101 protein-coding genes, 1 tRNA gene and 6 pseudogenes (2 of these 108 running past the window's edge) are annotated in these 115,343 nt (G+C 60.8%); 48 read left to right on the forward strand and 60 right to left on the reverse strand.

Going from position 1 to position 115,343, the window contains the following annotated elements; genetic code table 11:
* Together oxdA and P0D71_RS13250 are read right to left on the reverse strand one after the other, a co-directional pair.
* Nucleotides 1–55, reverse strand: partial view of an aliphatic aldoxime dehydratase gene (gene oxdA, locus P0D71_RS13245; protein WP_091803951.1) — the 5' end (the start) only. It extends 995 nt beyond the left edge of the window; only the first 55 of its 1,050 coding nucleotides appear in the window; it begins with the start codon at nucleotides 53–55; its stop codon lies off the left edge, out of view.
* A gap of 80 nt (nucleotides 56–135) precedes the next feature.
* Complete coding sequence (locus P0D71_RS13250; protein WP_091803955.1) at nucleotides 136–1,032, reverse strand: transporter; 897 nt, start codon at nucleotides 1,030–1,032, stop codon at nucleotides 136–138.
* 543 nt (nucleotides 1,033–1,575) lie between these two features.
* Between P0D71_RS13250 and nthA the strand changes: the two genes are divergently transcribed.
* Genes nthA through P0D71_RS13265 form a run of 3 tightly spaced genes read left to right on the forward strand, consistent with a single transcriptional unit; the run spans nucleotide 1,576 to nucleotide 4,162 of the window.
* A complete protein-coding gene (nthA, locus tag P0D71_RS13255) occupies nucleotides 1,576–2,175 on the forward strand; it encodes a nitrile hydratase subunit alpha (RefSeq protein WP_091803958.1) in 600 nt (199 codons plus the stop codon).
* A 44-nt stretch (nucleotides 2,176–2,219) separates the two neighbouring features.
* A complete protein-coding gene (gene nthB / locus P0D71_RS13260; RefSeq protein WP_408480389.1) occupies nucleotides 2,220–2,918 on the forward strand; it encodes a nitrile hydratase subunit beta in 699 nt (232 codons plus the stop codon).
* On the forward strand, nucleotides 2,915–4,162 hold the full coding sequence (locus tag P0D71_RS13265) for a GTP-binding protein (RefSeq protein ID WP_408480391.1): 1,248 nt from the start codon (nucleotides 2,915–2,917) through the stop codon (nucleotides 4,160–4,162). The genes nthB and P0D71_RS13265 overlap by 4 nt, the downstream gene beginning before the upstream one ends.
* Before the next feature lie 237 nt (nucleotides 4,163–4,399).
* On the opposite strand, the gene P0D71_RS13270 is transcribed toward P0D71_RS13265, so the two are convergent.
* The 3 genes from P0D71_RS13270 to P0D71_RS13280 are packed head-to-tail and all read right to left on the reverse strand — an operon-like array spanning nucleotide 4,400 to nucleotide 8,141.
* The gene (locus tag P0D71_RS13270) at nucleotides 4,400–5,587 is read right to left on the reverse strand and encodes an acetyl-CoA C-acetyltransferase (protein WP_408480393.1); all 1,188 of its coding nucleotides are present in this window, start codon (nucleotides 5,585–5,587) and stop codon (nucleotides 4,400–4,402) included.
* 45 nt (nucleotides 5,588–5,632) lie between these two features.
* On the reverse strand, nucleotides 5,633–6,400 hold the full coding sequence (locus P0D71_RS13275) for a 3-hydroxyacyl-CoA dehydrogenase (RefSeq protein ID WP_177205127.1): 768 nt from the start codon (nucleotides 6,398–6,400) through the stop codon (nucleotides 5,633–5,635).
* A 52-nt stretch (nucleotides 6,401–6,452) separates the two neighbouring features.
* Entirely contained in the window at nucleotides 6,453–8,141 is a 1,689-nt protein-coding gene (locus tag P0D71_RS13280; protein WP_408480508.1) for an acyl-CoA synthetase, read from the reverse strand.
* Between the two features lie 152 nt (nucleotides 8,142–8,293).
* Between P0D71_RS13280 and P0D71_RS13285 the strand changes: the two genes are divergently transcribed.
* A complete protein-coding gene (locus tag P0D71_RS13285; protein WP_408480395.1) occupies nucleotides 8,294–9,289 on the forward strand; it encodes an AraC family transcriptional regulator in 996 nt (331 codons plus the stop codon).
* 309 nt (nucleotides 9,290–9,598) lie between these two features.
* On the opposite strand, the gene pobA is transcribed toward P0D71_RS13285, so the two are convergent.
* The gene (gene pobA, locus P0D71_RS13290; protein WP_408480397.1) at nucleotides 9,599–10,783 is read right to left on the reverse strand and encodes a 4-hydroxybenzoate 3-monooxygenase; all 1,185 of its coding nucleotides are present in this window, start codon (nucleotides 10,781–10,783) and stop codon (nucleotides 9,599–9,601) included.
* A gap of 180 nt (nucleotides 10,784–10,963) precedes the next feature.
* On the opposite strand from pobA, the gene P0D71_RS13295 reads away from it, so the two are divergent.
* Entirely contained in the window at nucleotides 10,964–11,836 is an 873-nt protein-coding gene (locus P0D71_RS13295) for a helix-turn-helix domain-containing protein (protein WP_408480399.1), read from the forward strand.
* Between the two features lie 117 nt (nucleotides 11,837–11,953).
* On the opposite strand, the pseudogene P0D71_RS13300 reads toward P0D71_RS13295, so the two are convergent.
* The 9 genes and pseudogenes from P0D71_RS13300 to P0D71_RS13340 all read right to left on the reverse strand — a co-directional run.
* Nucleotides 11,954–12,142: pseudogene (locus tag P0D71_RS13300) on the reverse strand (IS5/IS1182 family transposase); the annotation flags it as partial.
* A 147-nt stretch (nucleotides 12,143–12,289) separates the two neighbouring features.
* Complete coding sequence (locus P0D71_RS13305) at nucleotides 12,290–12,493, reverse strand: hypothetical protein (RefSeq protein ID WP_408480518.1); 204 nt, start codon at nucleotides 12,491–12,493, stop codon at nucleotides 12,290–12,292.
* A 44-nt stretch (nucleotides 12,494–12,537) separates the two neighbouring features.
* A complete protein-coding gene (locus tag P0D71_RS13310; RefSeq protein ID WP_408480401.1) occupies nucleotides 12,538–13,707 on the reverse strand; it encodes a GGDEF domain-containing protein in 1,170 nt (389 codons plus the stop codon).
* Between the two features lie 580 nt (nucleotides 13,708–14,287).
* On the reverse strand, nucleotides 14,288–14,941 hold the full coding sequence (locus P0D71_RS13315; RefSeq protein WP_408480403.1) for a hypothetical protein: 654 nt from the start codon (nucleotides 14,939–14,941) through the stop codon (nucleotides 14,288–14,290).
* A 5-nt stretch (nucleotides 14,942–14,946) separates the two neighbouring features.
* Complete coding sequence (locus tag P0D71_RS13320) at nucleotides 14,947–16,380, reverse strand: cytochrome-c peroxidase (protein WP_408480510.1); 1,434 nt, start codon at nucleotides 16,378–16,380, stop codon at nucleotides 14,947–14,949.
* A gap of 116 nt (nucleotides 16,381–16,496) precedes the next feature.
* Nucleotides 16,497–18,182, reverse strand: coding sequence for a phospholipase C (locus P0D71_RS13325; protein WP_091803992.1), 1,686 nt, complete (start codon nucleotides 18,180–18,182; stop codon nucleotides 16,497–16,499).
* Between the two features lie 968 nt (nucleotides 18,183–19,150).
* Nucleotides 19,151–19,387 carry a hypothetical protein gene (locus P0D71_RS13330; RefSeq protein WP_408480405.1) on the reverse strand — a complete coding sequence of 79 codons (237 nt, stop codon included), beginning with the start codon at nucleotides 19,385–19,387 and terminating at the stop codon, nucleotides 19,151–19,153.
* A 41-nt stretch (nucleotides 19,388–19,428) separates the two neighbouring features.
* The gene (locus tag P0D71_RS13335; protein WP_408480407.1) at nucleotides 19,429–20,190 is read right to left on the reverse strand and encodes a hypothetical protein; all 762 of its coding nucleotides are present in this window, start codon (nucleotides 20,188–20,190) and stop codon (nucleotides 19,429–19,431) included.
* A gap of 190 nt (nucleotides 20,191–20,380) precedes the next feature.
* Nucleotides 20,381–20,584 carry a cold-shock protein gene (locus P0D71_RS13340; RefSeq protein WP_025527573.1) on the reverse strand — a complete coding sequence of 68 codons (204 nt, stop codon included), beginning with the start codon at nucleotides 20,582–20,584 and terminating at the stop codon, nucleotides 20,381–20,383.
* 835 nt (nucleotides 20,585–21,419) lie between these two features.
* On the opposite strand from P0D71_RS13340, the gene P0D71_RS13345 reads away from it, so the two are divergent.
* From P0D71_RS13345 to P0D71_RS13360, 4 genes are all read left to right on the forward strand, one after another.
* Entirely contained in the window at nucleotides 21,420–22,718 is a 1,299-nt protein-coding gene (locus tag P0D71_RS13345; protein ID WP_091804003.1) for an ATP-grasp domain-containing protein, read from the forward strand.
* A gap of 10 nt (nucleotides 22,719–22,728) precedes the next feature.
* A complete protein-coding gene (locus P0D71_RS13350) occupies nucleotides 22,729–25,428 on the forward strand; it encodes a CoA-binding protein (protein ID WP_408480409.1) in 2,700 nt (899 codons plus the stop codon).
* Nucleotides 25,429–25,567: 139 nt separating this feature from the next.
* The gene (locus tag P0D71_RS13355) at nucleotides 25,568–26,866 is read left to right on the forward strand and encodes an MFS transporter (RefSeq protein ID WP_091804008.1); all 1,299 of its coding nucleotides are present in this window, start codon (nucleotides 25,568–25,570) and stop codon (nucleotides 26,864–26,866) included.
* Between the two features lie 46 nt (nucleotides 26,867–26,912).
* On the forward strand, nucleotides 26,913–27,695 hold the full coding sequence (locus P0D71_RS13360) for a substrate-binding domain-containing protein (protein ID WP_091804011.1): 783 nt from the start codon (nucleotides 26,913–26,915) through the stop codon (nucleotides 27,693–27,695).
* A 15-nt stretch (nucleotides 27,696–27,710) separates the two neighbouring features.
* Here the strand turns inward: P0D71_RS13360 and dctA are convergent, their stop codons facing one another.
* From dctA to P0D71_RS13375, 3 genes are all read right to left on the reverse strand, one after another.
* A complete protein-coding gene (dctA, locus tag P0D71_RS13365; protein ID WP_091804014.1) occupies nucleotides 27,711–29,012 on the reverse strand; it encodes a C4-dicarboxylate transporter DctA in 1,302 nt (433 codons plus the stop codon).
* On the reverse strand, nucleotides 29,009–29,941 hold the full coding sequence (locus P0D71_RS13370) for a LysR family transcriptional regulator (protein ID WP_091804016.1): 933 nt from the start codon (nucleotides 29,939–29,941) through the stop codon (nucleotides 29,009–29,011). The genes dctA and P0D71_RS13370 overlap by 4 nt, the downstream gene beginning before the upstream one ends.
* Nucleotides 29,942–30,146: 205 nt before the next feature.
* A complete protein-coding gene (locus P0D71_RS13375; RefSeq protein ID WP_408480512.1) occupies nucleotides 30,147–30,380 on the reverse strand; it encodes a pirin family protein in 234 nt (77 codons plus the stop codon).
* A gap of 230 nt (nucleotides 30,381–30,610) precedes the next feature.
* On the opposite strand from P0D71_RS13375, the gene P0D71_RS13380 reads away from it, so the two are divergent.
* Nucleotides 30,611–30,916: a hypothetical protein gene (locus tag P0D71_RS13380; protein WP_408184717.1), complete on the forward strand. Its 306-nt coding sequence runs from the start codon at nucleotides 30,611–30,613 to the stop codon at nucleotides 30,914–30,916.
* A gap of 322 nt (nucleotides 30,917–31,238) precedes the next feature.
* Here P0D71_RS13380 and P0D71_RS13385 read toward each other — a convergent pair whose 3' ends face one another.
* From P0D71_RS13385 to P0D71_RS13445, 13 genes and pseudogenes are all read right to left on the reverse strand, one after another.
* Complete coding sequence (locus tag P0D71_RS13385) at nucleotides 31,239–32,366, reverse strand: porin (protein WP_408184718.1); 1,128 nt, start codon at nucleotides 32,364–32,366, stop codon at nucleotides 31,239–31,241.
* Between the two features lie 195 nt (nucleotides 32,367–32,561).
* Nucleotides 32,562–33,239: a response regulator gene (locus P0D71_RS13390; RefSeq protein ID WP_408184719.1), complete on the reverse strand. Its 678-nt coding sequence runs from the start codon at nucleotides 33,237–33,239 to the stop codon at nucleotides 32,562–32,564.
* A gap of 10 nt (nucleotides 33,240–33,249) precedes the next feature.
* Nucleotides 33,250–34,620: a sensor histidine kinase gene (locus P0D71_RS13395; RefSeq protein ID WP_408302972.1), complete on the reverse strand. Its 1,371-nt coding sequence runs from the start codon at nucleotides 34,618–34,620 to the stop codon at nucleotides 33,250–33,252.
* A gap of 114 nt (nucleotides 34,621–34,734) precedes the next feature.
* Nucleotides 34,735–35,616 carry an ABC transporter permease gene (locus P0D71_RS13400; protein ID WP_408184721.1) on the reverse strand — a complete coding sequence of 294 codons (882 nt, stop codon included), beginning with the start codon at nucleotides 35,614–35,616 and terminating at the stop codon, nucleotides 34,735–34,737.
* 81 nt (nucleotides 35,617–35,697) lie between these two features.
* Nucleotides 35,698–35,868, reverse strand: a pseudogene (locus P0D71_RS13405) (ABC transporter ATP-binding protein); the annotation flags it as partial.
* A 99-nt stretch (nucleotides 35,869–35,967) separates the two neighbouring features.
* Nucleotides 35,968–36,981, reverse strand: a complete 1,014-nt coding sequence (locus P0D71_RS13410) for an ABC transporter substrate-binding protein (protein WP_408184722.1) — start codon at nucleotides 36,979–36,981, stop codon at nucleotides 35,968–35,970.
* Nucleotides 36,982–37,321: 340 nt separating this feature from the next.
* Nucleotides 37,322–38,408 (reverse strand): annotated as a pseudogene (locus tag P0D71_RS13415) (transposase).
* A 292-nt stretch (nucleotides 38,409–38,700) separates the two neighbouring features.
* Nucleotides 38,701–38,976, reverse strand: a complete 276-nt coding sequence (locus P0D71_RS13420; RefSeq protein WP_408184180.1) for a GlsB/YeaQ/YmgE family stress response membrane protein — start codon at nucleotides 38,974–38,976, stop codon at nucleotides 38,701–38,703.
* Nucleotides 38,977–39,005: 29 nt separating this feature from the next.
* Nucleotides 39,006–39,287, reverse strand: a complete 282-nt coding sequence (locus tag P0D71_RS13425) for an ElaB/YgaM/YqjD family protein (protein ID WP_408184723.1) — start codon at nucleotides 39,285–39,287, stop codon at nucleotides 39,006–39,008.
* A 742-nt stretch (nucleotides 39,288–40,029) separates the two neighbouring features.
* Nucleotides 40,030–41,487, reverse strand: coding sequence for an aldehyde dehydrogenase family protein (locus P0D71_RS13430; protein WP_408480412.1), 1,458 nt, complete (start codon nucleotides 41,485–41,487; stop codon nucleotides 40,030–40,032).
* Nucleotides 41,488–41,632: 145 nt separating this feature from the next.
* A complete protein-coding gene (locus tag P0D71_RS13435) occupies nucleotides 41,633–42,958 on the reverse strand; it encodes an NAD(P)/FAD-dependent oxidoreductase (RefSeq protein ID WP_408480414.1) in 1,326 nt (441 codons plus the stop codon).
* Between the two features lie 267 nt (nucleotides 42,959–43,225).
* On the reverse strand, nucleotides 43,226–44,128 hold the full coding sequence (locus tag P0D71_RS13440) for a GNAT family N-acetyltransferase (RefSeq protein WP_408480416.1): 903 nt from the start codon (nucleotides 44,126–44,128) through the stop codon (nucleotides 43,226–43,228).
* Between the two features lie 53 nt (nucleotides 44,129–44,181).
* Nucleotides 44,182–44,585, reverse strand: a pseudogene (locus P0D71_RS13445) (RidA family protein).
* Nucleotides 44,586–44,786: 201 nt separating this feature from the next.
* On the opposite strand from P0D71_RS13445, the gene P0D71_RS13450 reads away from it, so the two are divergent.
* Both P0D71_RS13450 and P0D71_RS13455 read left to right on the forward strand, forming a co-directional pair.
* A complete protein-coding gene (locus P0D71_RS13450) occupies nucleotides 44,787–45,707 on the forward strand; it encodes a LysR substrate-binding domain-containing protein (protein WP_408184727.1) in 921 nt (306 codons plus the stop codon).
* Nucleotides 45,708–45,912: 205 nt separating this feature from the next.
* Nucleotides 45,913–46,044: a hypothetical protein gene (locus P0D71_RS13455; protein ID WP_408480418.1), complete on the forward strand. Its 132-nt coding sequence runs from the start codon at nucleotides 45,913–45,915 to the stop codon at nucleotides 46,042–46,044.
* Between the two features lie 37 nt (nucleotides 46,045–46,081).
* Here P0D71_RS13455 and P0D71_RS13460 read toward each other — a convergent pair whose 3' ends face one another.
* The 4 genes from P0D71_RS13460 to P0D71_RS13475 form a co-directional block, all read right to left on the reverse strand.
* A complete protein-coding gene (locus P0D71_RS13460) occupies nucleotides 46,082–47,407 on the reverse strand; it encodes an NAD(P)/FAD-dependent oxidoreductase (RefSeq protein ID WP_408480420.1) in 1,326 nt (441 codons plus the stop codon).
* A gap of 2 nt (nucleotides 47,408–47,409) precedes the next feature.
* Nucleotides 47,410–48,144 carry a cupin domain-containing protein gene (locus P0D71_RS13465; RefSeq protein WP_408184730.1) on the reverse strand — a complete coding sequence of 245 codons (735 nt, stop codon included), beginning with the start codon at nucleotides 48,142–48,144 and terminating at the stop codon, nucleotides 47,410–47,412.
* A 29-nt stretch (nucleotides 48,145–48,173) separates the two neighbouring features.
* Nucleotides 48,174–48,353: a hypothetical protein gene (locus P0D71_RS13470; RefSeq protein ID WP_286162120.1), complete on the reverse strand. Its 180-nt coding sequence runs from the start codon at nucleotides 48,351–48,353 to the stop codon at nucleotides 48,174–48,176.
* A gap of 508 nt (nucleotides 48,354–48,861) precedes the next feature.
* A complete protein-coding gene (locus P0D71_RS13475) occupies nucleotides 48,862–49,560 on the reverse strand; it encodes a FadR/GntR family transcriptional regulator (RefSeq protein WP_091804037.1) in 699 nt (232 codons plus the stop codon).
* A 555-nt stretch (nucleotides 49,561–50,115) separates the two neighbouring features.
* Here P0D71_RS13475 and P0D71_RS13480 point away from each other — a divergent pair.
* The 5 genes from P0D71_RS13480 to P0D71_RS13500 all read left to right on the forward strand — a co-directional run bounded on the left by P0D71_RS13480 (nucleotide 50,116) and on the right by P0D71_RS13500 (nucleotide 55,979).
* The gene (locus P0D71_RS13480) at nucleotides 50,116–51,627 is read left to right on the forward strand and encodes a sugar ABC transporter ATP-binding protein (RefSeq protein ID WP_286162217.1); all 1,512 of its coding nucleotides are present in this window, start codon (nucleotides 50,116–50,118) and stop codon (nucleotides 51,625–51,627) included.
* Complete coding sequence (locus P0D71_RS13485) at nucleotides 51,624–52,640, forward strand: ABC transporter permease (RefSeq protein WP_408302949.1); 1,017 nt, start codon at nucleotides 51,624–51,626, stop codon at nucleotides 52,638–52,640. The genes P0D71_RS13480 and P0D71_RS13485 overlap by 4 nt, the downstream gene beginning before the upstream one ends.
* Before the next feature lie 81 nt (nucleotides 52,641–52,721).
* Nucleotides 52,722–53,666 carry an ABC transporter substrate-binding protein gene (locus tag P0D71_RS13490; protein WP_091804046.1) on the forward strand — a complete coding sequence of 315 codons (945 nt, stop codon included), beginning with the start codon at nucleotides 52,722–52,724 and terminating at the stop codon, nucleotides 53,664–53,666.
* A gap of 109 nt (nucleotides 53,667–53,775) precedes the next feature.
* The gene (locus P0D71_RS13495; protein WP_091804049.1) at nucleotides 53,776–54,786 is read left to right on the forward strand and encodes a zinc-binding alcohol dehydrogenase family protein; all 1,011 of its coding nucleotides are present in this window, start codon (nucleotides 53,776–53,778) and stop codon (nucleotides 54,784–54,786) included.
* A gap of 2 nt (nucleotides 54,787–54,788) precedes the next feature.
* The gene (locus tag P0D71_RS13500) at nucleotides 54,789–55,979 is read left to right on the forward strand and encodes a mannitol dehydrogenase family protein (RefSeq protein WP_408480422.1); all 1,191 of its coding nucleotides are present in this window, start codon (nucleotides 54,789–54,791) and stop codon (nucleotides 55,977–55,979) included.
* 59 nt (nucleotides 55,980–56,038) lie between these two features.
* Here P0D71_RS13500 and P0D71_RS13505 read toward each other — a convergent pair.
* Nucleotides 56,039–56,436: pseudogene (locus P0D71_RS13505) on the reverse strand (IS6 family transposase); the annotation flags it as partial.
* Between the two features lie 531 nt (nucleotides 56,437–56,967).
* On the opposite strand from P0D71_RS13505, the gene P0D71_RS13510 reads away from it, so the two are divergent.
* Nucleotides 56,968–57,405 carry a hypothetical protein gene (locus P0D71_RS13510; RefSeq protein WP_408480424.1) on the forward strand — a complete coding sequence of 146 codons (438 nt, stop codon included), beginning with the start codon at nucleotides 56,968–56,970 and terminating at the stop codon, nucleotides 57,403–57,405.
* A gap of 79 nt (nucleotides 57,406–57,484) precedes the next feature.
* Here P0D71_RS13510 and P0D71_RS13515 read toward each other — a convergent pair whose 3' ends face one another.
* Nucleotides 57,485–57,976 (reverse strand): Lrp/AsnC family transcriptional regulator, encoded by a 492-nt coding sequence (locus P0D71_RS13515; protein WP_408302943.1) that lies wholly within the window; start codon nucleotides 57,974–57,976, stop codon nucleotides 57,485–57,487.
* A 337-nt stretch (nucleotides 57,977–58,313) separates the two neighbouring features.
* Here P0D71_RS13515 and P0D71_RS13520 point away from each other — a divergent pair, with 337 nt between their 5' ends.
* The 4 genes and pseudogenes from P0D71_RS13520 to P0D71_RS13535 form a co-directional block, all read left to right on the forward strand.
* Nucleotides 58,314–58,982 carry a haloacid dehalogenase type II gene (locus tag P0D71_RS13520; RefSeq protein ID WP_091804062.1) on the forward strand — a complete coding sequence of 223 codons (669 nt, stop codon included), beginning with the start codon at nucleotides 58,314–58,316 and terminating at the stop codon, nucleotides 58,980–58,982.
* Between the two features lie 207 nt (nucleotides 58,983–59,189).
* Nucleotides 59,190–60,221 (forward strand): phosphotransferase, encoded by a 1,032-nt coding sequence (locus P0D71_RS13525; RefSeq protein WP_408480426.1) that lies wholly within the window; start codon nucleotides 59,190–59,192, stop codon nucleotides 60,219–60,221.
* A 126-nt stretch (nucleotides 60,222–60,347) separates the two neighbouring features.
* Nucleotides 60,348–61,664, forward strand: a complete 1,317-nt coding sequence (locus tag P0D71_RS13530; protein ID WP_177205191.1) for an aspartate aminotransferase family protein — start codon at nucleotides 60,348–60,350, stop codon at nucleotides 61,662–61,664.
* A 223-nt stretch (nucleotides 61,665–61,887) separates the two neighbouring features.
* Nucleotides 61,888–62,124, forward strand: a pseudogene (locus P0D71_RS13535) (cupin domain-containing protein); the annotation flags it as partial.
* Nucleotides 62,125–62,688: 564 nt separating this feature from the next.
* On the opposite strand, the gene P0D71_RS13540 reads toward P0D71_RS13535, so the two are convergent.
* From P0D71_RS13540 to P0D71_RS13550, 3 genes are read right to left on the reverse strand one after another with little or no spacing between them, the layout of a single operon-like run.
* Nucleotides 62,689–63,534, reverse strand: a complete 846-nt coding sequence (locus P0D71_RS13540) for an MBL fold metallo-hydrolase (RefSeq protein WP_408480428.1) — start codon at nucleotides 63,532–63,534, stop codon at nucleotides 62,689–62,691.
* Nucleotides 63,535–63,555: 21 nt separating this feature from the next.
* Nucleotides 63,556–63,882, reverse strand: a complete 327-nt coding sequence (locus tag P0D71_RS13545) for a hypothetical protein (RefSeq protein ID WP_408184740.1) — start codon at nucleotides 63,880–63,882, stop codon at nucleotides 63,556–63,558.
* 7 nt (nucleotides 63,883–63,889) lie between these two features.
* Nucleotides 63,890–64,435: a sugar ABC transporter gene (locus P0D71_RS13550; RefSeq protein ID WP_408480430.1), complete on the reverse strand. Its 546-nt coding sequence runs from the start codon at nucleotides 64,433–64,435 to the stop codon at nucleotides 63,890–63,892.
* 166 nt (nucleotides 64,436–64,601) lie between these two features.
* Here P0D71_RS13550 and P0D71_RS13555 point away from each other — a divergent pair, with 166 nt between their 5' ends.
* Nucleotides 64,602–65,495, forward strand: a complete 894-nt coding sequence (locus tag P0D71_RS13555; RefSeq protein WP_408480432.1) for a LysR substrate-binding domain-containing protein — start codon at nucleotides 64,602–64,604, stop codon at nucleotides 65,493–65,495.
* Between the two features lie 378 nt (nucleotides 65,496–65,873).
* On the opposite strand, the gene P0D71_RS13560 is transcribed toward P0D71_RS13555, so the two are convergent.
* The 4 genes from P0D71_RS13560 to P0D71_RS13575 form a co-directional block, all read right to left on the reverse strand.
* Nucleotides 65,874–66,893 (reverse strand): aldo/keto reductase, encoded by a 1,020-nt coding sequence (locus P0D71_RS13560; RefSeq protein ID WP_408158149.1) that lies wholly within the window; start codon nucleotides 66,891–66,893, stop codon nucleotides 65,874–65,876.
* Nucleotides 66,894–66,974: 81 nt separating this feature from the next.
* Nucleotides 66,975–67,841: an NmrA family NAD(P)-binding protein gene (locus P0D71_RS13565; protein WP_408184744.1), complete on the reverse strand. Its 867-nt coding sequence runs from the start codon at nucleotides 67,839–67,841 to the stop codon at nucleotides 66,975–66,977.
* 63 nt (nucleotides 67,842–67,904) lie between these two features.
* A complete protein-coding gene (locus P0D71_RS13570; RefSeq protein WP_408480434.1) occupies nucleotides 67,905–69,218 on the reverse strand; it encodes a serine hydrolase domain-containing protein in 1,314 nt (437 codons plus the stop codon).
* Nucleotides 69,185–69,481: a hypothetical protein gene (locus P0D71_RS13575; protein ID WP_408480436.1), complete on the reverse strand. Its 297-nt coding sequence runs from the start codon at nucleotides 69,479–69,481 to the stop codon at nucleotides 69,185–69,187. Before P0D71_RS13575 ends, P0D71_RS13570 begins: the two co-directional genes overlap by 34 nt.
* An 83-nt stretch (nucleotides 69,482–69,564) precedes the next feature.
* Between P0D71_RS13575 and P0D71_RS13580 the strand changes: the two genes are divergently transcribed.
* Nucleotides 69,565–70,497, forward strand: a complete 933-nt coding sequence (locus P0D71_RS13580) for a LysR family transcriptional regulator (RefSeq protein WP_408184746.1) — start codon at nucleotides 69,565–69,567, stop codon at nucleotides 70,495–70,497.
* A 583-nt stretch (nucleotides 70,498–71,080) separates the two neighbouring features.
* Here P0D71_RS13580 and P0D71_RS13585 read toward each other — a convergent pair.
* Nucleotides 71,081–72,970, reverse strand: coding sequence for a TRAP transporter large permease (locus P0D71_RS13585; protein WP_408184747.1), 1,890 nt, complete (start codon nucleotides 72,968–72,970; stop codon nucleotides 71,081–71,083).
* The gene (locus P0D71_RS13590) at nucleotides 72,967–73,995 is read right to left on the reverse strand and encodes a TRAP transporter substrate-binding protein (protein ID WP_408184748.1); all 1,029 of its coding nucleotides are present in this window, start codon (nucleotides 73,993–73,995) and stop codon (nucleotides 72,967–72,969) included. Before P0D71_RS13590 ends, P0D71_RS13585 begins: the two co-directional genes overlap by 4 nt.
* Nucleotides 73,996–74,188: 193 nt before the next feature.
* On the opposite strand from P0D71_RS13590, the gene P0D71_RS13595 reads away from it, so the two are divergent.
* The 4 genes from P0D71_RS13595 to P0D71_RS13610 all read left to right on the forward strand — a co-directional run bounded on the left by P0D71_RS13595 (nucleotide 74,189) and on the right by P0D71_RS13610 (nucleotide 77,874).
* Complete coding sequence (locus P0D71_RS13595) at nucleotides 74,189–75,097, forward strand: LysR substrate-binding domain-containing protein (RefSeq protein WP_408184749.1); 909 nt, start codon at nucleotides 74,189–74,191, stop codon at nucleotides 75,095–75,097.
* Nucleotides 75,098–75,277: 180 nt separating this feature from the next.
* Entirely contained in the window at nucleotides 75,278–76,636 is a 1,359-nt protein-coding gene (locus P0D71_RS13600; RefSeq protein WP_408480438.1) for an NAD(P)H-dependent oxidoreductase, read from the forward strand.
* A 36-nt stretch (nucleotides 76,637–76,672) separates the two neighbouring features.
* Nucleotides 76,673–76,984, forward strand: coding sequence for a putative quinol monooxygenase (locus P0D71_RS13605; protein ID WP_408184750.1), 312 nt, complete (start codon nucleotides 76,673–76,675; stop codon nucleotides 76,982–76,984).
* Complete coding sequence (locus P0D71_RS13610) at nucleotides 76,981–77,874, forward strand: NAD(P)-dependent oxidoreductase (RefSeq protein ID WP_408184751.1); 894 nt, start codon at nucleotides 76,981–76,983, stop codon at nucleotides 77,872–77,874. The genes P0D71_RS13605 and P0D71_RS13610 overlap by 4 nt, the downstream gene beginning before the upstream one ends.
* Before the next feature lie 797 nt (nucleotides 77,875–78,671).
* On the opposite strand, the gene P0D71_RS13615 is transcribed toward P0D71_RS13610, so the two are convergent.
* Entirely contained in the window at nucleotides 78,672–79,052 is a 381-nt protein-coding gene (locus P0D71_RS13615; protein ID WP_408480440.1) for a helix-turn-helix domain-containing protein, read from the reverse strand.
* Between the two features lie 1,051 nt (nucleotides 79,053–80,103).
* A complete protein-coding gene (locus tag P0D71_RS13620; protein WP_408302922.1) occupies nucleotides 80,104–81,003 on the reverse strand; it encodes a LysR family transcriptional regulator in 900 nt (299 codons plus the stop codon).
* Between the two features lie 441 nt (nucleotides 81,004–81,444).
* Here P0D71_RS13620 and P0D71_RS13625 point away from each other — a divergent pair, with 441 nt between their 5' ends.
* The gene (locus tag P0D71_RS13625; protein ID WP_408480442.1) at nucleotides 81,445–82,545 is read left to right on the forward strand and encodes a Gfo/Idh/MocA family protein; all 1,101 of its coding nucleotides are present in this window, start codon (nucleotides 81,445–81,447) and stop codon (nucleotides 82,543–82,545) included.
* 426 nt (nucleotides 82,546–82,971) lie between these two features.
* On the opposite strand, the gene P0D71_RS13630 is transcribed toward P0D71_RS13625, so the two are convergent.
* On the reverse strand, nucleotides 82,972–83,853 hold the full coding sequence (locus tag P0D71_RS13630) for a LysR family transcriptional regulator (protein ID WP_408184755.1): 882 nt from the start codon (nucleotides 83,851–83,853) through the stop codon (nucleotides 82,972–82,974).
* Between the two features lie 769 nt (nucleotides 83,854–84,622).
* Here P0D71_RS13630 and P0D71_RS13635 point away from each other — a divergent pair.
* From P0D71_RS13635 to P0D71_RS13660, 6 genes are all read left to right on the forward strand, one after another.
* Entirely contained in the window at nucleotides 84,623–85,204 is a 582-nt protein-coding gene (locus P0D71_RS13635) for a UbiX family flavin prenyltransferase (RefSeq protein ID WP_408184756.1), read from the forward strand.
* Nucleotides 85,205–85,212: 8 nt separating this feature from the next.
* Nucleotides 85,213–86,634, forward strand: coding sequence for a non-oxidative hydroxyarylic acid decarboxylases subunit C (locus P0D71_RS13640; RefSeq protein WP_408302914.1), 1,422 nt, complete (start codon nucleotides 85,213–85,215; stop codon nucleotides 86,632–86,634).
* An 11-nt stretch (nucleotides 86,635–86,645) separates the two neighbouring features.
* Complete coding sequence (locus P0D71_RS13645; protein WP_408184758.1) at nucleotides 86,646–86,885, forward strand: non-oxidative hydroxyarylic acid decarboxylases subunit D; 240 nt, start codon at nucleotides 86,646–86,648, stop codon at nucleotides 86,883–86,885.
* Between the two features lie 123 nt (nucleotides 86,886–87,008).
* Nucleotides 87,009–87,278 carry a DUF4148 domain-containing protein gene (locus P0D71_RS13650; protein ID WP_408480444.1) on the forward strand — a complete coding sequence of 90 codons (270 nt, stop codon included), beginning with the start codon at nucleotides 87,009–87,011 and terminating at the stop codon, nucleotides 87,276–87,278.
* Nucleotides 87,279–87,921: 643 nt separating this feature from the next.
* Nucleotides 87,922–89,112: a porin gene (locus P0D71_RS13655; RefSeq protein WP_408480446.1), complete on the forward strand. Its 1,191-nt coding sequence runs from the start codon at nucleotides 87,922–87,924 to the stop codon at nucleotides 89,110–89,112.
* A gap of 65 nt (nucleotides 89,113–89,177) precedes the next feature.
* Complete coding sequence (locus P0D71_RS13660) at nucleotides 89,178–89,348, forward strand: hypothetical protein (protein ID WP_408480448.1); 171 nt, start codon at nucleotides 89,178–89,180, stop codon at nucleotides 89,346–89,348.
* A gap of 499 nt (nucleotides 89,349–89,847) precedes the next feature.
* On the opposite strand, the gene P0D71_RS13665 is transcribed toward P0D71_RS13660, so the two are convergent.
* Nucleotides 89,848–90,801 (reverse strand): IS5 family transposase, encoded by a 954-nt coding sequence (locus P0D71_RS13665; RefSeq protein ID WP_408480450.1) that lies wholly within the window; start codon nucleotides 90,799–90,801, stop codon nucleotides 89,848–89,850.
* A gap of 206 nt (nucleotides 90,802–91,007) precedes the next feature.
* Nucleotides 91,008–91,973: an anthranilate 1,2-dioxygenase regulatory protein AndR gene (gene andR / locus P0D71_RS13670; protein ID WP_408480452.1), complete on the reverse strand. Its 966-nt coding sequence runs from the start codon at nucleotides 91,971–91,973 to the stop codon at nucleotides 91,008–91,010.
* A 209-nt stretch (nucleotides 91,974–92,182) separates the two neighbouring features.
* On the opposite strand from andR, the gene andAc reads away from it, so the two are divergent.
* The 4 genes from andAc to andAa are packed head-to-tail and all read left to right on the forward strand — an operon-like array spanning nucleotide 92,183 to nucleotide 95,481.
* The gene (gene andAc / locus P0D71_RS13675; protein WP_408302899.1) at nucleotides 92,183–93,454 is read left to right on the forward strand and encodes an anthranilate 1,2-dioxygenase large subunit AndAc; all 1,272 of its coding nucleotides are present in this window, start codon (nucleotides 92,183–92,185) and stop codon (nucleotides 93,452–93,454) included.
* Nucleotides 93,455–93,466: 12 nt separating this feature from the next.
* Complete coding sequence (gene andAd / locus P0D71_RS13680) at nucleotides 93,467–93,940, forward strand: anthranilate 1,2-dioxygenase small subunit AndAd (protein WP_408302897.1); 474 nt, start codon at nucleotides 93,467–93,469, stop codon at nucleotides 93,938–93,940.
* 10 nt (nucleotides 93,941–93,950) lie between these two features.
* Nucleotides 93,951–94,274: an anthranilate 1,2-dioxygenase ferredoxin subunit AndAb gene (gene andAb / locus P0D71_RS13685; protein ID WP_408184766.1), complete on the forward strand. Its 324-nt coding sequence runs from the start codon at nucleotides 93,951–93,953 to the stop codon at nucleotides 94,272–94,274.
* A complete protein-coding gene (gene andAa, locus P0D71_RS13690; protein WP_408480454.1) occupies nucleotides 94,264–95,481 on the forward strand; it encodes an anthranilate 1,2-dioxygenase system ferredoxin--NAD(+) reductase in 1,218 nt (405 codons plus the stop codon). The genes andAb and andAa overlap by 11 nt, the downstream gene beginning before the upstream one ends.
* Nucleotides 95,482–95,732: 251 nt before the next feature.
* Here the strand turns inward: andAa and P0D71_RS13695 are convergent, their stop codons facing one another.
* Nucleotides 95,733–96,638 (reverse strand): LysR family transcriptional regulator, encoded by a 906-nt coding sequence (locus P0D71_RS13695; RefSeq protein WP_408184768.1) that lies wholly within the window; start codon nucleotides 96,636–96,638, stop codon nucleotides 95,733–95,735.
* Between the two features lie 130 nt (nucleotides 96,639–96,768).
* Between P0D71_RS13695 and P0D71_RS13700 the strand changes: the two genes are divergently transcribed.
* The 7 genes from P0D71_RS13700 (at nucleotide 96,769) to P0D71_RS13730 (ending at nucleotide 105,269) form a co-directional block, all read left to right on the forward strand.
* Entirely contained in the window at nucleotides 96,769–98,157 is a 1,389-nt protein-coding gene (locus tag P0D71_RS13700; RefSeq protein WP_408480456.1) for a M20 family metallopeptidase, read from the forward strand.
* A gap of 46 nt (nucleotides 98,158–98,203) precedes the next feature.
* Nucleotides 98,204–99,508, forward strand: coding sequence for an MFS transporter (locus tag P0D71_RS13705; protein ID WP_408184770.1), 1,305 nt, complete (start codon nucleotides 98,204–98,206; stop codon nucleotides 99,506–99,508).
* Nucleotides 99,509–99,511: 3 nt separating this feature from the next.
* The gene (locus tag P0D71_RS13710; protein ID WP_408480458.1) at nucleotides 99,512–100,657 is read left to right on the forward strand and encodes an aminotransferase class V-fold PLP-dependent enzyme; all 1,146 of its coding nucleotides are present in this window, start codon (nucleotides 99,512–99,514) and stop codon (nucleotides 100,655–100,657) included.
* A 119-nt stretch (nucleotides 100,658–100,776) separates the two neighbouring features.
* Nucleotides 100,777–101,898, forward strand: a complete 1,122-nt coding sequence (locus tag P0D71_RS13715) for a cupin domain-containing protein (protein WP_408480460.1) — start codon at nucleotides 100,777–100,779, stop codon at nucleotides 101,896–101,898.
* A 19-nt stretch (nucleotides 101,899–101,917) separates the two neighbouring features.
* Complete coding sequence (locus tag P0D71_RS13720; RefSeq protein ID WP_408302886.1) at nucleotides 101,918–102,631, forward strand: SDR family NAD(P)-dependent oxidoreductase; 714 nt, start codon at nucleotides 101,918–101,920, stop codon at nucleotides 102,629–102,631.
* Nucleotides 102,632–102,644: 13 nt separating this feature from the next.
* Nucleotides 102,645–103,880: a dienelactone hydrolase family protein gene (locus tag P0D71_RS13725; RefSeq protein ID WP_408480463.1), complete on the forward strand. Its 1,236-nt coding sequence runs from the start codon at nucleotides 102,645–102,647 to the stop codon at nucleotides 103,878–103,880.
* A 207-nt stretch (nucleotides 103,881–104,087) separates the two neighbouring features.
* Nucleotides 104,088–105,269 (forward strand): porin, encoded by a 1,182-nt coding sequence (locus P0D71_RS13730; RefSeq protein WP_408480465.1) that lies wholly within the window; start codon nucleotides 104,088–104,090, stop codon nucleotides 105,267–105,269.
* Nucleotides 105,270–105,480: 211 nt separating this feature from the next.
* Here P0D71_RS13730 and P0D71_RS13735 read toward each other — a convergent pair whose 3' ends face one another.
* The 6 genes from P0D71_RS13735 to P0D71_RS13760 form a co-directional block, all read right to left on the reverse strand.
* Complete coding sequence (locus P0D71_RS13735) at nucleotides 105,481–106,881, reverse strand: MFS transporter (protein WP_408184776.1); 1,401 nt, start codon at nucleotides 106,879–106,881, stop codon at nucleotides 105,481–105,483.
* 97 nt (nucleotides 106,882–106,978) lie between these two features.
* Nucleotides 106,979–108,553 carry a bifunctional 3-(3-hydroxy-phenyl)propionate/3-hydroxycinnamic acid hydroxylase MhpA gene (gene mhpA, locus P0D71_RS13740; RefSeq protein WP_408480514.1) on the reverse strand — a complete coding sequence of 525 codons (1,575 nt, stop codon included), beginning with the start codon at nucleotides 108,551–108,553 and terminating at the stop codon, nucleotides 106,979–106,981.
* Nucleotides 108,554–108,558: 5 nt separating this feature from the next.
* The gene (locus P0D71_RS13745) at nucleotides 108,559–109,431 is read right to left on the reverse strand and encodes a fumarylacetoacetate hydrolase family protein (RefSeq protein ID WP_408184777.1); all 873 of its coding nucleotides are present in this window, start codon (nucleotides 109,429–109,431) and stop codon (nucleotides 108,559–108,561) included.
* 50 nt (nucleotides 109,432–109,481) lie between these two features.
* Entirely contained in the window at nucleotides 109,482–110,393 is a 912-nt protein-coding gene (locus tag P0D71_RS13750) for a VOC family protein (RefSeq protein WP_408184778.1), read from the reverse strand.
* Nucleotides 110,394–110,404: 11 nt separating this feature from the next.
* Nucleotides 110,405–111,430 carry an amidohydrolase family protein gene (locus P0D71_RS13755; RefSeq protein WP_408480467.1) on the reverse strand — a complete coding sequence of 342 codons (1,026 nt, stop codon included), beginning with the start codon at nucleotides 111,428–111,430 and terminating at the stop codon, nucleotides 110,405–110,407.
* A gap of 19 nt (nucleotides 111,431–111,449) precedes the next feature.
* Nucleotides 111,450–111,875: a GlcG/HbpS family heme-binding protein gene (locus P0D71_RS13760; protein WP_408480469.1), complete on the reverse strand. Its 426-nt coding sequence runs from the start codon at nucleotides 111,873–111,875 to the stop codon at nucleotides 111,450–111,452.
* A gap of 167 nt (nucleotides 111,876–112,042) precedes the next feature.
* Here P0D71_RS13760 and P0D71_RS13765 point away from each other — a divergent pair, with 167 nt between their 5' ends.
* Entirely contained in the window at nucleotides 112,043–112,765 is a 723-nt protein-coding gene (locus P0D71_RS13765; RefSeq protein WP_408480471.1) for a GntR family transcriptional regulator, read from the forward strand.
* A 184-nt stretch (nucleotides 112,766–112,949) separates the two neighbouring features.
* A complete protein-coding gene (locus P0D71_RS13770) occupies nucleotides 112,950–114,053 on the forward strand; it encodes a porin (protein ID WP_408480473.1) in 1,104 nt (367 codons plus the stop codon).
* A gap of 106 nt (nucleotides 114,054–114,159) precedes the next feature.
* Here the strand turns inward: P0D71_RS13770 and P0D71_RS13775 are convergent.
* Nucleotides 114,160–114,252: transfer RNA gene (locus tag P0D71_RS13775), tRNA-Sec, on the reverse strand.
* 47 nt (nucleotides 114,253–114,299) lie between these two features.
* Nucleotides 114,300–115,343: the 3' portion of a selenocysteine-specific translation elongation factor gene (selB, locus tag P0D71_RS13780; protein ID WP_408480475.1), read on the reverse strand. The gene runs 870 nt beyond the window's last position; the window shows 1,044 of its 1,914 coding nt (coding positions 871–1,914); its start codon lies off the right edge, out of view; its stop codon occupies nucleotides 114,300–114,302.

Here is a 115,343-nt window from a genome sequence, read left to right on the forward strand (position 1 = left end):
CGCGGCGCGACAATCTACGCGGACAGACCAGGTGTTTGTCGATGGCGGATTCCATGAGTGACCTCGCTATAAAATGAAGGACATGTTGAGAAACAAAAGGTAAGGATGGCGAACAGGTGTGACCCGAACTCGACGTCAAAAGATATGGGCGTAGCGCAGCCCGACAAGGAGGCTGTCCTTCGTCCCGTTACGCACGCTCAGGTCAGTGCCGAGCTGAATCTGCACCTGGTCAGCCTTGGTCACGAACTTCGCCGCGGTCAGCCGCAAGCGCGTCGTGCGCAGCGCGTCGTGGCTGTCGATCCCGTCAACGCTGGTCTCACCGCCCCAAAACTGCGTGACGCCAAGTCCGAGTGACGTGCCCGGATCTGGCATGTAGCGAACCATTGCCTGTGCGCTGTAGCCCATGCGCTGATGCAGCGTCGCACCGCTCGGGCCATACGACGTGTTGTTGCCATACCAGATCGCGTCGCCGACGAGATCGAGCGCCCAGTGCGGCGAGAAGTGCTTCACATATGCAGCCTGGAAGTCGAGCGACCAGCGGTTCGCGCCGAAGTTGAGACTGCGGTTCTGGTCGTAGCTGCCGGTAGGCGCGTACAGATAGACGGTTGCGGCCGCAACGTCCTTCGCGTCGTTCAGGCGAAGCTTGAGCGGCGCAGTCAGGATCACATCGCCGACACCCGTTGTGGTGCCGAGCGCGCTCGCGTTGCCAAAGCCGCTAATGTGACCGAACGGCAGCAGGATCTGCGGATCGATCGTCAGGCGGTCGGTCAGCTGGAACACGTGCAGCAGACGTGCGATACCGACGTTCGACTGCAGGTCGAAGTTCGAGGTCTTGCTGCCGTTCGAATAGACCGCGTTTGTCGTCGAATAGTTGTAGTACAGCACGCCGATCGTCGCGCCGACCGGGTACTGCTCGTAGTCGCCGGGATCGACCTCGACCGCCCCCGCATAGTGCGATGCAACCAGTATCAGCGAGGCGCCGATCCAGCTCGCGATCCGCTTCAGTTTCGTCCTGTTGCCGTTGTCCATCATTCCCCTCCCCTGGATGAGCAGACACCATCGCACCCGACGTGCGAGGAACGTGCGCCGTTGCCGGGCGCCGGTATCGTGGTGTACTGCGTGGTTTCTATCCAGCGGCGCGTGGGCTGCGCCGCCGATTCGCGACGACCCGGCGGGCCATCGCTCGAGAGAGAGAATAGGAAGGCAAAATCCGCGGTTCTGTCTTCTGACGGAACAAGAAGTTGGCTGGGGCGGGCTTCCGCGCCTGGCGTCACGCGCCAGCAACATAACGGATGCGATTCGCCGTCATTTGCTGCCGATGTAAAGCCGGCGCATAAGCGGGTCAGCCCCGTACACAGCAGGTTTCGCCGCCCACGTCACGATCTGCGGCCGATCACGCGCGCGGATCCGTCCCAGCACAGTTTCCGATCCGCGCGGACAAAGCACCGCGCTTTTTCTCTTCTTACCCTGTTCGTCATGACGTGACCGGAAATGCCGGCGTCTTCGCCCGGACACGGCGGCGGCATCGACGCCGCGGCGGTCGGTTATCCCCTATCCATCACAAGGAGCCCCACCATGAGCGCGAACCCATTCGCCGAAACAACCTCGACGCCCGGCGAACGTGCCCGGGCACTATTCCGGGTCATGAAGGAAAAGAACCTGATCCCGGACGGCTATATCGAGGGCCTGACGGAACTGATGTCGACGACCTGGGATCCGGCCAACGGCGCGCGCATCGTCGCGCGTGCATGGGTTGATCCGACGTTTCGCGAACTACTGCTGAAGGACGGCACGGCCGCGTGCGCGCAGTTCGGCTACACGGGCCCGCAGGGCGAATACATCGTCGCGCTCGAAGATACGCCGACGCTGAAGAACGTGATCGTCTGCAGTCTGTGCTCATGCACGAACTGGCCGGTCCTGGGTCTGCCGCCCGAGTGGTACAAGGGCTTCGAATACCGCGCCCGGCTCGTTCGCGAAGGGCGCACCGTGCTGCACGAACTCGGCACCGATCTACCGGGCGACGTCGTGGTCAAGGTCTGGGACACCACGGCCGAAAGCCGCTATCTGGTGCTGCCGGTGCGCCCGCAAGGCAGCGAGCACATGAGCGAGGCCGAGTTGCAGACGCTTGTCACCAAGGACGTGCTGATCGGCATCGCACTGCCGCGCGTGAGCTGATTCGCGCCGGGCTCTCCCATCGACATTCATTTCGGAGTAAACACATGGACGGCTTTCACGACCTCGGCGGCTTCCAGGGCTTCGGCCGGATTCCGCATTCGATCAACAGCCTCAGCTACAAGCCGGTTTTCAAGGAAGACTGGGAACATCTCGCGTACAGCCTGATGTTCGTCGGTGTCGATCAGCTGAAAAAATTCAGCGTCGACGAAGTACGGCACGCGGTCGAGCGGATCGATGTGCGCCAGCACGTCGGCACGCGCTACTACGAACGCTACGTGATCGCGACGGCGACGCTGCTCGTCGAAACCGGCGTGCTGACGCAAGACGAACTTGACCGCGCGCTCGGCTCGCGGTTCAGACTCGCGAATCCACCGCATTCGCCGGGTCGCGCCGCCCGCGCCGGCTCGACACAGTTTGAAGTCGGCGACCGCGTGATCGTCCGCGACGAATACGTGAGCGGACACGTCCGCGCGCCGGGCTACGTGCGCGGAAAAGAAGGTGTCGTGCTGCACCGGACAAGCGAATCGTGGCCGTTCCCGGACACGATCGGCCATGGCGATACTCAAGCCGTGCACCAGCCAACCTATCACGTCGAGTTTCGCGTGAAGGATCTGTGGGGCGATGCGGCGGACGACGGCTACGTGGTTGTCGATCTGTTCGAAGGCTATCTGGAGCGCGCGCCGGCACACGCCGAGGCCGCCGCCGTGCGGGATGGGAAACATGCCGATGGTGTGCCCGCATGAACACGCCTGCGTCATTACGCGCGCCGGACGACCCGGCGGCACGGATCCCGGTCACCGTGCTGTCCGGGTTTCTCGGTGCGGGAAAAACGACGCTGCTGAACTACATCCTGCACAATCGCGCGGGGCTGAAGGTCGCGGTGATCGTCAACGACATGAGCGAAGTGAACATCGACGCAGACGACGTGCGGCGTCACGTCGAACTGCATCGCGGCAATGACGAACTCGTCGAGATGAGCAACGGCTGCATCTGCTGCACGCTGCGCGCCGATCTGCTCGAGCAGATCAGCGTGCTCGCGCGGCGGCGACGCTTCGATTACCTGCTGATCGAATCGAGCGGCGTCTCGGAGCCGATGCCGGTCGCGGAGACGTTCGCGTTTCTCGACCAGCGCGGCTTCTGCCTCAGCGAACTCGCGCGACTCGATACGCTCGTCACCGTCGTCAACGGCGAGACGTTCGAGGCGATGCTGGCATCGACGGAGCCGGTCGCAGCCGGCAACGAAAACGGCGCTAGGCCGCGCAAGCTCTCGGATCTGCTGATCGAGCAGGTCGAATACGCGAATGTCATCCTGGTCAGTCGGCTCGACCGGATCGGTGCAGCGGGTTTCGACCGGCTGCGTGCGGCGCTCGCGTTGCTGAATCCGTCCGCGCGGATACTGCCGATGGCGAACGGCAACGTCGATCCGTCGGAGGTACTGAATACCCGCCGGTTCAATCTGCCCGCGCTCGTCGAATCGCCGGGCTGGATGCAGCGGATGCAAGCCGACGAGCGGCCCTCGGAATCAGAGTCGTATGGGATCGCGTCATGGGTCTATCGCGAGCGCGCGCCGTTTCATCCGGCGCGTCTCCTCGCCTGGTTACATCGAACGTGGAGCAACGGCCGCCTGCTTCGCTGCAAGGGCTATTTCTGGATCGGGCATTGCCATGTCGATATCGGCATGCTTGTGCAGACCGGCGGCCGCTTTCAGTGGGGCTACGTCGGCCGTTGGTGGCGCTTCGTTCCGCAACCGGACTGGCCGCGCGATGACTATCGCCGTCAGGGCATACTCGACAAGTGGGAGGAGCCGGTCGGCGATTGCCGGCAGGAAATCGTGTTTATCGGACAGGCAATCGACCACGACCGGCTGCGGCGGGAACTCGATGCATGTCTGCTAAGCGTTTCCGAAATCGACGCGGGCCCGTATGAATGGGCGCGTCTGCCGGGTGCCGAGGCGTTCGACGCGCAAGCGCTCGCGGGACAGCTATGACGTTTGGCAACACCGGCCCTTCACGCGGCGCCGCCCTTTCGCGATCCGTACCGATACGAGGACATGTTTCGCGCAGTACTTGAACACGCCGAGAAGCAAAAGCGGCTGCGGGCAAAGGGAAGCTGAGTGGGAAGCTGAGTGAGCAGCGGATCTGGCGCGTCTTCACCGTGAATTGGCGACAGTCACGCTAAAAAGCGACATGCCAATCGCCAATCCGTTGCTATTCTCTGCCGGCGATCACGCCAGCTCGACAGCCAGCGCGGTGGCCTCACCTCCGCCGATGCAGAGTGACGCGACGCCCCGCTTCGCGCCATGTTTTTTGAGCGCTGCGAGCAGCGTCACGATGATCCGTGCGCCCGATGCGCCAATCGGGTGACCTAAGGCACACGCGCCGCCATGAACATTGACCTTCTCGTGCGGCAAGCCGAGATCACGCATGGCGATCATCGTCACCACGGCGAATGCTTCGTTGATCTCCCACAGGTCGACCTGATCCGGCCTCCAATCAAGCTTTTCCAGCAATCCCTTGATTGCTCCAACCGGCGCGGTGGTAAAGAGGGACGGCAGCTGAGCAAAGGTGTTATGCGCCCGAATCGTGGCGATGGGACTCAAGCCGCGTTTCTCGGCTTCCGAGCGACGCATCATCACCAACGCAGCGGCGCCGTCCGATATCGAAGACGAATTGGCCGCCGTCACCGTACCGCCGTCCCGGAAGGCCGGCTTCAAGTTCGGTATCTTGTCCGGCTGGGCCTTGCCGGGTTGTTCGTCGACGGCAACCACGGTATCGCCCTTGCGCCCTTTCAGCACGACAGGTGCGATCTCATGGACGAAGCTGCCGTCGGTACTGGCCTTCAATGCCCGCGCCAGCGAGGTCGTGGCAAACGCGTCTTGCTCCTCACGGGTGAACTGATAGGTCTGCGCGCTATCCTCGGCAAATGTACCCATCAGACGGCCCCGATCATAGGCATCCTCGAATCCGTCCAGGAACATATGATCGATGAGCTTGCCATGACCCATGCGATATCCGCTACGCGCTTTGTCCAACAAGTACGGGGCATTGGACATGCTTTCCATGCCGCCCGCCACCATCACACGGTTAGTCCCGGCCAGCAGCAGATCGTGTGCGAACATCGCCGCCTTCATGCCCGAGCCGCACATCTTGTTGACAGTTGTGCATCCCGCCGAATCGGGAATGCCAGCGCCGCGCGAAGCCTGGCGCGCCGGCGCCTGGCCGAGGCCGGCCGGCAGCACGCAACCCATAATCACTTCCTCGACCTGATCAGCCGCGAGGCCGGCACGCTCGATTGCGGCGCGAATGGCGACAGCGCCGAGTTCCGGCGAACTGAGCGATGCGAAATCTCCTTGCAGCGCGGCCATCGGCGTGCGCGCAGCTCCAACTATCACGACAGGATCTTGTGTAGACATTGCTTCTCCGTAAGTGCTTGAGTTCGAGTGCCGGTAGCAACTTCATCAACGCGGCGCCAGCCGCAGAGCGCCGTCCAGACGGATGACTTCGCCGTTCAGCATGGTGTTTTCGCAAATGTGCATGACGAGCGCGGCGTACTCGGATGGGCGGCCCAGCCGCGCAGGGAACGGCACGCTTTGCCCGAGGGAATCCTGAACCGCTTGCGGCATGGCCGTCAGCATGGGCGTCTCGAAGATACCCGGCGCGACGGTGACGACCCGCACCCCGTGCCTGGCGAGTTCGCGCGCAACCGGCAAGGTCAGGCCAACCACGCCGGCTTTGGAGGCGGCGTAGGCTGCCTGGCCGATCTGTCCGTCGAATGCAGCGATAGAAGCCGTATTGACGAGGACGCCCCGTTCGCCGTCGGGCCCAGGCGCTTCTTTCACGATGGCCGCGGCGGCGAGGCGGATCATATTGAAGGTCCCAACCAGGTTGATTCCAATCGCCTTGACGAAGCTGTCGAGGCGGTGCGGTCCCTCCCTGCCAAGCACTTTTTCGCCGGGTGCCACGCCCGCGCAATTGATCAAGCCGTGAAGATGTCCGAAACTTTCAAGCGCTGCGTCGACTGCGGCCTGGCCGTCGGCCTCGCTGGTGACATCGGTGGTGATGAAGCGAGCCTGGGCGCCCAATTCCGACGCGACGCGCTCTCCGGCCGCCTTGTTGATATCCGCGCAGACAACATAAGCGCCGCTGGTCACGAGCTGGCAAGCCACGGCAGCGCCCAGACCGGACCCTGCGCCAGTCACCAGAAAAACATGGTCCTTAACCTGCATATTCCACTTCCGTATTCTCAAAGCATTGATCGAACCCGCACGGCGTAACAACTCACTCCGCGGTCTTTACGGCGGCTTGAGCCCTCTCGTTATTGCGGAGAATGAAGCGCTGGATCTTGCCGCTGGGTGTCTTGGGCAATTGCTCCACAAACGAAATCTCGCGCGGATAAGCATGCGCCGACAGCCGTCGTTTGACGTGCTGGCACAATTCGTCCGCGAGGGAGTCGGACGGCTCGATGTCGGCTCTCAGCACCACGAAGGCCTTGACGATCTCCGTGCGTTCCGGGTCCGGCTTGCCGATCACCGCTGTCTCCACCACCGCCGGGTGCTCTATCAACGCGCTCTCGACATCGAACGGACCGATTCGGTAGCCAGACGACGTGATGACGTCGTCGTTGCGTCCAACGAAGCTGATATGTCCATCAGCTTCCAGTTCGACTGTATCGCCCGTCCGGTAGTACCCGCCTTCAATCGCGGGGGTCGGCTGATTCAGGTAGCCGGTAAACCACATAAGCGGCGAGCGCGCGATATCCAACGCAAGAGTGCCCGGCACGTTGGGCGGAAGCTCGCGGCCTTCGTCGTCGAGCACCACAACGTGATGACCGAGCAAAGGCAAGCCGGTCGACCCCGGATGGACGGCATGGTGCAGACCGTGATGGTTGCTCACCACCATGCCCAGTTCAGTCTGGCCGTAATGATCGTATATCGGCGCTGCGAGATGCTCGTCGAACCAGCGGATCACTTCCGGGTTCAGCGGCTCGCCCGCGCTGCTCACTGCGCGCAGGGTTCCTTTCACGGCGGCTGCGGCCGCCTCGCCTGCCGCGATGAGCAGACGGTAGGCAGTCGGTGCACCGGCAAGATTCGTTATTTCGTGATTCTTGATGATCCGATAGGTGCTTTCAGCGGAAAAAGGACCGTCGTAAAGCGTGGTGGCATGCCCCAGCAGCAATGGTCCGGTCACCGCGTAGTAAAGGCCGTAGGCCCAACCCGGATCGGCAATGTTCCAGAATTTGTCGCCCGGCCGCAGGTCGACTGCATCGCGCATGTAGACATAGAACGCGAGCAACGCCCGCAGTGGCACCGGCACGCACTTGGGCAAGCCGGTGGTGCCCGAGGTCGACATCATCATGAACAGGTCTGTGCCGCGCCGCATGACCGGTTCGAAATCTTTGCCCTGGCGCGCCAGTTCCGCATGGAAATCGGCGTCGCCCGACCGCACAGTCTCGTTGCCGTCCAGACGAGTCACGACGGCGGCCGCAGGCGCGTCGGCGACTTCATCCAGTTTTAGCCGGTTGTGTGGATCGGTAACGACCAGCCTGGCCCCACTCATCCGCAATCGATGTTCAATGGCCTTGGGCCCGAATGCGGTGAAGAGCGGTTGATAGACAGCACCGGCCCGCCACGTTCCCAGGATCGTGATCACCAACTCAGGGGTGCGAGGCAGCAACCCCGCGACCACGTCACCGGCGCCTATGCCGCGAGAGGTCAGGAAGCCGGCGAACCGGGCTGAGTGTTCCCGCAGTTGCTCAAACGTATAGGTCGCGCGGCGGCCATCTTCGCTTTCCCATTCCAACGCAATGCGCCCAGGTGCGACGTGCCGGTCGCAGCATTCAATGCAGGCGTTTATTCCGTCCTCCAGACTCCCTTCCAGTGCAGCCGCCATATCTTCGACCCGAAAGCCTTCTCGTGCGTCAGCGTAGGCGGTCAGGCTTTCGCTCCGTCCGTCTTTGCAATCACTCATACCGTCTCCTTCATACCCTCTTTCGAATTTTTGGGCGTCACGCCTAGCCTTCAAATCCACTATACAGCGGCAAGATATGGCAATCTATGACCAAAGAGGCCGAGTTTTTCGGCCGATATTGCCATGTGACCCAAACACGAAATAAGGACGGCATGAAACTGCGCACCATCTCAGCGTCGTTTGTCCACGAGGCACTGGAATGCGCACGTAGCTACGGGACGCCCACCGAACCGTTGCTAGCCGCGGCGGGCCTGCCACCTTCGGTGCAGGAGCCCGTGTCAGCCGAACACTACGGTGCCCTCTGGCTAGCCATTGCGCGGGCGATGGACGACGAGTTTTTCGGATTGGGCGAGCGCCCAATGCGGGTCGGCAGCTTCACGCTGCTGTGTCATTGCGTGCTGCACGCCGGCACGCTGCAGCAGGCGCTGCAGCGTGCGTTGCGCTTTCTTCGCGTGGTACTGGACGATCCGTTCGGCAAGCTGGTGACGGCAGATGGTCTTGCGCAAATTGTTCTGACCGATTGCGGTGCGGCACGTTCGGCTTTCGCCTATCGAACCTACTGGATCATTCTGCACGGCATAGCGTGCTGGCTGGTTGGGCGCCGGATCCCGTTACGTCTGGTCGATTTCCGTTGTGCCGAACCGGGTCGTAGCGCTGACTATCGTGTATTTTTCGGCGCACCTGTCCGGTTCGATCAACCGCTGAGTCGCCTCACCTTCGACACGGCTTTTCTTAAACTGCCGACTATCCGGAACGAGCGCGCGTTGAAGCAGTTTCTGCGCGGCGCGCCGGCCAACATCCTCGTGCGTTATCGTTATGACGCGGGTCTTGTCGCCGACGTTCGCGGGCGTCTGCAGCAGCTATCGCCCGCCGCATGGCCAAACTTCGAGGAAATGGCGCGGCAAGTGCGCTTACCGGAATCCACGTTGCGTCACCGCTTGCAGCAGCAGGGGCAAACGTACACCTCGATCAAAGATGAGATCCGCCGGAGTCTCGCGATCGACTGGCTGGTGCATAGCACGCGAAGCGTCAGCGAAGTAGCCAGCGAACTCGGCTTTACCGAGCCAAGCGCGTTCCATCGCGCCTTTAAAAAATGGACGTCCAGAAGTCCGGGTGCGTACAGGCGTGATGCCGGTCGTGCGTCATGACCTCGACTGACAAGGGTCCGTAGGCGCTAGGCCGTCACAGCATCGGCTTGGCCGCGAGCGGGCCGATGTTGCCGAGGCTAAGCACGGCCGTGCCGTTCGTCACGACGCCTACGAGGTTGGCGCGCGAGGTGTACTGCTACGCGAGATGTCCATCACGCAGGGCGTGGATGCCGGCGGCGAGAATCTAAACGTGCAGTAGAAATTCGTCTGCCGAAAAGACGGATGCGGGATCTCGGCATGCCATGCGCCGGACCATGAGATACATCTTCACGGCCGGCGAGTGCGAATCAAGCGAACATCGCTGCTGCTTCATTCAATGGGTTCATATGGCAAACCAACGTAGTTTTCCGCGATCGTCTTGAGCCCTGCGTCGGAAGTCGTGTAGTAGTCGTAGTCGGTACGCTGCATGCGCTTGTCGAAGGCGTCGCGCTCTGAAAACTCGTGCAGGAGGTTGGTCATGAACCACGAGAAACGCTCCGCCTTCCACACGCGGCGCAGCGCGATCGGCGAATACTTTTCCAGTAGATCGGTACGGCCGTCGCGGTAGACACGACTCAAAATCCGATACAACGTGCTCACGTCGCTTGCGGCGAGATTCAAGCCCTTCGCGCCGGTCGGCGGCACGATATGCGCCGCGTCGCCAACGAGAAACAGCTTGCCGTACTGCATCGGCTCAACCACATAGCTGCGCAGCGGCGCGATACTCTTCTCAAGCGACGGGCCGGTGACAACCTTCTCCGCCACGTCCTGCGGCAGGCGCGTTTTCAACTCTTCCCAGAAACGTTCGTCGGACCAGTCTTCGACTTTCTCGGTCAACGGCACTTGCAGGTAGTAACGGCTGCGAGTCGTCGAACGCTGGCTGCACAGCACAAAACCGCGCTCGTGATGCGCGTAAATCAGTTCGTGATTGACAGGCGGGGTATCGGACAGCATGCCGAGCCAGCCAAACGGATAGACGCGCTCGTAATGCGTGAGCACTTCCGCAGGGATCGTCTTGCGCGAAACGCCATGAAAGCCATCGCAGCCCGCGACGTAATCGCAATCCAGACGGTATGTCTCACCGTCCTTTTCGAATGTGACGTAAGGCGCTTCGCCTTTCACGTCGTGCAACTGAACATTAGCCGCTTCGTAGATCGTGGTCGCGCCGCTTGCCTCGCGCGCCGCCATCAAATCGCGCGTCACTTCGGTCTGGCCATACACCAGCACCGACGAGCCGCCAGTGAGCTGCTTCAGGTCGATCCGGTCACGTCGCCCACCGAACACCAGTTCGATGCCGTCGTGAACCAACCCTTCCGCGTCCATACGCTCGCTCACGCCCGCTTCGCGCATCAGGTCGACCATGCCCTGCTCGAGCACACCCGCACGGATTCGGCCGAGCACGTAATCGCCGCTTTGACGCTCAAGAATGACGTTGTCGATGCCCGCCTTGTGCAACAACTGTCCCAAAAGCAGGCCGGACGGCCCGGCGCCGATAATCGCTACTTTGGTCTGCATAACCTATGTCTCCTGTTTCCTCTATACCGTGACTTCTAATTTACTCTTTGAGCCCCAATAACTGGCGCTACGGTTGAATTGCATTTTTCTAGAAATACGCAGCGCTGATAAGGCAATTTTTTCGATTAAAATTGGACTTTTAGAAAGTCCTATGCGGGCCGATACCTCGGTGATGAATTCATGAAGCATCCGGCGCAGCACGACATCCCCGTCTTCAATTTATACGGCGAAGGGCCTGACTGGAGCACGCTCGATTTGCTGCACTGCGAGTCGATACCCGAGCGAAGCAGTTTGCACGACTGGGAAATCCGGCAGCACCGGCACGCGGACCTCGCGCAAATCCTGTACGTTCAGAAAGGTGTGGCACAGCTCGACATTGAGGGCGAGAGGACAACGATAGACACGCCATCGGTCCAGGTCGTCCCGCCGATGTGCGTGCATGGCTTCCATTTCTCTCCGGAAGTCGACGGATACGTGGTTACTATCGCCGCGCCGCTGATGAACTGGCTTCAGCAGCAGATCGATGCGCCGCGCCGCGTGCTTGAGCGCCCCGGCTGTTATTCGGTCGGCAACGACCTGCCTTACATGAACACGCTATGCGACCGGTTGAATCAGGAATACAGCCTTCCCGCGCCCTCAAGGGACCTGATGCTCCGGTCTCTCGTGAGCGCGCTCGTCGTATGGGTCAGTCGTCAGGATCAACAAGGCGAGGAAAGGGGCGAACCTCAGGATCGTGGCCAAGCCTATGTGAGGGCATTCTCCGGCCTGATCGAAAAACATTACCGCGAACATTTTCCAATCAGCCGCTACGCCGAACGCCTGGGCGTGACGCCGGTGCATCTGAATATGGTATGTCAGCGAATAGCCGGCAAAAGCGCGCTCGCCCTCGTCCATCAACGATTGCTGCTAGAGGCCAAGCGCAGTCTCACCTACACAGCACTCAATATCAATCAGGTATCCGATTTTTTGGGCTTTACGGAGCCCGCGTATTTCACCCGGTTCTTCAAGCGATTCACTGGCGTGACGCCAAACGCTTTTCGCAAGCGAAAATGATTTCACTGTTGCCAGCATCCGGCTACTGCACGGCAGGAAATGAACCAACGTCGTCCAAGCGCCTCCGAAAGCGTCCTGACCCTTGTCTGCACCCGACGTAATTTCTACGTTCGCCCCCTGTGGCATGATCCTTGGCCGTCCACCTTCTATGTCCGCTTCGTACATCTGGTCGAACAGTCGATCCCTCTTCGCGAGCGCTTCATTCGCCATCACGCGGATCGAACGTAGTGGATGCGACTTCGGGACTAAGTCGTCCAGCTTGCGCAGTAAAAACAGACTCTCGGTCAACGTATCGCCGCCGCGCATATTCTCGATCGGGCAAGTGATAGGCCATCTACCAAGCCTCGATAGCTCTGCGCGACGACGTGTTTCAGCGATACTTCAGCAACCTCCGGCAAGCAAAGACGCTGATGAAGCCGCGCATCTTTATGGGGCCGCGCCGAAGCCGGGGCTCTATGCCGGGATATGGCACGCGTGATCGTTGACCGCGAGCGCCGGATAGCTGTCCCCGCCGTTGCGATAGCGCAGGTCCGACAGATCGAGCCGTCGCTGGTTCGCGAATGCATTGCGCTCTAGCGCTGCGATCTGCTGGTCGTACAGCAGGCAATCTGCGAGCAAGCAATGGGGAAGAATGAATAGAAATTCAGCGAATCTCATGCAGGTCCGTCAGCTCGCTCATTCGCGCTCCCGCCTCCTGCATCTCAAGCGCGTTGACTGTCGGCCAACCGCGTACCGACAACGCAATTCCGGCCCATGGCTTTTGCGGCGTATAGCGCGGCATCCGCTTTTCCCAACATGTTCGCCAATGTGTCGCCTTCCTGGTACTCATCGACGCCGGCACTGAAGGTGTAGGTGACTTCGCCTGACGCAACAGCCAGACGTGATGCTGCAATACGGACGCGAAGCTGGTCCATCAGGCGAAAGGTGTCGACCTGCCCGGTGGACTGAGACAGGATTGCGAATTCCTCTCCGCCGAGGCGGCCGAAGACGTCCCCGCGGCGCAAGCCGCTTGACACGGTGGAAGCGAAATGCGCAAGTACCTGGTCGCCGCCGGCATGCCCGTGTTCGTCATTGATTGCCTTGAACTTGTCGAGGTCCAGAATTGCAATAGACAGCCGCAAGTTCGAGTTCCTGGCTTGAGCCAGCAATGACTCTGCCCGGGCAAGGAAAGCACGGCGCACAAGCGCACCCGTGAGCCCGTCGACATTTGCCAGGCGTTCCATACCCTCAGCCATCCGGTCGTGAGCAAGCATGACCACGCCAATCGAAAGACACGGCAGCGCTAATATGGCAAGACCGATGAATGCAATGTTTATCGGCGTCGGCGCCAGAAAGGCGGTCTGATGCTCCCATCCCACTACACAGGCGATACTGCGTGATGCGTGGACAGCCGCGCCGAGGAATGCCGCACCCGCCAAAAACTGATAGCAATATTTCGGTCTGCCCGGCGGCCGCAACCTGAACACAATCCAGCCAATGGCGAGACGGGCATACGCAAGAAACGCCGATAGCAAAGCAATTCTGGCATTGACGTTTGGCGACAGGTATCCCCAATAGATAATACCGAGCAGCACCACACCGTACGCGACGTACTCCAACGAGTGGGCAGGCCGAAGACCAAAGAACTGCCGACAGCCTTGCAACATCAAGAGCGCCGCGGCCCCGAGCAATGCACTTGCGACAACTATGGCCAGCTGTGCAGGCGCGGGTGCCTGCAGTGCGAGAAGGACGAGCGCTACGACTACGACGGCGTTTGCGCCAATCCAGCGACGCAACCCTTGTATTCCCACGTGCAGCAGCGAACCAAACACCGCCATGCTCACCAAGCAGGACATGATTGCAACAACCAGGAGGCTGACGAGGCTGAACATACCTATTGGCGCGAAGTCGAAACTCACAGCGATATGGATTAGAGGGCATCAGAGCGCGCGGCCATGTAAAAGCGCTCCACGGGGCTTTTCGCCTTGAGTCGCAGAGCAAGGGCCCCCTCATGCGTTTACGGCAGGCGGCTGGCGTTCTTGAATCCTCCGCGGATTTCCATATCGGCGAACAGACTCCCCACGGGGTGAAACTTCATGGATACGGGCATCTTCCGCAGCACACTAGCCGTCAACGCTCTTTAGCGTATCGCCGCTTCAAAATCGACGAAATGTCACATGGGAAAGAGCGGCGCAGTTGCCGTCACAAAGCTCGGAACGACGTATGTCGCAGCGATAGTATCGAATGCCGCTCAACTTCGGGAAAGTTTTCCTGAGACACCGGCGAAGCAGCGACGACATCCGAAAAATCACCGCCAGCGGCCAGCCATGCCAGCCGTGCGGGCCCAAGTGCAGCTATGCACTGCGTGTCGGGCGGCCGGCGTATCGGCTCTCCCTCGGGGATAACGGCTCGCGAAATTCGCCATGACCCTCAGTTCGCAATTCGCACGGGGTTAGAACCACCCCAAGCTTGTCAGGACGGTGCCTCCTGGCGGTTTCGCCGGTAGCGTTCAATCGTCTCCAACAGAGTTTCGAATAGCATCGCATCGGAGTTGGAAATCGAACCCGTGCGCGTGTGCAGCACCAGACCGGAGCGCTCTACCTCCGCGAGTACGAGGAGTATGAACGGCATGTCACTCATAGCCAGGTCGCTGTAGGACCCAAGATTCAGCACGTCGGCAATTGATACGAGGTTGACGAAGCGCTCGACGGAAAGCGTCTTGACCTGGTCAGCCATGACGGCGAAGTAAGTCCGCCAGTTCGCAATGAAAGTATCGCGATTCCTGCCCTCAACTTCGATATTCCGTATCCCTCGTGCGAAGAGTACAGGGGGCTGAATATTGCTCGTCGTGAGTGGGCACGGTGATAACGAGAAATGCTGTCGATGGAAAAACTGAAGTCCCTGCTCCCCCACATCTTCCACAATCATCATCTCGCGACGACAGAATGGGCATCGCGCCATTTGCCCGTCAGCATCATGTAATTTGAGTTCGTCCAGGTACGGGGCAGCATCAATATATCGTTTCTCCTGATGATGCACTGCAAGTGACAAGTGAATCTTTGGAATTTTCAAAGCTGGGGGCTGCGGCAGCATCGACGCAGCCCTTATGTTCCACAGCGTTGTCATGTCACCTACTGCGCACCGACCCGGTATCCGTCGTTCAGCGTCTTCAGAAAAGCGATGATGTCGTGAATATCGCTGTCAGTCATCGCCGGCTTGTCGCCAGGTTTCCGGTCGAAGGGGGCGTCCTTATCGTCGATGTTCGCATGAAACCGCATCGGCAAGTCATCGTACTGACGAGTCTTCCCATCCGCGCCGCGCGGATAAAACTTCTGCGGAGCGGTATTGCGTTCGTTGTAGAACGCCATGACGTCCTCAAGCGAGGTATACACACCATTGTGGAAAAATACCTTGCGCGTCGACACGTTCCGTAGCGTCGGCGTGAGGAACATCCCGCAATACTGCGTCTGGTCTTTCAGGTCCGTTCGGAAAGGACCGCAGATGCCCATGTCGAAGAAACTCTGGTCTTTGTTGGCCGCAAGATGGACGTTGCGGGGCACACCGAGCGCTTCATACTGGTAGTCGGTAAACATTGGCGGCAGGCCGTCAGCGCCCGGTTTCGAGAGGTGGCAACCCGCACAGTTCGCCTTGTCCGGGTCGTTGAACAGACGCAGTCCATGCAGTTCCGCCTGACTCAGCCTAGCCTTCCCTTCCAGCCAATAGTCGTACTTGCTGGTGTACGGATGAAACGACTGCTCTTCAACCTGATAACGCGCTACTGCAAACATCGCCTCGGACATCGCAAGCGTCGTGTTCTCAAACACATGCGCGCCGAAAAGCTGGGTGAAGTCGTCCTTGTACGGCGTCCGCTCGAGCTTCGCCATGACATCGGCGATGTTCGCGTTCGCCATCTCGACCGGATTAAGCAGTGGGCCTGATGCCTGCGCCTGGAGCGTATCCGCGCGGCCGTCCCAGAACATCCCGCCCTGCGGAACCATCGCTGGCGCCGCCGGAGCAACACCCGCGTTCTTTTGCGCCCGCGCGACGCCTGCAGCCTGACTCGCAATCTTCGCCAGGTCGGGAGCGTTGTCCGCGTCTCCGGCGTCGGGGCCGATGCTGAAATTCGGCTGCCGGTAGAGGTACATGAGCGACTGTGGCGGCCGGTAGCCTTCCTGCGACAATGAGGCACCACCTAACTGGACAGCCAGGTTATTGGCGGGCCCGTATGCATGCTCCGGGCTATGGCAGGAGGCGCATGACTGGCGGCCCGACGCGGAAAGTGTCGGGTCGAAGAATATCTTCTTCCCAAGTTGCGCCGCTGCACTCAATTGAGGTGGCGCAACAGGACGCTGAAGCTCAATGGGATTCGGGTTCGCGCCAGTGAGGTTTTCCACAACCAAGCCGACTGCTGCAGGCACGCGTGACGGATACAGCAGCGCCCAGCCGCAAAAACCGACTGCGGCGACAGCCGCCGCTGCGACAACCCGTTTAAGCGTGCGTCGAATGCGGAACTGCGGCTGTCTCTGAGGACTTGTTTCCGTAGAAGGAGCTGAGGAGGCGGGCATATGAGCAACGACGAGGAAATCTGAAAATGAAAAATGTTGCCAACCCAAAGGGCTGGCAACACCGAAGTACTCTTCCGTTTCGCATCGGTGCCAGGCACCGATGCGAAGGGCGGAGTTCAGATGGCAGGTACGGAGGAGACGACCGAGCCCAGGTTCGGGTCGACGAACACCGTCGGGTTGTTACCCGCGCCGCTGAAGTTGAACAGACCCATGATGCTGCCGGCCGTCGCATCGAACGAACCGCCGCCGATGCGTTGGCTGCCCAGCCAGTTGTCTTCGATGAAGCGAACCACGGATGCCTGGCTAATCGGCGTGTGGTCAACGTAGTTCACCTTTGCCCACGGCGAAATCACGAGGAACGGAATACGCGTGCCCGGGCCGCAGCGTCCATTGACCGCCGCACCATTCACGCCGTTCGGAGCCGTTCCCGTACCGCACTTGCCGGCGCCGTTCAACTGGTCCGCCTGAGCGTCGAACGACGGGCTCGTGGGATTCGCATAGGCATGGTCGTACCAGCCATCCGAATCGTCCCACGCTACGATAACCGCCGTGCTCTTCCAGTCAGGCTGCTGCTGCAGGAAGTTGACTACCTTTGCCGTGAAGGCCTGTTCGTCGAGCGGGTCCGAGTAGCCAGCATGGCCATCCTGGAATGCCGGGGCCTTGATGAAGCTGACCGACGGATAGTTCCCGGCCTTCACCGCGGCGAAGAAATCGTCAGAGTCGTACTGGTGGTTTGCCGGGTCAACTGTCTTGCCGTCGGACTGGAGCGTATAGCCGATGGCTGCTGTCGCGCTAGGACGCAAATGCTGCGGGTTTGACGTCGACGCGTAGTACTGGAACCAGTTGTGGTGCGGGATGTAATCGGCAGTCGCCTGACCGACCGCCGGGGTCACTGTACTGCGTTTGCAGCCGGTCGTACCGTTGCTGTTGGTCGTCGACAGGTTGAAGCCGCCCATGAAGCCGCCCCACGTGATGCTCCTGGCGTTAAGCAGGTCGCCGATGTTCTTGCCAGACATCAGAATCTGGTCGGTCGTGCTGGAGCACAGGTCGTTTGCCGGGTCGACGTCATTGATGAGGGTAATGCCCCCTTGACCGTCGTTGACGTAGTAAGAATGCGAAGCCGTCGTGAGATTGAATGGCTGCTGGCTTGTCTTGACCAGTTGCACGCCGTTGGTCTGGCCGGCGATAACTTCCAGTGCACCCGGCGTCGACGGTCCGAACGTATCCGTGTAAGCGTTGTCGCTCATCGCAAAGTGCTGAGCATAGTTCCACATGGCAGTAACGGTGTTGCCATCGTAGTAACCCATTACCTGTCCAGTTGTACCGAAGGCGCCTGCGCCACCACTCGAACCCTTACCCGTGAACTTCGGGAACAGGTCCGCCGCGCCATTGTTATACGCTTGCTGTTCCGCCGTATAAGCGTGGTTCTGGTCGGCCGTTGCCGCCTGCGTCCGGTCCAGCCGGAACGGATTCGCAGCGCCCGTGCCGTTCAGTGTATTGATGAAGTTGGGGTTATTGGTCAGCAGTGTGCCGCTCAGACCATTCACCGACGGCGTGCCTGCGGCAGCCGTGAACGCGGGTTCACCCGACGGATTAGTCGCATTCGGGTAGGTTGCGAAGTAGTGGTCGAAAGAGACGTTTTCGTTGTAAATCACAACGACGTGCTTGATGGGTGTTGCCGTCGTCAACTGATTTTGTGCGCTCACGGGCGTCAGCCCATTCGAGCCGCTGCCACCGCATGCGTACAGTGAGACCGCCATTGCGATGCCTGATACACCAAACAGGAAAGCTCGGGTAAACATTCGAGTTAACTCCGGATATCGTTTTGCTATTTATTTTTCGTCCGCTGTTTCATCGCGAAATAAGCGGGCGCGCGGGGAACGTCAAAAACCACGCTTATTGAAACATCCAGTCGTTACCGGGAAATGGCGTTTTATTTACCCAACCCTTACGCCTTGGCAGCAGCGAAAGAGTATTGAATGGTTCCTTGCGCACGGCGGAGAACGACGCTCGGGTGGTCAGGTTCATCGCGGAATTGCGCTCAGCTTTCGCAGACAAGACCGTTGACGACGAAGCAGGCGCAGTAAAGCTGGCAACCCGGGTTTTATGCCAAAGAAAACGGCCGCGCTGATGGCGCGGCAAGCCCAGTGACCGAAAATGCCTGGCGCGTCACCGATGACATACCGGACAGGCGATATTGCGGCGGCTGCGATGGTGGATGCGTCGGACAGGGTGTTGGTTGCAAAGAGTGGCTGCAACGAAAGGCATCAGGGAGAACTTGTGAAGAGAATTGGATTGGCAGTTAACGATGATGCTCGCGCTGCCGCGTTTGCGGCCGGAGTCTATGCCGAGGTTTGGAATCCGCCAGAGGCACGTGCGACAGCCCCACACAGGGTCAGTGCTGCACACCAGGTCGCAGTTCATCGTCATGCCGTTTCCCGTGCAGTGAAAGTGCACATGCGGCGGATGCCTACATCTGCACCTGGGCTCGTGGCGAAGCAAAACAATATGCAAAAGACTGTGCGAGCATACGAACCAGACATTGCGGAGATTCCGCGGCAAATAACGCCTGAGGGCAATGTGCTTCGCATTGATTCCCGCGGCATTTCCGCCGAGGTAACACGCTAATCGAGTCGGCGAGCCATAGCTGTTAAACGGAGTGGCGGCACGCAATCCTTCCACAGGAAGACATTTGGGCGCCGGAACGTCATGCGGCAAGCGGCGAAGGTCGCCGGGTAAGTCGGCTCTTCGCGATTTTTTGCGGTGCCAACTAGTCATCGGGACCAAGGATGACGTCGATTGACGCCTGACCAGCGATCTCCGCGACGAAGTAAGCCCAACGGCGCGAAAACGGTCCGCCGCGAACCTTGATACGCAAGCCTAGCGCCGCTACACCGCGGGCGGGCGTCGGTCCCTGTATGCGAAACCACGCGTCAAACATATCTTCGGAAGTCGGCACCAAATCAACATCAATCTCAAACCCGCGATAGTTCACCGTTCTCTGCATACTGATCCTTCACATTCCACAATACGGCTCAGTCTGCTGCTTCACAGGCTCTGCACCGCACCCACGTAGCTCTTCGTCGCGTCTTTCAGTTGCTGTGCCGCGGCCTGCACAGGCGTTGGCAACTCGCTCAGCGCAAGTTGGGTGACAACACCATCCAGCCTCCTGCGAAGCTCTATCACGAGATCCATGACACTGGCGTCGCCGACACGGCGACGATTGCTCTGCCGGGAACCTACCAGCGAGCAATCGACAAGACGGTCAACCTTGCGAAAGTAGGCTTGGGCTGCCAGACGGTGCCTTGCATGGAGCGATGCGATGTTCGACTTTGAAAGGCAATCTCTCACGACATCGACATGCATGCCGAAATGAATCTGCAAAGCGTCCGAGGCATCCGCCCGGTGAAAACATGCCACCTGGTCGAACAGCGTTTCGCCATCTCCGTCGATCAGATCAATCCAGACCTCACCGTCTTCGAGTGCCTGTCCCGAGGGATGAATCACCCGTTCGTCCTCATTGGCGGCGGCGAGCATCCGGTGGCCGTCGACATCATCAACCGTCATTTCGAAAACTTCGACCAGCTCCCCGCTTACCGCGACCTGCATGACCAATAACGCCATCTCTGCTCCTTGTGTTGCGATTGACGGGAATAGCGTTGTGTCGATCAGGCGACCGAATCCCGTGATTCGGTCGAGTGGCGCCCTGACGGCGCGAGCTTGAGCAGCCTTGAGGCGCTTCATTGCGACGTTGTGTGATGAGTATGATTTGCGCAGATGCGACAGGCATGGCGTGCTTTCACGCATCATGCGGTGGGCATCCGTACGACATCTATATCGTACAAGCGAAATAAACTGAAAATGAAGCGAGACGGATCGTGTCGAAAAGACAAATGACGCGCACGTTGAAACGCGGCGATCAGATCGGGAGCGCATGGCTCCGCGAGGATACTAGTCAGGCAGACATGCAAAGGGCCGGTAGACCGGCCCTTGAAATACGTTACTGCGGCGAGATATTTGCGGCCTGCATACCCTTCGGGCCGCGCTTTGTCTCGTAGCTCACCTTCTGATTTTCCGCGAGCGTCTTGAAACCGTCGCCGCGAACTTCCGAGAAGTGAGCGAAGAGATCGTCGCCGCCAGCGTCAGGAGTAATGAAGCCAAAGCCTTTGCTATCGTTGAACCACTTAACAGTACCGGTATCCATGAGAATTCCCTGAGATAAAAACAACAGCTCCATTGCGGAGCGACATAAACTTCAAGGAAGAGGAGAGGATAGCGAGTACCGCGCAGAAGAGGCGGAAAATGATGATCAGCAATCGAGCTTCTTGAATATTTCGAGGCCCACGATACCTCGGCAAGCCGGTACTGTCAACGCATATCGTGAAGCGCGCTCGCTATCGAGCGACGCGTCCACTTGTCGCGAGGTCCGTTCGGTAAGGTTGTGATCAAGATTACTAACGTGTAAGTGCTGCGTCCGTCCGTTGGCCCAAGCCCATCGGCGGGACCTTACCACTTAGCGGCCATCCAAAGTGAAATGCAATGAATGACCGTAACGGGTCGAGGTCGTGTGAAAACGTATCGCTGGCACGACTGCCCAGACAGGGTGCGGAGAGGAACGTGGCGGGGAGGCCACGTTTCATCCGGCTGCATTGATAACACCTGAACATCAATGCTTCAAGAAAATGCACTTATCGCGTAGTTCCTTTTGCGTGAGTATCTGTATTCAAGATTCCAGCGACATTGGAACGAAAGTAAAACGCATTGGAGACACGACTATGCACAACGCACGGCGCAACTTGCGCGGCTAACGCGCTGCAAGACATTCCTGCGACCCGCCTTGTTAGGCCGTGCAGTTCCGCGGTCCAGCCGGTTCAGGCATCCGACAAAAAAGCACGCCATAGCCCCGCCAAGCCGAACTCCAACGGCGTTACGGCAGCGTTTCACACCTATCGCTTACGACTGAAGCGCGTCAGCGTTGAGTCGACAGCGCCGATCGGCCTGTTTCTTTTCTATCGCAATGACCTTCAGGAGCCATTTCCATGCAAATCACCGGTATGTTGTACGGCGCACGCCTGTTGCAATTTGTCGGATTCCCAGCGAGTGAGATCCTCGGCCCGAGCGCCAGCGAGGACGAAATCAAGACGATGATTGATCGTCATCGTCAGGTTTTCATCAAGCCCGTCTTCAAGGGTGGAGTCGGAAAGAAGGGGAAGGCGGGCTTGCTCGGCCGCGCGGCCGATCTCAAGACAGCGTTGGCCGAAAAAGAGCGGTTGTACTTTGCCGAGCATACCGTCGGCCACCTGAAGGCCAAGGCAAATGGCGTGACGTTTGAGGCCGGCGTCCCGGCCCAGCATGAGGTGTACTTTTCGATCACCGATTCCACCCGCTTTCGTGCGCCCATGATGACGCTCTCGCACAAGGGCGGCATCGATATCGAAGAGGTCGACCCGAAGCATGTGGCGATGGTGCCCTTCGACGCGTTGACGGGGCTCAAGGCGTTCGTCGTGGCGAACGCGCTGAGCGAAATCGGTGCGCCGAAGGAGATCATCTCGCCGCTCGTGCAGCAGTTGCCGAAACTCTGGGAGCTCTTTCACGATTTCGGCATGACGACACTGGAGTTGAATCCGATCCGCATGCGCGAGGACAGGAACGGACGACTCACGCCGGTTGCCTGCGACTTCAAGTGCGGCTTCGATCGCGATGATCCGCGATGGACGCGCCTCGGACTGCCGCCACACCTGTTCGCGGCGGATTACTCCGACTTCGAGCAGGAGATCAATCAGTTGCGCACGCACCAGGGCCAGAGCGACGTGTATGTGATCAACGAGAAAGGCACGATTCTCGCGCCCACGTTCGGCGGCGGCGCCAACTCGCTCGTCACCGAAATGCTGGGCGACGCCGCGATCATCTCGTCGGATTTCGGCGGCAATCCGCCTTACGCGAAGATGAAAGAAGTGGCCCGCATCTGCTTCAGGCACTGGCTCAAGCAGTCGAATGTGCTTTTCATCATCGGCGGCAAGTCGAATAACACCGACATCTTCGAGACGCTGCGCGCGATGGCCGATGCTCTTCGCGAACACTTCAGCGAGCATGGGCCGACGCCCCTTTACGTGGTGCTCGGCCGCGGAGGGCCGAACCTCGTGCGAGGGATGGCCGCGCTGAGAGATACATGCGATTCGCTCGGCCTGCCCTACCGGCTGTTCGGATTCGATTCCGACATCAGTGAGGTCATCCAGTACGCACGGCAGGCGGATGCGTGGATGCGCGCCGGTGGCCGAGCCGAGGTCGCAGCACGGATCGGTGCACCCGCGACAGAAACCGAAACGGCTCAAGCCTGAGGAGAGCGACATGTACAAGCAAACCAGCAACCCGTTCAAGTATTTCGTGGGCGTCAACTCGCTCGCGCAGATAGCCACGCGCGACGATCGAGTGTGCGTACTTAACATCCTGGGCGGTGAGTCCTCAGACGTGACGCCCGTCAGTCACGCGTTCTCGGGCGGCAATATTGTCTTCGGCACGGCGCCGGGCAAGGGCGGCCAGGTGCTCGCCACATCTATCGGCCATATCGCGGTGTACAACAACGTCCGCGAGGGGCTGGAAGCGGGACACCGCTTCAACTGCGGCGTAGTTTATCTACCGCCATCGGCGGCTCGCGACGGCGTCGCCGAACTGATCCGCGTCAATCCCGATCTGACGAAGATATTCATCATCACCGAGAAGATCGCCGTGCACGACGCTCGCGAAATTCGCGCGATGGGGCAGCAAGCGGGCATCGACATCTTCGGTGCGAACGGGCTCGGCGTCGCCGACTCGTGGAACCGCGTGAGAATCGGCGGAGCACTCGGCGGTGATAGTCCAGACGATTCATTGCGCAAGGGATCGATCGCCATCTTCTCGAACTCCGGCGGCTTCAGCACGACAATCGCGCAGTACCTGCGCATGAGCGGCTGGGGCACGTCGACGGTCATCTCAAGCGGCAAGGACGTGTACATCCACTACGCCGCACCGGAATTTGCGTTTGCGCTCGCCAATGATGCGCGCAGCAAGGCTGCTGTGCTCTATTGCGAACCTGGTGGCTACTACGAAGCCGATGCGGCCTTCACGAAGCCGGTGGTCGCCTGCGTGGTGGGCCGATGGAAGAGCCGCCTGACGCGAGCGGTCGGCCATGCGGGCGCGATGGCCGGCGGCTCCGACGACGCGCAAGCCAAGGAACGCTGGTTCATGGACCAGTTCGGCGTGGACCGGCTCTTCACACCCGAGGATCCATGCTGCTCGGCCAAAGGCGCGGTCGTCACGAACATCGCGCATATCCCGGCGGCGCTGACCGCCGTGATGCGCGCCAACGCGACGATGCCCGACTTCGCGCCCGAAGGCAGTCTCGCGCTCAAGCCGTGGTTCGGCTCCGACCAAGGTATCCGGCTTCCGTCCGGCCTGGCGATTCCTGTGGTCGGTGCGGTCGCCCCCTATGACGAGCAGGTCTTGCAGGTCAATCGGCAAGTCGGGTCGATTGCGCCGCGTCAGGCGCTCAAGGACGCATCGGGCGCTTCGCAGATGGATGCGAAAACGCAAGTCAGCAGCCTGCATGGCGCCTCGATGCTCGACGCAGCGACGCGTTCGCTCGAAGCGAACGTCAGCCTTGCTCTGCTTCACGAGTTCGGCGGCGAGAACGACGAGAAGCTCATTGATGTCGCGATCGCCTCGTTCGTCAATCTGCACGGAACGCCGGAACTCGCGGCGGCGCACGCCGCTCGCGAGGCCGGAAACGCGCCCAACGCGATCCTGGCCGCCGCGGCGTCGATCATCGGCCCGAATCGCCAGCGAGCGGCTCGGGATGCCGTGAAATGGATGATCGATCGCTTCTCGGCAGCCGGCCTGACGAGCGCGCTCGATGAGAACTTCGACATCGCCAGGATCGACGCGGGCGGCAGCGAGCCGTTTTTCGCAGACTCAAGCGATCCGCGCGCCGAGGCGATGCTCGCGGGACTCGCCGAGCGTGGGGCCCAGTCGGTCCTCGTCCGCTGGCTCGCGTCTCAGCCTGATCACCCGACGGCCGACGCGGTGCTGGCCGCGATCACCACGACGCTCGCGTGGGGACCGCTGATGCGCAAGCGCATCTCGCGCGTTACGGCCGAGAGCCTGCCCTGGTGGACCATGCTGTTCGGCACACTGATCGGCGCATCGGCGGATGCCTCGCGGCACCGTCCAGACGGCTTCTGCGGCTTTACCACGCAAGCTTTGCTGAACGAACGCAGCCTCACCGAAATCTGCTTTGCCGCGCTGCTCAACCTCGAGCCCGGGCCCGACGATCTTTTCGCCTTCAAGACGCTGGTCGGTCTGCTGCTCACCAACGGTCCAGGAGCCATCTCGGCGCAGGGCGCGAAAGGCGCGGTATCGGCCGACGGTCCGGAAAGTCCAGAGCGCGTGCAACTCAACAAGGCGCTGGTCGGCTTTCTCACGCATACCGGCTATACGCATGGCGGCAACGGCTATGAGGGCATCGCGTTCCTGATCGAAGCGTTCCGGGACAGCGGCCTCGCCGATCCGTCCGACCCTGTGCATGGGGTTGACCTGCGCTCGCTGGCCGAGCGCTCGGTCGAGCGGTATGCGCAATACAAGGCCCGGCAGAAGCATGCCGGCAGCCTCGACATCGCGAAGCTGCCGGGCGTGAACCACCCGGTCTTCAAGGACAGGCCGGTCAACCACGATCCTCGCGAAGTGTTCATCGCGGACCTGTGCGAGAAGCGCGGCGAATACAACGTGTTCCATACGTTCTATCGCGAACTTGTGCAGGCGTTGTTCGATGCCGGCGTGTCCCGCAACGTATATTGCGTCAACGTCGATGCGGTGATTGCAGCGCTGCTGCTGAAGATGCTGTGGCAGCCGCTGCGACGTGGTGAATTGACCGAGACCGATCTGGAAACCGCCGCGTTCACGATCTTCCTCTATCCCCGCATGCTCGGATGCGCGGCGGAAATCGACGATCACCTGAACCGGGGACGCAACATGGATACCCGCACGCCCGCCTCCCAGTGCCGGTTTGTGGCCTGAGCGATTCGCCGGCTGATAACCAGAGGACATCAATCGTTCCGAAAATTGCACTTATCGTTTCGTGCCGTTCGGGCGAGTATTCGACAAACAATGATCCGCCCGAACATCACAAAGTTCAAAATTGTCAGGAGACACCTCGATGCATCCCTCCTCAAGCACCCTGCCCCCTGGGCAGTCCAAGACAACCGCCGTATTACGCGTAACGGCAGGCAACTTCCTGGAGCAGTTCGACTTCTTCCTGTTTGGCTTCTATGCAACGCAGATCGCCGCTGTTTTTTTCCCGGCAGCGAGCGAGTTCGCATCGCTGATGATGACCTTCGCCGTCTTCGGCGCGGGTTTCCTGATGCGGCCGCTCGGTGCGATCATCCTCGGCGCGTACATCGACGATGCCGGCCGCCGCAAGGGCCTGATCGTCACGCTGTCGATCATGGCGAGTGGCACCATCCTGATCGCGTTCGTGCCCGGCTATGCGACGATCGGACTCTTCGCCCCGGCGCTGGTTCTCATCGGTCGTCTGCTGCAGGGCTTCTCGGCGGGAGCTGAACTCGGCGGGGTTTCGGTGTATCTCGCCGAAATGGCGACGCCGGGCCGCAAGGGCTTCTTCACGAGTTGGCAGTCGGCGAGCCAGCAAGTGGCTATCGTCATCGCCGCCGCGCTCGGCTTCGCGCTCAATCAGTGGCTCGACACGGCGGCGATCGCCGCGTGGGGATGGCGCGTGCCGTTCTTCGTAGGTTGCATGATCGTGCCTTTCATCTTCATCCTGCGGCGCAATCTCGAGGAAACAGAGGAGTTCAAGCAGCGCCAGCATCGCCCGAGCATGAAAGAGGTCTTTGCTACGCTCGTGCAGAACTGGAGTGTCGTGATCGCCGGCGTGCTGCTGGTGGCGATGACCACCACGACTTTTTATCTGATCACGGTATATGCGCCGACCTTCGGCAAGACGGTCCTGCATCTGAGCACTGCCGACAGCCTGCTCGTCACGCTGTGCGTGGGTGTCTCCAATTTCATCTGGCTGCCGATTGGTGGTGCGCTGTCGGATAGGATCGGACGCCGTCCGCTTCTTCTCGCGATGACGATCCTGGCAATTGCGACCGCCTACCCGGCGCTGTCGCTGCTGGCCCACGCACCGAGCTTCGTCAACATGCTGCTTGTGCTGCTCTGGCTCTCGTTCATGTACGGCATGTACAACGGCGCGATGGTCGTCGCGCTCACCGAGGTGATGCCAGTGGAGGTACGCGTCGCCGGATTCTCACTCGCCTACAGCCTCGCGACAGCGGTCTTCGGAGGTTTTACGCCCGTCATCTCGACCGCGCTCATTCATATGACGGGTGATAAAGCCGCGCCAGGCTACTGGATGAGCTTCGCCGCGGTGTGCGGACTCGGTGCAACACTCGCACTGTACCGGCGCCGTCGCGTTCCGCTGCACGCGGCTCCCTGAAGCATCGCACGCTTCCTCGAACATTAGACTGACATTCTATCGCCCCATGAAATCCTTTCTTCTGAAACTCTGCACCGCGGCGCTGCTCGGCACCTGCGCCGCTGCGGCGAATGTGCAGGCCGCAGATCTGCATGTGATGAGTTCGGGCGGCTTTACCGCCGCCTACAAGCTGCTCGGCCCGAAGTTCGCGGCGTCCACCGGCAATACGCTCGATACCGCGCTCGGCCCGTCGATGGGCAAGTCGCCGGAGGCCATTCCGAACCGGCTTCAGCGCGGCGAACCTGCCGACGTGGTGATCATGGTCGGCTATGCACTCGATGATCTGATCAAGCAGGGCAAGGTGATCCCCGGTTCGCGCGTCGAGCTTGCGGATTCGCGGATCGGCATGGTGGTGCGCGACGGCGCGCCGAAGCCCGACATCGGGTCCGAGGCGGCGCTCAAGGCAACCTTGCTGCATGCCCGGTCGATCGCTTACTCGGATAGCGCGAGCGGCGTCTATATCGAGCGCGAGTTGTTCAAGCGGCTCGGCATCGAGGAGCAGGTCAAGACCAAGGCGAAGATGATCCCCAAAATTCCGGTGGCGTCCGTTGTTGCGACGGGCGACTACGAAGTGGGATTTCAGCAGGTGAGTGAGCTGCTTCCAGTGAAGGGCGCGGCGTATGTCGGCAAGATTCCGGAGTCGATGCAGTCCGTCACGCGCTTTGCGGCCGGCATTCCCGTCGGCGCACAACACCCCAAGGAAGCCAAAGCGCTGCTCGACTATCTCGCGTCGCCCGCCGTGCAGCCGGAGGTGACATCGACCGGGCTCGATTCCGTCGCCACGCATTGAGACGAAGGCTACGATTCAGCCCGTCAGGTCGGCGGGCTGATCGAATGCATCCTCACGCTCATGCGCGAGGCTCAATGCGTTCTTCAGGCGCACCCGGTCGCAGGAACGCTCCCACATCGATACGAAGATCACCGCGCAGGCATTGCTGATCACACTCGTCAGGGCGCGCGCTTCGGACATGAAGCGATCGATGCCGACCAGCAGCGCGACACCTGCAGGCGGCAAGTCGGGAATGACGGCCAGCGTCGCGACGAGCGCAACCAGTCCGCTGCCCGTTACGCCCGCCGCGCCCTTCGACGTGAGCAGCATGACCGCGAGCATGGTCGCGATCTGGCCGCCCGAAAGGTGAACATCGCACGCTTGAGCGATGAACATGGAGGCGAGCGTCAGGTAGATCGCCGTGCCGTCGAGATTGAACGAATAGCCGGCAGGCAGCACGAGTCCCACGATGCCCTTGTCGCAGCCAAGCGCTTCGAGCTTGATGATGAGGCGCGGCAGCACCGGTTCGGTCGACGACGTCGCGAGTACGATGACGAGTTCCTCGCGAATGTAGCGCAGCAGTCGCCAGAGCGAGAAGCCATGCAGCCGTGCGAGTGGACCGAGCACGCAAACGATGAACAGCAGGCACGCCGCGTAGAACGCCACCATCAGCATGCCGAGCGAGCCAATCGAACGAATGCCGAAGCGGCCCACCGTGAATGCCATCGCGCCGAATGCGCCGACGGGCGCAAGACGCATGATCATCGCAAGGATGCGAAACAACACGTGAGCGATGCCGTCGATGAATTCCTGTACCCGCCGCCCGGCGCTTTGGTTGGCATTCAATGCGAAGCCGAACAGAAGGGCAAGCAGCAGCACCGGCAGCACCTCGCCTTTCTCGAAAGCGCCGACGAGCGTCTCAGGGATCACATGCAGCGCGAATTCGACGAATCCGTGCGACTGCGAGCGCGTCGAATACTGCGCGAGGACCGCCGCATCCAGATGATGCGCGTCGATGTGCAGGCCCGCGCCCGGGTGCAGCGCAAACGCGGTCGCCAGCCCCAGAACGAGCGCAACAATGGTGAGAAAGTAGAACAACGCCAGCGCCTTCAGAATCGTCCGCCCGATCTTCGAGCCGCTCGCAAGCGACGTGATGCCGGTGACGATCGTGCAAAAGACGATCGGGGCGATCATCATGCGCACGAGGGCGACGAAAGCATCGCTGAGTGGTTTGAGCGACGCGCTGGCCTGCGGCCACAAGTAGCCAACGGTCATGCCGAGCCCCATTCCAAGCAGGACCTGAACGTAGAGCAGCCTGAACGGCCTCGCCAACGTCATTTCGGCGCCTTCTTTCCCGCGGCGCCGACCGTGCCGCTGCGCTTCGTGTCGAGGATCGTCTGATAGAACTGTTGTGCGGCCGGCGCGAGCGGACGTCCGCGGCGCCTGACTATGCCGACGCGTCTCGTCACGACCGGATCGACGAGCGGCACGCTTGTCAGAATCGGATGGTCGCGCATGGGCATGGCCATTGAAGGCACGGCGGCCACACCGAGTCCTGCTTCGATCAGGCCAAGCATGGTGGTGACATGACGGGTCTCGCAGACACTAGGCATTCTCGGCGCCACGGCGGTCAGCGCCTGATCGAGCAGCAGGCGGTTGCCAGAAGTCTTGTCGACGGAAACGTATTCGTGTTCATAAAGCTCGCTCCAGGTCACCTGCTTTTTTCGAGCAAGGGGATGATCGCGGCGGCACGCGGCGACGAACCGTTCCTGCAGCAAGATCTTGAACTCGACCTCGGTCTCCTGGCTGCCCATGAAGCTGACGCCGAAATCGGCTTCGCCGCTGATCACCGCGCCAAGCACTTCGTTGGCGCTCGAGTCGAGGAGCTTGACCCGGATTCGCGGATAGCGGCTGTGAAAGGCGGCAATGACGCTCGGCAGGAAATAATAGGCAACGGACGGCACACATGCGATGGTCACATGACCCAGGCGGCTCGTGGAGACGTCGCGGATACCGAGCAAGGCGACATCGAGATCGTCGAGCAGTTGTTCCGCGCTCGGGGCGAAAACGCGCCCTACGGTCGTGAGCGTAACGCTTCGCGTTGTTCGCTCGAACAGGCGCACGCCGAGCGCCGCCTCGAGCTTCTCGATGCGGCGACTCAATGCCGGCTGCGAAATGTTGACCGCCTCCGCGGCTTTGCGGAAGCTACCCAACTCCACGACAGCTCGAAACGCCTGCAAATCGTTCAGGTCGAAGTTAACGCCCACGAACCATCCTCCGAATTTTAGTGCGGCTATTTTGCATGATGCGGGCGAAAGCGCCCATCGAGAGCAACACTCGGTAAATTCAGCCCAAGGGATCGCACCGAAGTCGGGGGGCGGTTCCGTGGCGTCAGCGGTCATTCATGGCCGAGAGGTGGGTGTCGCTTTATGGCCGACGACCAGTCGCACACAACAAGAGAGCTCATTCGCCTTAGCCCAAAAGTTCGACGATCATCACATCCGTATCGTCATGCGCTATCAAATCTAGCTTCGCCTCGTCCCGGACGGCTTCACCGTCGCGCGGAACGAGCTGGATAGATCCCACATCGAGCCGCCCGTGATCCGCAACAAGATACGCTGAGGCGGGCATCGGCAACTCGTGCTTTATTGTCATGCCTTCGTGCAGCGTCGCGATACGCACGCGTGCGTCGGCATTGATGGGCAGCGCGCGCGGACGTCAGCCGTGCATATACGCCGGCTTGTAAGCCGCTCGCAATTTGCTGAGGAACACGGTAAAGCATTGGTGCACCGACTGTTCCGGGCAACCCTGGCGATGGCGATACTGCGGGATAGCGTGAACTCAGCACGTTTTCCGCAGCGCAGTTTTTCCAAAACCACAAGATCGCATCGTATTTTCGGCGGTCTAAGGACTATCCCCAGGACAAGGAGTCCGATATGAAGAATCGATATTTGACCTTGGCGCTGATTGCCGTCGCGGCATTCTGCAACGCCGACGGCTGGGCCGCACAGCCCGATTATGCGTATTCGACGACTGTGCAGCTTTCCAACGGCAAGACACTACGCTGCGCGGTCAACGAGCCCGCGAGCGTGCTGCAAGGCGCCAACATGGCCCTAAGTATCCGGGAGCAAACGGAAGCCGACGTGCTGGCGACGCAGCCTCTGCGCCTGCTAAGCGGTCCCTCGTCAGACTATCCGACCCCGTATACCGCACCTAACGTGACATGCGGCGCTGTCGGCTGATGCCGCTTCACCGCCTGATTGCCACCGCTGCCGCGCCCGGGGTGCAATGAAGCAAGGAGGGACCCGGGGAAGTCGGCAAATTTGGGCGGCACTTTTCGCAGTTCTCTTATCTGGACCGCTGACCGTTCGACGGGTTGCGTGGCGGCGGCATGGAAGATCAGCTGGTCCAGTTGTTCGGCACGTGCCGGCTCCACTACCGTCCACTGCGGATCAACCGTTCTGGCGTGCTCAATCCGCAAAATAGGCGGCAAGCGGATTGTTACGCCGCCGCCAACCGCCATACCTCGATCAGAAGATCCGCTACTCGGATCTGATACGCCGATCAGAAGCGCGTGCGGATGCCCGACGTCACTTCGATCTGATTGGTCGCACCAAAGGTCGATCCCACCGTGTAGCCGCCATGCAGTTTCATATAGTCACCGGCCAGGTACACTTCCGTGCGCTTCGACAGGTGGTAGAAAATCGAGCCGTACAGGGTTTCCTTAAAGCCATTGTGCAGGCCCGACGTCGGGTCAAAGGCACCAAGGTTGGCGTTCGGGATATCCCCGTCGGCGTTGTACGCGGCGTTGTGCACGCGCATTTGCTGATAGCCCAGCTCATAGTCGAGCGCACCCTTCGGGGACAGCTTGAACGACACGGTCCACGCATTGTCCTGGCGTTGACCTAGCGAGCCCTGGTTACCCAGATAGCGGAAGTAACCGGCGTTGGCGCGCAGGATGCCGAACGAGTAATTGCCACCGACCGAGAACGACTGGTTGGTGTTGCCGACGCGATTTACATGGTTATAGAAGCCCGAAATCGTGAACGGGCCGCCGTTATAGCCGAGGGCTGCCTGGTAGTTGGCGTTGTTACCGAAGCTCGTCGAGTTGCCGAATGCATAGCCCGCAGCAGCAAAAATGCCGTTGTCGAACACCTTCTTCCACGCCAGACCATTGTTGTACCGCGTGCCGGTCGCGCTGGCTGCGTAGAAAATCATCTGCTTGAAGTTGTTCGCATTGGTCCAGCCGCCTTCCTCAGTGGTCAGCCTCGCGTTGCCATACGGGTCGCCGTAAATCGCAGAGGCGTCGCGCGCAATCGTGTTCTGGAAGCCTGCGGTGAACTTGCCGAATGTGTCGTTTTCGATTCCAACCCACGCGTCGCGGTCGAAGATCTGACCCGGGTCTTCCATCTGGCCGTTGGCAACCACGTATTCACTCTCCAATCTGAAAATGATCTTGGAGCCGGCGCCAATGTCTTCCGCGCCCTTCAATCCCCAGCGGCTACCGCTAAACCAAGGTTCACCTCCCAGCCCCATACCGATGACGTGATTACCGTTCGCGTCGGCGTGCGACTGATACGTAGGCACGCTCAGGTCCATCAGGCCGTACAGCTGGACGCTCGACTGAGCGTGTGCACCGGTCGCTGCGAACGCACTCGCTGCAACAGCCAAGGTCAGGTATTTCTGCTTCAAGATTGTCTCCTCAGAGTTGTGTGATGAAATTCCGATTTTTTTCCGCGACCGGTTCCTGAGTTCTGAAAACCCAGTTACTGTTTAGGTCCGCGGCTGAGAACAATCCTAATTACCTCAATCCTTCACGCTCCTTTCGCGCATCCGCTGTACAACTAAGTGAAACCACCGATATCCGTCATTTAGTCGCTTTTTTCCCTATTGCGACGCTTCCCTGCTCTTCAGGATGTAGCCGAGCCCGCGCAGCGTCATGATCTGCGCGCTCGAAGTAGCCAGGTGCTTGCGTAATCGATGGATGTAGATGTCGATCGCATCCGCGCTCGGCTCGTCGTCGAGACTGAATACGCTGTCCATCAAGGCAGCCTTGGAGACTGTCTTGCCCTGTCTCAGCATCAAGGTCTCGAGAATCGTATGTTCGCGGCGTCGTAATGCCAGCGGCGTGTCGTTGTGGCGAAACTCGCGTGTGTCGGAGATGTAGTGCAGATCGCCGCAATTGAGCGAAATCGACTTGCCGCTCGACTGCCGGCGGATGAGCGCCTTGATACGCGCCACCAGCTCGCGCGTGTCGAATGGCTTGACAACATAGTCGTCCGCGCCTGCGCTCAAGCAGTCGACCTTATCGTCGATCGAACTGTGCGCCGTCAGCATCAACACCGGCACGTTGTCGCCGCGACGACGAATTCTCGCGAGAACGTCTTTGCCGCTCATGCGCGGCAATCGCATATCCAGCAGGACGACGTCGTAGCGGTGCGTGGTTAGCACTGAATCCGCACTTTCTCCGTCAGGAACGCAATCCACCGCGAAATTCTCGCCGCGTAGCAAGTCGACGATCCAGTGTGCAAGTTCAACATTGTCTTCCACAAGCAGCAGCTTCATCGTCCTCTCCTCAACCGCGCCACGACCGCATGCGGAACGTGGCAACGAGGCCAATACGTCCCGCACCATGCGCCAGGCTAACCGTTCCACCATGGGATTGTGCAATCTCCCGGACGATGGACAAGCCAAGCCCGGTCCCCTCGACATCCGTTGGCCCGCGATAGAAGCGCTCGAACACATGCGCGCGTGTCTCCGCGGGAATGCCCGGACCGTTGTCGACCACCTGCAGCACGACGTCACCCCCCTCCTGCCGGCAAATTGCTGTTACACGCCCGCCGTCCTGCGTATAGCGGATGGCGTTGTCGACCAGATTCGTCACGAGCGCGGTCAGAAGACTCTCACTGCCCGTCACGTGGACGTCGTCGGCCACTTCGGCGCCAAGATCGATCTGGCGCCGCTGCGCGGCCGTCACCAGATCCTCCAGCACCGACGAAACAACCGCGGCCATGTCGACCCTGACCTGCGCACGTTGTTGCGGCGCCGAGCCTGCCTGGGCAAGCAGTAACAACTGGTTCGTCATCTCGGCCATCTTGCGACTGCTGCGGTGTATGCCCGCCAACGCCTCAGCCATCGACGCATCGCAGTGCTCTCGCCGGTACGCGCACTGAATCTGCGTGTCGAGCAACGTGAGCGGCGTGCGCAACTGATGCGCTGCGTCCGTAATGAATTGACGCTGAGTCGCAGTGTGCAGCTTGAGCCGCGCAATACATTGATTGATCGCGTCCACGATGGGCCGCAATTCAGTAGGCAATCGATCCGCTCGAATCGGCTCGAGTTCCATCGGCTCACGGTCGGCAACATCGTCCTTGAGCTTTATCAACGGGCGCAATTCGAAAGTCAGGCCGAGCGGGACGAGCGCCACGGCGAGCGCTAGCATTAGCCACTGACGAATCAATTGCGGGCGCCACAACTGTGCAAGCATCGCCTGTCGAGATGCCTGCGTCTTGGCCACCACGACGGTGACCGTTTCCTCCCTGCCGGAGTCGTACAGTTGCCGCTCATAAGCTATCGCACGGATCGGCTGGCCGGCAAGCGTCGTGTCGTAATACGCCGGGAGCTTCGATATGCGCCCCGGCAGCGGCAGATCGGGGTTGCCGCCGAGCAGTCGTTCGTGGCCAGCGATGACCTTGTAGAACACCTGGTCCCGGTACGGCGACTCGAATATCTCCAACGCGGCTGGTGGAATGTTCGCGATCAGCGCGCCGTTTTCCCAATCGACATCCTCGACAATCGTTCGCGCCGACGACAACAACGCATTGTCCTGCACCAGGTCGGCCGTCTCCCGTGCCGTATCGTACGCACTCAGGCCGGTGAAAAACACAAACGCAGCGAGTGGTAGCAGTAACCACCAAAGCAAGCGTGCACGCAAACTAAGCGGCATGGCGGTGTCCCTGATATGTGCTCGTTAAGTGCAGACGGAGTGCAACGGCTATCGCGTTGCACTCCGTGCGGGCATGGTCTCGCGGGTCCGGGTCTTCGTTATTTCCGTCGACCCTCAGAGCGCGGTCGGTCTCCACTTGAGCAGACGGCTTTCCACTGTTGTCAACAGATAGTCCGCCGCCAGGGCCACCACCGCCAGAACGATCATCGCTGCAAACACGCCGCTTGCATTGAACGCGCCCTGCGCCGTCGAGATCAGCAGGCCGATGCCCTGCTTCGACCCCAGGAACTCGCCCACCACCGCACCGACCAGCGCGAAGCCGAAGCTCACATGCAGGCTCGCCAGAATCCAGCTCAGTGCCGACGGGATCACCACCGAGGTTGTCACCTGACGGCGCGACGCACCCAGAATCTGCGCGTTCGCGATCATGTAGCGATCCGCTTCACGCACACCCTGGAACGCATTGGCGAACACCACGAAGAACACCATTACCACCGCCAGCGCCACCTTCGAGGCCATCCCCAGACCCAGCGCGATTACGAACACCGAACCGAGCACCACGCGCGGAATCGAGTTGGCGATCTTGATGTACAGGCTGAACACATCTGAAAGCAGCTTGTTGCGCCCCAGCAAGATGCCGCAGAACACCCCTGCCACTGAACCGATGATGAAGCCCATGCCGGTCTCTTCGAGCGTCACCCACACCTGCGTGAGCAGCGGTCCCTGCGCGGTGCCGTTGACGAACCAGTCGACGATCTGCGCGAAGATCGCCGAGGGCATCGAGAAGAAAAACGGATCGATCCACTTGAGCCGCGCGGACAATTCCCAACCGCCGAGCACCACGACTAACACCACGATGCGCAAGCCAACCACCAGCGCCTGACGCTGACGGATGCGCTTTTGCGCCACACGCTCGACCTGCGCGAGCGTGGCGGGATCGATACCTGAAGAAGTACCCGCTGTGTCTCGCGGCATTGTTTGTTGAGGGGTAGACATGAATCTCTCCGCTTTGCCTGATTAACCGATCTGCACTTCTTCACGCAGGTCGTGCCAGATGTCGCGCGAGATTTCGATGAAGCGCGGATCGATGCCGTCGACCGGCGCGCCCATCACCCGCACCTCGCCCTTCGCAACCGACATGCTGAAATCGCGCAACGCAACCGTGGCCTTGCCGTCCGGGCTGACAAAACGGCACGACACGGAGCGGAACTCAATGGCCGGCGTGCCTTCGGAAACAACGTGGTTCATTAATTAACGAACATCCATGGAAGTGGCCGAGGCTGCTAAAGCGGCACCGGAAGCGCAACGAATTCAGGCTAAGCTGCGCCGCGAGGTCCGCGCGGTGGCCTATTTCGAATTCACGAAGTCGTTGGTGTAGGTCTTCGCGAGGTCGATATGCTTGCCCTTCACCGAAGGATTGAAGGACGACAGCACCTTCAGCACCGTCTCCGGACCTTCGGCCGGCATCTTGCCGTCCGCCGTGAACATCGGTAATGACGCTTTCAGCGCGCTCACGTAGAGCGCTTTGTCTTTCTGATAGTCGGCGGGCATCTTCGCGGCGATCTCTTCCGCGCTATGCGTGTGGATGAACTGCATCGTGCGAACGAACGCATGCGCAAGCTTTGCCGCGTCAGCTTTGTGCGCATCCGCCCATGCCGCCTGCACATATAGGCTCGACGCCGGATAAACGCCCCCCAGAGCCGCCCGCGTGCCGTCGACCGAACGCATGTCTACCAGCACTTTGGCATCGCCGGCGTTCTGCAACGCGGACACCGTCGGTTCGGTCGTCATCCCCGCGTCAATCCGTCCCTGTTTGATCGCCGCAATGAAACTGGCGTCGGCGCCCACTGGCAGCATCGTGTATTCCGTCGACTGGATGCCGTGCTGGCCGGCAAGATATTGCGTCAGGAAGCTCGTCGACGAACCGAGGCCGGTCACGCCGAGCGTCTTGCCTTTGACGTCGGCCATGCTCTTCAAGCTCGGGGCAGCCTTGGTCGAGACCATTTCAACCTCGCCGGGCACCTGGCCAAACACGACGATCGCCTTGACCTCCTTACCCTTGGTCTGCAGATCGATCGTGTGGTCATAGAAGCCCACGACCGCCTGCACGGCGCCGGCCAGCAACTCGTTTTCGGCATCTACGCCAGCGGGCTGCGACAACAGTTCGACGTCAAGCCCTTCGTCCCTGAAATAGCCAAGCTGTTCCGTCAAGCGTGCCGGCAGATAAATCAGTTTCGTAATGCCGCCGACCATGATCGTGATCTTGCCGCCCTCCGCAGCCGTCACCCGCTGCGATGCAGCGCAGAACAGTAGGCTGGAAGTAAGAACCATATGCCCTATGGCGCGAAAGGTCGGTTTCATCGATTGTCTCCGTTATTGTCGGCGGCAGCGGGATGCCGCCGGTCTGGATCGATGGCGCGATTTTATGAGAAACAACCCTTCTCCCGGCTTTCACGGCAGTGTGTACACCATACGGGATTTCCATGAGAGGAGTGGCCGCTCGTGGAACCGTCCGGCTGCCGATATTCCGGAGGGCAATCCGGATTGACAACGTGTCTGTAGCAGGTACTTCCATTCACCCCGAACCTTCACATCGTGGTGAGTAGACCTTGGGAATTGGGCCCGAAGTCTCTCGCTGAACCACACGTGACAGGCGCTTCTCCGCTGCCGTCAACTACTCCCTTCGACGCCCTTCTAAGGGTTAAGTAGCAATTTGAATCTGCGCGATCTGGCGGTTCCACTGCCGAATGAAGTAGTAGACCTCCAGGGCGATATAGCGCTTGAGACAACGAATCGCTTCAAGCTCGGAGTGTTCCTCGCTGACGCGTTCGGCGGCATACGCCTTTCTACGCGCGTCAGTTCGAAGTCGACCGATGGCAATGATGTGCAGTGCACTATTGGCAGCGCGGTCGCCGCCGCGATTCAGCCGATGCCACGTTGCCTTTGCCAAAGACGCCGAAACGGGGCTGATGCCGCACAATGCAGCGACGCTGGCCTCAGACTGAAGCCGGCTGCTGTTGTCGCCAGCTGTCAATGACAGCTGCGATGCAGACTCATAGCCGATTGAATTGCGCGAGACCAGATCAGGCGCGAGCTCGTCGACGAGCGCCGCTATCATGACATTGAGGATGGCAATCTCGTCATGCAGTTCCAGATAGCGACGTCCCAAAGACTTCAGCGCGATCGGGTAAGCAGCAGCCGGGTTCCGGTAGTCGAGAGATCCGGCCGCCACGCACCCAACGTGTGAATGAGCTGCATACGGGTCATTGCGCGTAGTGATTCACGCAGTTCGTCGGGTGCGCAGACAATCTTATGGTGGATCAGCTATAAGGCAATTCGACGGGCCGCAATCGCCGTCTTGCGACACAGTTTCAGCACGCGCAAGGATTCGATCATGCCGTAGCGGCTTTTGCGAGAGACTGTGCGGACACCAGCGAAACCAGCGTGGGCGGCGGTCTGTGAATCCAGCGTATCGTCTCTTCCGCGCTTGAGCCGGTCGCTCTTATCCGGCGTGGCACCCTCCAGCACTGTCACATGAGCCTGCTGCAGGTAGCGAAGCAGCCCCGCGCCGTAGCTTCCAGTGCATTCGACGCCGTCCCGTGTCAGTTCGCCAAATGACCGCATCTACAACAACATCTGTTTATTGCCGTGCCGGGTAATCGGGAAGCATTCATTACCCGCGCGCGATCATCATGCGCGTCGACGACACCCACGACATGCAGATCCTTGTGGGTATCAACTTCGCCCATCACACTGCGGCGGCCAACTGTAGCCCGTTCGTCTCTCATACAGCCTTGCTCCGGTTGTCGATATTGGTTTGGGTGATTTCATCGGCATCGTGTACACGGACGAGACAGCAAATTGACAGAGCGTCGGGCCCTTCTCGAATCACACGTATCGACCAGGCAAAATCTCGTCGTTCGACAGTTCCGGATGACTGACAGGTCAGGCGAAAGACAGTCAGTCGATCGGAGTGCGGGTCAGGTCGCCCGGAACGCTTTACGGCACGAGCGCCACCGCAAAAGCCTGTCGTCATCACCACAGATAGGCCGGAAACAACTGATACCTATATTCTTACTGTCAGAGTGCGCGGCCTCTACCCCCGCTGAAAAGGCGCAGGATGGCAAGCAGAATAACGGCCCCAATAAGAGCTGTAATCAGCGACCCGATTATGCCGCTACCCAGGTGTAATCCTAGCGCTCCACCCAACCAACCCCCGATGAATGCACCCACAATTCCCACGATGATATCGACCACAATCCCGAAGCCGCCGCCGTCGACGATGCGACCCGCCAAAGCGCCGGCAATGCCACCAATAATCAGCCAGAAAATAATTCCATGCGAAACCGGGTCCATATTCCTTCTCCAGTGAGGTCGAGTCCGCGTTAGCGGCGTGCAAGCATTCCGATGATGAGTCCGCCGATGAGCGCCATCGTGACCGCTTTCCATGGCGCTTCATGAACGTAATCGTCGGTCGATTCAGAGACGACGCGGTACTTCGTTTTGACCGCCTCCTGTGCAGAGGCAATCTTGTCCTTCAGGTCTGTTAGCGTCCGGGTGGGCGCTTCGTCGTTGCCCTGCTGGGATGACCCAGAGGAACTGGGCCGGTCAGATGCGACCGGTGGGGGTACCGCTGCGGCAGCGGTGGGTTGCTGGAACTCGGTCATTCGAACCTCCAATTTTGTTTGAATGCCAAGAGGTCGAGCAAGTCTCGTGCCTCACAAAAACGGGGAGTCGATTGAAGTCATCAGCCCGAGGGTTCTCGGCAATTCGGACTTGCGCAGAGTTGAGGCGTTGCTCGCAACGACGCCGGAGACACTCGAAACAACCCAGGCGATGGCGGAACCGGCCGGCGAAAAGTACGCTCAACCGCGGCCATCACTCCAGGCCGAAACGATGGGTCGACAGTCCGATGCGGCCGCGCATTTCCCGCCGAAAGAGCACAACGGACCAAGGGTGCACTATGGCCTCAGTCTGTTAATCAGGTCGATCGGTCCATTCGTGCCTGATTTCTTGCGCAACTATCGGTGCACCGGCAGGTTGCGCAGCACATGAACGACGGAAAGAAATCACGGGAACGTGGGCTAGCCATGGTGCTGCGCAAAGGGCGCTCGAAAGCCACATGCGGTCGATGGGGGCATCACGACATCGACCACGGCAATGTCCGTGTAGAGGAACTCGATTAACTGCCGGAAAATCAACCAAACAACTTCCGGCGGGGCCGATTTAAGCGGTCAAACGAGCCGCTTCCCCGTCTCCTGTTACTCAAATAACTTCCGGGATCGGCCACTTTGAAACCATAAAACTTCCGCCGTGCCGGAGAACGCCCGACCTGGCGATCAGCCTTATCGCCGTCGCCATGCATCAGCGCATCCGAGCGCGCAGCGTCACTGCGCGCTTCGCCACGAATCATGCGTAGTACCCAAGGATCGACTTTACCTCCATGTACTCTTCCATGCCTTCGATCCCGTACTCGCGTCCATTCCCAGACTGCTTGTACCCGCCGAACGGCGCCTGCGGATCCCATGCCGGGTAGTTCAGATGCACCTGGCCTGACTGGATGCGAGCGGCGACCGCGTGCATGCGTTCCCTGTCCTTGCCCTGGATATGCGCGCCGAGGCCATACACCGTGTCGTTCGCGATGGCGATCGCTTCTTCGACCGTATAGTAAGGAAGAATCGCGAGAACCGGCCCGAAGATCTCCTCCTGTGCAATGGTCATATCGGTGCGGACATCCGAGAAGATTGTCGGGCGCGCGTAAAAGCCTTTGCTGAATCCGACCGGTCTTCCGGTGCCGCCCACAATCAGCTTTGTTCCTTCGTCGATACCTGCCTCGATCATCCGCTGCACCCTGCCGAACTGCGCGCGATTGGCGAGCGGGCCGTGGGTCGTCGCTTCGGCGAACGGATTACCGACGATCATCTGTTCCGTCGCCGCGACCGCCAGCGTTTCGACCTCGGCCGCGATGCTGCGCGGCACGATCATGCGGGTCGGCGCGCTGCACGATTGCCCCATATTGCGGAATGCCGCTGCGACGCCAAGCGACACGGCACGCGGCAGATCGGCATCCGGCAATACGATGTTGGGGGATTTGCCGCCAAGCTCCTGGGCCACGCGCTTGACAGTGGGCGCGGCTGCCTGGGCGACCAGCACACCCGCCCGCGTCGAACCTGTGATCGACACCATATCGACTTGCGGATGGGACGCGAGCGCCGCACCCACTTCAGGGCCCGTGCCGCTCACGAGGTTGAATACGCCAGCGGGAATGCCCGCGTCGGCGATGACCTCCGCAAACAGCAAGGCGCTCAGCGCAGACAACTCGCTGGGCTTCAGCACCACGGTACAGCCGGCTGCAAGCGCCGGTCCCACCTTGGCCGTGATCTGATAAATCGGCCAGTTCCACGGCGTGATGAGCGCGCACACGCCGATCGGCTCGCGCACGACCGCAGTCGTTCCCCGCTGGACGCGGAAAGGGTAACTTGCCAGATTATCCCTCGCGACACGGATATGTTCGGCCGCGAGCGGCACATGCGCGCCGCGCGCGTAATTGATCGGCGCGCCCATTTCCATCGTCAGCGCCTGGGCGAACAGTTCGGCACGCTCGATGATCAACGCATGAACGCGGTCCAGCAGCGCAGCGCGCTCCTTCGGTGACGTCACGGACCATCGCACGAACGCTTTGCGCGCGGCTTGCACGGCGCGGTCGACGTCGCGTGCGTCGCCAAGTGGAATCTCGCAGAGCGTGTCTTCGGTAGACGGGCACACGACCGCCGCATGCGCAACACCTGCGGGGGCAATCCATTCGCCGTCGATAAAGAGCCGGTCCAGCCGGCCCGCTTGCTTCAGGTGAAGAACAGGTGAATTCATTGCAACGTGTCCTTGAGTAGTACCGTGCGCTCACAAAAAGGCTAAAACCGCGGCTTAACGAGTTGGCAAGGGATGGCAGCCTGATTAACGTTCGTGGCTGCTGTCCGAGCCGGTTTACTCCGTCGGGCAGGTGATAAATCCGTTCTTAAAAGTCGGCGACCTTTCCCCACACCGACTCTTCGAATCGCTCCGGACGATAGGGTTCGGGATCAACGATCGGCGGCGCGCCAGTGACCATATCCGCGACGAGATGACCGCACCCGGGCCCAATGCCGAAGCCGTGGCCGCTCAGGCCAGCGGCCAGCACGAACCCCGGCAGTTCCTTCGCTTCGCCGATAGCGGGAACGCCGTCCGGTGTCATGTCAATGTAGCCTGCCCAGGATGCGGTGACCCGGCTCTCTCGGATCACCGGACACAGATCGATTGCCCGCTTGCGAATCTCCTTGAGCGTGGCTTCATCGACGCAGGGGTCCAGCACCCGCATCTTTTCCATGGGGCTCGGGCAGTCGAGTCGCCAGCGCCCGGCTCCTTCATGACCGGAGCGCACGCCTTCCAGATTACCCGGACTGAGGCTGCGCCAGCGGCGTCCGAACATCGGCATGAAGTCCTTTGCGTAGCGGATCTTCTGCAGCGTGGGATCGAGCTTTGCCAATCCACTAATTGCGAGCGAATACGCTTCGTCACCGCGTCGCGTGACGGTAATGCCCGATGTGTGCAGCGCATCCGGCAACGTGCCCCGGCGCAGCGAGACCGCCATGACAGAAGATCGAATGGTCGCCTGCGGCAGACGGATGCCCAGTTGCCGGCAAAACGTGGAAGCCCATGCGCCGCCGGACAGCACCGCGATCTTCGTGCGTATCGTGCCATGCTCAGTCACCACACCGCTGACCCGACCGCCTTCGGTTTCGATCCCCCGCGCGGCGCAGTTCTGATGAACCGTTCCGCCCAGCCTCATGATGCTGCGAGCCACCGCCGGCGCAGCGTTGGCCGGATCGGCGGTGCCGTCGATCGGCGCGAACACGCCGCCTTTCCAGTTGCGTCCGGTCGCAGCAGCCCGTTCGGTTGCCAGTTTACTGCCGAGCACCTCCGTCCTGACACCCGCCGTGCGTGCGAATTCGCACCAGCGCGTCCAGGTGGCGAGTTCGCTGTCATCGTTGCTCAGATACAGCAGGCCGCTGCGGCGAAAACCGGTGGTCTCACCAGACTCGGCTTCAAACTGCTCCCATAGCCGCAGGCTTTCGGTCGCAATCGGCAATTCGCGCGCATCGCGGTTTTGTTGACGGCACCAGCCCCAGTTCCGGCTGGACTGCTCGCCCCCGACTATGCCTTTTTCGATGAGCGAAACCTTCACGCCCCGCTTCGCCAGAAACCATGCTGTGAATACACCGACGATGCCCGCACCGATCACGACAACATCAGCGCTGTCGGGCAAGCTCGGGGTGGTATCGACGCGGGTCAACGGTACGCGCATCTGCTAGAGCTCCTTCCTGAGTCGTATGTTCGGTGAATCGTATATTGGCGAGTGTCGAACACCACAAAGCTCAGGTTGTCGAATGTTGAATTGCTGGTCGCTAAAGCAGACTTAACGGTCAGCGGCGCGAGGCGGCAAGCGGGCTCATCTGCCAAGCATGTGCGTTCGCAATCGAGCCGCTTATCGAGCCAGCCAGGTGGCTGCATGCCGGGGTTGCTATCCATTCCCAGCGCAGGCTCGTGCTACGCCAAGCTGTTGCGGCGAGGCCTAGAACATCGCCTGACTAATGAGGCCATACAGTCGCCATACCGGATCGGGCTCACCTGTATGCATGTCAGCAGGCGCATTGCGGACCATCTTCACGACGGTATCCACCCGCTTCAATCCCTGTCCGATCAGCCAGTCGGGCAGACTCGTTCCCGAGGGGACATCGACACGAACGAACTCGCCTGCGCGACCCGCCAGCCAGTAGCCGATCAGCGCTTTCGCCCGAAGGTCGTCGTGAGAACGGAGTGCGAGCACAGGACCAATCACGTAGCCCCGGCCAAAACGACGGAGCACCGAGAATCCGGTAATTTCGCCGTCGCATTCGAGCACCACGCTTTCCCCGAGCTTCAGCAATGCGGACATCATCGCGTCGCGCTGCAGCCTGCAAGCACGCGAACACAGTTCAATGAGAGCGGGGTAGTCGGCAGGAGTCGCCGCCCGCAATCTTTCGCCGTCGGGCAACGCAAGCGGCGAAGTCTCGCCGACGTACGCTTGAAACTGGTCCAGCGACCCACACACGTCAAACCCCAGCTTTTCGTAGAGCGGCTGACCGGCTGGCGTCGCATGCAGGAAAGTGATGCGTGGCCCGAGTTCTTCGAGCAGCATTTCCATCAGCCTGCGGCCAATGCCACGCCCCTGATGCTCGGAAGACACAATCACGAGACCAAGAGACGCGCGGTCGATTCCGAATTTCCAGCACAGCGCAGTGCCAATCACGGCACCGTTTTCTTCCGCGACGAAGCCCGTACCCTCGTCAGCGGCAAATTGCCAGTCCTCCGGCCGATGCGGCCAACTGACTGCCATAGACAGGCCATGAGCCGCCGGTATATCAGTCGAGGTGAAGCTCCGATAGCGAAGATTTGTCGTTGACGATAAAGCGCTCATAAGAGAATCCAGTTTCATTAGGTTGCCTTAAGACATGCCCTGACCCACTACCGTGCCGATCTGAATCCACGCTATATCAATGCGACCGCTTCGATCTCGATCTTCAGATCGAAGTGAAGCGCCGGAACCGGTACGACGGCGCGAGCGGGTTTCGCGTCGCCGGCCCAGCGCGCATAGATGGCGTTAAAGCTCGGCCAATGCTCGACATCGACGATATAAACACGGACCTGAGCTAGTTTCGACACGTCGCTGCCCGCACCGACAAGCGCCGCCTCAAGATTTGCCAATGCCTGCTCTGCCTGGTCTTCGAAAGGACGATCCGCGAGCTTTCTGCCGTTCAGATCGATCGGTAGTTGACCCGACACGAAAATCAGGCCATTTGCGATCGCAACGTGACTGTAATGCCCGCCGGCATCGCCAGTCCGGCGGGATTCATCGTCTGGGGGAAGTGGGCACCGTGTTCCTGTTGATCCATGAAGGCCACTCAAGTTTGAAAAGGCTCGCCCCTCACACCTCAGTGAAGTAGACGCGCGAGCCGGGTCACGTTTGCCCGACGGGCGACGCCGCCGGCATGTTCGCGAGTTCATCGCTAAACCCAAGTCCATACGCAGCACTATAGAAAGAAAACTTTTTGTCGTGTTTAATATCCGATGAACTCATCGTTAAAGGCTGTTTAATGATCGAACTGGAAGACATGCGCCTGTTCCGCGCGCTCGGCGTGGCACACTCGCTTGCTGCAGCCGCCAGGCTACTGGATCTCACGCCTCCCGCTGTCACGGTGCGTCTTCAGCGCATCGAAGAGCGTATGGGAGTTCGTCTGGCCACACGCGCCGCCAGAGGCATTTCGCTGACGAACGAAGGCCAGCGGCTTGTCCAGGAAGCGATAGAAATCCTGGAGCGGATCGAGTCGATTCCTTCGCGCGTCTCCAGTGAGTCGGCAGGTGTAAGCGGTCATTTGCGCGTAGTCGCGCCGTTTGGTTTTGGCCGCGCGCACGTGGCGCCGCTGGTTCGCGATCTGCATCTCGCACACCCGAATCTCGCGATTTCGCTCATCCTGTCCGACAGCCCGCTCACGGCAGCGGCTGGTGCCGACGCGGTCGTGTCCATCGGCAACATTAAGGGGTCGTCCTGGATAGGACACTATCTCGCCCCAAACGACCGCTTCCTGTGCGCGAGCCCAGCCCTTGCGCGTCGCCTGTCGAAACTGGAGCATCCATCCGAACTCACGCAATACGAATTCCTGACGTTGCGCGAAAACGATGAAGACGTTACGCGCCTGCGTTTCACCCGGCCGAATGGCACGGGCAAACGCGGGGACCAGGCCGTCACGATCCGGCTAGCCGGCGCTTTGTCGTCGAATGACGGTACGGTCGTTAGCGACTGGGCGGTCGACGGCCTCGGCATTGTCGAACGATCCGAATGGGACGCCGCGCGGCTGATCGCAGCGGGAAAGCTGAAGCGCGTATTGCCGGCATGGCGCCTCGAACCGGCGCCGGTAATGGCCCTGGTGCCCACGCGTCATGGCCTGACGATCCGCCAGCGTGTGTTTCTCGAGGCCGCGAAACGAGCCTTCGACCCAGTACCCTGGCGTGTCTGAGGTGATATTCAATGGGGCTTAACGGTCGGTTTATCCTTCGTTAAACACAAGGGAACACGAAGCTCCTACCGTGGCGGCACTTTCCTCACGGCGCCATGCTGATGCCGGGAGACCACTCGCGCAAACAATCGCAAGAAGTCGCAGATGGAATTGCAGTCGCTGAACACACCCGCAGCATTGATCGATGTAGAGCGGTCACAGCGGCGTGACGCTGGCCGACGCGCACGCGACGCGCATCGCGCCGTTGATCGTCGGCGCACCAATACCGCACGAACTGTCTGCATTTTCCGGCGACGTGGTCGTCTCCTCGGCAGGGCTTGCCGGGTTGATTTTCTGAGCTGGAGTTCGACTCTCCAACGCAGTCGGGTTGCGACCTAGAAATCAGCAACCTTGCCCCATGCGGAGTCGCTGAATCGGCTGGGCCGATACGGTGTGGGATCCACGATAGGTTCGGCCCCGGTGGCGAGGTCCGCGATCAGGTGGCCTGCGCCGGGGCCGATGCCGAAACCGTGTCCGGAAAAGCCTGCTGCCAGAATCAATCCCGGCATACCAGGCATTTCGCCAACACCGGGAACACCATCCGGCGTGCTGTCGACGAAGCCGGCCCACGCGTGGGTGATCTCTGCCTGGCCGAGTTCGGGCAGTAGTTCGACGGCGCGGCGGTGGGTCTCCTCAATGGTCGGCAGATCCGGCTTCGGATCGAGAATGCGCACCCGCTCCATGGGTGTCGGCGCGTCGAGCCGCCAACGCTTCAGCGTTTCGTGCCCACCGCGAATGCCCTCCAGACCACCGGGAAGAAGGCTGCGCCAGCGCCTGGCGAACATCGGCACGAATTGTGGGGCGAATCGCATGAACTGCGGCGTGACGTCTACGCGTGCGCGGCCGCTGATGGCCAGCGCATAGCGTCCATCGTTGCGGCGTGTGATGGACACGCCCGAGGTGAACAAGGCATCCGGCAACCGATGTCCTCCAGGAGACACGCTAAGGATGGATTGGCGGATCGAGGCTTGGGGAAAACGGATACCAAGCTGGCGGCAGAACGAGGATGCCCAGGCGCCGCCCGCCAGGATCGCCGTTCTGGTCTTGATGACCCCCGCTTCCGTGACGACGCCGCTGACCCGCCCGCCTTCCAATTCAACGCCGCGGGCCGCGCAGTGCTGGTGGACGCTGCCACCGAGCTTCATGAGCGCAGTGGCCACTGCCGGTGCGGCCTTGGCAGGATCAGCGGTGCCATCGCTGGGCGAGAAGACGCCGCCTTTCCAGGCGCGGCCGGTCGCCTGCCCCCGCTGGCCGGCTTGCCGACTATCGAGCATGTAGGTTGTCACCCCGGCGGTCTTCGCAAAGTCGCCCCAACTGGACCAGCGAGACAGCTCGGCCTCGTCGTTACTGAGATACAACAGCCCGCAGCGATGAAAGCCGGTGTCTTCACCGGTTTCAGCGGCAAATCGTTCCCACAGATCAAGGCTTTTGCTCGCCATCGGCAATTCGCGAGCGTCGCGGTTCTGCTGCCGGCACCAGCCCCAATTGCGGCTCGACTGTTCGGCGCCGATCCGTCCCTTCTCGACGAGCGCGACTGAAAACCCGCGCCGGGCCAAGTAGTAGGCGGCAAAGACGCCGATGATGCCACCGCCGATCACGACCACGTCGGCCGCGGCCGGCAACGTGGGCGAAGTCTGGATGTGGTTCAGCGGAGGGGACATGATCAATCTCGCTCGATTGAAGTCTGGACGCTTTGAACAACGTAAAACTTCGCCACCCGTTCACTGCTTTCCCACCCGATCGGTGCGCCCCGGGGCACGAAAAGCGCGTCGCCGGCGCCTAGCGACAGCACGCTGCCATCAGGCGCCGCGAACCGCACGCTGCCGGCCAGCAGTTGCATGAACTCGTTCACGCGATGCGGGCGAACAACCCGGTGATAAGGCGTCGAATCCCACGTGCCCGCGAGGTACTCCGCGCCGTCGTCGGTAAAGACGTTGTCGCTTCGGCATTGCGGCGCCGGGCCCAGCAGCACCTCCGCCGGTAGCGAAGCGGACGGTCTGAAGTTGGCGTCGGCACGCAGGGGGATAAGTCCGCGCTTTGTCGGTTTCTCGCAGGCAGCCGCACAGAACACGAACCGCACGCGGGATTCGGCGAGGACGCGAAGCGCCGTACCGGCCCCGATGACAGCACCCGCTTGCGGACCGAGCATTAACGGCGCCTCACCGGCCGCTTGCAGAGTGAGCTGTCCTTCCACCACGACGATGGTTTCAATGTGGGGAAAGCTCGCGACGTTGAGCTCACCAATAAAGCTGGCCCGACCCGCGACCATCGAGTCCGGTCCTTCCCACGCGATTTCGCGATGTCGTGCAAAGGGGTCGTCCTTGCCGAACGCCGCCCTGCGGAACGAGGTTGACAGAGGTGCGCCGTCGGCGCGATGCAGCACGAGGGCCACGGTCATTTTTTGCTCCTGCGCATAGCGCGATGATTTCACTGAAAAACCCGGAAGGCAGTGCACGCGCGGCGCACCGAAGTCACGACCACGTCGCGATACGGCTTCCGTACACCGAGCACGTGATCAGGCCGATAGCCGGAGAAGAACGCGACGAACCTTCCCAGTTCCACGCCGTGCAAACCGAAGCCGTAAATTTCGCGAGCCATCTCGGCCATGCGGAACTTCGTGGGCGTGCCATGGCAGTACAAAAGCGATGTACGTTGGCTCGAAAGCGACCAAGGTAATAGTCTCCTCGTAACGGTGAACCCTTAAGTTCCGTAGGGAGAAAAGGAAACTTCTTGTCGAGTATTTAACCAGCGCAAAAAGTCAGGATGTCGTTGATTTGAGCGGGTAAAAAGCGCAACCCACCCATTATTAGCAACGCTAACGGCATGATCTGCGGTGAATGGCCCAAGACGATTGCCAGATCAATGAGAATTCGAGAACTGTATTCGCGGCTGCCGAAACAGCTAGCCGTCTGCAGCGGAGTTGAAAGACTGAACGCGCGCAGTTTCAGCCGGTCCGCGATGACGTCGCGCTCGGGGGACTGCTTACAAAGAACAGCGCGCGTTAGAGGCGCCGCAGGAGCCGGCGAGTGTCAGCAATTGCAATCACCCTTGCCGTCCCAAGATTTTGCGTGAAGAAATTATCCGGACGCATGTGTGCAAATACGCTCACAGGGCATCATCCCGTCTCAGTCCACCGTATCTCAGATGCCTTCAGATGGCTGCGCATCGCAGATTGAGCAGCGAGCGGGTCGCGCTCTTCGAGCGCGCGATAAATCGTCTCATGTTCCGCGAGTGCCGCTGCCCAGGTTTGCCCCGTCTCCGCGTGACCGCTAAGGCGCGCTGAAATCGGACTGTGACGCTCGTCGAACAATTCGGTCACCATCCGGACCAGCACGAGATTGCCGGTCATCTCTGCGATACCCACGTGGAACGCGCGATCATGGTCGAGCGGAGAGCGCCCTGCCTTGATCTGCGAGCGCATCCCATCGAGCGTCTCGCGCAGGCGGGTCAACCGCTCCGGCGTAATCAGCGCGGCAGCCAGCACGATCAGCGAGCCTTCCAATACCGCGCGTGCCTGCATCAACTCGGACGGACTTTCGCCCAAGGCGACGGTTGCATTCGGCGAACGCTCGGGCGTCCGGCACACGTAGACACCGGAGCCCTGGCGAATCTCAACGGAGCCCGCAATCTCCAGTGCGATCAGCGCTTCTCGCAGTGAGGGCCGCGAAACGCCCAGTTGCTGGGCGAGATCACGCTCGGGAGGCAAACGTGCGCCCTGGGCGAAGCCACCCGACTGGATAAGCGCCCGTATCTGGTCGGCGATGTGCTGATAGAGACGTTTCGTCTCGACCTGTTTGAGTTGGGTGCCTGTCAAATGTCCTCCCTAGAAACCGTGTGTCGCCCACCGTGTGATTGGCCGCGCCGCCTTTTTGGTCAGGCCAATTAGCCTAGATTTGACTTGATAGAGATTATAGGCCACCCGTCTGCTTGACCGTCAACTAGCCACCAGCGCTGGCTTCTGACGTGGGAGCCATGGGACTATCGCGGCCAGCACCAGCCGCGAATACAGCTTAGTCTATCCATCCAAAGCAAAAGTGGCTTGACCAATTCTCGCTGCGTACCTATGATTAATTTGCCCCCGCCGTTCGCTGCCGCACCGGTTAAGGGTTCGTTTCGCGAAGAACAAAACCACGTACCCGCCCACCGGCGGCGTCACGAATTGGAGACAGCCTTGCTGGAATTCTCGACACGGCCCGCGCCGCGCCGCGCTCTATTGGCGCGCCCGCATTCTGGTCATGCCCGCCTCGCAGTTGCTCCGGGCGAACATCGTACGTCTACCCCGTCCGCCCCTGTTTCGGCGTCCGAACCGGCAAACGCGCCGCCTGCCGATGCGCCCGCTCGCGCCTCACGGCCCGACGAGAACGGCGAGTTGTTGCGGCTCACGGGCGTGACCAAGCGCTTCCCGGGCGTCGTCGCACTGGACAGCGTCAGTTTCGACTTGCGGCGTGGTGAGGTTCATGCGGTATGCGGAGAAAACGGCGCGGGCAAATCCACGCTGATGAAAATCATCAGCGGCCAGTACCCGCCCGACGATGGCTCCATCATCTACAAGGGCAGCGAATGCCACTTCGCTTCGTCGCTCGACGCTCAAGCCGCAGGCATCGCCATCATTCACCAGGAGCTGAACCTGGTGCCGCACCTGTCGGTGGCTGAGAACATCTTTCTCGCCCGTGAACCGCGCCGTGGGGTATTCGTCGACCGGGCGCGTCTGCGCGCCGATGCGCAGCGCTGCCTCGACCGGCTCGGGGTCGACATCGCACCGGGAACACTCGTGCGCACGCTCCCGGTCGCGCAACGGCAAATGGTGGAAATCGCCAAGGCGCTCTCGCTGGACGCCGAAGTGCTGATCATGGACGAGCCCACGTCGTCCCTCACGGAGACGGAAACCCGCCAGCTCTTCAGGATCATTCACGAGCTGAAGCGCGCCGGCGTCGGAATCATTTATATCTCGCACCGGCTCGATGAAATGACCGAGATCGTCGACCGCGTCACCGTCATGCGCGACGGACGTTATGTGTCGACAGACGTGTTTCGCGAAACCACCATCGATAAGGTCGTCGCACGCATGGTCGGCCGTTCGCTCGAAGATAAGTTTCCGCCGCGCACGTCCGTTCCGACCGGGGAGGTCTTGCTGTCGGTCGATCAATTGACGCGCGCGAATGTCTTCGGACCCGTCAGCTTCGAATTGCGGCGCGGCGAGATCCTGGGTTTCGCCGGCTTGATGGGTGCGGGCCGAACGGAAGTGGCACGCGCGATCTTTGGCGCCGATCTGCCCGACAGCGGCACGATCAGGCTAGGTCACGAGACCCTTGCGATCCGCTCGCCGATCGACGCTATCCGGCACGGCATTGCGTACCTGTCCGAAGACCGCAAGGCCAACGGCCTGTCGCTCAACATGCCCGTCGCCAGCAATATCACGCTGGCCAACATGGATGCGGTCTCGAACCGGCTGGGATTTATACGCTTCGCAACCGAGGCCGCAGTTGCGAAACGCTACGTGGACGCACTGGGCATACGCACGCCAAGCGTCAGGCAGATCGCACGCAACCTGTCAGGCGGCAATCAGCAGAAGGTTGTCATCAGCAAGTGGCTGTTCCGCGATTCACGCGTGCTGTTCTTCGACGAGCCCACCCGCGGCATCGACGTCGGCGCCAAATTCGCGATCTACGAACTGCTCGACAAGCTGGCGGCGCAAGGCATCGGCGTGGTCATGATCAGCTCCGAACTGCCCGAGATTCTCGGCATGACGGATCGCGTGGCTGTTTTTCATGAAGGCGACCTCGTAACGATCCTCGAGACCCGTCAAACGAGTCAGGAAGAAATCATGCATTACGCCTCGGGACGCCAAGGCGCTTCGGACACCTCGGGAGCTTCGCAATGAGCACGCTTACACGTCCCAGCCCCTCGCTTGCCAGCGAACGGCGCAAGGATCTGATCCAGAAGTTTGCCGCCTTCGCCAGCCTGATTGTGATGATCCTGGTCTTCTCGTCCACGAGCGAGGCCTTCCATACCGTAGACAACGCGATGACCGTCGCGCTGCAGGTGACCTCGATTGCCTACCTTGGCGTCGCCGCGACCTGCGTCATCATCACGGGCGGCATCGACCTGTCGGTCGGCTCGGTGCTCGCGCTGTCCGGTGTCGTGGCGGCCCTCGCCGTGAAGGCCGGCATGCCGGTCACCGTCGGCATGCTGCTCGGCATCGTGGTCGGCGCGCTGTGCGGCGCAGTGAACGGTCTGTGCGTCACGCGCATGCGCCTGCCGCCGTTTATCGCCACGCTCGGCATGATGCTAGTGGCGCGTGGCCTGGCACTGCAAATCACCGGCGCGCGCCCCGTGTCGGGGCTGGGTGAAGCCTTCGGCGTGCTCGGCAACGGCGCGTTGTTCAGGATCGAGACGATCGGGGCGGACGGCTTTCCGGACGTGAAGTTTCCAGGCATCCCCTACCCCGTGTTGCTGATGATCGTCATCGCCGTCGCCGTGTCGATCATGCTAAGCCGCACCACGCTCGGCCGGCATATTTACGCGGTCGGCTCCAACGCCGAAGCGGCCCGACTGTCCGGCGTCAATGTCGCGCGCGTGACGATGTTCACGTATGTGCTCTCCGGTGCGCTTGCAGGCGTGACCGGCTGCGTGCTGATGTCGCGACTGCTCACCGCGCAGCCGAATGAAGGCGTGATGTACGAACTCGACGCGATTGCCAGTGCGGTGATCGGCGGCACCTCGCTGATGGGCGGCGTCGGCACGATTTCCGGCACGGCGATCGGTGCATTCGTGATCGGCATTCTGCGCAACGGGTTGAACATGAATGGAGTGTCGAGCTTCATTCAGCAAATCATCATCGGCCTGGTGATTCTGGGCACTGTCTGGATCGACCAGCTCCGCAATCGCCGGTGACATCCATCGGCGCTTCGGACCGGCTGGTCTGCAGCGCCGAGAAGTCCATGTACGACAACAAATCCTCACAGGAGTAGAGACATGCGCACATTCCAACTGAGCCTGCTGGCCGCCACCCTGATGCTGGCCACCGGACTTGCTCGCGCCGCCGGCGGCGAGATCGCGGTAATCGTAAAGACATCGAGTTCCAACTACTGGCAGAACGTCCAGAAGGGCGCGAATGCGGCAATGGGTCAACTCAAGGGCTACACGATGACTTTCCAGGGCCCGGCGGCGGAAACCGCCATTGCCGACGAGGTCAACATGGTCGAGAACGCGGTGAATCGCAAGGTGGCCGGTATCGTGCTCGCCCCGTCCGATCCGGACGCGCTCGTGCCCGCCGTCAAGAAGGCGTGGGAAGCCCATATCCCGGTCGTCATCATCGATTCCGCGCTCTCCGATTCCGGCAAGCAGTACTACCAGTCATTCCTCTCGACCGACAACAAGAAGGCGGGCGAACTGTGCGCCAAAGCGCTGATCGACCGCGTGGGCCAAAGCGGCAAGATCGCGATCATGTCCTATGTCGCCGGCGCGGGCTCGGAAATCGGCCGGGTGGGCGGATTCCGCGACTATCTGAAGGCACATTCGCAATTGCAGGTGGTGGGACCTTTCTATTCGAACTCGCAGATGGCGACGGCGCTCAACCAGACCACCGACACGTTGACCGCCAATCCCGACCTCAAAGGCATTTTCGGCGCGAATGAGCCAACCGCGGTCGGCATGGGTCGTGCGCTCGAACAGTCCGGCAAAGCCGGCAAAGTGGTGGCGATCGGCTTCGACGGCAATCAGGATCTGCAGGGTTTCATCAAGGACGGCACGCTTGCCGCCACCGCCGTGCAGGGCTCGTACCAGATGGGCGAGCTAGGCGTGAAAACGGTGGTCAATCTGATCGAGAAAAAGCCGGTATCGAAGAACCTCGATACCGGTGTGGTGATGGTGACCAAAGGCAACATCGACAAACCTGAAGCGAAGAACGTGCTGTATTGATCATCCTGGCCGACCGGGCGGCTCGATATGAATCTCGCCCGGCCGCCGCTGCAAGACGTACTCGAACTAACGCTGCGCCGCTCGAAACGGCGACGAAATAAGGATTGCTATGCTTACGGTAATATGCGAGACGCCAGGAAAGCTGAGCGCACAGGAAAGGCCTAAACCCGAAACGGGAAAAAACGACGTGCTCTTACGCGTCAAGCGTGTTGGCGTATGCGGTACGGACTTGCATATTTTCACGGGAAATCAGCCTTATCTGGCCTATCCGCGCGTGATGGGCCATGAGTTGTCCGGCATCGTCGAACAGGCGCCGCCCCACAGCGGACTCGTTGCTGGCGATCAGGTCTTCGTGATGCCGTATCTGTCGTGCGGCCAATGCATTGCGTGCCGCCGCGGCAAGACCAATTGCTGCGTGAATATCCAGGTGTTGGGCGTGCATCGAGACGGCGCGTTCACCGAGTACCTGAGCGTTCCCGCGCAGTTCGTTCACAAGGCCGAAGGCATCACGCTCGATCAGGCGGCCATGGTCGAATTCCTTGCGATCGGCGCGCATGCGGTCAGGCGTGGCGACGTGAAGCAGGGTGAACGCGTGCTCGTAGTCGGCGCGGGGCCGATCGGCATGGCGGTTCTTACCTTCTGCAAACTGCGCGGTGCGACGGTGACCGTCCTCGATACGCGTGCGGACCGGCTAGATTTTTGCGTCAAACATCTAGGCGCCGCCGCAGCCGTGCAGATTGGCGACGGCGATCACGCGCAATTGTCGGAACAGACAGACGGCGACTTCTTTGATGTGGTGTTCGACGCAACCGGAAACCCCAAAGCAATGGAACGCGGCTTCCAGTTCATCGCCCATGGCGGCCGGTACGTTCTGGTTTCCATCGTGGCTGACACGATCACTTTTTCGGACCCGGAATTCCACAAGCGCGAAACCACCCTACTCGGCAGCCGTAACGCTACACTCGAGGACTTCGAAACCGTCATCAAGGCCATGCGGGCAGGCCATATCCCGGACCGCGCACTGAATACGCATCGACTTGCGTTAGCCGATGTCCCCGCTCAATTTGCGACACTGCTCGATCCTGCCGGCGGTGTCGTCAAAGCTATTGTGGAATGTTAGCGATGCGCCCTTCGCATGAGGAAGCACCAACCCTTGCCGCACCGCTCACGCAACCCATTCTGCAATTTGGCACAAGTCGTTTCCTTCAGGCACATGTCGATTTATTCGTCTCAGAGGCGCTCGAGTCGGGCCAACCAGGTGCGGCGCCAGGCGGCATTGCCGTAGTTCAGACCACAGAGAGCGCCGACAGCGCCGCGCGCGTCGCCGCGCTCGCGAACGGTCGCGGCTATCCGGTTCATATACGTGGACTGCATTCGGGCCGATTGATTGACGTAACACTCACAGGACGGGCGATTCGCCAGGCGGTACATGTGCGCAGGGATTGGGCGCGGATCCGCCAGACGATCTGCGGTCCGGTGCAGATCGTTGTCTCGAACACTGGGGACCAAGGCTATCAACTCGATGAACGCGATAACGCCAGCGATTTCGCGGACCCGAGCCGCGTACCACACAGTTTTCCTGCCAGACTGCTGTCCTTGTTGCACACTCGGTGGCAAAACCACCCCGAGGCGCCGCTATCACTCTTTCCCTGCGAGCTGATCGAAAAAAACGGCGAAGTGTTAAGAGGCATCGTCGTGGAATTGGCGTTGCGGTGGCAGATGCCCGAAGAATTCATCCGCTATCTGATTGACCATTGCGTATGGGCCAATTCGCTGGTCGACAGGATCGTGTCAGAGCCGATCCGGCCTGTGGGCGCGATCGCGGAACCGTATGCACTGTGGGCGATAGAACAGCAGCCACGGCTGCAGATACCGTGCGTACACCCTTCGATCGTGCTCACTCAGAATCTCCAGCATTTCGAGCGGCGCAAGCTGTTCCTGCTGAATCTCGGGCATACCTTTCTTGCCGAGCGCTGGTTACGCGAAGCTCGCGCAACTGACGAGACAGTCTGCGCTGCGATGAACGACCCTGTCCTACGCGCGGAACTCGAGACGGTCTGGCAACAGGAGGTCTTGCCGGTATTCGATCTCCTCGGTGAAGGGGATGATGCGTTGGCCTACGTCGCGCAGGTCCGCGAACGCTTGCTGAATCCGTTTCTCGCGCACCGCCTCGCCGATATTGCACAGAATCACGCGCAGAAGAAGCAGCGTCGGATTGCCCCATTGTTGGCGTTGGCGGCCTCCCTGATGCGAGCTACAGGCACGATAGTCGATCAACCACTTCTTACAGAAATGATGGCTGGCGACATCTGACGTTATCGGTATTGGCTGTTCGTGTTCCAGATCTCGTTTCAACGCATCTTCTCCGAGGCCCGATCGGTGACGATCTTGCGCGGCATCGAACTCGAGCGCGGCATATGCTTGAAAAACCGTTTGGCGGCGGCCTTGTCGTGCCGCCTTGTAGCAGGAGGTTGAGTTCGGCGCCCCGCTCGTCGACCACGCGGCACAGCAGGCACGGTTCACCACGCAGCGTAACGGACATCTCGTCCTGGTGCCACGTACCGCGCGACTTGCAGCGGGCTGCGTTCACCCTATCGGCAAAGCGTGCGCCGAACTTCTCGTACCAGCGGTGAATTGTTTCGTAGCTGACCGCCACGCCGCGCCCGAACAGCAACGCTTCAATGTCGCGCAGGCTGGACCGGTACCGGAAATACCACCGCACTGCATGGCTGACAATCGACGCCGGGAACCGGTGGCCGCATAAAGCGATTTCGTCATCGCATCATGTTACGTGAACGCCCCGCCAACGTGCCAGTACCGAGCGCCCCCTCAGTGCGAAGAATCAAAATGTGTGACCATCGGCATTTCCGTATTCGATGCCATCGTCCGCCTACAATCTGATGATGAGTCTCTTGCGTAACCATACTGGTGTGCCAGATTGATTTGCTCACGAGCCGTTTGTCTTGATGGTTGCCCCGGATTAAGACATTGCCGCTTCGCCTGGTCGCCGCGATCAATTCGCGTATGTGTCTCGACGCGCCAACTGCGCACCTGACTTGGCAGGGCCGCGTTGCAAATGGATCGAATGACCTGAACGCCGACCTATATCCGTCGCGTCAGCCACGCGTCCCCACTTCATTCTGACGTTGAGCGAGAACGACGCGACCGTCGCCGACATGCTAGCCACCTACGACAGTCTGCGCGACAGCCCGTTCGCTACGTCTGCTTCAAGGACATTGGCCTGCCGATCGCGGCGCTGAAGCAGCTTGCTCAGCGCATTCGCGCCGACGGCCGCAAGGTCATGCTCCAAGTCGTGGCGACGAGCCGCGAGGCCGAACTGGAATCGATCCGGGCCGCGCTCAAGATCGGCGTCGACTATCTGCTCGGAGGCCGTCACGTCGAAGACGCGCTGTTGCTTCTGCGCGGCTCGCAGGTGCGGTATTTCCCGTTCGCGGGTCGCACCGTCGCGCATCCGACCGTGCTTCAAGGAAAGATGGACGAAATCGTCGAGGACGCGCGCCGCATCGCATCGATTTCCGGTGTGCACGGGCTGGACCTGCTTGTGTATCGCTTCGCAGGCGAGGGCGATCCGGCCGAACTGACGAGGCACGTCGTCGAGGCCGTCGACGTGCCTGTCATTGCCGCAGGCAGCATCGACGGCGAAACGCGCGTGAAGGCGATGATTCATGCAGACACTTTGGGCTTCGCCGTCGGCAGCGCGCTGTTACGCAAGCCTTAGTCGATCGCCGCCTGTCCGCCCAGATCGATACGATCTTCAAAAAATCGAGGGCGCGACCTGATGACGGGCGACCACAGCCTCACTTCGCGGTAAAGAGCGCCTCGAGACGATAGCGCCGCTTGACGATGGGCGATTCGACGATCACGTAGCTGAAGTACGTCTGGATGCCGACGTCGCGCTCGAGCAGCCCCTCGATCACGCTGTGGTAGTGCGCGATGTCGCGTGTCACGAACTTGAGCAGATAGTCGTAGCCGCCCGTCGCGTGATGGCACTCCATGATCTCGTCGATGTCGCGAATGGCGTCGATAAAACGCACGAAGTCTTCGCGGCGGTGGTCCGCGAGCGTGATCTTGGCGAACACGATCTGGATGTCGCCGAGCTTCTCGATCTTCAACACCGCCCCGTAACCCGCGATGAACCCGGCCGTCTCGAGCCGCCTGACGCGCGTGAGGCACGGGCTGGGCGACAGTCCAACGGCGTCGGACAGTTCCACGTTGGTCATGCGGCCACGCATTTGCAGCTCGGCGAGAATGCGCAAGTCCAGCCGGTCGAGTGTGCAATCCGTTTTCATCCCCGCCTTGCCTCCTTGCAATCAGGCGCCTCCATACGGGCGCCTCGGAGTGGTTCACGAGCTCAATAGTAGCCCGACACGCACGCCCGACGATAAGACGATCCTGCTATTTTTCCCGATTGTGCATCGCGTCACTCTCGCCGCAGGAACTGCCGTGAATCCCCTCGACAACGAGTAAAAACCTGTCTTTTCCTGTCATCAATTCGGTGTAACAGCGAAGTCGTTCCCGTTTAAATTTCATCCACTGACATTTCCATCGGTGCTTGCCCGAACTGGTGTGCGGCAAGCCCTTCATTCAAGAGTCCCTTGGGATTCGTTACGCATCGAGACTGAAGACATGATCGACTTCGAGCCAAAATTTATCACGTTCGACTGCTACGGCACCCTTGTCAACTTTCGCATGGCCGAAATGGCGCGCGAAATCTACGGGAACCGCCTTCACGGGGACGCGCTGGAGAACTTCGTCAAGCTGTTCGCCGCCTATCGCCGCGACGAAGTGCTCGGCGCCTGGAAACCCTACCGCCAGGTCGTCCTGAACGCCGTGCGCCGCACCTGCGAACGAACGGGCGTAACGTTCGCCGAAAGCGAGGCCGAAAAATTCTACCTGGCAGTGCCGACGTGGGGACCGCATCCGGACGTCCCCGAAGGTCTCTCGCGCCTGGCGAAGAAATACAAGTTGGTGGGCCTCACCAACGCGGACAACTCGCAGATCGCGAGCAACATCGAAAAGCTCGGGGCTCCATTTCACGCCGTCATCACGGCCGAAGATGCCCAGGCCTACAAGCCGCGTATGCAAGGCTTCGAATACATGTTCAAGAAGCTTGACGTGCAGCCTCACGAAATCCTGCACGTCTCGTCGAGCCCGCGCTACGACCTGATGACAGCGCACGATCTCGGCATCGTGCACAAGGCGCACGTGCTGCGCGGCCACGAACCCGAAGCGCCGGAATACGGTTATACGGCCGTCAAGAGTATCGTCGAATTGGCCGAGCAGCTTGGCCTGTAAGCGACTTGCGTCTCCTTGACCGCCGTGTTCGACGGCGGCCAGGGATTCGCATCGCGCGACCGATGTGACGTCTGTCCGCAGGTCGACAGCGCGTCGGAAACGTCCAGCTCTACTGCAGTCCACCCTTCTCGCGTCGCATTGCCCATGTTCACGCCCAGCACTTCCGCAAGCTTATGCACAACCTCCGCCGTTGCGCTGGATACCCTGTTGGCGAGCGGCCTGTCGGTTAGCTTCCCACGCTTGAATGCATTCGACGCGCTCGCGATCATGCGCCGTGTCTATGGCATCGACGGCGCGGCGACACGATTTGCCACCGAGAAGGACGACACGTTCCGCATCGACGCAAGCGACGGCGCGCGGTACGTACTGAAAGTCTCGAATCCCGGCGAGACGGCCGAAGAGCTCGATTTGCAGGTCGCTGCGATGCGCCACGTTGCCGCCGTCGCGCCCGACTTGCCGGTGCCCCGCGTGCTGCCGGGTATCGGCGGACGATTCGTCGTACCCGTGGGGTCACCCCCGCAGCCGCCTCGTACGGCGAGGCTCTATAGCTATCTCGAAGGTCTGCCGCTGGACGCACTGCACGGCATCGCGGTCGATCATTACGAGATCGGTACGGTGCTGGCGCGGCTGCAACGGGCCATGGCCAGTTTTCGCCATCCGCACCAGCACCGCGTGCTCGCCTGGGACGTGAAGCATCTGGCAAGTCTCGCCGGCTTGCAGACCCATATCGCCGATCCCTCGCATCGTTCCCTCATCGGGGAGGCGTTCGCGCGCTTCGCCGAGATCGAGCCGGCACTGCGCCACTGTCCCGCGCAAGTCGTACACAACGACTTCAACCGCTCGAACATCGTCGCGACCCCGGGCGGCCGGAGCTTCGTCAGCGGAATCATCGACTTCGGCGACACTGTGCATACCGCGGTAGCGATCGACGTGGCCACGGCGGTCATGAACCAGTTCCCGATGGACTTCGATGCCGACGGCCCGCACGACCTCTTCGATCAGGCCCGCGAACTCCTGCGCGGCTATCTCGCCCATGCACAACTGAGCGCCGACGAATTGCGCCTGATTCCGCACCTCGCCATGGCGCGCGTCGCGGCGCGGGCCTTACTCACGTCATGGCGAGCGATGCTGTTTCCGGAGAACGAAGCGTACATCCTGCGTTTCACCTGGCCCGGATGGGAGCATCTGCGCTGGTTAGCGCAGCGCGACCCCGAGACGGTTTCCAACGCCTTGCTCTAGTTCTTCCATCGCCCCGCTCACCTCACCGATCCTGACCGCCCCATGAATACCACCACCACGTCGCAGCCGGCCGCTCAAACCGAGGCCCTCGGTACCAGCAAAACCCACGACGCACTGCGCGGCGACATGCCGAACGGCTTCGATCCGGCGTCGCTCGACCACCTCGACGCCGCCGCGCAACGGCACATCGCGCGCCGCTTGCGGCTGCTCAGTCCGTCGTATCGATTGTTCTACGCCGAGCCCGTCAAAATCGTGCGCGGCGAGAAGGTCTATCTGTACGACGACCAGGGGAACGACTATCTCGATGCCTACAACAACGTTGTCTGCGTCGGGCATGCCAATCCGCGCATCGTCGATGCCGTCACCCGCCAGCTCTCGACGCTCTGCACGCATACCCGCTATATGCAGGAGCCGATCCTCGACTACGCCGAGGACCTGCTCTCGACGTTCAACACGTCGATCCGCGCAGGCCAGATGATGTTCACCTGCACCGGCTCCGAGGCCAACGACCTGGCCACGCGCATCGCGATGCAGTACACCGGCAAGACCGGCGTGATCGTGACCAGCGAGGCCTATCACGGCAACTCACACCTGACCTCGAGCTTTTCACCGTCGCTGGGTCGGAGGGCCTTGCTGGGTCCCTACGTGCGCACGGTGCCGGCTCCCGACTCGTACAGGATGACGCCTTCGGAGATCGGCCAGCGCATGGCCGGACAGGTCGAGATGCAGATCGAGGACATCCGACGTCACGGCGGCGGTCTGGCGGCGTTCATCGCCGATTCGTTCTTCTCGTCGGATGGCGTGTTCGCCCACCCGACCGATGTACTCGCACCGGTAGCCGAGGTGGTGCGCCGCGCCGGCGGGCTGTTCATCGCGGACGAGGTGCAGTCCGGCTTCGGGCGCAGCGGTACGCATATGTGGGGGCATGAGCGCCATGGAGTCGTGCCCGACATTGTCACGCTCGGCAAACCGATGGGCAACGGCTATCCGGTTGCGGGCCTGGTCGTGCGCCCCGAAGTCGTCGCAGGCTTCGGGCAGGACATGCGCTACTTCAACACCTTCGGCGGCAATTCGGTCGCGATCGCGGCCGCGCAGGCCACGCTCGACGTGCTGCGCGACGAGCACGTGCTCGACAACGCGCAGCGGGTCGGCGCGATCCTGCTCGAGGGCTTGAACACACTGGCAAGGAAATACGAATGCATCGGCGACGTGCGCGGCACGGGCCTGTATTTCGGCGTCGAGATCGTGCACGATCGCGCGAAGAAGGACACCGACATCGCGACGGCGCTCAAGATCGTCAACGGCTTGCGCCAGCGGCGCGTGCTGATTTCCGCGACCGGGCCGGACGCGAGTGTGCTGAAGATCCGCCCGCCGCTGGTCTTTGGCGCTAACGATGCCGACCGCCTGTTGACGGAGTTGGACACGGTGCTTGCCGCACTGTGATCGTCGCTGACTGGCCGTGTGAACGTGTCCGATCGTCGGCAAGCGGCCCGACGAGCGCAATTAGGCCCACGCGGAAGTCTCCGCGGTCGGGTGGGCTCCGACAGGCTTTCGGCCAGTAAGCGGAATTTAACGCCCACGTGTTGGACGTTTAACCATCTGGAGACGGTTCGCGCCGCATAATTAGCTGGGCGAATCATCATCCAAGCCATTCATGGGAGCAAAAGTGACCGCAGTATTCGTATTGCACCGCGCCGACGGTGCGCCTGCTTCGACCGCCTTCCGCAGGGGAGCTTTCGGCCAGAACGATCCGTTCGCACGTAATCGCGAGATCGCGTGGGAAGGACCGGACGCGATGGCCACCGGCCGCGTCAGCTTCATCGGCGAGCTCGACGTGGCGAGTTTTCCCCACATCGAAACGATCGTCGTCATGGAAGGCTCGCTCACACTGGAAGCGGCCGGCCATAAAATTTCCGCCATCGCAGAAGCGTGATCGAGCCAGCAGTTTCAAGACGGCTTTGAACAGTCCCAGTCAACAACGTCGAGGCGAGCGTCCCGAATTCGGCCTTTGCTGCCGCTGGGACCGGACGACCGCTACGTCAGCAATGTGGCGGACTGCGGCCGGTGGTTTGGCGTCGCCGCCGAGTGCCAGCTTTCTCGATCAGCGAACTCACACTCGCGACCCATTTCGGTCAGTTGACCTTCTCCGAACCGGTCAGTCGGCTGAAAGCAGTTTGAGAACCGGAGTGCTCATAAGCGGACGTTGGCGACTTCACACAATTGGCCACAAGCGGCTGGTCACGTATACCGTTGATCGGACATTCAGGCGTTGGCTCTGGCCTCCGTAACCGGCCATTCGACTATCAAAGACGAACGCTTCGTCACTGGCCCGTTCGCTAGTGCGGTGGGTATGCCGCTCAAAAAGGATCAAGAGGCCAACACCGTTGACACGGCATCGCAGTGTTCGTCGGTAGCTCAGTGCGGAGTGCTGGAGTGGCTTCAGACATGACTGATCCTCCTCGCCGTATCATGCTTCGGTCTCGTAAAGCAGACCGTAGCTCCGGCCTGTTCGCTTTATTCGCGCGAAGCCGAGTTCCCCCAAGTGCATACCGGCGATCAACAGTCCCTCCGAACTGACCAGGTCCAGAAGCCGTGATCGTGTGGTGACTGCGAGGGAAGGGTCTTGATCGAATGCAATCGATACGTCTGGCCGTTCAATCTGGATGTGAGGAAAATGAACAGTATCTCCCCAGACAAGCAGGCTCTGATCGCGGGATTCGAGCAGATATCCGGAGTGTCCATCTGTGTGACCCGGTAGTGGCATCGCTCTGATACCGGGGAGCACTTCCCCTTCATCGAAAGTACGGAGCTTGTTGCGGTAGCCGTCGAACACTTGACGCGCTATCAGGAAGTTACCGCGGGCACGCTCGCTGGCGCGGCTTAGATTCCCGTCATCCTGCCAAAATTCGACCTCTCGATGATGAGCAACAAGCTCCGCATTCGGAAAGGTAATTTGTCCGGCCGCGTCCACTAGCCCTCCGACATGGTCGGGATGAGCGTGCGTGAGCAGGATTGTGTCGATCTCGGATAGTTCGACGCCAGCAAGCGATAAATTGGTTCTCAGGCGACCTCCCCATTGCTTGATGCCTCCAGCCCCACCGTCGATGAGAATTGTGCGACCCGCTCCGCGTACAACGTAGCAGTTGATATGCACGGCGGCAGGCTCCTTCTGGCCTGCATCACTTTGTATTCTGGAGGCTTCGGACGGGGCGATATTCGAGAGGAACTCCAGGCTAGCGGTGAGGTAGCCGTCGCTGATTGCGGTGATCGTGAAATCCCCGGCTCGCTGACTTGGAAACGTGATGGTGGACACAACTCTTCTCCAGAAGACTTCCTAATTGCGGGCGTGAATGTTCGACGCGGCATAACCAAAACAACGGATGCGCGCCGTGAGACCCGTGCAGCGCGCAATGGCATCGTCCAGGGCTTCCATGAACTGGTTCATTACCGAAGGCGTGCGAAACGTCTCAAGGCGATATTGGACTTCCGCGAAGACGGGATGTCCGTGCCCATGGCGAACGTCGACATGGATGACATGAACGTTTTCGAGCGCTGCTTCAAGGACACTCGTACAGAGTTCGACGCAGTCGCGGGAAAGCTCGGCAAGCCTCTCATCAGACGGCATTTGCCCCGTAGAAATATAGAAAGTGACATTGGGCATCGCGGACCTATTTTTCCTGTCCGGTCGAAACGGTGCAGGAGCGTGTTAGTTGTCCCGTCATCGGCGAATAGAGGTGGACACCTTCGGGCATGCTCCCGACAAGCTGAGTGTTTCGCCGAGGCAGTTTTGCGAGCCAACGGTGTTCCGGAAATTTCTCCAACGCAACTGCTCGCATGGCCAACGGTGTGAGACCCATCTGGATCAGCGGTTCGGGGCCGTTTGCACAAAGCACGAGGAGTTCGTCTGCATTTACCGCTGGCGCAAGGCCGATATCGCTGTAGAGATTTCGGTGCCAGTCGACGATGTGTTGCTGCCACCTTGCAAAATTGCCACCGCCTTTCTGGCGATAATCCTCTCCCGTCAGCACATCAAGACCGTCGATCGTGTGGACGGCAAGGTAGACCGGGCAACCATCGCTTAACGACTTGAAGCGCTGTGACGTGTGAAAGCCGGTCACCGAGATGAGGGCGGGCAGCTTTTCAAGGCTGTAGAAGTCGTTCCATTCGGCTTCGCTGCTTGGATCGGCGAAGCTGCATTCCACGGTGTAGATCATCAGATTATCCCTCGTGGCGCGTAAGCAGATTGCTGCAAACGATCCGTGTTCATTGCGATAACGTAATGCTAATCTGATATTTTCGGCGTATATAACGATATAAAGTCAGCCTTCAGTGATATTTACTCAAGCTGGCGTCCAACGCATATCAATCGGCGAGACCCCAATGCGACGTAAGATCCCAAGCAATTCCGCGCTCCAGGCTTTTGAGGCCGCCGCTCGACACGGCAGCTTCGCCCGCGCGGCCGAAGAACTGGCGCTGACCGAGGGCGCCGTTAGTCGTCAGATCGGTCGCCTGGAGGCATTTTTGGGTGTTGCGCTGTTCGAGCGCGTTGGAAATCGGGTACGGCTTGCTCCGAACGGCACGCGATACGCGGTGCAGGTTCGCGAGACTCTGGATCGGCTGGAGCGGGACAGCCTATATCTGATGGGGCAGCCGATCGAAGGCGCGAGCATTGATATCGCCGCGATTCCGACCTTCGCCACCCGTTGGCTTATCCCCCGCCTGAAACGGTTTCAAAATATGCACCCGACTATCACCGTGCATATCGCCGAACGAATGGAACCGTTCATTCTTTCCGGAAGCGGTTTCGACGCAGCGATCCATTTCGAGCATCCGGCATGGGCGGGTATGCATCTGCATCGACTGCTGGAAGAGGTGCTTGTACCGGTCTGTAGTCCGGCGCTCCTCGCGGACGCAGGCGCGAAGCCGGCGCTAGACGAATTGCCGCGCCTTCACAGGCGGCAAAATCCGGACGCGTGGCAGCTTTATGCACACGAGGCCGGCATCGCGCTGACCAATTCGGCGGTCGGGGCACGTTACGATCTCCATTCCATGCTGATAGAGGCAGCGGTAGCTGGTCTGGGCGTCGCGTTGGTGCCGCGTCTTTACATCGGGGCAGAGCTCGAACAAGGGCGCCTGGTTGCGCCCTGGCCGGACCGCGAAGCGATTACCAAAAACTTCTGCCTTGTTCTTCCTGAACCGCTCGAGTTGAGTGCACGGCCACTACAGGCATTTGCGAAATGGATTCTTGACGAAGCCCGGGGCGCTGCGCCTTAAAGCCGCGCCCGACACGCATCACAAAATAGCGATCCGGCAGGGTTGCCATCCCTAGGCGGTCGCTTCGCTTCGAATGAACTGTCGCCAGTCGACGAACGGCCGTTGGAGCTTTGACAGCCGCCATAGTTGTGACGCGGGGGTCGACGGGCCGTAACGGGTCGGGCTGAGTCCATCCGCGCTTCGAACTCATCGTCGCAAACCCGTCATTGGTGTTTCGCTTCCCGTAGACGGCCGGTCGCCAACGCGCACTCCCGACCCATTCCGGTCGGCCAGCCGCAGAATTCGAACGGCGGCCATTCGAGGATGAGCTGCCGCCCATGGCCACAGGCATTCCCCATTCAACCGCCTCGCGCAGGCAGGATTCCCGACGCTCGCCCCTCATCCGCAGACGCGATCCCGGTCATGGAAGCGTTGCATCCAGTAGGGGAAGGGAACTGACGGTTCAGATACTTTATCGAGCCGCGCGCACTGTTCGGAGGTTAGTGCGAGATTCTGTGCATCGAGGTTAGCTGCGAGTTGCTCGCACGAGCGGGCTCCGATAATGACAGAAGTGATCTGCTCGCGCGCAAGCAACCAACCCAATGAGACTTGAGCCGGCGTGGCCGCCAGTTCGTCGGCGACTTCACGCAATACTGCGAGGATCGGCTCCGCCCTGACTGTATCAACCGGCGGAAAGTCGAGCTTCGCACGCCGCCCGGCAGCTTCGCCATTCTGCGAGTACTTGCCGCTCAAGTAGCCACCTGCGAGCGGACTCCAGACCAGAAGGCCCATTCTGTTTGTGGCTGCAACCGGCATGATCTCGAGTTCGATATCGCGGCTCGTCAGCGAATAGTGCACCTGATTGCTCACGACATGAGCCCGATCGGTACGGGACGTTATCCCGACGGCCCGCTCGAGATCGCCTGCACTGAAATTGCACACGCCAATATGGCGGATTTTGCCCTGCGTGACGAGGTCGTCCAGCACACGAAGCGTCTCGTCGAGCGGAAGAAGCGCGTCACGGTCATGCAACTGGAACAGGTCGATGTGATCGCGACCGAGTCTCTTCAGGCTTGTCTCGACCGAGCGCATGATGTGTGAGCGGCCCAATCCCACTTCGTTCTGGCCGGTGCCGGTACGTAGCCGAACCTTGGTCGCGACGAGCATTCGATCTTCGTCCAGCCCCTGCGCTTTCAGCACATGGCCCACGACCTCTTCTGAGCGACCTTGCGAATAGGCGTCCGCCGTGTCGATCAGGTTGACTCCACGTTCCACGGCCATCGCGACGAGCCGGGCGGCCTGATCGCTATTCAAGCCGGCAATATTGCCCCAGATGCCCGAGCCAGCACCGAACGTCATTGCGCCCAGGCTCAGCCGTGAGACGCGTAGCCCAGTTCTGCCAAGTGTGCTGTATTCCATCGTGTATTCCTTGTTTGAACGAAAATCTGATGCATCGGTAGAGTAAAACCTGGAGTCCACGCGTCGCGCCCTCGGCTCTGGTCAGATTCGACGCAACACAAGCTCGCGCAGAACGGTCTCCAGTTCGACGTGGCCGCGCAAGATTTCGTCAGAGCTGCTTTCGAAATCGATCCAGTCTTCGTTGAAGCCGTCCAGCATGCGCATGCGAGGTAGAGGATGCTTCATGCCCTGCTTGCGGAACAGCGCTTCCCACGTCTGCCTTTCGACAACTTCCGCACGCACCTGACGACGCAACACGCCGGCGAAAGCGACTGCGAGATCGTTAGGACTCACCCGGCGTGGGCCCTCAAGCTCGACGATGCGCACACCGCGCCACGTCTGCTGAAGCAGTTCAGCAGCAACGCGGCCTACGTCCGCGGTGGCGACCATCGGCACCGGCTTGTCGAGCGGCTGCAGGTAACTGGCAACGACGCCATCGTCGCTTGCAGACGCAACATCCCATGCGGCGTTCTCCATGAACCAGGCAGGCCGCAGGAAGGTCACAGGCATCGGCATCTCGCGCAGCGCCTGCTCCATCAGCGTGCGTTGAGTGAGCAGGTTGACCTCGTCGGCCTGTGCGCCGATCGTCGAGAGGCAAACGACCTTGTCCGGCCGCGCGCTCAGGAGTGCGGCGGACACAGCCTCAATCACTGTGCGCGCTTCAGGAAACCCGGGCTCCGGATCGAACTCTGAAGGCGGCAGGATGAAAGCGCCTGTCGCGCCTTCGAACGCGGCGGCGAGCGACGAAGGGTCTTCCATGAAAGCCGTCGCGATCTCGCAACCTCGCTCTGCCCACGCCTCTGCCCGCGTCGCATCGCGTACGACTGCGCGCACCGGCTGACCAGTAGCCAGCAGTTCGCGGGCCAGTGCGCCGCCCACCTTGCCGGTGATTCCTGTGATTGCATACATTGCTCGTTCTCCATGTGTGGATATATCGGGTGACGCAGCGTGGATGTGCCGACGGTCAATCGCTCAGGCGCGACCCAAACCGTCGTAAAACGCCTGCTCGAACTGTCCGTATAGGTTCACGACGCGCGCATCGTAGAAGGGCAGCATCTGCGTAAAGAGCGATCCGGCGACCCGATTCACCGGATCGACCCAAAAGTAGGTGTTCAACAACCCGGCCCAGCTCACGCTGCCAGCGCTTCGTCCGTGGGGTCCTTGCTCTGTATTGATGTCGAACGACAGCCCCCACTTGTGCGCCGTCCCCGGAAACTGATCGAAGCTGTTCGACCACGACGGCTGCGCGGTCCTCATTTCCGCGACCTGCAGATCGCCAATGTGATTGCGGAACATCGTCGCGACGGTGTCGGCGCGCAGCACGCGTTCGCCGCCATACGTGCCGCCGTTCAAAAGCATCTGCAGAAACGCCATGTAATCGCGCGGTGTGCTGAAGAGTCCGCCTCCGCCCATGAAAAATTCGGGGCGCTGGTTGATCTCGAACGGCTCGGGCGCAAGTGAGCCGTCCGCCTGACGCCTGTGCATGGTCGCGACGCGCTGCTTCTGCTTGCTACCGATGAGAAAGCCCGTGTTGCGCATGCCCAGTGGATCGAAGATGTGCTCGCGGAAGTAGACTTCCAGCGACTGATCGGTCACGGCCTCGACCAGTTTGCCGACCCAGTCCATGCTAATGCCGTACTCCCAGCGCTCGCCCGGCTCGAACTCGAGCGGCGCCGCGAATGCACCGTTCATCGAATAGCCGATGTCCGGCATGCCCGTTACCGTCTCGTACCGACTGAGCTTGTCGCTCCAGATGCTGTAGGTAAAGCCGGAGGTATGCGTGAGCAGATGACGCACCGTAATAGCATTGCGCGCAGGACGCAGCTTCGACTGCCCCGAGACGTCGAATCCATCGAGGATTTGAGGCGACTTCAACTGCGGCAGGATCTCGCCCGCAGGTTGATCCAGCCGCAGTCTGCCCTGTTCGATGAGCTGCATGCACGCGGTTGCGGTAATCGCTTTTGTCATCGACAGGAGCCAGAAGACTGTGTCAGGACTAATAGCCTCGCCGGTGCGAGCATTCGCCCGGCCACACGCTCCCTCGTAAACCAGTCCGCGGTCCGTTGCGCCCATGGCGACAGCACCAACCACCGTGCCGTCGTCCACCGCCCGTTGCAGGCATTGATCGATCGAACTGTGGGCCGGGTGATCGGCCAGCGCGGCGTCGCCACTCGCACGCTGCGGTACTGCCCGCGCGTCGCGGCTTGCAACGCCACCAAGTGTCGCAAGAGCCAGCAGGCTCGACGCTCCCTTCAGGAGGCGACGACGATCCGTTTGAACTGCCATTTTCCGTTCCTTTCCGAATGAATGAATCGCGGCATCACAGTGCTTCGGTGGGGGGCGAGCAACGCGCGCCGCGATCGGTTCCAGTTGATGCGTCCAGCGGTCGCCAGAGCAACGATGAAAATGGGCTGTGCATGGCGATTTCCTTTCGATTGGCGAGACCGGATGTCTCGGTGAGACGTATTCTGGACAAGCACCAAACGAAACAAAATGATATGGATGTCATCAGATAAGTGACAATGCGTCACCGATTTGGCATGATCCATGGACAGGTCCAGCACTGCTGCGCGGCGCAGCGTTCGCGTTCAGGTGGTCGGTCGCGCTTTCAACACGCTTAACCCGAGCAACCATGAGATCCAGTAGCGAGAAGCTTTCCGGCAGCATTAGCGTGTTCGCCGCCGTAGTGGATGCGGGAACGTTTGTGGCCGCTTCGGAGGTGATAGGAATGACGCCGCCCGGCGTCAGTCGGGCAATTGCGCGGCTGGAAAAAAGGTTGAACATCCGGCTCTTCAGCCGAACAACGCGCTCCGTCTCCCTGACTGAAGAGGGCCGCCGCTTTTACGAGCAGGTCATGCCCCATCTCGCCGGACTTGAGGAAGCAGCGGCCGCTGCGGCAGGCGGCGCGTCCGCTGTGCGTGGAAAGCTGAGAATCAATCTGGATCCTGTCGTCTACCGGACCATCCTCGGGCAACAACTCGATGCGTTCATGGACGCACACCCCGAACTCGAAATCGAGTTCATCGCGCGAGACAGTCTTGGCGACCTCGTCATGGACGGCTTCGACCTCGCCGTGCGATTCGGCGAACCCAAAGCGTCTACCCTGATCGCGAGAAAACTGCTCGACACCCGCATCGTGACGGTCGCTGCGCCCTCGTACGTTGCTCGCTGGGGACGGCCGGCAAAGCCCGAGGACCTGCAAGGTCGAAGCCACAGATGCCTTGAATTTCGCAACCCGGAGACAGGCAAGCCGTTCCAGTGGGAATTTCATCGCAAGCGAAGGCGCATTGTGGTCGACACTCAGGGACGACTCACGGTCAATGATCCGGGTGCCCTGCTCAACGCATGTCTCGCCGGTTCAGGAATTGCGCAGATGTTGCGGCTCGGTGCCGAGCCTCTGATTGCTGACGGCCGATTGATCAATCTCTTTCCCGAATGGGTAGACGAACGGTATCCGTTATACGTCTACTACGCGTCCCGGCACCACGTGCCGGCAAAGACCCGCGCTTTTCTTGACTTCGTGGTGGAACTGACAGGCAGTCACGAGCGCGCCGGGACGCGCTAATGCTGTCGCGGCGGACTGGCGAGGCCATATCAAATGGCCGGTTACGTATGGGTTGCGGTCTGCCATGATCAGGTTACGAACGTCCAGTGCTGGCCGATCCGTGCCTCATGCAAACCGCATGGACTTCCGAATCCAGAACGGTTGCGATCGGCAGCACGCCACCCCTTGCTGCCGCTCGCGGCGTCACTCGCGTGATGTCGCGTTTCGAATGGACAGCAGTCATTCGCCAACAAAGCTTGCCGATAGGCATTCGCCCTCTTGTACAAGTGGACTAACTGCCGAAGGGCGCTCAAGGTGCCGGACGGTGTGGCGCTTCGGGCAGCGATGAATTTCGTTAGTAGACGGCCTTGTCCGATGCGCGCAGGCTCGTGTGCATGGATCGCTGCGCATCCGAACCATGGCGTTCACTCCGAAAGATGGGATGTGGGTTATCTGAGCGACGTTGAAGCGGCCTAACTTACCGCGCTATATGCCTCCAACATTTGCTTGAGACGACACAGATCGCTACTCGCACGAGGGCGAAACCACACCGCCGGAACCGGCAAGTGTGGTCAGCCCTAAATACCACATCTACTCTGTAAGTTCAAAGAAAGCCGATTGAGATCCAAGGAACGAAGGCTATCGCCATTAGCCCGAGAAGCAGCATGCCGAGATAGATCCATATCCGCCTGAGCCCCGCTTCAGGCGATACCTCGCCGATGATGCATGCCGCGTAATAACACAGGCCGAATGGCGGCGCGAAGACCCCGAGTCCCATCGCGAGCACGACGACCATCGCATAGTGCACTTCGTGGATGCCGAGCTGATGCGCAACCGGAAACAGCAGCGGCCCGAACAGAACGATGGCCGGAATGCCCTCGAGCACGCTGCCAAGCACGATGAACGCGACGATCGACACCAGCATGAAGCCAGCGGCACCGCCTGGGACTCTCGCCATCATGCTGGCGAGGTCGTGCGAGAAACCCGACTGTGTCAGCGCCCAGCCCATCGCACTCGCCGCCCCGACGATGAACAGGATCGCGCCGGAGAGAGCCGCCGTCTGCAGCAGCATCGGCATGATGGCTTTCCACTTGAGGCCGCCGCGATAGATCAGGAGACCGATGACGAGCGAATAGGCGATACCGATAGTCGATACCTCCGTTGCGGTCGCGATGCCTTCGACCACCGCGCTGCGAATCAGGAACGGCAGCAACAGCGCCGGCAAGGCGATCACGAACGTGCGACGTACCTGCGACCATGGTGCCCTCACCGCTCCCGCGCGGCTCTCATCCGTTTCTTCCTCGCGTCCCGCACGCCACCACGCGACGACCCCGAGCACCAACGCGAGCACGATCGCCGGCAAGATGCCCGCGGTAAACAGCGCCGCGATCGATATGCCGGTCACCGACGCGATCGCGATCAGCACCAGCGACGGCGGAATCGTCTCGCTCATCGCGCCGGACGCGGCAAGCAGCGACACCAGTTCGCCATCCTTCATCCCGCGCTTGCGCATCTCGGGGAAGAGCACAGGCGCGACAGCCGCCATATCGGCCGTCTTCGATCCAGAGATGCCCGAGATCAACAGCATCGCGCCGAGCAGCACATACGACATGCCGCCCCGCACGTGACCGAGCAGCGACGCGAGAAACGCGACCATCACGCGCGCCACGCCCGTCACATGCACGAGTTGCCCGAGCAGTACGAACATCGGTACGGCGAGCAGGATCAGCGTGCTCATGCCTTCGTCCATGCGTCCGACGACGACGCTGAGCGGCGTCGACGTCGTCGTCAGCAGATAGGCGCTCGTCGCGAGCGAGAACGCGAAGGCGATCGGCACGCCCGCCATCACCGCCGTGCCAAGCACGCCGACGAAGAACACCAGCAACGCGCCCTGCCCCATATGCGTCAACGGCGCCCTGACGAGATAGCAGGCGACCGCGATCAGCGCAATCAGCGCAACCGCACCGACGATATGTCGCCGGTCGTGCCGCGCCAGACGCAGCCCGCAACTCACCAGTGCAGCCGCACAGCCGAACGGAATCGCCAGTGCTCTCACCGATCCCGACCAGCCGAGTGCCGGCGTTTCGACGAAAGCCTGATCCTGCACATAGTCGAATGCGGGATGCATCACGAGCGCGAAGAAAGCAGCCGCCGCAGCGACCGCCAGCGTCTCCGCCCACGCCTGTGCGCGCGGTGTCATGTGTGATACGAAGAACGTCAGCCGCATGTGACACGAACGCTGCACCGCGAGCGCACTGCCCAGCATGGCAAGCCAGAGGAACAGGATGGACGCGAGTTCGTCGGACCAGATCAGCGGATGATGAAACACAGCACGCGCCACGATGCCGACGAACAGCAGCACCACCTCGCCGACGACCGCCGCCGCCGCGAGCACCTCGATCCCGCGACGCAACCAGCGTTCGATGACGCTCTCGCCGTGCGCGTCGCGCACGAACGACGGTCCCGGCACCTCCAGATTGTGCGCGGCGCTCATGATATTTTTCCCGTCACCGCTTCGAGGGCGCTCCACGCGCTGGCGCCGAACTTGTCGCGCCATTGAGTATAGAAGCCGGACTTCGAGAGCGCTGCGCGGAACGCGTCCCTGTCGGCGGGAACGAACGTCAGTCCCTTGCCGGAGAGTTGCGACTTCAGCGATGTATTCAGCCGCGCGACGTCCGCGCGCTGCTCGACACTCGCCCGGTCGAATTCGCGTCTCACGATCGCCTTGAGATCGTCGGGCAGCGCGTTGAATGCGCGCGGGTTGCCAAGCAGCCAGAACGGGTCCCAGATGTGATTGGTCTCGGCGACGTACTTCTGCACTTCATACAGCTTGCCCGCTTCGATCGTGACGAGGCCGTTTTCCTGACCGTCCACGAGATGCGTCTGCAACGCGGTGTAGAGCTCGTTGAAGTTGATCGACGTAGGGTTCGCCCCTAGCGTCTGAAAGAGCGACGTGAAGATCGGCGAGACCGGCACGCGGATGCGGTAGCCGCGCAGGTCGTCGGGCGCCTTGATCGGTTTCGTGGCGGAGGTGATTTGCCGGAAGCCGTTGTCCGCCGCCTTCGACACAGAGACGTATCCGCTCTTGTCGATCTGCGCGCGGATGATCTTGCCGAGATCGCCATCGACGCCGCGCCAGACCTGATCGTAGTCCGAGAACGCGAAGCCGAGATTGGTGATGGCCGCGAGCGGGATCACGGTCGACATCACCGAGCCCGAGATGTTGAGGAATTCGACGGCGCCCGAGCGCGTCTGCGAAAGCAGGTCCGTGTCCGAGCCGAGTTGCGATGCGGGGAAGAAACGGATCTCGAGCCTGCCGCTGCTCGCCTCGCGAATGCGGTCGATGGCTTCCTTGAGTCGCGCATTGATCGGCTGATTAAGGGATTGCCCGGTAGCGAGCTTGTAGCTGAACTCCGCGGCGCGTGCAGGCCGGGTCCATATCGTTACCAGCGGAAGGGCGGCCGCAGCCTTCAACACCGCGCGTCGCGAGATGCGGCGCGGCGAGTTCGACGTGCTCATGATGCTGTCTCCTGTTATATGGACTTACGTGCACGCGCGCCACCTTGTCGGTATGGCGTCGCGGCACGTTGCGGCGCTTGTTCGACTCTTGTCGAGGCGCTGCCGGCCCTGCGTGTGCAAAATATAAGAGGCTTGTTGGTGAAGGACAATTCAATTATTTTGCGCAAAGGTGTAGCCAAACTAAAGGGTGATTATGTATCTGCCATTGCGGGCCATCAGTGTTTTTCATGCTGCGGCGAGTTCGGGGAGCATCTCTCGCGCAGCCGCGGAATTGAACGTCACGCCATCGGCCGTCAGCCAGCAAATCCAGTCGCTGGAGACTCACCTGGGCACGGCGTTGATGACGAAGGTCGGACGGGGTGTGGCATTGACCGAAGCAGGCGAGCGCTACTTCGCGATGATTTCAGAGGAGATCGATCGCATCGCGGATGCGACTCAGCGTATACGCGGGTTGCGCTCCGTCACGCTCCTGACCGTACGCGCGACTCCGACGCTCTCCACCAAGTTTCTCTTGCCGCGTCTGCGCTCGTTCCTCGACGGCCATCCCGATCTGGAGGTGCGCCTGAACGGCACCAATGAAATGACCGACTTCGCGCAGGAAGCAGTCGATATCGAGATCCGTCACGGCACCGGACAATGGCCGGGCGTCTACGTCGAGGCGCTGACCGAGGAGTCGTTCCTGCCGGTATGCTCGCCGGCGTACTGCGCGCCGTCGAGTCTCGATGCCGCCGATCTTCAGCGGCATCGGCTCATCTACTCGATCAAGTCGCAGGTCCAATGGCCACACTGGTTCTCGGTGGCGCGCGCGGCGCCGCTCGATCCGGGGCAGCGCGTGCTGTTCGATCGCAGCCATATGGCGATCGATGCCGCCGTGGACGGCATCGGCATCGCGCTCGAAAGCACGCTCATGATGTGGCGCGAACTGCGCGACGGCACGTTGATCTGCCCGGTGCGCAAGCCTCCGGCGATCCGCCTGACGACGCAGTGGATCGTCTGCCCGTTCGAGCATCTGCACAAGAAGAAAGTGATCCTGTTCCTCGATTGGCTGCGCGCCGAACGTGCCGCCTGGCAATCGGCGTCCCAGCTTCCCGCCGCCCGCTGATGTTGAAGCCTGGCTAACAAATCGCCTCGGAAATGTTAATTGTTCTGTCAGAAGCCCCTGACTACACTTGCTCGCAAGTAAGGCGCACCGCTGTCATGCCTTCGATCACGCCACCCCGGCCAATCACCGCGCGCCGCGTTCGCGGCCACGATCCATAGTCTCGACCACAAAGGATTGCACATGAATCTCTCCAGTCTGCTCCAGGCACGCAACGCATCCGGACGCCCCGTTCGCGTCGGCCTGATCGGCGCCGGCAAGTTCGGCTCGATGGTGCTGTCGCAGGCCCGTCATATCGAAGGGCTGCATGTCGTGGGCGTCGCCGATCTCGACGTCGGCAAGGCGCGCGCATCGCTTGCGCGAGTTGGCTGGCCGGCCGACCAATACGGCGCACGTACCCTCTCCGATGCCGTCAAGACCGGCGCTACGTGCGTCCTCGACGATGCCGCCGCGCTCGCCGCGTGCGATGAAATCGAATGCATCATCGAAGCGACGGGCCATCCGATTGCCGGTGTGCGTCACGCATTGGCCGCGATCGAAGGTAACAAGCACGTAGTCATGGTCAACGTCGAGGCCGACGCGATGTGCGGCCCGCTGCTCGCCGCGCGCGCTCGCGAACGCGGCCTCGTCTACAGCATGGCGTACGGCGACCAGCCCGCGATCATCTGCGAACTCGTCGACTGGGTGCGCTCGTGCGGATTCGAGCTGACCTCCGCCGGCAAGGGCATGAACTTCGAACCGCGCTATCGCTATTCGACGCCGGACACCGTGTGGAGCTTCTTCGGATGGACCGATGAGGAAGTGGCCAAGGGCGACTTCAACCCGAAGATGTACAACTCCTTCACCGACGGCACCAAGGCCGCGATCGAGATGGCGGCGGTCGCGAACGGCACGGGCCTCGATTGCCCGGACAACGGCCTCGCGTTTCCTCCCGCCGGCCTGCACGATCTGGCGCGCGTATTCCGGCCAGCGGAAGATGGCGGACGCTTGTCGCGCAGCGGTCTCGTTGACATCGCCGCCAGCCAGGAGCCGGACGGCCGCGAAGTGTTCAATAACATTCGCTACGGCGTGTTCGTCACGTTCAAGGCTCCGAACGAATACGCGCGCGCTTGCTTCAAGCAATACGGCCTGCTCGTCGATCCGACCGGCTGGTACGGCTCGATGTGGCGCCCGTTCCACATGATCGGCCTCGAAACCAGCGTGAGCGTACTGTCGGCGGTACTTCGCGGCGAAGCGACGGGGTCGTCGAAGGAATTCCGGGGCGACGCCGTGGCGACCGCCAAGCGCGACCTCAAGCCAGGCGAGATGCTCGACGGCGAAGGCGGCTACGCGGTCTGGGCCAATGCAATCCCGGCGTCGAAGAGCCTGGCCATCGGCGGCCTGCCGATCGGGCTCGCGCACAACGTTAGGCTCAAGCGTCCGGTCGCCAAGGACACCATCGTGCGCTTCGAGGACGTCGAACTGGAACGCGATCTCGATGTCGTCGCGCTGCGTCGCGAGATGGAACAAAGTGCGCTCGGCAAGCCGGCGAAGGCAGCGTGAGGCGCGCACATCATGGCATCGAATGGAGAGTCCAGCATGGATAGCGGAACCGAAGCGTTCGTGGTCGTCGCGGAGTTCGAAGTGAAGGCCGATTGCGTTCGCGACTTCCTCGCGCTTGCGCGCGACGACGCCCGGCACTCGCTCGCCGACGAGCCCGGCTGCCGGCAGTTCGATATCGTCCAGCTCGACGAGACGCCGGCGCGCGTCATGTTCTACGAAGTCTACGACGACCGCGCCGCGTTCGACACGCACTTGCAGACGCCGCACCTCGATCGATTTCGTGCCGGCTTTCCAGCGCTGATCGTGGCGGAGCGCCCCGTGCGCTTCGGCCGCCGCGAGCCTGCATGATGCGCGCGAGCCTCGCAGTAGGCTTCATCGGCACGGGCATCATGGGCTTGCCGATGGCCCGGCGCATCGCTGGCGCCGGCTACCGGGTCGCGGCGTGGAACCGTACTCGCGAGAAGGCGGCGCCGCTCGCCGGGGCGGGCATCGAGGTAGTCGGGCACTCGAGCGAAGCCGCGCGCGATGCGGATGTCGTGATCTGCATGCTCAGCTCCGGCCCCGCATGCGACGATATCCTGCTCGGTGACGACGGCATCATCGCGAGGATGCGCGCGGGCAGCGTGCTGATCGTGATGAGCTCGATTCCCGTCGATACCGCGCAGCGCCATGCGCAAGCCGCGACTGCGCGCGACATCGGCTATCTCGATGCGCCCGTCTCCGGCGGCGAGAAAGGCGCGCAGGATGGCACGCTCGCGATCATGGCAGGCGGTGAAGCGCCGGTCTTCGAAGGCGTGCGCGCCGTGCTGCAGACGATGGGCCGTCCGACGCGCATCGGACCGGCCGGTACAGGGCAGCTCGCGAAGCTCGTCAACCAGATGATGGTCGCGAGCACGATCGCGACGGTCGCCGAAGCGATGCTGCTTGCGGAGCGCGGCGGCGCCGATCCTGCGCAGGTTCGCGCGGCGCTGCTCGGCGGATTCGCCGACTCGACCATCCTGCGCCAGCACGCGGCGCGCATGATCACGCGGGATTTCGCGCCGGGCGGCCCAGCCAAGTATCAAATCAAGGATACGAAGACGGCGCTCGGTTTCGCGCAAAGCGTGGGGCTGGAGTTGCCGGTACTGGGGCTCGTCGATGGCCTCTTCACCGACATGGTCGAACATGGCGACGGGGAGCTGGACCACAGCGCACTGATTCGGGAACTGCGCAGGCGCAACGGCTTGCCGGTGTCATGACACTGGACCGAACGGATTTTTGATTCAACACGCACCACGCGTCGTTCCACGCTCTCTTCCGGGAGGCCGTAAGAGATTACGGCCGGTATTGATACATACATGCCGTATCCGCACGCTTGCGCCACGTACCACACGCGGTTTATATCGCGTCTGTAGAACGAAGCGGCGAAGCCGAATTTGGCGTAACTTGCCATGCGCGCGATTTCTCATCGCGGATTTGAAAAAAATCGGTAGCGACGTCCGTCACGAAGCCAGCCATCCACAACCCGACTCGCTTTACGGCTCGTTGGATGATCGCCACGGCCATGAAGTAACCCCGTCAATCGCGCGGCCGCTTACGGGGCGGAAGCGACTTCTGAGCGTCCGAGCGGCGCGTCGGACGAACGTCGGTTTATGGCCGACTGTACTCGTTCAGCAACCGGCACGGTGAGCAGCCATTCGCAGGTTCGCTCGACGCCAACGGCCGCTTTGTGGCGTCCTCGCCGAACGGATACCGGTCCTTTCCATCGTGCAGTTGAATGACCGCATAGCTGTATGTAAGAGACATCGCTCTCCTGTCAGCTCGAAGCGCGCTCTTTCAGAATTTCATTCGGAACAGATAGTGCTGAGCCGGCCCCAGGGGATCGGTCCATACCTCACTTGCGACATTGGCGTTGCAATCGCGCGTTGCTTCGACGACGGTCGATGCGCGCCCCGCACAACGTGCTGCGCCAGGGCATCAACATACGGCGCTTGCCTGCCGGCAAGACACTGCAAGATTATCGGTCACTTGCTGACAATCCAGCGCGTGTTCGAGGTCACACCTTGAAGCATCGCGGCAGACCATGTCCGTACTTCCGGAACAGCCGGGCGAGATACGACGGCGAATCGAGCCCGACGGCTGCCGCGGCCATAACGACCGTCACGCCGGGTGTTTGCAACAGAAGCGAAGCGTGACGCACACGTTGCTGCGATTGATAGTCGACGATGGATTCGCCGGTCACGTCGCGAAACATTCGCGTCAACGTGCGTCGCGGCAGGCCGAATTCATAAGCGATGCGATCGAGGCTGATGGATTGATCGAGTGTCGAATCGAGAAACGTCTGGATGTCTTTCACGAGTTCCCGGCGTGCGTCGACGGCCGTCAAGGGCACATGTTTCGGGGTAAGTCCCGCCTCGACGCATGTGGCGGCCACCATCCTCGCAGTCAGATCCCTGCGATAGGCAGCGAGTTCCCCGCCACTGCGAGCACCCGTTTCGGTGGCGAGGCGGACTGCATTGAGAAGCGGTAACGGCGCGGACCAGATTGATATTCGCGCGCAAGAGAGCGTTCTGTGCCTTCGACGCGGATGTTGAGCGGTTCTGACAGCTGTCCCTTGACGAGGTCAAGAACACGGCCATTTCTTACCATCAAGTGTTCCAAATTCGTCCTCCGATAGATATGTAGTCCTCGCATCGGCGCCGTCACTGGAAGTGCACGGACCGATGGCTTAGATTGAGTCCATGGTAAAAATTAAAAAATTCCATGCGAAGTGATTCTTTCTCATGACCCGATTCCTCAAAAGCATTGGGTAGTCACCTTGATCGACTATCTATGCAGCGCGTCAATAAAAAATCAGACAGTACATATGTATAGGATTACATATCTATTGATATCCAGTATCAAAAAAAAGATCGTCGGAGGGGAATGAACTGCCGGTCTTGATCGCCGTGCGCAGGCTCAGGTTGAGCGATTTGATGACAATCGTAACCGGCATGACATAGCCACTGACTCACGGTCCCGCGACGAACGGTTCAGGCGTTTGGATGTGACCATCCGCGACAAGGGGTGCTGGGTAGCACTTCGGGTGGGATTGCGTTCTTTCACGTGAGCCGCGAGTTCGAATTAGCACTTGGCAGCCCCTGCGACCCGCTGGGTTGCGCAGTGAGCGCGAATCCGTCGCTGTCCTGCTGTCCCATCGGCTCCTGACAGTCATCTGAACGGGAGACGATCATGCCAATCCACTATGCGGTGGACAAAAGTTTTAATCCGATACCGAAGTAGCAGGCATTGGCGCGCGGTACGATGGCTTGACGGCTTACGAAGCTCGTAAGCAAGGATCGGTCTCTTGAGATCGACTTTGATGACGCTCCGGCAATCGCTGACAAGACACAGTTTTGAGTGTCCTAGTGCCCGCAAGCTATTGCTTGTCGGCCTGAACAGCTATCGGATGCTGCTTCCACGTGTACCTGAAAGCAACCACACGCTCATCAGTCCACAAGGCCAACCTTGAAGCGCTCTACAGCGAAGTCGACGAAAGCTCGGACCTTCGGTGTCATCTGCTTACTGCTTGGCCACAGAATCCAGAATACGGTCGACCGGGTCATGTGCCTGTCGAGCACCGTCTTCAACCGACCAGCGGCGAGTGCCTCTTTTATCGCAAAATCGGGAAGACACGTTATTCCACGACCGGCTTGCGCAAGGTAGAGCAGTGCTTCAAGGCTGCTAACCACCACGGTCATTGGCAATGCTAATTCTCCTGCGGCCGTTCGCGAGTGACGAACGGGCCAAGGCTCAAGCCTGCCAGAAGAGGGGTACCGGTAGTGCAAACAAGCGTGATTCGTTAGTTCGGCGGCCTTTGTTGGTTCACCTCGTTCGGCCAGGTAGGCTGGAGCCGCCACCAAATGCAGCCTGAACGCCCCTAGCCGCTTTGACATCAAGCGCGAGTCATTCAGTTCGCCGCCACGGATGACGACATCCAGGCCCTCATCAATGACGTCGGAGACGCGGTCGGTAATGTCCAGGTCTAGTTCAATGTCGGGGTAAGCCTGCATAAACGCCGAGATCACCGGTAATGGCAAGCCACCGGCCAACGGGAGACCTATTTTCAAGCGCCCGCGCGGCTCGTCCGACATGGCTGAAAGTTCGTTTTCCGCGCTGTCGATTTCTACCATGATGCGTTGGCATCGCTCCAGAAATACCTGGCCCTCCGAGGTGAGCTTGACGGAGCGCGTGCTGCGTTGAAAGAGGCGAACGCCGACCCGCTCCTCTAGCCGCGAAATACTTTTGCTGACAGCGGACGGGGTCAGACCTAAGGTGCGCCCCGCGCCAACGAAGCTCTCAGCCAACGCAGTCTGTACAAACACTTCAACGCCGCTTAATTTATCCATCCTCTACCTTTAATGACAAAAATTCACTTAAATAATGAAGGGGCACCCACTTTATCTATCAGTGGCGTAAGCCTAGCATTGGACTTGGAAAAGGGCTATGCAACCTGGCTGCGGCAAAGAACGGGGGCGAACGTAAATGTCCGCCGTGGACAAAAACAGTCAGCATAGCCGTGAGCGTCCGAGGACGTCGTACGGGTCTCTCCGCCCGGTTCGAGGGTTGCGCTTTTGGCGACCCGGCCACAACCGCCGCCATCCTGAACATGGCGGACAGCCTAGAGTCCGCTGCGCGTGGCTTTGGACTGGGGGCACCATGCCGCAGATCGTTGGGGCTTACAGCGCTAAGTTCGCGACATGGCATTAATGGAAATGCGGGTCCATAGCGGCTCAAGGCGAATACGGTTCCGTGCCGAGCCTTCACTTTAATTCGAGAAGAGACTAATCATGAAAGAACAGCGTATTCGCGTCGGCATCATCGGTACCGGCGGCTGGGCCCGGTATGGCCACATTCCCGTCCTGCAGTCCCTCGAAGGCTTTGACGTTGTCGCTCTTGCTGGACGCAATAAGGAAAAGGTTCAGAAATATGCAGACGAGTTTGGCATCGGCATGGCGTACGGCAATGCTGAAGAATTGATCGCGCATCCCGCTATCGACCTTGTCGTGGTGCTCGCGCCCACACCGGAGCATGGCCGACTATCCGCTGCGGCCATCGCCGCAGGCAAGGATGTGTATTCCGAGTGGCCCCTGTCTACAAGCACTGCCGAGTCAGAGCGGATCCTAGCGCAAGCCCAGGCGCAGGGCGTGAAGCATGTCATCGGCCTGCAACGGCGATTCTCGCCTGCGGTGCGCTATCTGAAGCATCTGATGCAGGAAAATTACGTTGGCACCTTGCGCGGGGTGCGCATGTCGGTTGGGGTAGACGCGTTCGGTCCGGTGATGCCAGATGCCGTCAAATGGGTGCTCGAGGACGCAAACTTCACACACCTGCTGCCGATCTATGGCGGTCATTTCCATGACGTCCTGTTCAGCACGGTGGGTTTCCCCAAGCAACTCGCGGCAATAACGAAGGTCCAATTTCCCATGACGACCCTTGCCGAAACGGGGCAGCAGGTGCCGTATTCAAGTGCGAACGAAGTTATTGTCATGGGGACGCTGGAGGGTAGCGCGCTCTTTTCGATCCAGCTCGAAGGTGGTCAGGCTCACCGTACCGGCCTGCAGATCGACATTACGGGCACCGAGGGCGTGCTCCGCATGACAAACCCGCACGCGTTCCAGAACCAGTCAGACCACAGGATTGAAGGCATGAAGCACGGCGCCGCAACTTTTGCGGAATTGCCGGTTCCCGCCGAATTTGCATTCTTGCCGACGGCCGGCATGGACGCCAGCGCCCTGGATGTCGCCTACCTGTACAGCGCGTACGCCAGAGACAAGGCTAGTGGGACAAATGAGGCCACCAGCTTCGAGGACGCGGTGCGTCAGCACCGCCTGATCGACCGGATCAACGCCAGCTCGGCAGCATTCTTCGCGGCAAATGACGCGCCATGAGTGGGTGGCGAGCGCAGTCGGCTTGCCGCCAAATTGCGGGGTGGCCTACGTCTAATGAGGGGCTGAACCGGCCGATGCATTCGCCATCGCCGCTCCCGGATGCGTCGCACGTGAAATCGGCCAGATGGCGCGGGCCGTGCTCCGCAATCCACCTTAGTGGTTCCGTGCGGGGCTCGCATGCAATGGCCGCTAGCGAGCAGAACAGCGTGCAAATTGCTGTCCGGTTCATACCACCCTAGGTAGCCCAAAGGATACTGGCTTCCGATAGCAACATCCAGCTCCCGCACGCATCTGAAACTTCGCCAAACCGCGAAGTTCCGCGATGCGGCTAGCCAGATCCTATCTCGAAGCCGAGCGGTGAACCGCCGCCCCAGTTCGCCGCGAGGCCAAATGTCAGATGCTTGGCGCGAGGTTGTTAAACCTGCACTAAAAGATCGACGTACAGACAGCGATCGCACGCTGAACCGCAGGTAAAAATCGGCGGCCCATGCCGTGCACAAGTGCGAAGCTTTCCGAACCCGTCTGACTGACAATCTGGCGCGCAATGAGTGAGTCCGGAAAACCATCGAGACTCCACACAGGCAGGACACCGACACCAACATTGTGCTGAACAAGCGCAATGATTGCAGGCACGTCGGAGCTATCGGCAACAATGTTGCACTGGGCATCCACGGAACGAAATTCCTGAAGGACGCGTTCGTAGAAGCCGGGGCCGGAACTCCGCCGAAGAACAACCAGCCGCTTCCCTGAGAGATTTGCAAAACTAAGACTAGGTGCTCGTGCCAGGTCGTCGTTCGTTCGCCGATATAGAGCCGCGAACTGAAGCTCCGCCAAAGGATGAACGGCAAGTGCAGGATTTGACACGGGCAGGTGCGTGAGGGCGAAATCGATCGCCCGACGCTCAATCATATCTTCGAGCAAGCGTGGCTCGCCCTGATGGAGGGAGAAGGTGACCGACGGTAGCTCTGCACCTAGAGCTGCGACGGTACGCGCAACGGGCTCGATCCCTGCGGCGACGAACCCTACCCTGACTCGACCACTCACGCCCCGACCAAGGGCCGCCATTTCCTCGCCGATTTCGTTCGCACTATTCAACAGCTGACAAGCACGCTCGTAAAGCGCGAGTCCGGTGTCAGTCACCAAAAGCCCGCGGCCTGTGCGTTCAAACAGAGAAACGCCCCATAGCGCCTCCAGCTGTTTAATCGATACGCTCAAGGGCGGTTGCGCAATATGCAGCACCTCTGAGGCGGCCGCGAGCGATCGGTGCTCGACAACCGTCTTGAAGTACAGAAGCTGACGCAGATTCATCCCCAAGCCTCGTTCTGATGGGCAACGGTAATGATACCCCGAAGGAGCGCGCCGAAAGACCGCGTTCCGATTTTTATAAGGATGATTACAAGTTTCGTACTGGCGCAAACCTTCGCCGAAGCGTTACCTTGCCTGCATGAATGAGGAAAAAATCAACCACGCCCCCATGATTGCTCCGATTCAACCGCGTGGCGTGCACGAGCCGTCACTAGTTTTGCCAATAAGTGTCGCGACAGTTATCAACGGCCGAAACCTCGAATCCAAATGCGAGACCGCTATCGAGCTTCTGACTCACGAGGACGCCGGCTTCCCTCATGTCGCTCACCTAAGTTCGGGTGAGCTTCAGCTTGACACGCAGGGACGGCTACGCGTTGCGTTGTGGTCGTCGTCGCAAACCACCGCAAATCTTCGTCGCACATGTGTAACCACCTTAATGTTCGCTTGTCCTGATGGGCTCTATGAAGTTCGCTGCCGTTGTATTGCGTCCACGCTGCTACCGGGTCACGCTGCACTCCACGCTTTCCTCCTGCAACCAATAAGCATCCGGGACAAATCCGCTCCCTACGCGCAGGTGCTCTCGGGGATCCGTTATCGCCTCGTTGACCGCGATACCACTTTGCAGCGCTGGTACGCCGTGCAGGCTGCACTTTCCGGCTGTTTTTGACGCATGTGTGCCGTGCCATACGCGTTTCGTATCAGTGGTTATGGCAACGGTAATAGCCCCCCGACGACCTGGTCTCTAGAATCTTAATCAATCAGGGAGGTCGTTATGAAACGCATCGTCGTGGGCATTACGGGCGCTACAGGCGCACCGGTTGCCGTGCGGATATTAAAGTTCTTGCGGGACATGGACGTCCAGGTGCATCTCGTCGTTTCTCAATGGGCGCGGGCAACACTGCAGCAAGAGTGCGGCATCAGTGTTCGGGCACTTTCAGAGTATGCACACACCGTCCACGACGCCCGGGACCAGGGCGCATCAATATCGAGTGGCTCGTTTCATACAGATGGAATGATCATTGTTCCCTGCAGCATGAAGACGCTAGCTGCAATCCGCGTCGGTTATGCAGACAACCTCATCGCCCGCTCTGCCGATGTCACCCTCAAAGAGCGTCGTAAGCTGATCATCGTGGCACGCGAGACGCCGCTTAGCTCAATTCACCTCGAGAACATGCTGCATCTCTCCAACCTTGGAGCGGTCATCTTTCCGCCGACCCCCGCCTTTTACAACAACCCAGCCAATCTCGACGAGATGCTGGACCACCTTGCGGTCCGCATTCTCGATCAGTTCCACCTAGATCACCCGGCCGCAAAACGATGGACGGGGATGAAACAGGTTCTTCAACAGGAGTAGAAAACACCATGGCATATCAGGACTTGCGCACCTATCTGGACGCGCTCGCCAAAGAAGGACAACTCATCCAGCTCAAGGATCCGGTTCTTCCCGAGCCGGATATCAGCGCGGCGGCCTGCGCGGTCAACAAGCTTGGCGAAACTGCACCTGCCTTGCTTTTTGACAACATCCAGGGCTACACGGACGCACGCATTGCGATGAACGTTCACGGTTCCTGGTACAACCACGCCCTTATGCTGGGCATGCCTAAAGAGACACCCCTAAAGGAACAGTTCCACGAGTTCGTCCGCCGTTACGAGACCTATCCCGGTGTCGTCGACGAACGCGAAACTGCGCCGTGGCAAGAAGTTGTCGTCGACAAAGACATCAACCTGTTTGACATCCTTCCGCTGTTCCGCCTCAATCATGGCGACGGCGGCTTCTATATCGACAAGGCGTGCATCGTGTCGCGTGATGTCACCGATTGGGAAAATCCCAACACACAGAATGTCGGGATGTATCGCCTTCAGGTGAAAGGAAAGAATCGCATCGGTATCCAACCGGTGCCTGCACACGACATCGCGATTCATCTGCGCAAAGCCGAGGAGATTGGCGAAGATCTGCCCATTGCAATCTGCATCGGTAACGACCCGCTGATCAGCACAGTCGCCGCGATGCCTATCCTCTATAACCAATCCGAATACGAGATGGCCGGCGCTCTCGCGCAAGAGCCGTATCCGGTCGTCAAAGCGCAACATACGGGACTGCAGGTTCCTTGGGGCTCGGAAATTGTGCTCGAGGGCAAGATTCTCTCGCGAGTGCGCGAAGGTGAGGGACCGTTTGGCGAGTTTACGGGTCATTACTCCGGTGCTCGCCAGATGCCGGTAGTCGAAATAACTAAGGTATCGCATCGTCGTAATCCTCTATTCGAGCATCTGTACCTTGGCATGCCGTGGACGGAAATCGACTACCTGATGGGTGTGAACACATGCGCTCCGCTACATGTCCAGCTGAAGGAAGCATTCCCGGAAGTACAGGCGGTCAACGCCCTGTACACCCATGGGCTCGTGGTCATCGTCTCGACGAAGCGACGCTTTGGTGGCTTCGCGAAAGGCGTCGGCATGCGTGTGCTGACAACGCCGCACGGCTTCGGTTACGCAAAGCTGGTGATCGTTGTGGACGAAACCATTGACCCGTTCAATTTGCCACAAGTGATGTGGGCGCTGTCGACGAAGTTCAATCCGCAGTATGACCTCGTTACGGTTCCGGGTCTGTCGGTCCTGCCGCTCGATCCCGCATCCGACCCGGCCGGTATGACGCACAAGCTCGTCATAGACGCGACGACCCCTGTTGCTCCAGAAGAGCACGGCCATTATTCACAGGAACTGAGCGATCCGATCAACACAGAAGAGTGGGTCGAGAAGTTGCGCAATATGCTCTCCCCGGCTTAAAGGAAAATAAAATGAGTAAGAAGCATGTCTGTCCCCGCTGCGAGTCCGTCAAGACGGAAACGTTGACGCAATCTCCCGTCCCCGGTGTGTGGGAGGTGTACCACTGCGAAGAATGCTTCTTCGCATGGCGCAGCACCGAGCCCGAGTTCATCACCGACCCGGCGAAGTACAACCCAGAGTTCAAGCTCAACCGTGCGGAGCTGGATAAGGCGGACGTAATGCCGGCAGTACCGCCGCTTCGCAACCTGTAACAGCTTGACCGCAGCTCATTGATAGATGCCCAGCGCTGCCTGGGCGTCTGAACGCCGGGAACACGGACGAATGACGCATGTGTCACCGTCTCATTATTTCAGAAACGTTTGAGGTTCCAAAAAATGAAGGTGCTTAACAAGGCAATCGCGGTACTTGGTGCACTGGTGCTGCCCGTTGCAGCTCTTGCGCAATCGTCACAACCCGTTTCCCGGGAGCAGGTCAAAGCCGAAATGTCTCAACTGGAGGCTGTCGGCTACAACCCCGCGAGCCGCAATGACGCCAGCTACCCTGCCGAAATCCAAGCGGCTCAGGCACGTCTCTCGGCCCCAGCAACCGCGGCAACCGATACGACGACGTCTTCATATTCCCCACCGATCGTAGTCAATCATTAAACTGAACGCGGGCCGTCTCGAGCGGCTGCGCCATACAAAACCGCGCATTGCAGCTACCCTCATGGTTTTTCGACATAGCCAATCAAGGCCTCGCAGCGCATGCAGCGCAATCGCGTCTGAATTCGGAATACAATGCCCCCAGCGGCTGACAGCTACAACGGTATCCCGCAATGTCGGTGCGTTCAAATACGCCAACAGACCTGCAACCGATATGCATTTGAAGTGTATCGGCTTCTTCCGCATTCACGCCTCAGCAACTACGAACCCTGATCGTTGACGTGCTTGACGCTGCCCCCTGAAACGCATAAGCGCACTATCGAGCACACCGAGGCGTCCCTCGGCGACACTGTGTTTGATGCTGTAACCGCCATCGTGCATCCCGCGGACACACACTCAAATCACTAGGCTAACGAGCCCCCGTGCGTGCGGATTTGGCAACCTAAGCCAAGTGTTTGGGCATCGCTCTTTTGAACGCAGGAAAATGCGCACCAGTCGGGGCAACATCGAGCCCAACACCCGAATGAGGAGCCTGACCTGTATTCGGGCTTGATAGGGACTACGGCCAGCCCACCACGTTGCCAATGCTAGCCGTCTCTGTCGGTGCTTTCGGCACTATGCAGAACCGCGCTGCCGACCACAACTGATGAAATTTATCTTGAGATTCAATCCCACTTACCTTCGCCGCCCACTAGTTCTTTGCGCCGCGGCCGTCTCGTTGCCCGCATCCGCGCAAAGTAGTGTCACCCTGTACGGGAACGTCGACGAAGCCATCGTGTACGCGAACAATCAGAACGGCCATTCGAACTTGTACCTGCGTCAAGGCAATCTGTATGCGTCCAAGTTCGGGTTCAAGGGGATGGAGGTGCTCAGTCCGACGTTGAGCGCGATTTTCGACTTGCAGCAGGGCTTCGATCCCGGAACCGGCGCCGAGCAAACGGCCGGGCTGGCTCTCAACCGCTATGCGTATGTCGGACTGCAGGACACACAGGCCGGTACGGTGGCTTTAGGCCGTCAGTACACACCGTACTATCTGCTCGTAGGCACGCTAGGGCCAGTGACCTACCTGACCGGAGCGACCGGCGCACATCCCGGCGATATCGACGGGTTCGATACCGACATTCGCGCAAACAATTCGGTAACGTACGCGTCCCCGTCGATCCATGGGATTCGGGGCAGCGTGCAGTACGGGTTCGGAGGCGTGCCCGGCAGCGTGCAACGTGGCAGTCTCATCAGCGCTGCGCTGCGGTATGACGGCGGTCCGCTCGCGATCGGGGCCGCCTATCTCAGGATGTACAACACGGGCAACACTGTTGGATTCGACCCGAACGGCAGCTCGCAATTTCCTCACTCAGCGCTGAACAACGGCTATCTGTCGGCACGAGTCGTCCAGCAGGTCGCGGCTGCCGCCAACTATACAGTTGGCGATTTCGTGTTCGGTCTGAGCTATTCGAACGTGGTTTATCAGCCGGATGGCAATTCGCTTTTCGGCGATGCCGCCGTGTTCAACACCTACGGTGCGCTGGTGAGTTATCGGGTGAGCACCGCGGTCGATTTAGCCGCTGGCTATAGCTACACGCGCGCGTCATCCGCCAATGGCATCGACGACGCGGCCCGCTACCAGCAGGTCTCGCTAAAGGAGCTGTACCACTTTTCCAAACGCACGACTTTGTATGCTTTGCAGGCCTATCAGCACGCCTCGGGTAAAACGCTCGGTGTTGGCGGTAGCGGCGATATCATCGATGCACGACCGATCGTTGGGGACTCGCAGAACACGACGCCATCGTCGACGCCGAATCAGTTTGTCGCGATGTTCGGGCTGGCTATCGCTTTCTGATAAACCGGGAGCTCGTCACCCTGAATTGCGCGCTCGAGGCGTTTCGCGACGGCCGCAGCGTTATCATGCACACTGCGCGCGATCCGCGCGTCGGCGAGATGCTGGACGCACTCTTGGCACAAGGCATGACCCGCGACGATGCGCGTCATCGCGGTGGCCGCACGCTCGGACAGCAGCTCGGAGGGATCGCGGATGCCGTGCTGAAGGCCCTGCAGTTGCGTCGTCTGATTCTGTAGGGCGGCGATACGTCAAGCCGAGTCACGCAGGTGCTCGGAACAGATGCGCTCGAAATCGACACGCGCCTGACGCTGGGGGCGCCCTTGTGTCGCGTGATCTCCGAAAAACTACGTCTGCGTGACCCCAAGGAGCACTGAGAGGCGGGCAGACAGGCGATGCGGGATTCTTCGTCGGTCGGGAGACGGGAATGTCACGTGATATTCGCCGAGTGACGCATGCGTTCACGGGCGGCGAGGTCCCTCTACATCGCCTTTTTTTCGTTCTCGTCAGTCGCGATTTCGTTGCGGCTGGCGTGCAGCCGTGTGCATCTGATCAATTTTCCTAAATCACCCACTCACCAACACCTAGGGAAGGTCTGCACATCGCGTTTTCAGAGCGCCGATCTCTTGCCACTTGGACCGAGTCAGAGATGAGAATCTACCGACAGGTTGGTCGTCTGGCTTTTGAACCGCGACGCCCCTTGTTTGCTGAGACTTGTGGCCTCAATCTCCGAGCATTTCACGCTTTCCGCAAAGCCTTACGTGCCATCCACAGGTTGCCCAGCGCAAATAGTGTCGTGGTCTGGGCGGTGTTTTTCATCAACGCCCGGTACCGGGTCTTCGTGTAGCCAAACTGCTGTTTGAGGACTCGGAACGGATGCTCGACCTTGGCGCGGATGCCGGCCTTCAGACGTTCAATCTGATCGTATATCGCGTACAGACGATCGTTCAGGTCCAGTTCTCTACGCCTGCCTGGCCGCATCGCGACATGCCAGCGAACCGCGTTTGCCTTGCAGCGCTTTTCGATACCCTGATATCCGGCGTCAGCGTACACATCCGTTTCCTCGCCGTGCAACAACGCTTCGGCCGCGTTGATGTCGTGAACGTTGGCCGCAGTACCGATGACGGTGCGCGCCAGCCCCGACTCTGCGTCCACGCCGACATGCGTTTTCATCCCGAAGTACCACTGATTTCCCTTCTTCGTCTGGTGCATTTCCGGGTCTCGTGTACCAGAGCCGTTCTTCGTCGAGCTGGGTGCAGAGATCAAGGTAGCGTCGACCGCCGACCCTGTTTTAAGCATCAAGCCTTTCTCGCTCAGGATCTCATTGACCAGCGTGAGCATCTGCGCAGCCAGGCCGTGCGTTTCGAGCAGGTGGCGGAACCGGAGAATCGTGCTCTCGTCCGGCAAACGCGTCATCCCCTCGTCTAGCCCCGCAAACTCACGATACACTGGTACGTCATAACGCGCCTCTTCCATCGCCGGGTCTGACAGACCAAACCACCGCTGCATGAAGTGGATCTGCAGCATCGTCGCAATCGGGAACGGCGGCCGTCCAGTCTTACCCTTCGGATAGTGCGGTTCGATCAACGCAATCAACCTCGACCATGGCACAACGCGCCTCATCTCGTCGAGAAATTCCCGTTTGCGTGTACGTTTCGTTGACAGATCCAGACCAAGACCAAGCTGCGTCATCGAAGAACCTCTTAGACTTTCCTATCTACCAGGATAGTCTACCCGTACGTCGGCGCCAGGACTTTTGCAGACCTTCCCTTGCCTTTTCTCATTTCCACTGCGGAGAAAACGGCCCTACGACAGGGAAATGCGTACAGGATTATCGTGAGCGCCGATCACGCAGGATGCCGGTGTATGTCGGACCATGCGCATACAAGCCGTCGACTTTACCTGAGTCGCGCCGTCCGGGAGGGCGACTCACCAAAGCGCTCCTTATAGCTCTGCGCGAAGCGTCCAAAGTGGGTGAAGCCGCAATCGAGTGCGATGCCCGCGATGCGTACGTCCGCAGACGTCGCAAGAATGAGTTCACGCGCGCGATCCAGTCGAATCTGCCGCAGATAGTGCATCGGGCTGGTCTGACGGAAGCGCATGAAGCCGTCGCATAACGTGCGTACCGGCACACCCACCGCGTCGGCGAGTTCGGCAAGCTGCAAAGGCGAGCCAAGGCGGGCGATCATCACGTCCTCGGCCCGGCGAACGAACCCCGGCGTGATGCCCGGGCGCAGCACGGAGGTGGCCGGAGCGTCGCGCTCGGCGGACCCCGCCGCGAGCAGATTGACCAGCAGCGACTCGACGTGCTCGCCCACGCGAGCATTGCCGCACGCGCTCGCGAGCAGATCCGGTGAACTGGCGATCAGCTTCAACTGGTCTTGCCATGCGCGCATCGCGCCGCTCGCGAAGCGCACGAGTGCGCCGCCCGGTTCCGCGCCGAGCGTCGCGTCGTGCGGCAAAGCGGCGGGATCGATACGTAATACGAGCTGCTCGCACTGTGGCGAGAGCTTCGCACTGAAAGACTCACCGGGTGCGCGAACCACGCCTTGCCGGTCGTTGACTTCGATGGTACGGCCCGCCGCTTTCACCTCCGCGCTGCCGGACACGCAAAACATCAGCAGGTAATAGCCGTCCACCGCTTCGACGTCGACATGCATGCCGCTGCCGAAGCCGATCGTGCCGATTCCGAGCCGGCCGATCTTCACGAAATCCATATGCGAGCGCCCGCTGCCGTCGCCGAATGGCGCCAGCGAATGGGGCTGCATCACGCGCGAAATGAGTTCGCGCGTCTCGTCCAGGTCCTTCGACTCGAACAGACGATGATCGCGCAGCGCATGAGGACGGAAATCGGAGCGGGTCATGACGACGAAGGATAAGGTGCCCAGTTCCGGCCGCAACGGGTTTCGTTCAGAAAACTGCCTGAATCGGACAGGCGGCGCGAGTACTGCCAGAAGCGGATAGCACCACTATTTTGGATCTCCAAAAATAAGTCCGCAGCCGTCAAAAAAGCTGTTTGCAAGCGACGGTCCCTCATACAGGCAGTACCCAGCAATCTAGCGGAGTCATCAGCATGGAAATGGCCGAAACGCCCGTGCGCATTATCAGCAACAGGGATACGGATCACGTCGTGTTCCCGCACGACGACGGGTCGCGTGTACCGTACAAGGTATTCAGTTCGCAAGCAGTGTACGAGCGTGAGCAGGAGCGCATATACCGCGGCCCAACCTGGAATTTCGTTGCACTGGAAGCGGAAATTCCGCAAGCCGGCGACTATAAAAGCACTTTCGTCGGCGACACGCCGGTGGTCGTCACACGTCTGGAGGACGGTGCGCTTTCGGCGTGGGTGAACCGCTGCGCGCACCGTGGCGCTTCCGTGTGCCGCAAGGCGCGCGGCAACGCCACGTCGCATACCTGTGTGTATCACCAGTGGAGCTTCGACAATAGCGGCAACCTGCTCGGCGTGCCGTTCCGTCGTGGCCAGAAGGGCATGACGGGCATGCCCACTGACTTCGATCCGAAGAATCATGGCCTGCGCAAGCTGCGCGTGGACAGCTATCGTGGCCTCGTATTCGCGACTTTCAGCGACGAGGTCGTGCCGTTGCCCGAGTATCTGGGTTCGGAAATGCGCCCGTGGATCGATCGCATCTTCCACAAGCCGATCGAATATCTCGGCTGCACGAGGCAGTATTCGAAGTCGAACTGGAAGTTGTACTTCGAGAATGTGAAGGATCCGTATCACGCGAGCATGCTGCATCTGTTCCATACCACCTTCAACATTTTCCGCGTCGGCATGAAGGCGCGCTCGATCCCGGACGCAACGCACGGTCTGCATAGCATCATCACGGTGACGAAAACAGGCGAAGACACCTCGGCGGCGTACAAGCAGCAGAACATCCGCTCGATGGACGAGGGCTTCTCGCTCGAAGACGATACCGTGCTCGGCCACATCTCCGAGTACGAGGAAGACACGACGAACCATATTCAACCCATCTTCCCGCAGCTCGTGATCCAGCAGATCCACAACACATTGGTTGCGCGCCAGTTGTTACCGAAGGGTCCGAATAATTTCGAACTGATTTTCCATTTTTTCGGCTACACGGACGACACGCCGGAACTGCGGGCTCTGCGCGTCAAGCAGGCGAATCTCGTGGGGCCTGCCGGCTATATCTCGATGGAAGACACCGAGGCCACCGAACTCGTGCAACGCGGCACGATTCGCGACGGCGACGCGACGTCGGTGATAGAGATGTCACGCGGCAATCCCGAACAGCAGGACACGGTGATTACGGAAAGCCTGATTCGCCGCTTCTGGGTCGGGTATCAGCAATTGATGGGCTATTAAACAGGCATGCACATGGAAGCGATGAAATTGTGGTTCGAATTGCACATGCTGCAGAACCAGTACATCAGCAATCTCGACAACGACCGGCTCGAAGCATGGCCGACGCTATTCACCGAGGACTGCACGTACGAGATCGTGCCGAAGGAAAACGCCGACATGGGGTTGCCGATCGGCATCATTCACTGCACGAACCAGCGCATGCTGCGCGATCGCGTGGTGTCGCTGCGTAACGCGAACATCTATGAAGACCACACGTACCGGCATATGACGTCGGGCCTCGTCGTCACGGGAGAGAAAGACGGCGTGATCGAAACCGAGAGCAGCTACGTGGTGGTGCAGACGCGTTCGAATGGCGAGTCCGACGTGTATCAGGCGGGCAAGTATTACGACTGCGTGGTGCGTACGCCCGAGGGGCTGCGCTATCGCAGCAAGCGCGTGGTGTACGACACGTCGCGCGTGCAGACGCTGCTCGCCACCCCGATCTGACGGAGCCCCTATGGAACAGACACTCGAAAACTGGCAAACCATCGGGACACTCGACGATTTTGTCGAAGGAGAACCGGCCGCCATCATTGCAGGCGAGCGGCAAGTCGCGGTTTTCCGGCTCGGCGACGAAGTTTTCGCGCTGAACGATCTATGTTCGCATGGCCACGCGCGTCTGTCGGACGGCTATGTGGAAGACGGCTGTGTCGAATGTCCGCTGCATCAAGGGCTGATCGATATTCGCACTGGCGCGCCGCGTTGCGCACCTATCACCGAGCCGGTGCGTGCGTTCCCGATTCGTGTCGTCGATTCGCGGGTCGAGATTCATGTCGACTGATCGCCATGTGATCGTGGGCGCGGGCCATGCCGCGCGGCGCGCGGCGGAAACGTTGCGCGAACGTGATCCGAACGCGCGGATCGTCATGCTCGGCGAGGAGCCGCATGCGCCATACGACCGCCCGGTGCTCTCGAAAGACGCCTTGCTCGTGGAGGGTGGCGAACAGAGGGCGTTCATTCGCCGGCCAGACTGGTACGCCGCACATGATATCGAATTGCGACTGGCGACCACGGTCGAGTCGATCGACCGTGCGCGCAGCGAGGTGAGGTTGCACGGTGGCAGTCCGATCGGATACGACAGGCTGCTGCTTGCAACCGGGTCGCGCGTGCGCAGATTTGCCGGACCCGTGGACCACCGTGTGCCGCTTCACTACGTGCGCACGCTGGCCGACTCGCTGGCGCTGCGAAGCGCGCTCGGGTCGGGCAGGAAGGTCGCGATTCTGGGCGGGGGTTTCATCGGGCTGGAAGTTGCGGCTTCAACGACCCGGGCGGGTTGCGAGGCGACGGTGATCGAGCCGGCGGCGGCACTGCTGCAGCGATCGCTGCCGCCAGCGGCGGCGCATTTCGTCGCAGCACTTCACGCGCGGCATGGCGTGACGCTCAGGCTCGACGAAACGCCGTTGAGCATCGGCTACGAGAATGGCCGCGCACTGATTGAAACAGATCGTGGGACGCTCGAGGCAGATATCGTCGTGGTAGGGATCGGCGTGTTGCCCAACGTCGAACTGGCGCGCGAGGCGGGGTTGCAGGTGGACAACGGCATTGTGGTGGATGCCCGGTGCCGCACGGCCGACCCACGTATTTTCGCGGCGGGTGAAGTGACCATGCATTTCAATCCGCTGCTGGGTCGTCACGTTCGGATCGAGTCGTGGCAAGTGGCGGAAAATCAGCCCGCCATTGCAGCGGCGAACATGCTTGGCGTTGCGCAGGAATACGTCGAGTGGCCGTGGCTTTGGTCCGATCAGTTCGACTGCAATATCCAGACGCTTGGCACCATCGATGCGTCGCACACGCTGATCGCGCGCGGCGACACGCATAACGGCCCGTTTAGTCTGCTCGCGCTCGACGCGGACAGGCGTTTGCGCGCGGTGGTCGCGATCAACTCGGGTCGGGATATGGGCGCCTGCAAGCGGCTCGTTGCGTCCGGCAAGGTGCTCGATCCCGCACTGCTTGCCGACCCTGCAGTGGGTCTGCGATCGTTGCTGTGACGTGAGGAAGGTGTGGCGATGTCAGGCGCGATGCTGCATTCGCTCACGACGGCGCCGGTTTTCCGAATGCGCCCGGAAAAGACGCTCGGCCATTCGATCAGGTCTTCGGCCTGCTCGTCGAAATCGTCCCCCGACACATTCTCGAGATTGTTGCGAAAGAAGCGGCTGTCCTCGCGGAGGCTGGCCCCCGATCTCCAGCTATTTGCCGTTGCTGTCATAACCGGATTTTCGGGTTGGCAGGCCATTCCAAACTACGATTGCCTCAAGTCGTGAACGATCCAATCGAGACATGACTGTGCAAGCTCGTCGAGACTCCGTCCGGCAAGCGTCAGCACCTGAAGACGGCGCTGCGTCAGAAGCGGATTGTCGAATGGAATGGCCTTCATTCGATCCACGGCAAGTCGCTTCGCGACGGAAACGTAACCTGACGGCATGATCGCCTCCGGCACCGCCAACTCGAAGCGGTACAGCGCGGCGACATACCGGCTCGTCATCAGCGGCGTGATCTCGACATTCTCGACGTTGCAGGCGATGTCGAAGAGCTGTCGATTCGTCGTGCCCTTATCCTGAAGCAATACCGGGTACGAACTGAGATCCTTGAGCGCGATCTTCGTCTTGCCCGCAAGCGGATGCGTCTCGTGCATCAACGCCATGACCGGCGCGCGCTGCGTGAACTGCACAACGACACCCGGTTCGGGTTTGAAGCTGAATGCGAGCGCGATCGACGCCTCTCCCGACAGAATCATCTGGCTGGCGCGCTCCGACGGCACGACTTCAAGCTGAATCGCGACATCGGGATGGTCCTGGCAAAAGGCACCCAGTGATACCGGCAGAAAGTCGAATGCAAAACCTTCCGTGCAGGCAATCGTGAGCGTGCGCGCTCGCCGCCTCTCCTCGCCCTGAATTTCGTCGAATACGGCCTGCGCATCGGAAACGGTACGTTGCGCGTGACGCAACAGCAGGCGTCCCGCATGCGAGAGCACCATGCCGCGCGCATGACGCTCGAACAGAGGCACGCCGATATCGCCCTCCAGCTTGGCGATATGGCGGCTCAGCGCCGACACGGTCAGGCCGAGCTTCTCGGTAGCGGACGTGAGCGAGCCCGCCTGGGCCACGACCGAAAAGTAGTAAAGCGATGGCTCCATCAACTTGCGCATGGCGATGCTCGGAACGCGGGGAACCGATGAGGTTTGACGTACTCGCAAATGTACCTTGTTTGATTGCGAATACAAAAACACTTCGACGCGGCTAATCTGCATGCAGCCGATCAAAAAACACGCAACCGATATGTCCCGACAAAGCGCCATCACCCAAGCCCACTCGCACTTCGACAGCGGTGCCTTCCTCGACACCCTTAGCCGCCGCGTCGCGCTCGCAACGGAAAGCCAGCGTGCCGACGCCGCACCGCTCCTGCGCCGCTACCTTTCCGAAGAGATCGGAAGCCAACTGGGCTCACTCGCCTTCACCTACGAAATAGTGGAAAACCCGGTGTCCGGCATGCCGCCATTTCTCGTCGGAGAACGCATCGAATCGCCGGAATTGCCGACCGTGCTCCTGTACGGGCACGGCGACGTCGTCGGCGGAGACGCGGCCAACTGGAGCCATGGCCGCTCGCCCTGGCAAGTAAAGATCGAGGGCGACCGGTGGTACGGACGCGGCATCGCCGACAACAAGGCGCAGCATTCGATCAACCTCGCCGCCCTTGCGGCTGTCTTCGCGGAACGCGGCGAACTGGGCTTCAACGCGAAGATCATCTTTGAGATGGGCGAGGAAGTGGGCTCGCCGGGACTCGACGCCGTTTGCGCGACATTGCGCCAGCGACTGAGCGCCGATGTGTTGATCGCCTCCGACGGCCCGCGCCAGCGAGCCGCTTCGCCGACCGTGTTCCTTGGCTCGCGTGGGGCGCTGCATTTCCGGCTGGCGCTGACCAATGCGTTCGGCGCGCGCCACTCCGGCAACTGGGGCGGCGTGCTCGCCAATCCGGCGACCGTGCTCGCGAATGCGCTCGCGAGTCTCGTCGATGGTCGCGGCCGTATCCGCATCAACGGCCTGTTGCCGCCCGCCATTGCGCCGCAGATACGCGCGCGCGTCGCGCATCTGGAAATCGGCAACGACGAGGGCGATCCGCCTCTGTCGCCGAATTGGGGCGAACCCGGTTTGACTCCCGCGGAGCGCGTCTTCGCGTGGAACACGCTCGAAGTGCTTGCGATGCAATCAGGCAACGTCGCCAACCCTGTCAGCGCGATTCCGCAGTCGGCTGAAGCGGTGTGTCAATTGCGCTTCGTCGTGGGCACGGACTGGAAACGCGCCAGGGAACTGATCGAAGCGCATCTCGCGCGGGAAGGCTTCGATGGCGTCGAAGTCACCATCGAGGCATCGGGCGCGGCAACGCGCCTCGATCCAGATAACCCTTGGGTGGCGTTCACCGAACGGTCCATAGAAACCTCGACCGGCAAACCGGTCACCCTGCTGCCGAACCTCGGCGGCACGATCCCGAATGAATCGTTCGCCGACACGCTCGGACTGCCGACCATCTGGATTCCTCATTCGTATCCCGGCTGCCGTCAACACGCGCCCGACGAGCACGTGCTCGCGCCCGTCATGCGCGAAGCGCTGGAACTGATGACCGGCGTCTTCTGGGATCTCGGCGAGCCCGGCGTGCCCCTCAACCGCTGACCGCTTTCCTCATCCCGACCTTTACCCCTCACCCGGAACACACACCATGGATTCGACTGTCATTGACGATGACGTGCGCCACCCGGACCCGAAACCCATGCGGCGCCTGATCGTCGCGACGAGCATCGGCAACGCGCTCGAATGGTTCGATTTCGCCGCGTACGGATTCTTCGCCGTCACCTTATCGAAACTGTTCTTTCCCGCGCACGACGAAACCGTCTCCCTGCTCATGACGTTCGGCACCTTCGGCCTGTCGTATGTGTTCCGGCCGCTCGGCGCCCTTCTGCTCGGACGCTATGCGGACCGGCGCGGACGCAAGGCCGCGCTCCTCGCCGCGCTCGCGCTGACGACCGTTGGCACGTTCATTTGCGCCGTCATTCCGACTTATGCGCAGATAGGGCTCGCCGCGCCGATCGGCTTGATGGCCGCGCGCATTCTCATCTCCTTCTCGACTGGCGGCGAGTTCGGCAGCGGTACCGCGCTGATGATCGAGCAGAAGAGCAAGCGCAAGGCGTATCTCGCGAGCTGGCAATTCTCGAGTCAGGGCATGAGCACGGTGCTCGCATCGTGCGCGGGTCTCGCCCTCAGCACGCAATTGTCGCCGGCGCAGATCGAGTCCTGGGGATGGCGCACGCCGTTTCTCTTCGGGCTGCTGGTCGCGCCGGTAGGCCTGTACATCCGCAAGCATATCGACGATACGCTGCCTGGCGCGGCACACGGCTCGGCTCATGCCACGGCACGCAATCAACCCGTGCGCGAGCTGCTCGCGCATTGCAAGGGCCGCATTCTACTGGCCGCGGGCATCATGGCCGTGTCGACGGCCGCGAGTTATCTCATGATCCTTTACATGCCGACGTACGCGGTCAAGCAACTGCATCTGCCGGCATCAACAGGCTTCGCCGCGACCGTCGTCACCGGCGCCATCCTGATGCTGTTCACGCCGATCATGGGCCATCTTGCCGATCGCTACGGGCGCAGCCGCATGATGCTGCTCTCTGCCGTCGCCACGCTCCTCACGATCTATCCATGCTTCGCCTGGCTGTTGTCGAGCCCGTCGTTCTCCGTGCTGATGACGATCATGGTCCTTGCGGGCGTGTTGAAGGCGATCTACTTCGGCCCGCTCGCGGCGGTGTTGTCCTCGCTCTTTCCGACCCACATGCGAAGTACAGGCCTTGGATTCAGCTACAACATCGGCGTGATGGTGTTCGGCGGATTCACACCGTGGCTCGTCACCGCGATGATCGGCGCGACGCACAACCCGCTGTCGCCGGCGTTCTACCTGATGGCGTGCGCGGTTTTGAGCCTCGCCTGCATCGCGATTTATCACTACAAGCTCACCAAGCACATCTGAAACATGAACGACCCTCTGAATGACCTCACATCCGATTTCAGCGGCTGGCTGATGTATCACTCGGTTGGCGTCTATCCGGGCCACCGCGAAGCGATGAAGCAGGCGCTCGCGGACTTCGCCACGACATGGTGCGCACCCGACGACACACGCTGGGACGCCGCCCTCGCGGCACGCGCAAAACTGTTGTCGGACTGGGCGGCGCTGATCGCCGCGCCGGACGCGAACGTATTCGGCGCACAGAACGTGACCGATGCCTTCGCACGTTATCTCGACGGCCTCGCGAACGACGTTCTGCGCAACCGCACCGTGCTGGTCGCGGCGGACTGCTTCCCGAGCCTGCATTTCCTGCTCTCGGGCCTGGCAGAGCGGCGCGGCTTCACGCTTCGCACCGTGCCGGTACGCGAAGGCGAAGATTACGTGCGCGACGAAGACTTCATCGAAGCCTGGAGCGGCGATGTCGCGCTCGCTCTGGTCACATGGGTGTCCTCGCTGACCTCGAAGCGCGTGAACCTTGCCGCGATGTGCGAGCAGGCACGCCGTCGCGGCAGCTTCGTGGCGCTCGACGTGACGCAGGGCATCGGCATTCTGCCATTCGATCTGAAAGAGACGCCTTTCGACTTCGTGTGCGGGTCAACGCTGAAGTGGCTGTGCGGCGCACCCGGGACCGGCTTGGGCTATATCGCGCCGGACACGCTGCAAAGAGCCGCCAAACCAGCGGTGCGTGGATGGTTCAGCCAGGAAGATCCGTTCAACTGGAACATCGACGCCTTCACGTATGCCTCGGATGCGCGCCGCTTCGATACCGGCACGCCCTCAGTGCTGCCGTTCGTCGCATCGCAGCCGGGCATGACGTGGATGCGCGCCCAGCCCAAGGGCAGCGTGCGTGCGCACAACCTTGAACTGTGTCATGCGCTGATCGCGCTCGCCCACGAAAAGGGTTATCGCCTGCTTTCCCCACGCACCGACGACGAACGCGGCGCGAGCATCATGGTCGAGCCGCCCGCGCATCTCGATGCGGCGAACATTGTCATTCAACTGAAGAGCGCGGGCCTGTTCGTCGATTCGCGCGGCCGCACGCTGCGTTTTTCTCCGGGCGTTTGCTCGACGCAAGCGGGCCTCGCGAGACTGGCGCAATGTCTGCCACGCTGATCACAGCGCGCACCTTCTCGCGGGCGCCGCGGCGCATGGGTATTGCCTGCGTGCTGACAGGGCCGCCGGGCTGCGCGAACCGCTAGCCACCCGCCCTTTCATCACTGAGACGAATTTCCATGAGCTCATCCTCTATCAATCGCGCTTCCACCGACGCCATCATCGAAGGCGTGCGCGGCATCGTCATGCCGATGCATTGCACCGATTTGCCCACCACGATGCAGTTCTTCATCGCTTGTCTGGGCTTCAGGCTCGACGCGATCTTTCCGGCCGACGCCCCTCGCACCGCCATGCTCTCGCGCGACGGCTTCACGTTGCGACTCGGACTCGACGTGGTCAATGGCAACACGCTCCAGGTGCTCTGCGACGATCCCGCGCAAATTCCTGGCGAAACGCGCGAAATCATCGCCCCGAATGGCGTAACGGTGCGTCTCGTGAATGCCAGCCCGCCGATGGTGCTGCCGCCCACGCGTCAACAGTTGGTGTTGTCGCGTATGGACGGCGACGCGCACTGGAGTGTCGGCCGTGCGGGCATGCGCTACCGCGATCTGCTCCCCGAGCGGCATGGCGGCGCGTTCATCGCATCGCACATCCGCATTCTCCAGGGCGGCCCGGTGCCCGATTACGTGCATTTCCACAAGATCCGCTTCCAGACCATTTTCTGCCGCAAGGGCTGGGTGCGCCTCGTCTACGAAGGACAAGGCGAGCCTTTCCTGCTCGAAGCGGGCGACTGCGTGCTGCAGCCGCCGGAGATCCGTCATCGCGTGCTGGAAAGTTCGGCGGGCGCGGAAGTCATCGAGCTCGGCAGTCCCGCCGAGCACATCACGATGGCCGATCATGCGATGACGTTGCCCTCGACTGTCTACGACCCCGAGCACGATTTCAACGGTCAACGCTTCGTGCGTCATGTCGCGAAGCAGGCGACGTGGACGCCGTGGAAATCCCCCGGATTCGTGGTGACAGACACGGGAATCGGCGCTGCGACACAGGGCCTCGCCGGCGTGCGCGTGGTTCGTCCGCAAGGCGAAGGACAGGAGGCATCGCGCATGCACGACACCGAGTTCTGCTTTTTCTTCGTGCTAGCAGGCAGTCTCGAAGTCGTTCAGGGCAACCAGACCTGGCATCTGCGCGCCGATGACAGCATCGCGATTCCGGGCATGTCGACTTATGCATTCCGCCGGTGCAGCGCGGATCTCGAACTGCTTGAAGTCACGCTGCCGGCCGATTTCTCACTCGTTTAAAGGTCTGGAGAAGCTTCCCATGATCGATCGCCATACTATCGCCTTCGTCTCAGGCGCGAACCGCGGCCTTGGGGCGCAGTTCGTCGCGCGGCTGCTTGCGCGTGGCGCCGGCAAGGTCTACGCCGCATCGCGCGGGGGTCTTGTCGAACACGATGATGCGCGTGTGATTCCAGTCACGCTCGATATCACCGATGAAACGAGCGTGGCGAATGCCGCACGTCTTGCCGGTGACACCACGCTGCTCATCAACAATGCAGGCGTGAACCACCAGTCCGCATTTTTGTCGCCGTTCGCAGTCGAGCATGCCCGCACCGAGATCGACGTCAATTTCCTGGGCACGTTGCGCATGGCACGCGCGTTCGCACCGGTTCTGATCGGCCGGCGCGGCGCGATGATCAACGTGTTGTCGATACTTGCGCGCGTCAGTCTGCCGGCAATGGGCTCACTGTGCGCATCGAAAGCGGCTGCGCTACGCCTTACCGAATCGATGCGCGCGGAACTCGCACCGCATGGCGTGAGCGTGCTCGCCGCGTTGCCCGGCGCCATCGACACCGACATGAGCCGCGACTTCGACGGCCCGAAGCTCGATCCCGCCTTTACCGCCGATTCGGTGCTCGACGCCTTGACGGGCGAAACGGGCGAGGTCTATATCGGCGCGATGGCGCAAGGCCTCGCGCAAGATCTGGCGCTCGACCGTGCCGCGACGCAGGCGCGAATTCTTTCCTTACCTTAAGGCGGACGGCAACATGGGTTCCTATATTGACATCGACAGTCACGACGGCCGGCGCTTTCGTGCTTATCACGCGACGCCGGCCCAAGGGTCCGCACCGGGCATCGTGCTGTTACAGGAAATTTTCGGCATCAACGGCTATATGCGGGAGATGGCGGATCGCTTCGCGGAAGAAGGCTATGTGGTGCTAGTGCCGGATCTGTTCTGGCGTATGAAGCCGGATGTCGAACTGGGCTACGGCGAAGCCGACTTCCGTGAAGCGCTCGGCTACAACGAAAGACTCGATGTCGATCTCGCGATAAGCGATATCGGCTCGACACTGAAGGCCTTGCGCGCACTGCCGATGCTGGCTGGCAGAGTTGGCGCGATCGGCTACTGTCTCGGCGGCAAACTCGCGATGCTTGCCGCCGCACGACTCGATCTGGATTGCGCCGTGAGCTACTACGGTGTCGGACTCGATGCCTACGTCGACGAAGTTCCGTCGATTCGCTGCCCGATGCTGTTCCACTTCGCCGGCGAGGATGCCCACTGCTCACCGGATGCGCGCGAAACGATGCTTGCAGCGTTCGCCGACCGTCCGCAACTGGATGCCCATGTATATCCGGGCTGCGAGCATGCCTTCGCGACACCGGGGCGCCCACACTTCGACAAGCCCGCAGCAACGATGGCTTACTCGCGCACGGTCGCGCTATTGCGCAGCACGCTGGGGCCGATTCACGACCTGAACATGCTTTGGGAGCGTCACTGCTACTATGAATTCGCGACCCGTGACGTCGATGCCATTATGCCGACGATGGTCGCGCAACCTTATGTCAACCATGTACCGACCATGACCGGCGGTGTCGGTCATGACGAACTGAAGCGCTTCTATCGCTATCACTTCGTGAATTCCAATCCGGAGGACACGCGGCTCATACCCATTTCGCGCACGATCGGCGCGGACCGCATCGTCGACGAATTCGTGTTCTGTGCGACGCACGATCGCGAGATCGACTGGCTGCTGCCGGGCCTTGCGCCGACGGGAAAATACTTTGAGGTGCCGATGCTCGCGGTCGTCTGCTTTCGCGGCGACAAGCTCTATAACGAGCATATCTATTGGGATCAGGCTTGCGTGCTCGTGCAAATCGGTGTGCTCGATCCCACCGGATTGCCGGTTAGCGGAATCCAGACCGCGAAGAAGTTAATCGACGAAACCCTGCCGACGAATACGCTCATGTCCAACTGGCCATCGAGCGAAAACAAGCCGATCTGATCTGTCACTGCCCCCGAAAGGCGCGTTGTCCGCATGCGGCAACGCGCCTTTCGTCATTTGCGCCGCAGTATGAAGCGTTGCGATTCCCGCAAATGCAGCTTGATAAATTTCGAATACCAGAATGTTTTGACGCAAGTAATGTTGCATGAGCGGTCAGTGCTGCTTGAACCCCATCCTCAATCGATCCTCACAACCCACTACTTCGCCATGCTAATCAAAATCAAGACGTTATCCGCCACCGCATTGATCGCTGCATGCGGTGCCGCCCACGCCAACGCCAGCTCTGTCACGTTGTACGGGTTGATCGACTACGGCGTGAATTACACGAGCAATAGCGCAGGCGGGCGCGTGATCGGCGGCGCGAGCGGCATCATGCAGGGCTCGCGGTGGGGCCTCAAGGGCGTCGAGGATCTGGGCAGCGGACTATCGGCCATCTTCCAACTCGAGAACGGCTTCGACCTCGGCAAAGGTACGGCCTTGCAGGGCGGCGCGCTGTTCGGCCGGCAGGCCTACGTGGGGCTGTCAAGCAAGACATACGGCACAGTGACGCTCGGGCGTCAGTACGATTCGCTCGTGACCTTCGTCGAATCGCGCATGAACTCCGCGAATTACGGCGGCGGCACGACCGCGCACCCGGGCGATCTGGATAACCTGAACAACAGCAAGCGCGTGAACAACTCGGTCAAGTACACGAGCCCCGAGTTCAGCGGCTTGACCGTGGGCGGCGTGTATGGTCTGGGCGGCCAGGCTGGCGACTTCGCGCGCAACCAGATCTGGTCCGTCGGCGCAGGCTATGAGTACGGCGCCTTCTCCGCGGGCGCCGCGTATATGAACGTGCGCAACCCGAATCAGTCATTCTTCACGGCTACGCCGACCAATGTCGCGGGCTCCGCTCTCAACAACATGACCGCAAGCCCGATCTACAGCGGCTACGCGTCGGCGCACTCGTATCAGGCCGTCGCCGCCGCCGGACGCTATACGCTCGGAGCGGCCACGTTTGGCCTCGTCTACAGCAACGTGCAGTTCAAGAATCTCGGCGACACTTCATCCGGCTCGAATCCGTTGCGGCTCACGGGCACCGCGAAGTTCGACACCGGTGAATTCAACCTCACGTACTTCTGGACGCCGTCCCTTGCCAGCGAGTTCGTCTACAGCTACACGCATGGCTCGGGGGTGGGGACCATCGGTAGCTCGGCGTACAACAACGTCTCTATGTCGCTCGACTACTACCTGTCAAAGCGCACCGACATCTACGTCCTCGGCAGCACGGAGTTCGCGAGCGGCACCGATTCCACCGGTCACGCGGCGCGTGCGACGCTCAACGCGCTGACAGCGTCATCGACGAACCGGCAGACCTTCGTCCAGTTAGGGATTCGGCACAAATTCTGACGTATCGTCAAGCACATCGTGTAGCAAGGTGAGCGCAGATGTCGGTCACCGCCCTGTTTCACTAAAGCGGAGCGGTGGCTACGCGAATTCCGACAGAGTCCGCCATGAACCAACTGATCGATCGTCGGCTCTCAATATAGCAACGGCCGCGTCGACGGCGGCCGCATTGTTTGTTGCCTGCTTCGTTACACCCACAGGGCAGTTGAAACCCTCAGCCAGTTGCAGCGCCGTCGCGCACGTGGGCGGGCGGCGCAGCTTCGCCAGCGGTGGCTGAGTCATGGTCGGTCGTGGCGGGCAGCGAAGCAATTTCCACGCGTCCCAGCGAAATCACGATGGCCGCCAGCACCAGCGATCCGGCAAAGAGCGCGAACGTGTAGAACGGATCGGGATTGACCGACGCAACCACGCCGACGATCACCGGCCCAAGTATGCCACCCACGCGGTTCAACCCGACGGCAACCCCCATCCCCGTGCCGCGCACTTCGGTCCGATAGCTCATCGCCTGATAGTTGTTGAGCACTGCCTGTGCGCCGAACACGAAGAAGCCTGTCGCTGCGATCAGCGCAATCGCTTCGGGCTTACCGAGCATCGTCGTCAGACTGCCCATGAAAACAGCCGCCAGGGCGAAGCCGATGATCATCGCGCGAATCCGGCTGCGCAGTCGGTCTGCGAGCCAGCCCATCGAGATGCCGCCGAACACCGACGCAATCATTACGAGCGTCCCGTAGCCGAACGCCGACGACACACCCTGCCCTTTGGCCACCACGAGCGACGGCAGCCACCCGGTCAAACCGTGAATGCAGAACAGGCTTAGCGAACCGACGATCCAATGAACGATCGTATTGCGACGGTATGTCGGCGACAGCAGTTCGCTGATCGCCCCTGCACGCGCGGCGTTGGCCATAGGCAGGATGCGGGCTTGCGCATAGTCATGCGCCTTCTCCGGGCGTGCCTTGCAAAGCAGCGTTAGCACCTCGTCGTAGCGGCCGCGCAGGGTGAGATATTGCGCGGATTCCGGCAGCCATTTCATGGCCGCAAGCGCGACCCCGGCGGACAGCAGCCCGACGAAATACAGCGATTGCCAGCCGAACAACGGTGTCAGCGTAATACCTGCGATGCCCGCAAAGATGCCGCCCGCGGAAAAGCCGAACTGGAATACCCAGGTAGCAAACGTATTGGCGTTGCGGCGCGGCGCCCATTCGTTGATGCAGGTTAGCGCGAGCGGCGTAACCATGCCGAGCGCGGTACCGAGCACCAGCCGGACCACCGCGAAACTCAGCGCAGAATCGACTACGGTGGCAAGCAGGCCGCTGGCCGCCGTCAAGGTCCACAGTGCGATCAGCATCACCTTGCGTCGGCCGATCCGGTCGGCGAGCAGTCCTTGCAGCACCGAGCCGACAGATAGGCCGACAATGCCGCTCGACAGCATGATGCCGATCATCGACGGGGACGGATGCCAGAGCTTGCGGATCAGAGGAATGACGTAGGCGGCGTTGAACAGATCGTAGCCGTCGAAGAACATGATGAACGCAACCAGGACTGCGAAGCGCAGATGGAATTTCCCGACACGTGCGTGCGCAAGTTCTTCGCGCACATTGATGAGCGTAGCCAAGATTGTCTCCGTTAATTTTTTCAGGCGTCGCTTCTGTCTGCGACTTGGCCTTCATTCTTCCCGGCCGGATGGCCGCACGAAGCGGCCATCCGGATGCTTATCCGCGAAGGGTTGCTTCCAGTTGCGCGAGTTCGGCTTCGAGTGCGCTCGCGCTACCTGCCACGCCATACACGTAATGATCGGGGCGCACGATCGCCGCACAGCAACCCTGCCGATCGAACCAGCCCGCCAGTACGCCATCGAGTTCGATCAACGCGGGACGCCCGTTTTCGACTACGGCATGATGCACGTCACCATCGGGCGCCAACGCGATCAAACGTGCACCGAGCCTTTCAGCCGCCGCGTGCACCTGTTGCGTTGCCGGCGCGCCGCCAAGTGTTACCACGCGCCAGCCCTCCCCCACCACGACGTCGAACAGCGCATTCGCGTCGCCATGTGCGACACGGGGCTGCGGAAACAGAGTCCCGTTGGCCGCGTGCACGTGCCCGGACAGCAGACCGCCTTCCAGCTTCGGCACGATCTCCTGACGCGTGATGGTCTTGATCACACCGCCCGCTTCACGCAGAAGACGTGCATCGCGCTCGCGTGCCGCCACGGGATCGCGCTCGCAGATCAACCGGCCGATATCCTTGATTCGTGAGGTCAACTGTTTGACGTGCGCACTGCGTTCGACCTGATACGTATCGAGCAGCGACGGCGCCGCGTCTCCGCGCATCACCGCGTTCAGCTTCCAGATCAGATTGACGACATCGCGTATGCCCTGGCACATGCCTTGGCCGATGAACGGCGGTTGCTGGTGAGCCGCATCGCCCGCGATAAAGACCCGGCCATGACGCCACTGTTTCGCGACCAGCGCGTGAAAGCGATAGCTGGCGGCGCGCCACAGTTCGCCATCAGCCTGCGTCAGCCAGCGGCCCAGCAGCTTCCACACCTGCTCGTCCTGCTGCATCTCGCGCGGATCTTCGCCGGGCATCAACATGATCTCCCAGCGACGATGTCCGCCCGGACCGACGATGTAGGTGCAGGGCCGCGATGGTTCGCAATACTGGATCGCGACTTTCGGCAGCTTTTCGATGCCCTGCTCGTTGACGCGCACGTCCACCACCAGCCACGGTTCGTCGAATTCGAGGTCTTCGTAGCCGATGCCGAGTTGCGTGCGCACGGTGCTCGACGCCCCATCGCAACCGATCAGATAGTTGCAGGTCACCGTGCGGGCCGCGCCGGTATCGTCCTTCAACTCGACCGTGACGCCGTCAGCCGTTTCCTCGAAGCCGACCAGTTCGATGCCGAGCGCCACTTCGACGCAGTCGTAGGCACTGGCGTGCTCACGCAGCGCAGCCTCGACGGGCGGCTGGGTGAACACCATCGTCGGCGTATAACCAAGCGGGTACGGCTTGGGCACCGTATCGATCCGTTTGATCAACTGACCGTCCACGCCGTAATACTCCGACGGCGGAAACACGGCCACGTGTTGCGCAATCTCATCGACGACACCCAGGCCCTGGAACACCCGCATGATCTCGTGATCGACCGCGATCGCGCGTGGCTTGTCATACACGGTCCGCGAGCGATCGACACATAAGGTGCCGATGCCCAGTTTGCCCAGCAAACCAGCGGCCACCGCCCCCGATGGACCGAAGCCGACTACGACTACATCGAAATGGCTCTTCATCGTGCTCACCGCGCCGTTGCTTCGTCCTGAACCGTGTTCTGCAGGCGGCCCACGCTTTCGATGTCGACCTCCACCCGGTCACCGTGCTTCATGAAGACCGGCGGATTGCGTGCGAAGCCCACGCCCGCAGGCGTGCCCATCACGACGACGTCGCCCGGTTCGAGCGTCAGACACTCGCTCAGCAGTTCGATGGTTTCGGCGACGCCCCAGATCATGTCGGACGTGTTCGCCTGCTGCATCACCTCGCCGTTCAGGATCAGGCGCAGCGACAGACCTGCCGCTCCCGGCGGCAGTGCGTCGGCGCTCACGAGCCACGGACCGAATGCGCCCGTGTTGTCGAAGTTCTTGCCGATCGTCCATTGGCTCGTGCGCTTCTGGTAATCGCGTACCGAGACGTCGTTGAAACACGAATAGCCGAACACGTAGTCGAGTGCCTGCTCGCGCTTGACGTGGCGAGCGCGCTTGCCGATCACCATCACCAGTTCCGCTTCGTAGTCGAGCTTGTCGGAGATCTGCGGGCGAATCACCGGGTCTTCGTGCGCGATCAGCGACGATGCGCCGCGGAAGAAAATCAGCGGATAAACCGGCTTGAGATTGCCGCCTTCTTTCGCGTGGTCGTAGTAGTTGTGGCCGAGGCAGACGATCTTGCCCGGCTCCGGCAGCACCGGCGCAAGCGTCAGCGACGCATACGGCACGCGATGGTCCGAACCCGCCGCGATGACGCGCTTCGCGGCCGCGACCACGTCGACGCCGGCCTTGAGGGCGGCGCGCAGGTCTGCGGGCACTGACGGATCGGCCTTGTTCAGGTCGACCACGTCGTCGCCGTCGATCACACCGAGGCGAGTCGTGTCGCCGGATTTGAAGGTAACCAGTTTCATTGTCTATTCCGAGGATTGAATGATGTAAAGCGGTGCGTCGTGCGCACCGGTCATTTCCGTGCAGAAGCAGATGCGTGGAAGAAGATCGATTTCTGGGCCGCTTTCATCTTCTCGGATGGTGGCTTGCCGATACCCCACTGATCGATCCGGCCAGGCGGCCATTTCCAGTCGTCGGGACCGCCGGTGCGATAGGTGTCGTCCACCTGCTGCACTTCGGCGGTGTATTCGATGACGAAGTCGAACGGCCCCAGGAAATACGCGAATGCGTTGTTGCCAGGACCATGACGCCCCACGCCCCACTCGATCGGATAGCCCGCGTCGTTCATGCGGCCACCGCCGCGCATCACCGAGTCGAGGTCCGGCATCAGGAACGCGATGTGATTGAGCGTGTTCTCCTGCGAGTCCGCGAGCGCGATGCTGTGGTGATCGCTGCAGCAACGCATGAAGGCCATGATGCGCGTGCGATCCGACAGGCGGAAGCCGAGCGCCTTCTCGAAGAACGCCTGCGCCACCGACACGTCTTCGCTATTCAGCACGACGTGCGTGATCTTGATGGGACGGTCCTTGATCGGCTCGTCATTCGCATGACTACGGTCGCCCGCGATGAAGCGCAGCACGCGGCCTTGCGGGTCGAGTGCTTCGAGCAGCGTGCCGCCGCCGGGCATTTGCGTCGGCGCCGGACCGGTCAGCACCTTGCCGCCATGCTCCGTGACAGCGGCGGCGATCGTGTCGAGGCTCGCCACTTGCGCGACGCTGAACTCGATTGCGCGTACATCGGCGCGTTCGCTTTGCACCAGCGTGAGGATGTGGTGCGCGGCACCCGTGCCACGGAAATACACCGCGTTGGGCCGGCGCGTCAGTTCCGTGAGATGCCATGTATCGGTGTAAAAACGTGCGGCTGCTTCGAGATCGGGCACGCCGATTTCGATGCCTCTCAAGCCTGTGACAAGGCACTGGTTCATGTATTGCTCCATCAACTGATTGCCAGAAACGCCTGAGCGTTTCGATAGATGAGGCGTTCGACAGTCGGCTCGTCGAAGTGCATCGACTCGATCTGTCCAACAGGATTTTTTTCGCGGAACGCGAACGGGTAGTCGGTGCCGAGCATAAGTTGCGATTCGCCAAACAGGGCGAGCAGGTGGCCAAGCGTGGCCGCGTCGAACACCAGCGAGTCGTAATAGAGCTTGCGGGCCTGTTCGACGGGCGACGCCTGCAAACTTTCACGCAGTGGGACGAATACCTCGCTCGCCCGTTGCAGGCGGGGCAGCAGCGAGCCAAGCGTACCGCCGCCGTGACTGAATGCCATTCGCAGTCGCGGACGCCGAACCAGCAGATTGCTCGTGATGACCGACGCGGCGGCAAGACCGACGTCGGTGGGATAAGCGAGCGCCTGCAGCAGTTGTGCGGGTCCGACCAGGCGATCTTTGCCGGTCGGGCGCAAGGCGTGGACGAACACGGCGGCGCCGAGCGATTCGGCGGCTTCGAAGAAGGCATCGAACTGCGCCGCGCCAACAGGAACGCCATTGATATTGCTGCCGATCTCGACGCCCGCGAAGCCTGGCGTCTGCATCAGCCGTTCGAGTTCGCGGATCGCCAGATCGATGTTCTGCAACGGCACTGCGCCGAGGCCCAGCATGCGCCCGTCGCTGTCGTCCACCATCATTGCAATGACGCCGTTCATGTATTGCAGCAGGGGCAATGCGTCGTGCGCGGTCATCCAGTAGGAGAGCAACTCGGGCATCGGCGAGATAGCTTGAATCGCCACGCGCTGGTCGTCCATGTCCGCGACCCGTTTGCCGGTATCCCAGCAACGGTCCGACACCGTGCGATAGACGCTGCCGTCGATCATCACGTGACGATGGCACTCGTGCGCCGCCGCCATCGACGGCCAGTCGCGCGGCACCTTCGCACCGATGTAGCGCGGCAGATCGGCCGGCACGACGTGGCTATGCACGTCGATGCCGCGACATCGGCATGCGTATTTCAACTGGGAAGACATGGCGACCTTGCTTGCAGACTTAACGATAGGACAGCGCTGCGGCGCAAACGCCGTCGATGCAGATCTGCTCGTCTTCGTCACCTGTGCCGCCGCTCGCACCGATTGCGCCGAGCACGGCGCCGCTCGCCGAAGTGATGACAATCGCGCCGGTCTGCGGCACGAACTTCCCGGCGCTTGCTGCGCCGATCGCGCTGAAGAACACGGGATTGTCTTTCGCGCGCTCCAGCAGCGTGCGTGTCGCGACGCCCATGCCGAACGCCGCCGCGGCTTTTCCGTGGGCGATATCGAAGCGCAGAGCGGTCGCACCGTCCTCGCGACTCGTCAGCTTGACGAGACCCGCTTCGTCGAGCACGACGACCGCCATCGGCCGAAAGCCGTGGCGACGCGCGCTGGCCAGCGCCTCGGCGACAATCCGGTTGGCTACTTCCAGGGAAACGGTTTCCATTTTCGAGCTCGCGACATCAGGTTGAGAGCGATCATAATATATACAAAACGTCAAAGTCCAACATTTTGTGTATTGTTATAGGGAAACCCCTTACTCGCTATCGTTTTTAACGCGGCACAGGGCTTCGGATATACTTCCGAGCAGAATGATCTACCTGGAGGTGTTTCTTGTCCCGCATCATTGCGACTCCCGGAGCCAGCACGGGCATGGCGGGCGCGCCAGCCGCCACGCTCGCGACGAACCTGTATGACCGCATTCGGGCGGACCTGCTCGACGGCAAGCTGGAGCCTGGGCGCAAGCTGCAGATCGAGTTTCTGTGCGATCACTATCAGGCGGGGCAAACGCCCATGCGCGAAGCGCTCAACCGGCTCACTTCGGACGGGCTGGTCGAGCGCCGCGACCAGCGCGGCTTCGCGGTAGCAGGCATCAGCGCCAGCGACCTGCGCGAAATCACGCGCACCCGCTGCTGGCTCGAAGAGGTGGCGTTGCGCGAGGCATTTGCGACACGCTCGGTCGAGTGGGAAGAACAGGTGGTGCTGGCCTATCATCGGCTGTCGAAAATACCCCGTTCGCTCAGCGAGAGCGAATACAAGGAAAACCCGGAATGGGAGCGGCTGCATCGCGCTTTCCACCGCGCGTTGATCGGCGGCTGTCAGTCGCGCTGGCTGATCAACTTCTGTGAGCAGCTTGCCGACCAGCTTTACCGCTACCGCCAGTTGTCGGTGCGTCGCGTCTACCCGAAACGGCATGAGCGCGAGGAACATAAGGCGATGCTCGAGGCGGTCGTTTCCGGCGATGCCGCCACCGCAATCGAACTCGTCACCTCGCATTACCAGAAAACCGCCGACATCATCCTGGCCGACGCGGACCTCTTCCCGCCGGTCAACTAAGCCCTCTTTCTCCACAGCCGGGTCATCGCGCAAGCGAAGGCCCGGCTCGCGCACGCGTACGCCGCAGCCAATGCACGAATTGTGGATTTCCCTGGCTTTGTATATTTTTTGTTGACCTTCGATTCTTTCTACACAAAACTCCTGAAAACCAAAAACGGCCGCAGCGCGGCCATCAGGAGACAAAATGAAAATCAGACAGGCGGCGCTGTCCGCACTTGCAGTGACCGCAGCATCGGTGACTCCTTCGGCTTTTGCTCAAAGCTCGATCACGCTTTACGGGATCATCGACGCCGCTGTGCAATACGCGAACACCGGCGGTCATACGGTGGTCAGGCAGGACTCAAGCTCCGTTGCGCCGTCGCGCTGGGGGCTGACCGGCACGGAAGACCTGGGCGGTGGCTACAAGGCGATTTTCAAGCTGGAAGACGGCTTTAATGTGAACACCGGCGCCATCGCGGGCAACGGGGCGCTATTCAACCGGGAAGCGTGGGTCGGAATCCGCGGCCCGTTCGGCCAGATCCAGATGGGCAACAACTACACGCCGCTGTTCATCACCTATGTGAACTACTCGCTGGGTGAGCTGAACACGCTGGCCTGGGGCAATGCCGCCAACAACTACGTGTTCATTCCGTCTGCCCGCACGGCCAACTCGGTGCGCTTTACCTCAGCGGTGGTGAGCGGCTTCACGCTGCGCGCGTTGTATGCGCGTGGCACCAACGGCGCGAGCGGGGTGCCCGCTTCACTGGGCGACACAGCGTCGGCGGGGCTGAACTTCAAGGCCGGCAGCTTTTCGGCCGATGCGGATTATCTTCAGCAACGGTTTGCGCCCACCGCCACTCTCACACCGACCACCAGCGTACAGACCGGCCGCTACTACCTGTTTGCCGCTTCGTACGACTTCGGCTTCGTCAAGCCGTCCGCGCTTTATCAGATGCATCGAAATGCCGGGGGGCTCACCACGTCGATTTCGAGCGCCTTCGCGTCGCCGGATCACGATTTTTATGAAGTGAATGCGCTGTTTCAGAATGTGTTCGGCAGCTTCGGCTCGGTGCTGGTCAGCTTCGGCCAGTACATCCTCAAATCGAATGGTGACGGCGACTCGACTTCGTACGCGATCCGTTACGACTATCACCTCTCGAAACGTACGGGCGTCTACGCGGGTGTCGCCGAAGTTCGCAACCATAGCAAGGCGTCGTTTTCGGTCAGCAACGCGGGCGGACCCGGCATTTCGGTTGCTGCGGGCAAAAACATCACAAGCGGGATTGTCGGGCTCGTTCACATGTTTTAGTCGAAAGGTTGGACGCCCGCAGTCAGGTGATCGTATGTGCATTGCATGAGACGCACTGTGCCGCCGACTGAGTGTAGCCTGACAGAACGCCAGCAGGGCGTTTCGGCGGAAGGCAGCCGGAGTCGAACCGACCTGAGAGCGTCTGACGCCCTCAACTGGGTTTGAAGCCCAGCCGCACCACCGGATACGAATGCCTTCCTACGGTGATTGAACTACACGTCGCCGATCAAAATCGACGAAAGCCGATCAAAGCAGATCGAGCCAGCGACTATCCGCGCGCATCAGATGCAGCCCACGGTGGAAGCGAGTATACCCAACCCGGTCGAAGAATTCCAAAAGCTGAATAGCCCGTTTGCGCCCCAGTCCCGTCACATCGCGAAACGGTGCGGCTGCAACCGTACCGGCATTCTTTTGCGCCTCAGCGGCCGCAATCGAAGCCAGTTCCCGTATCACCTCCTGGTGATAAAACAGATCACGCACGACCTGAAACAGCTCGCCTTGTCGCGCGAGCTTGCGCATCAATTGACGCACACGCTCTTCACCTACACCGTTCGCATTCGCCAGATCACGCACCCACGGCGGATCGAACCGTCCCGCTTTCACCGCGGGCAGCAGCGCCGCCGCGAGCGCGCGATCGGCGTCGTCGAGCGTCACTGTGTGGCCTGGCAAATGCAGCCAGGGCCCGCGTTTGACAATCTCACCACGCATAGCGGCATCGTCGACGAGCGCGCGCCATAACGCATCGTCCACTAACGGCGCAGCGATCCGCCGCAAGCGCGAGACATCCGGGCCCAATTCGTCCGGGGAGCGTTCATGGTACTCGGCGAGCGTGGTCGTCAATCGTGTGTTGAGCGTTTGCCAAGGCGTATCAGCGACCAGCAATGCGTCCTCGCCAGGCATATCGACCACGTGCGTATCGGGCGGCAACGAAAGCGCAGCAGCCGGCATACCCGTCAAGCGTTCCAGCAACGAGCGCGACAAACCATGCGGCGCTCTTGCGAAGATGGCGTCCAGCTTGCCGGTATCGAGCATGATCTGAAGCGCGTCGAGCCACGCGAGCCGTTCAACTGAACGACGCTTGCGCGACGGCGCGAACGGATCGAGCACATGGCCGCCGCCAATCGTGCGATCGGCCTGCGCGTTGCGCACTACGAAGCGATCGCCGGGCAGCGCACAGACCGGACGCTCGAACACCAGTTGAACGCGGGCACGCTGACCGGCGCCGAGTGTCTCCCCATCGAGCAACGCAACATGCGCAACCTGATGCTGCGTGCCCAGATGCACATGCAG

Source organism: Paraburkholderia sp. RL17-383-BIF-A, from assembly GCF_046028015.1.
Classification (GTDB): domain Bacteria; phylum Pseudomonadota; class Gammaproteobacteria; order Burkholderiales; family Burkholderiaceae; genus Paraburkholderia.

Bases quoted from the DNA above. Each gene is read 5' to 3' on its own strand.
- P0D71_RS13250 (WP_091803955.1), bottom strand. From the start codon at position 1,032: ATGATGGACAACGGCAACAGGACGAAACTGAAGCGGATCGCGAGCTGG.
- nthA (WP_091803958.1), top strand. From the start codon at position 1,576: ATGAGCGCGAACCCATTCGCCGAAACAACCTCGACGCCCGGCGAACGT.
- nthB (WP_408480389.1), top strand. From the start codon at position 2,220: ATGGACGGCTTTCACGACCTCGGCGGCTTCCAGGGCTTCGGCCGGATT.
- P0D71_RS13265 (WP_408480391.1), top strand. From the start codon at position 2,915: ATGAACACGCCTGCGTCATTACGCGCGCCGGACGACCCGGCGGCACGG.
- P0D71_RS13270 (WP_408480393.1), bottom strand. From the start codon at position 5,587: ATGTCTACACAAGATCCTGTCGTGATAGTTGGAGCTGCGCGCACGCCG.
- P0D71_RS13275 (WP_177205127.1), bottom strand. From the start codon at position 6,400: ATGCAGGTTAAGGACCATGTTTTTCTGGTGACTGGCGCAGGGTCCGGT.
- P0D71_RS13280 (WP_408480508.1), bottom strand. From the start codon at position 8,141: ATGAGTGATTGCAAAGACGGACGGAGCGAAAGCCTGACCGCCTACGCT.
- P0D71_RS13285 (WP_408480395.1), top strand. From the start codon at position 8,294: ATGAAACTGCGCACCATCTCAGCGTCGTTTGTCCACGAGGCACTGGAA.
- pobA (WP_408480397.1), bottom strand. From the start codon at position 10,783: ATGCAGACCAAAGTAGCGATTATCGGCGCCGGGCCGTCCGGCCTGCTT.
- P0D71_RS13295 (WP_408480399.1), top strand. From the start codon at position 10,964: ATGAAGCATCCGGCGCAGCACGACATCCCCGTCTTCAATTTATACGGC.
- P0D71_RS13305 (WP_408480518.1), bottom strand. From the start codon at position 12,493: ATGAGATTCGCTGAATTTCTATTCATTCTTCCCCATTGCTTGCTCGCA.
- P0D71_RS13310 (WP_408480401.1), bottom strand. From the start codon at position 13,707: ATGTTCAGCCTCGTCAGCCTCCTGGTTGTTGCAATCATGTCCTGCTTG.
- P0D71_RS13315 (WP_408480403.1), bottom strand. From the start codon at position 14,941: ATGACAACGCTGTGGAACATAAGGGCTGCGTCGATGCTGCCGCAGCCC.
- P0D71_RS13320 (WP_408480510.1), bottom strand. From the start codon at position 16,380: ATGCCCGCCTCCTCAGCTCCTTCTACGGAAACAAGTCCTCAGAGACAG.
- P0D71_RS13325 (WP_091803992.1), bottom strand. From the start codon at position 18,182: ATGTTTACCCGAGCTTTCCTGTTTGGTGTATCAGGCATCGCAATGGCG.
- P0D71_RS13330 (WP_408480405.1), bottom strand. From the start codon at position 19,387: ATGCAGAGAACGGTGAACTATCGCGGGTTTGAGATTGATGTTGATTTG.
- P0D71_RS13335 (WP_408480407.1), bottom strand. From the start codon at position 20,190: ATGATGCGTGAAAGCACGCCATGCCTGTCGCATCTGCGCAAATCATAC.
- P0D71_RS13340 (WP_025527573.1), bottom strand. From the start codon at position 20,584: ATGGATACCGGTACTGTTAAGTGGTTCAACGATAGCAAAGGCTTTGGC.
- P0D71_RS13345 (WP_091804003.1), top strand. From the start codon at position 21,420: ATGCAAATCACCGGTATGTTGTACGGCGCACGCCTGTTGCAATTTGTC.
- P0D71_RS13350 (WP_408480409.1), top strand. From the start codon at position 22,729: ATGTACAAGCAAACCAGCAACCCGTTCAAGTATTTCGTGGGCGTCAAC.
- P0D71_RS13355 (WP_091804008.1), top strand. From the start codon at position 25,568: ATGCATCCCTCCTCAAGCACCCTGCCCCCTGGGCAGTCCAAGACAACC.
- P0D71_RS13360 (WP_091804011.1), top strand. From the start codon at position 26,913: ATGAAATCCTTTCTTCTGAAACTCTGCACCGCGGCGCTGCTCGGCACC.
- dctA (WP_091804014.1), bottom strand. From the start codon at position 29,012: ATGACGTTGGCGAGGCCGTTCAGGCTGCTCTACGTTCAGGTCCTGCTT.
- P0D71_RS13380 (WP_408184717.1), top strand. From the start codon at position 30,611: ATGAAGAATCGATATTTGACCTTGGCGCTGATTGCCGTCGCGGCATTC.
- P0D71_RS13390 (WP_408184719.1), bottom strand. From the start codon at position 33,239: ATGAAGCTGCTGCTTGTGGAAGACAATGTTGAACTTGCACACTGGATC.
- P0D71_RS13395 (WP_408302972.1), bottom strand. From the start codon at position 34,620: ATGCCGCTTAGTTTGCGTGCACGCTTGCTTTGGTGGTTACTGCTACCA.
- P0D71_RS13400 (WP_408184721.1), bottom strand. From the start codon at position 35,616: ATGTCTACCCCTCAACAAACAATGCCGCGAGACACAGCGGGTACTTCT.
- P0D71_RS13410 (WP_408184722.1), bottom strand. From the start codon at position 36,981: ATGAAACCGACCTTTCGCGCCATAGGGCATATGGTTCTTACTTCCAGC.
- P0D71_RS13420 (WP_408184180.1), bottom strand. From the start codon at position 38,976: ATGGACCCGGTTTCGCATGGAATTATTTTCTGGCTGATTATTGGTGGC.
- P0D71_RS13425 (WP_408184723.1), bottom strand. From the start codon at position 39,287: ATGACCGAGTTCCAGCAACCCACCGCTGCCGCAGCGGTACCCCCACCG.
- P0D71_RS13430 (WP_408480412.1), bottom strand. From the start codon at position 41,487: ATGAATTCACCTGTTCTTCACCTGAAGCAAGCGGGCCGGCTGGACCGG.
- P0D71_RS13435 (WP_408480414.1), bottom strand. From the start codon at position 42,958: ATGCGCGTACCGTTGACCCGCGTCGATACCACCCCGAGCTTGCCCGAC.
- P0D71_RS13440 (WP_408480416.1), bottom strand. From the start codon at position 44,128: ATGAAACTGGATTCTCTTATGAGCGCTTTATCGTCAACGACAAATCTT.
- P0D71_RS13450 (WP_408184727.1), top strand. From the start codon at position 44,787: ATGATCGAACTGGAAGACATGCGCCTGTTCCGCGCGCTCGGCGTGGCA.
- P0D71_RS13460 (WP_408480420.1), bottom strand. From the start codon at position 47,407: ATGTCCCCTCCGCTGAACCACATCCAGACTTCGCCCACGTTGCCGGCC.
- P0D71_RS13465 (WP_408184730.1), bottom strand. From the start codon at position 48,144: ATGACCGTGGCCCTCGTGCTGCATCGCGCCGACGGCGCACCTCTGTCA.
- P0D71_RS13470 (WP_286162120.1), bottom strand. From the start codon at position 48,353: ATGGCCGAGATGGCTCGCGAAATTTACGGCTTCGGTTTGCACGGCGTG.
- P0D71_RS13485 (WP_408302949.1), top strand. From the start codon at position 51,624: ATGAGCACGCTTACACGTCCCAGCCCCTCGCTTGCCAGCGAACGGCGC.
- P0D71_RS13490 (WP_091804046.1), top strand. From the start codon at position 52,722: ATGCGCACATTCCAACTGAGCCTGCTGGCCGCCACCCTGATGCTGGCC.
- P0D71_RS13495 (WP_091804049.1), top strand. From the start codon at position 53,776: ATGCTTACGGTAATATGCGAGACGCCAGGAAAGCTGAGCGCACAGGAA.
- P0D71_RS13500 (WP_408480422.1), top strand. From the start codon at position 54,789: ATGCGCCCTTCGCATGAGGAAGCACCAACCCTTGCCGCACCGCTCACG.
- P0D71_RS13510 (WP_408480424.1), top strand. From the start codon at position 56,968: ATGCTCCAAGTCGTGGCGACGAGCCGCGAGGCCGAACTGGAATCGATC.
- P0D71_RS13515 (WP_408302943.1), bottom strand. From the start codon at position 57,976: ATGAAAACGGATTGCACACTCGACCGGCTGGACTTGCGCATTCTCGCC.
- P0D71_RS13520 (WP_091804062.1), top strand. From the start codon at position 58,314: ATGATCGACTTCGAGCCAAAATTTATCACGTTCGACTGCTACGGCACC.
- P0D71_RS13530 (WP_177205191.1), top strand. From the start codon at position 60,348: ATGCCGAACGGCTTCGATCCGGCGTCGCTCGACCACCTCGACGCCGCC.
- P0D71_RS13545 (WP_408184740.1), bottom strand. From the start codon at position 63,882: ATGCCCAATGTCACTTTCTATATTTCTACGGGGCAAATGCCGTCTGAT.
- P0D71_RS13550 (WP_408480430.1), bottom strand. From the start codon at position 64,435: ATGATCTACACCGTGGAATGCAGCTTCGCCGATCCAAGCAGCGAAGCC.
- P0D71_RS13555 (WP_408480432.1), top strand. From the start codon at position 64,602: ATGCGACGTAAGATCCCAAGCAATTCCGCGCTCCAGGCTTTTGAGGCC.
- P0D71_RS13560 (WP_408158149.1), bottom strand. From the start codon at position 66,893: ATGGAATACAGCACACTTGGCAGAACTGGGCTACGCGTCTCACGGCTG.
- P0D71_RS13565 (WP_408184744.1), bottom strand. From the start codon at position 67,841: ATGTATGCAATCACAGGAATCACCGGCAAGGTGGGCGGCGCACTGGCC.
- P0D71_RS13570 (WP_408480434.1), bottom strand. From the start codon at position 69,218: ATGGCAGTTCAAACGGATCGTCGTCGCCTCCTGAAGGGAGCGTCGAGC.
- P0D71_RS13575 (WP_408480436.1), bottom strand. From the start codon at position 69,481: ATGGATCATGCCAAATCGGTGACGCATTGTCACTTATCTGATGACATC.
- P0D71_RS13580 (WP_408184746.1), top strand. From the start codon at position 69,565: ATGAGATCCAGTAGCGAGAAGCTTTCCGGCAGCATTAGCGTGTTCGCC.
- P0D71_RS13585 (WP_408184747.1), bottom strand. From the start codon at position 72,970: ATGAGCGCCGCGCACAATCTGGAGGTGCCGGGACCGTCGTTCGTGCGC.
- P0D71_RS13590 (WP_408184748.1), bottom strand. From the start codon at position 73,995: ATGAGCACGTCGAACTCGCCGCGCCGCATCTCGCGACGCGCGGTGTTG.
- P0D71_RS13595 (WP_408184749.1), top strand. From the start codon at position 74,189: ATGTATCTGCCATTGCGGGCCATCAGTGTTTTTCATGCTGCGGCGAGT.
- P0D71_RS13600 (WP_408480438.1), top strand. From the start codon at position 75,278: ATGAATCTCTCCAGTCTGCTCCAGGCACGCAACGCATCCGGACGCCCC.
- P0D71_RS13605 (WP_408184750.1), top strand. From the start codon at position 76,673: ATGGATAGCGGAACCGAAGCGTTCGTGGTCGTCGCGGAGTTCGAAGTG.
- P0D71_RS13610 (WP_408184751.1), top strand. From the start codon at position 76,981: ATGATGCGCGCGAGCCTCGCAGTAGGCTTCATCGGCACGGGCATCATG.
- P0D71_RS13615 (WP_408480440.1), bottom strand. From the start codon at position 79,052: ATGGTGGCCGCCACATGCGTCGAGGCGGGACTTACCCCGAAACATGTG.
- P0D71_RS13620 (WP_408302922.1), bottom strand. From the start codon at position 81,003: ATGGATAAATTAAGCGGCGTTGAAGTGTTTGTACAGACTGCGTTGGCT.
- P0D71_RS13625 (WP_408480442.1), top strand. From the start codon at position 81,445: ATGAAAGAACAGCGTATTCGCGTCGGCATCATCGGTACCGGCGGCTGG.
- P0D71_RS13630 (WP_408184755.1), bottom strand. From the start codon at position 83,853: ATGAATCTGCGTCAGCTTCTGTACTTCAAGACGGTTGTCGAGCACCGA.
- P0D71_RS13635 (WP_408184756.1), top strand. From the start codon at position 84,623: ATGAAACGCATCGTCGTGGGCATTACGGGCGCTACAGGCGCACCGGTT.
- P0D71_RS13640 (WP_408302914.1), top strand. From the start codon at position 85,213: ATGGCATATCAGGACTTGCGCACCTATCTGGACGCGCTCGCCAAAGAA.
- P0D71_RS13645 (WP_408184758.1), top strand. From the start codon at position 86,646: ATGAGTAAGAAGCATGTCTGTCCCCGCTGCGAGTCCGTCAAGACGGAA.
- P0D71_RS13650 (WP_408480444.1), top strand. From the start codon at position 87,009: ATGAAGGTGCTTAACAAGGCAATCGCGGTACTTGGTGCACTGGTGCTG.
- P0D71_RS13655 (WP_408480446.1), top strand. From the start codon at position 87,922: ATGAAATTTATCTTGAGATTCAATCCCACTTACCTTCGCCGCCCACTA.
- P0D71_RS13660 (WP_408480448.1), top strand. From the start codon at position 89,178: ATGCACACTGCGCGCGATCCGCGCGTCGGCGAGATGCTGGACGCACTC.
- P0D71_RS13665 (WP_408480450.1), bottom strand. From the start codon at position 90,801: ATGACGCAGCTTGGTCTTGGTCTGGATCTGTCAACGAAACGTACACGC.
- andR (WP_408480452.1), bottom strand. From the start codon at position 91,973: ATGACCCGCTCCGATTTCCGTCCTCATGCGCTGCGCGATCATCGTCTG.
- andAc (WP_408302899.1), top strand. From the start codon at position 92,183: ATGGAAATGGCCGAAACGCCCGTGCGCATTATCAGCAACAGGGATACG.
- andAd (WP_408302897.1), top strand. From the start codon at position 93,467: ATGGAAGCGATGAAATTGTGGTTCGAATTGCACATGCTGCAGAACCAG.
- andAb (WP_408184766.1), top strand. From the start codon at position 93,951: ATGGAACAGACACTCGAAAACTGGCAAACCATCGGGACACTCGACGAT.
- andAa (WP_408480454.1), top strand. From the start codon at position 94,264: ATGTCGACTGATCGCCATGTGATCGTGGGCGCGGGCCATGCCGCGCGG.
- P0D71_RS13695 (WP_408184768.1), bottom strand. From the start codon at position 96,638: ATGCGCAAGTTGATGGAGCCATCGCTTTACTACTTTTCGGTCGTGGCC.
- P0D71_RS13700 (WP_408480456.1), top strand. From the start codon at position 96,769: ATGTCCCGACAAAGCGCCATCACCCAAGCCCACTCGCACTTCGACAGC.
- P0D71_RS13705 (WP_408184770.1), top strand. From the start codon at position 98,204: ATGGATTCGACTGTCATTGACGATGACGTGCGCCACCCGGACCCGAAA.
- P0D71_RS13710 (WP_408480458.1), top strand. From the start codon at position 99,512: ATGAACGACCCTCTGAATGACCTCACATCCGATTTCAGCGGCTGGCTG.
- P0D71_RS13715 (WP_408480460.1), top strand. From the start codon at position 100,777: ATGAGCTCATCCTCTATCAATCGCGCTTCCACCGACGCCATCATCGAA.
- P0D71_RS13720 (WP_408302886.1), top strand. From the start codon at position 101,918: ATGATCGATCGCCATACTATCGCCTTCGTCTCAGGCGCGAACCGCGGC.
- P0D71_RS13725 (WP_408480463.1), top strand. From the start codon at position 102,645: ATGGGTTCCTATATTGACATCGACAGTCACGACGGCCGGCGCTTTCGT.
- P0D71_RS13730 (WP_408480465.1), top strand. From the start codon at position 104,088: ATGCTAATCAAAATCAAGACGTTATCCGCCACCGCATTGATCGCTGCA.
- mhpA (WP_408480514.1), bottom strand. From the start codon at position 108,553: ATGAAGAGCCATTTCGATGTAGTCGTAGTCGGCTTCGGTCCATCGGGG.
- P0D71_RS13745 (WP_408184777.1), bottom strand. From the start codon at position 109,431: ATGAAACTGGTTACCTTCAAATCCGGCGACACGACTCGCCTCGGTGTG.
- P0D71_RS13750 (WP_408184778.1), bottom strand. From the start codon at position 110,393: ATGAACCAGTGCCTTGTCACAGGCTTGAGAGGCATCGAAATCGGCGTG.
- P0D71_RS13755 (WP_408480467.1), bottom strand. From the start codon at position 111,430: ATGTCTTCCCAGTTGAAATACGCATGCCGATGTCGCGGCATCGACGTG.
- P0D71_RS13760 (WP_408480469.1), bottom strand. From the start codon at position 111,875: ATGGAAACCGTTTCCCTGGAAGTAGCCAACCGGATTGTCGCCGAGGCG.
- P0D71_RS13770 (WP_408480473.1), top strand. From the start codon at position 112,950: ATGAAAATCAGACAGGCGGCGCTGTCCGCACTTGCAGTGACCGCAGCA.